We start from the raw sequence: 92,600 nt of genomic DNA on the forward strand, positions 1-92,600 counted from the left end.
TGCTAAGGCTGTGGCGGTGCTAGCCGATCCCGTCTTTGGCAGTGACGATGAGCGAGTCAATAAAGCAAAAAGGCAGACAGAGAAGCAGGGGAGTATCGGAGAAAACCTTGCACTCAGTGCTTTAGCAAGATCCGCTAGAGAATCGGATGTCACTTTTAAGCGTCTACCCTTTACCCGGCAAGAAGCGGAGGAGATTCTATCCCTGGTACCAGCCGCAGAACGCAGGCAAGCCTTCGATTTTGCTGCCAATCGCGCTTCTGCAACTAATCCAGAACTCAGCCAGTACCGAATCGTGCATTTTGCCACTCATGGCATCCTTAATAGCGTGCATCCAGAATTATCAGGGGTGGTGCTGTCTCTGCTAGATGAAAAAGGCGAATCGCAGAATGGTTTCTTGCGACTGCACGATGTTTTCAATCTCAACTTGCCAGCTGAACTGGTGGTACTGAGTGCTTGCGAAACGGGATTAGGTGAAGAAGTCAAAGGCGAAGGATTAGTAGGCTTGACACGCGGCTTTATGTATGCGGGTGCGCCGCGAGTGGTAGTGAGTTTGTGGAGTGTTAGCGATCGCGCAACATCCGAGTTAATGACCAAATTTTACAAAGGAATGCTGGAAAAAAATCTACAGCCAGCAGCGGCATTGAGAGCAGCACAGATAGAAATGTGGCAAAAAACGGAATGGAAAGCACCCTATTACTGGGCAGCTTTCGTGCTGCAAGGCGAGTGGAAATAACAACCGAACTGTATCGCTTCTAGCTCCCTCAGGAGTTACACAGTTGGCTTAAGAATGAAACGAGGAGCCGCCAAGTAGTGACGAACAGCATCTCGCACAATCCTGCGTTGCAATCAGGAAGTTAATGTAATCGGGTTGGTTGACTTTCGCTGGCTTCATTCCTAAGTAGTTCTACCTCACCTCCCCTTGTTTCTCAACTGCGTAACTACTGAATCTTTATGAAGCTGGAATAAAGCTCAACTCTCCACTGATTTCAGGATAACTTATAAGTTTTAATTATGAATTAAATGAATTTACGTATTTATACTTAGGCAAGCTTTAGAAAAATTGTCCATCTATGATTTATTTTTTTCATCAAGTCTCCCATTTTTACTAACTTTCATGGCTAGACAAGCCGTTGGTAGGTCACTCTAATAAAATTACATTTAATAAGTCTTTACATATATAAGCTGTTTATATATGGATACTTTTTATTTTTTCAGTAAAGTCTACGTGGAATTACTAGAAATTCACAGAGGAGAATAGTAGGCTTCCTTTTACGGCTGAGTTGTATTCAATACCTGGCTAGGGCACCTTTAATTGCAACTTAGTAGGCAAGGAATTCTAACTGCTGGGTCTGTCTACATTCTCGGCTTCAACTTAATTCTGCATGAGAGGAACACTTTATGAGTTTAATGAGAAAAGTTACAGGAATTGTCGGGGGAGCAGCGTTGCTCACAATGGGTATAAATTCAGCTCCCTCTGAAGCTGCTTTGTTGGACTTTTCTTTAAGAAGTTTTAGAAAAGAAATTTCTTTTACTTTAGATACCTCGGTGACAGATCAGGATTCTTCTCCAACCGCTGGTTTCTTCCCAAACGCGATATCAGACCTTAAAATAGACGGTTCGCCAGTTCCATATTCTGATACGGCAAATGTGAATACTAGAGCGACTACTTCTGCGGGGTTTGGCGGTGGAATTGGGCCAGGAGAGTTTTCTAGTTTGAGCTTCTTTTTCAGAGGTTTTGATTTAAATTTACCGGATCCAGTCCCCATTCCTACCTCTTATTTCTTTGTTTTCTGGTTTGATAATTTTTCTTTAGTTAATCAACTCTCTAGTGACCCCAACGACTATGCATTACGCATTGGTTACGGAAGAGAAGATACTATTGGCTCTCTCCGTACAGATATTCTTCCAGAACAGCTAACTGTGACGCTTCGTCAAGCGCCATCCCCCAATCCTGTTCCGGAACCCAGTGCGATGGCAGGTCTTTGTGTCTTAGCCCTGAGCTTCTTATTAAAGAAGACTGCTCAAAAAGCTTAAACAGGGCTTACGCAGCAGCAATTTAAACTGAGGAGATCAGCTTCACCAAACTCGACTACTGCCAATATCTACTGAGCAGTCCTGTCAACAACACGGTCACGAACTTGACCGATCATCTTGAGGGTATTAGCCATGATCGCATCAATCGCTATCTGCGTGGGGAGAAGTTGACGCCTCGAAAGTTGTGGGACGACACCGTGGAACCCCTTCTACAACCGTCCGAGAATGCCTAAGTGCTATTAAATGATACGGTTCTAGACAAGCGTTATTCAGACTCGATTGAACTGGTCAGGCGACAATACTGGTCAGGCGGCAATACAGTGGGAATGAGCATCGCGTGATTCGGGGCATTGGCTTGACGCCGCTGTCTGTACGTCAATGGTGAAACTGGACTGAAATGTCCCTTGCGTAAGCCCTGTCCTTTACAAACTCAAGGGGAGGCGAACCGTGAAACTAGACCCCATCCCTTCCTGACTTTCTACAGTAATATTACCCCCCATCATCTGGCAGAAGTGACGGCTAATTGCCAATCCCAGTCCAGTACCCCCATACTTTTTGGTAGTCGAGGCATCTCCTTGCATAAAGGCTTGAAACAATTGCTGTTGTTGTTCATCCGAGATCCCAATCCCGGTATCGGCGACCCGAAAAAGGATGAAGGACGTTTTTAAGGATGAAGGATGTAGGGTGGAGGAATCAGAGTTTCGGGTTTTTAGACTTGCTGCTGATAGTTGACTCTGGGCGATCGCGCTTTCATCTTTCTGCACCGTCAGCGTCACTTTACCTTGCTCGGTAAACTTGGCAGCATTGGAGAGCAAATTAAACAATACCTGCCTCACCTTAATCTGGTCAGCGTACATGGTGCCCAGATTCTCGTCACAATGAACGTCTAAGACATTTCCATTCTTCTCTACTAACGGTTTTACTGTTATGACAACGCTAATAATCAACATTTTGATATCAAACGTTTCCGGGTAGAGAGTCATTTTCCCGGCTTCAATTTTCGACAAGTCGAGGATGTCATTAATCAGTGCCAGAAGATGTTTGCCAGCAGAGTTAATTGATTGAAGATCGCTAATAAAATCTTCATCGCTTAAGCCGAGATCCTGGGCATCTTCTTCGAGAAGTTTGCTCAAGTTAATGATGGCATTCAAGGGTGTACGCAGCTCGTGGCTCATATTCGCCAGAAACTGACTTTTGGAGGTACTAGAAGCTTCAGCTAATTCTTTCGCTTGTTGCAATTCTTTGGTTCGCTCGGATACCCGTTCGATGAGATGATTCAGAGAAGTGGCTAATGACCCAATTTCATCGCCAGTGGTGACAGGGGCACGCAGATCAAAATTAGATTCCCGTGCTACCTGCTGAGCCACTTGAGTAACCGTGACGACTGGCTGTGCGATCGCGCGACTGGTACGCAGCGCCATCGTCCCTGCGATCGCAACCGAAACAAGCATACTCAAGATAATAATGATTTTCTCCAGTCCTTGAGCATTCTCCATCACTTCTCTCCCTTGCTGCTCCTGCTTTTGAGCCATGTCAAGGAGGGTACTCAATTGTGCATTGAAGCGCTCTAAAGTCATCGCTGACTCCCCACGGATCGCGATGAGTAGTTGCCGTCGCGCTGACTCAACCGCCTTTGGCTGCAATTGCAATTGGTCAATTGGTTGCAAGCTAGACTCAGTTTGCTGAACGTAGGAGTCCAAAGTAGTCGTGTAAGCCTGCAATAATTCCTGTATTGTGTCGGGGGTTGCTGCTAACCAGGCAGGGTTGCTCTTGATGAAGCGTTCAATTTCCAACCTCAACTTCTTAGCTTTGCTAACACAGTCGAAAAATTGCGCTTTTTCCAATTGCAGCTGTTGTGAATCCTCTAGTACAGCAGCTAAATGCGAACCATGTAATTGCACCTCGATGACCGCATCCTTAAAATTTCCGAGCAGTTGTGCTTGTACGTGGGCATCATTGAGTTGTTTGACGCCTTGCCCTTGGTAATAGTCTGCGATTACTAACCCAGCTAGCGAACCGAAAAAGCCAATCGCAATTGCTAGGAAATAGCCGTAGCCAATCTTTTGGTGGATGCGCCAAGAACTGGCTTTCGGTTTCCAAGGTAAGAGAGATTTTAGCGAGTGGCGGTCGGTCGAGAGCGACTGAGTCGCTAAAACTTTTTGGCTCTCTGTGGTGTCGTCAGCAGCGGTTGGCTCTTGAGGTTGCATCAGCACAAATTCCTTGCCTTGCTGCTAAAAATGACCAAATCAGCCCTATTAGATCGAGTCGAGTCTCGCTCGACCCTTAGCTCCACTTCTTTTATAACAGCACCACCGCTGAGCCAATGTGATTTGTATGGTGTTTTAAACAAGATCGAGGAAAGGGTTAAGTTTCCAAAAATGTAACCTAAAGCACTACTCGAAAGCTACAGTGCCAGATTAGGAACACGAGATTATTTGTTGTTCTAATTTGTGTTCCAAAATATGAATCGCTTTCTCCCGTGTAGTGCTAAGCCGAATTTCTGGAATCGTGTAAAAATTGTTTCTCTAGCGCTGGGTATCCTCAGCCTGAGTGCCTGCCAATCTGCCCCGACGCTAGAGAAACTACCCAGAAGCCTGACTGTCTCCGGAAAAGGAGATGTCAGCATTCCGACAACGATCGCGCAAGCGCGTTTGGGTGTGGAAGTTCAGGGGAAAACTTCTCAGGAAGTTCAGCAGCAAGTCGCCCAACGCTCTTCTGCGGTAGTGAAACTGCTGAAATCCCGTCAGGTGGAAGAACTAAAAACGACTGGGATTACTCTCGCTCCTAACTATAGTTTCAAAGACGGTAAGCAAACCCTCAATGGATATATCGGCACCAACATTGTAAGTTTTCGGACTGGTCATGAAAAAGCCGGGACGCTGTTAGATGATGCCATCAAAGCCGGTGCAACACGAATTGATGGCGTTAATCTTGTTGCTGCGGATGAAGCAATCGCGCAGGCTCAACAGGAAGCGATTAAAAAAGCCTCCGAAGACGCCCAAAAGCAAGCAGCAGCGGCGTTGGGGGCACTCGCTCTCAATCAGCGAGAAATTGTCAGCATTCAAATCAATGGAGTCAATCCACCACAGCCAGTCATCGCCTCCGAGCAGGCTTTATTATCCCCTCGAAATCAGGCTGCTGACACGCCGGTTGTGGGTGGCGAACAGAAGATTATTTCATCCGTTACCTTGCAAATTCGCTATTAAAGAGCGGCTTAACGTTTCAGGATGCGTCCAATCCAAATTACACCTAAAGTCCCTAACCCAAACCAGATAGCCACGATAATAAAGGCAACAATCCAATTCGTAGGTTTATCTTGAGCGATCGCGCTTGTTGCTCTTTCCCGACAATCCGCCATCACGGCTGGGGGAATCATCTTCAGTACCAGCCAAATTCCCAGCGGCACAAGAATCAGATCGTCTAGATAACCAATGACTGGGATAAAATCTGGAATGAGATCGATCGGACTAAAGGCATAGGCGACGATCAACCCAGCCAATATCCTTGCATACCAAGGAACTCTGGGATCTTTACAAGCCAAGTAAATTGCGTAGGTTTCTTTTTTCAACCGATGGAGATGTTGTTTCCATCCCTGCATTTGCGTTGACCTGAATGAACGTTAAACGCTAATGAAGCTGTAGCGATCGCTCACTGCAATACTTGAATAAGTTGCCACTCTCGGACTTTCCCGATCGCTCGGTAAGGCGAGGATAAATTGGCGAGTTGTTCTGACCTAATCCAAGCGTAGCTAGACGGTTGCAGCTCTGAAACTTGTTTAACCTGTTTCGCCAAATCGGGAGTGTAAAAGCATAGTAGCACTCCAGTTTTTCCCGTTCCTCTGATCCAATTCACTGGATGAGTTTGTAACACAGCAGCAATTTCCGGCTGCTGCATTAATGCCTTGATCTCAGGGTTGTAATCTCCAATTAAACCCGTGCTTCCCGCTACGGCTAAAGCAAACCAAGGTCCTACCAACCAAGCTGCTAACCAATAACGAGCCGTTAAAAACTTCTTGCCAAAGTAATAACGACCTATCCACACCACTGGTAACATTAGCCAACCCAACCCCAAACCAAGAGCGATCGCTCCATACTTTTGTATTTGTGCGTCCCCTTTCACGGCAGGAATCGGAAAACTACCGTACAACGCCACACCTGCTAACACTAATAAGCAAGCTAACCCCCCAAAGGCATAACTGAGATTTTGCGGAAGCCATTTTCGCGGCGATTTGTTCTCATAAATTATGGCAAGCCAATCCAAAGCAAGTCCTGCCAATAAAGCCACAAAAGGATAAAGAGCCAAAGCATAATGGGGCAAACGAGTCGAGAAAAAACTGAGTTCTACAAACAGAATCAGCGGAAGGAAAACTAATATTAGCTTCTGTCGAGGAAGTAGATTTCGCAAACAAATGCCTATACCTAATAGGCTGAAAAAAGGCCAGGGAAAAGCTTTGGCTGGAACATTCCAGAAATAGTAAGGCCAAGTATTTCCATCACTTTCATCTGAGCTAAGCCTGAAAATAAACTGGAACAATTCCTGAAAAGTATCTTTGTCATAGTACAGCCAGCCATTCAAAAGCCAGACGATTGTTGGGCTGAAGCCAACTGCAAAGCCTAAATAGAGCATGGGATTCGAGAGATGTCGGTGACGACGATGCTCCCAAATTAGGTAAGGTAACAGCGCGATCGCTGGCAAAAAAATCATATAGCTTCTGATTAAGAAGCCCAGGCCTAAACTTATACCAGCGACGAAGCTCCAAAAACCTTGATATTTTGGATGTCGTTCAGCTTTTAATAAAGACCAAATACCCAAAAGTGCCATGCAAACCATCGGCACATCTGGAACGGCTAATCGACTATATTGAAACCAAAAAAACTCAACACTTAGAATTGCCGCTGCTAACCATGCGGCTCGTTTACTTAACAAAATTGTCCCAATTTCATAGACCAATATCACGCTAATGATGCCAGCAATGATGCTCGGTATTCGCGCAGTTACCTCACTAATGCCGAACAGCGAGAATGAACTGGCAATCAACCAATAGGCACCGGGAGTTTTACCATAATTAGCGATAGAGGGCTTTAACCAGTTGCTAGACTCCACTATTAATTTAGCTCGCCAAGAGTAAAGTCCCTCATCATGCGCCATTAGGCTTTGCTGTTCGTGACTGAATAGCAATAAAGGGACTGACCAAAGTAACAAGGTCAAATAGGGTAATAATGCCTGTAGGCGAGAGATTTTAAGCATTTGACTTCTCATTAAGCAGTCATTTTATTTAGTTGAAAATTAGCCTAGAAGATTTTAATGTTTTTTTATCTAAACTTTTTTGTTGACCCTCACAAAAAAGCCGAGAGGAAACTGCTTTTTTCAAAGCAAGCATCTCTTCGGCTTTAAGCTTCGAGGTATTCAGGTACTTGAAGTACAAGGGTTAAGCAGTCGCTTCACACTCGGTCATTGCTTCCCGCAGGAGTGCTGCTTTGTCAGTTTGTTCCCAAGGCAAATCTAAATCCGTCCGTCCAAAGTGACCATAAGCAGCGACATCTTGGTAGAAACGACCGCCGCGATCGCTGGGTAGGTGACGTAATTTGAATTCTTGGAGAATCCCCGCTGGGCGCAATTCAAAGTTCTGTTTCACCAGTTCCAGTAAGCGCTCATCGTCTACTTTGCCGGTACCGAAGGTTTCTACCAAAATACTGACGGGTCGAGCAACACCAATTGCATAGCTCAACTGGACTTCGCATTTTTCTGCCAAGCCAGCCGCCACAATGTTTTTAGCCACATAGCGACAAGCGTAAGCCGCACTGCGGTCTACTTTTGTCGGGTCTTTTCCGGAGAAGGCACCGCCACCATGACGGGAGTAGCCGCCATAGGTATCAACAATAATTTTCCGTCCGGTCAGACCAGAGTCGCCTTGAGGTCCCCCGATGACGAATTTGCCAGTGGGGTTGACTAGAAAGCGGGTTTCTTCGTCCGGCTGAATCGCCATATCCGCAAAAACGGGTTGTACAACCGCCGCCCACAAATCTTCTTTAATCTTGGCTTGGACTGCGGATTGCTCGCTAATTTCACCAATGTTGGCGGTGTGCTGGGTGGAAATCAGGATGGTGTCAATCCCAACGGGTTTCCCACCTTCATAGGCAACCGTTACTTGAGTTTTGCCGTCTGGACGCAGGTAAGGCAATTGTCCAGTTTTCCGAACTGCTGCAAGGCGGCGAGAAATTCGGTGTGACAAACTGATCGGCAAGGGCATCAGTTCCGGTGTCTCGTTGCAGGCGAAGCCAAACATGATGCCTTGATCGCCAGCGCCAATGGCGTCTAATTGGTCGTCGCTGGCTTCTTCGCGGGTTTCCTGCGCGGTGGTAACACCTTGGGCAATATCTGGGGATTGTTCATCCAAGGCAACCAAGACTGAGCAGCTGTTGGCAGAGAAGCCATTATCGGCATCGGTGTAGCCGATCTCTGCAATTTTTTTCCGGGCTAAGTTAACGAAATTTACTTGAGCTTTGGTGGTAATTTCACCTGTGATTAGCACTAAGCCGGTGTTGACGACGACTTCTGCGGCGACGCGGCTGCTGGGGTCTTGTGTCAGTAGCGCATCTAGAATGGTGTCAGAAATCTGATCGCAGATTTTATCGGGATGACCTTCAGTAACAGATTCAGACGTAAATAGGTAGCGACGAGACAAGGGCAATTCCTCCTGGGATGATGGCTCTTGCTAGGGCAGTGATTTGAGTTAAGTTAAGCTATTTTAACCTGCGATCCTAAAAACATTGAGACGCGATCGCTATAATAGTCAATTTCTTTGATAAAGCTTTGATGAAGCGAATCGGCTGCCCTACGTATTTGGCGTTACACTGGGAAGACATCGGGGATCTGCTTGTAGCGGGAATTTTTCGATGATTTCCATCAGAATAGTCGCTCTTGGTGGACACGAAAGCGATCGCGCTCATGCCAATTACAAATAAATCGGTGACGCTGAGACGGTGCTAGTGATGACAGCAATTTTACCGACAGCCCAACCGCAGAAATCTTTTCCCCTAGTGCCGATGGTGAACCAGTAGCAGAAACCTATGACCATCTCTATGCCATTTTGACGACTTTGGAAGTCCTCAAACAATACTTGGCAGAGCGTCAGGCAACTGTTCTTGCTAACCAGTTTCTTGACTATTCCCAAGGCTTTCCTAAAAGGGAAACTACTTGGCTTTTACCGAGAAGATACTGGGGAAAAGTTGCTAATTGCCGATGAGCTAATGCAGGCGCTAAAGCGGGAAACTCAGAGGCGACAGCAGGCAGAAGAACAAGCCGAACAAGAACGCCAACGAGCCGAACAAGAACACCAACGAGCCGAACAAGAACACCAACGAGCCGAACAAGAGCGCCAGCAGCGGGAATTTGCTCAACAACAGCTTGCTGATCTGGAAAACCTGTTAGCTCGTTATCGCGATCGCTTTGGGAATTTGCCTGATAGCTAATGGCTAACGGGTGTCAGGGGTTCTCACCGATTAGCCATTAGCATCCAAAATTTGAATTTCGTCGAGTTGCGCGATCGCGACATCTGCACTCTCTAGATGTGCTGCCTCTGGTTTTCCCCAGCAGATACCAATACAACCAGCCGCACCCGCCTGACGTGCCATCTGAATATCTCCGGCAGAATCTCCCACCATCAGAGTATTGCTGGGTGAAACTCCCAGTCTCTGGCAAGCTTGCAAAAATAAGGCTGGATCGGGTTTAGTGGGACCTTCATCAACTCCCATCTCTAGCTGGATATAGGGCGAGAGCTGATGACGCTTGACAAATGCTTCTACTCGTGAGGTAGAAGCAGCTGATAAAATTCCTAATTTTAAGCCAGCTTGAAACAGAAGTTGCAGCACTTCCAAGGAACCGACAAATAAGGGGGAAGGGGCAGCATCTTTTAGAAATTGGTCGGCTTCATTAAAGGCGCGACGAGCGATCGCTCTTGATTCCAACCACCCCCGCCCGGTCTCAGCAATATAAGCAGCAGCAGCAATTTCATTCTCTCCATGACTGCCTACGGCTAATAACCCCGTCGGATCGAGAGTATCTCCATTAATGCCAAACGCCATCAATAAAGGATCTCCGGTTCCGGGAATTTGGGCGTCTATAATGCGCGATCGCTTTTGCCCCAACTTTCTCAAAAATGACTCCGAATCTTCTAGGGTGCCGTCCTTGTCAAAAATTACCGCCTGGATATTCGGGAACGTGACCTCTCGACAGCGAATTGTTACCAAAATTTCCCCCTCAACTCATTAAACTGCAATAAAAAAAGAGGGAAATTCCCTCTTTGGTCATCACTAATTTCAAACTTCAAATCTGAAATGTCTTTCCCCTAACAAAATTACTCTTGTTCTGTAGCGGGTGTCAGCTCTTTAGCTTCGATAGCTTCGATCTCAGACGGCTCTTCTTCCTCTTCTGTAGCGGGTGGCACCTCTTCAGCTTCGATAGCGGGGGGCACTTCTGCCTCTTCTGTAGCAGGTGGCACGTCTTCATCTTCGATAGCAGGTAGCGCTTCTTCGTCAGAAACGCCGATTTCTATAGAAGGTATCGTAGTGCCTTGCAGCTTGGCTCGCATCTGCTCCCGATACTTAGCCGCCATTTCTTCCGCCATGTCATAGACGCGATCGCGGTTCTTGATCATGTCGCCCGGTTCTGGCTCTAGCTGCTTGGTGGAGAGCGAAATCCGTCCCCGTTCAGCATCAAGGTCAATGATCATCACTTTCACTTCATCATTGACATTGAAGACGCTGTGAGGCGTGTCGATGTGGTCGTGGGAAATCTCGGAGATGTGCAGCAGTCCGCTGACGCCGCCAATATCAATAAATGCACCATAAGGCTTGATGCCTCGTACCGTTCCAATCACGACCTCGCCCACTTCCAGGCGATTCATCTTCCGCTCGACCAGCGCCCGTCGGTGCGACAGAACTAGACGGTTGCGGTCTTCGTCTACCTCTAAGAATTTTAGCGGTAGTTCTTCACCAACCAAATCTTCCTTGGGTTTGCGAGTGCTGATGTGAGAACCGGGAATAAACCCGCGCAATCCTTCAATTCGTACCAATGCACCACCGCGATTGGTAGCGAAGACAAGCGATCGCACTGTAGCGTCTTCTGTCTGCAACTGCCTGACTCGCTCCCATGCTCGCATGTACTCAATGCGGCGGATGGAAAGGGTTAGCTGTCCATCTTCATTCTCGTCGGTCAGAATGAAAAATTCTCGCGTCTCGTTGGACTGCAACACTTCTTCCGGAGCATCAACCCGATTGATTGACATCTCCTGAATCGGAATGTAAGCCGCTGTTTTAGCGCCAATGTCAATCAGAGCGCCCCTAGGCTCTAAACTGAACACGGTACCGGCGACAATATCACCGGGATTAAAGTGATAGTCGTACTTATCGAGTAGGGCCGCAAAATCTTCGTGAGAAAATCCAATATCTGCTGTAGCGGTTGTTTTCTGATTGACCATGCGTATCGTTTCCTGGTGTTATCTCCGTATTTAACTGTGCCTCCTGTCGATGTACGCCCACGTTTACCGCGTGCAGTTTACACCTACATAGCTCTCTCGCCAAACCTATTGTATGAGATTTTCTAGGAGCGAGAAGTTGTCCAGACAGGATATTATAACTTAATTTGCTCATCCTCCGTTTGGCTAAAATTGCTCCCTAGCAGTAGGTAAGCGGTATTTCAGCTAAAGACTACATCTGAGGCAACAACTACTATTTCTGCATCTGGTTGCGGTACTTTGCCGCCATTTCCTCAGCTTTTTCATAGACTTTCTGAGGATTTTTCAGCATATCACCTAGTTCGGGTTCTAGTGCTTTTGTGGAGAGTGAGACGCGATCTTTCTCAGCATCCATCGAAATTATCATTGCTTTTATTTCATCATCGACCTTAAAAATACTTTCAGGTTTGTCAAAGTCAGCGTGGGAAATTTCGGAAATGTGCAGCAGAGCGTTAATGACTGCAATATTGATAAATGCACCATACGGCTTGAGTGCAAGTACTCTCCCAGTAACAACTTGACCAACTTCTAAATGCTTTATCCCTGCTGGATACAGTGCTAGTCGATGGGAAACAAACAAGCGATCGCGGTCTTCATCTACCTCAACGATCTTGATAGGGATTTCTTCTCCCATTAACTCTTCTTTCGGCTTGCGGGTATCGAGACGAGAATGTAAAACACAGCCGCGCAACCCCTCAACTTTAACTGATACGCCAAAGCGATGAGTTTCAAAAATTATGGCGTAAACTGTGACGTTTTCGGCTTGCATTTGACGCACTCGTTCCCAAGCCAGCTTTTTCTCTAGCTGTCGGATGGAAAGACCAAGTATCAAATTCCCCGCTTCATCGTATTGATTTACAATCAAAAATTCGCGGGATTCGTTCAGTTGCAAGGCTTCTTCTGGAGAGTCAATCTCATTGATTGACATTTCCCGAATTGGGAGAAAAATAGCTGTTGGTGCGCCAATGTCAATTAAAGCGCCCTCCGGCTCCAGAGCGATCGCTTTACCAATTACAACGTCGCCAGGACGAAAGCTAGATAAATTTGAATTCAAAAATGTTCGGCTGTACCTACCGCATCTCTACCGCATACTGTAGCAGCTTTGTCAACCGCTAGTTACTAATAACCAATAAACAAAGAAGCCTGGATTGCTGTGTCACCAGGCTCTGATAAGGAAGGCTTATTATTTTCGAGAGGATCTGTTAGTTCCGTGTCTTCCTCTGTTCCACTGCCATGACTTCGCAGATGATTCAAGGTATCCACAAAATCTCGAATTCCTTGAAACTGCCGATAGACCGAGGCAAAACGGATATATGCAACTTCGCTGATAGATTGCAGACGCTGGAGGACTAATTCCCCAATTTCTTGACTGGTGACTTCTCTGATGATGCGCTGCTGTAATTCTGCTTCAATTTCATCAACCAATACTTCCAGAGTTCCTTGGGGGATGCCGGTTTTTTCACAGGCTCGAACAATCCCACGAATTAACTTGGAACGATCAAAGGAGTCTCGCTGACCTCCCCGTTTGATCACCGTAATTGGAACAAATTCAATGCGTTCGTAGGTAGTGAAGCGATGATTGCACTTCAAACACTCGCGGCGTCGCCGGATACTTTGTCCGGCTTCCGTGGAACGGGACTCAAGGACACGGCTATCGGTGTACTGGCATAAAGGACATTGCATTTTAAAAAGTCCTCGCTTGTTGGATAGACGAGCGTGAGGAAGGATTAGAATTATCTGCCACTTTACTAAAGAAATACCTAAAATTGGAAAAGCTGAGCCGGTTATTATCTTAACCCTTGTGGAAATACAAGGGTTAAGACAGTTGCGGCTCAGTAGCTTTTCCTAAATATTAAGTTGTAGTGCTGCGAGCTTTAGGTGCGAACTACTTCTTCTCAATCCGAGGAGGTTCGCGGAAAGCGATCGCAAAGAAGAGAGTACCCAATGCGAGGGTCAAAATCAAAATGTAAGCAGCGGCTTCCATATCAGAATTTCCTGATTGTTTGCTTTACTACCAGTCTACCTTGTCAAGAAAAACTAAAAAGGCAAAAGGTCAAAGAAAAATACTTAACTTTTGCCTTTCGCCTGATTACATTTCTAGACAGCTTCCTTCTTGCGGGTACTCTTGTCACCCACTTTCTGGAACAGACCCCACTCAACCTGCTCTTCCAGGTCAGCTTCAACCCCAGCAAACACATCCCGGAACAGAGTCCGAGAGCCATGCCAGAGGTGCCCGAAGAAGAACAACAGAGCAAATACAGCGTGTCCGAATGTGAACCAGCCACGGGGACTGGTGCGGAACACCCCGTCAGAATTCAGCGTTTCGCGGTCGAAGGCAAAAGGCTCACCCAGCTGAGCTTTACGAGCAAATTGCTTCACTTTAGCGGGGTCATCAAAAGTTTTCCCATCCAAAGCACCGCCGTATAAGCTTACGGTGACACCCGCTTGCTCAAAGCTATTTTTTGATTCTGCCCGACGGAACGGAATATCGGCGCGAATCACACCGTCTTTATCGGTCAAGATCACGGGGAAGGTTTCAAAGAAGTTGGGAAGACGACGTACCGACAATTCCCGACCTTCAGCATCTTTGAATATTGGATGCCCTAACCAAGCCTGAGCAATCCCATCTCCTTTATTCATTGGACCTGCGCGGAACAAACCACCCTTCGCAGGGCTGTTTCCGACATAGTCATAAAATGCGAGTTTTTCTGGAATTTGCGACCAAGCTTCGGAAGCGCTCGCCCCTTCAGCAATATTGGCTTGAATGCGCCGGTCAATTTCTTGCTTGAAGTAACCGCCATCCCACTGATAGCGGGTGGGACCAAACAGCTCAATCGGAGTTGTAGCACTGCCGTACCACATCGTACCTGCCACAACGAAGGCGGCAAAGAATACAGCGGCAATACTGCTGGAAAGCACAGTTTCGATGTTCCCCATCCGCAAAGCTTTGTAGAGCCGCTCTGGGGGTCGAACTGCTAGGTGAAACAAACCAGCGATAATTCCTACGACACCTGCTGCAATGTGGTGAGCGACGACACCGCCAGGATTGAACGGATTAAAGCCATCGGGTCCCCACTCTGGCGCGACAGGTTGGACGCTGCCAGTGATACCGTAGGGGTCGGAAACCCACATACCAGGGCCAAATAGCCCCGACAGGTGGAATGCACCGAATCCAAAGCACAAAAGACCCGACAAAAGCAGGTGAATGCCAAACATCTTTGGCAAGTCGAGCGCTGGTTGGCCGGTGCGGGGGTCTCTAAACAGTTCCAAATCCCAGTAAACCCAGTGCCAGACGGCAGCCAGGAACAGCAGACCGGAAAGGACGATATGAGCGGCAGCAACGCCTTCAAATGACCATACGCCAGGGTAGTTTCCTGAGCTGCCAGTAATGCTCCAACCACCCCAGGATTCGGTTACACCCAAGCGAGCCATGAATGGCAGTACAAACATCCCCTGACGCCACATGGGGTTCAGGACTGGGTCGCTGGGGTCAAAAATTGCGAGTTCGTACAGGGCCATCGAACCGGCCCAGCCTGCCACGAGGGCAGTATGCATCAGGTGTACAGATATCAATCGACCTGGATCGTTCAGGACGACTGTGTGTACTCGGTACCAGGGTAGTCCCATTGACTACGCTCCTCCTCAGATGAATAAGTGTCTACTTCGACGCTTCTTTTTTTATGTGCGATTTGCCGTTGTTTACCATAATCTAAGCCAGAGAAGCTCTCTTGCAAGACTGCGGGACTGTTTCACAAGGCAAAAGTGAAAATGAAAGATTATGTTACCTACTCTTAGCTTTAAAAGCCATGCCGATTGCAGGCTTTTTGCATGAGAGTTTCGCGTACTTGATGTTTTACCTCGGCAGATGTTACAGACACGATTTATCGTGTCGATAAGGTTTTTGGCCTCGTCACACCAGGTTCACGCCATTCCTAGGTCGGAAGACCGAGGGGAGTTACCATTTAAAGAAGTGTAACTATTGTTAGAATCCATTGCAAGCGGGTTGACAGTTGGGATTAAGGTAGCGATCGCATTCTTAACCTTTCATCCCGACTCCTGGGTGCTGCTGAGTTGGGGTAACGCTGCTGACTCGTTCATTCTCTGGATGACATCTTCAGCATCAATCAAGCGTTTTAGTACCACTTGACCAATATTCTGATTGCCTGAGTCAGTTGAGACATTGGCTGTGGGTTTGACTTCGACCATGAGAATTGCGTCTTCTACTCGATACAGCCACAGTTTTTCACCTTGCTCGAAGATGCAAAGGTTCATTTGCTGAATTTCGGGTTTGCGTCGCCAGGAGTTTTCGTTCCACAAGCCGCCGAATTCCCATACTCGACCGACAGTCCATCCATCAGAAAGGAAAAAATACTTCACGAACTTTCAACTTTCTTTATACAGGCGCTAGATTTGGAAGTTGTTCACCATTAACTACCACTTCTATCACCCAGATGTCCTGGTTATGACGAAATCTGCTCTCCTAGAGACTATAAATTAAACTTATAAGTATATTTCGTTACCCTTTCTCAGGAAACATGGCTAAAGATGCGATCGGGCTTATGTAAGCTTGAGGGGATGCAAAAGGATTCAAGGCGAAGCGAACAAAGCGTCCCTTGGCTAGGGCATCTTAGTTGATGAAGGCGATCGCACTTTATATGATTAAACAAAATATCAGAATATATAAAAAAGGTACTTTAGCTAGACAATGAGTTAATAGAATAAAAAAAGGTACAGTTTTTCCGTACCTTTAAAACTTCTTGGTGTTTGAGATTAGGCATCCAACCAACAAAAAAATTTTCTGTAGTATTAAAATTTCCCCTTGTATGTTTCTCTAGCTCTTTTTGCATCATCCTCTTTCTCTTTTCTTCTCAAATCAGATTCTATCTGAGCAAACTTTATCTGGGATTGCTCATTATCTAGAGCTTTTGAAAGGTGTTCAATTAGTTGGTGTTGCTGTTTTACCTCGGATTCCAGAATTTGAACGCGATGGAGTAGCTCGTTGACCTGCTGTTGCAGCGAAATAGAGTCCACACTTTCCATAAGTGACACCTTGCTTGATGATTATTACTATGTTAACGTTTTTATAGCTTGTAAACGCGGATTCTCTTTCTACAAACCCCTATCTCGCTATCTACAGATTCCCATTACAAGACCTTGAAGTTGAGGAATTTGGATTGCATCACGAGCAGATAAGTTGACTGTAAGATAACCATAAATATCTCCCGCCTCGTCCACCACAACGGGTGGATAAGATGCTCTAGGATTGCAAACACTTTCGTTAGAAACCTGAGAGCCATATCGCCCAACTTTATTAAAAATGCTGGTGGGTGAAACCTCACTTCCATAACGACCAATCTCGTTACTGATAGAGTCAGGATTTAACTCGTGACAGGTAAAGCAGCCAAGGAAAATATTATGATCCTGACCGCCATAAAGTAATAAATGATTACTTGCAAATGCTGGAGAAGACAGTAAAAAAGCCCATGAGGAACCCAGGGCAGCAGTCAAACTAAAAAATCCTAACCTATTCATTAGCGCACTTAATTTTATTGTTTCTGAGAACTTAATTGTGTGGGGTAGAGTAGAACCTCTAAGATACAATCTGCTCCTTTGATACTTAATTCAAGCATGAGCAAGCATTCACTACCCTCAGTATAATTACGGGCTTTTTTGATGTCATCGTCGTGGGTGCTGGACACTCCATGAAGGTGGCATCAAAAGCTACAAGTTCTCATAAACTTCATCATCATTACGCTTACCTATCCTAAACACGCGCACCTCACCCTCTTCAATAGTGTAGAGAATTCGGTACTCTCCCTGATCGACACGATAGCCGCCCGGATAACCTTCTAATTGCTTGCAGTCTTGAGGTCTAGGATTACCCTGAAGAGAAAAGACTTTTTTAGCAACCTGCTTGAACTGTTTAGCTTGTAAATCAAACAAATCTTTTTCAGCAGACTTGGCGAGTCTTAAGGCATATCTCTCACTCATCGAGCGTGCTGTTAAAGTCGAGATTTGTATTATGCAATTCGTTATAACCTACTATGACTTCTTCAAGGGTTACAAACTCTTTATTTTCAGCAATAGCACGGCGCAGCATCGAAGAATCTAAAGCATCTTCCAAAGCCTCAAAACGCTTTAAATCTGCATAGCTGATCATGGCAGCAACTGCTTGACCTTCCTGTTCAATCACAAACCTCTCTCCACGTTCGCCAACACGAGTAATGAGTTCTGAAAACGTTTCTTGAGCTTGGGCTGAGGTTAGTTCAGTCATCCTACACAACTCCTGCCAATCGTAAAATTTAGAGCAAACGCTAACATCAATGCTAACCGCTAAGATTATGTATGAGTCCCAAATGCTCAGATGCTTTCGATGACCATGCACACGCCCGTAGAATTTCAAGATGCTTTTGATGTTGTTGTAGTTGGAGCCGGACACGCCGGTTGCGAAGCTGCCCTGGCGACAGCACGATTGGGCTGTCGTACCCTGCTGCTAACCCTTAACCTGGACAAAATTGCTTGGCAACCGTGTAACCCAGCAGTAGGCGGTCCGGCGAAATCCCAGGTGACGCATGAAATCGATGCGTTGGGTGGGGAAATTGGGAAGATGGCGGATCGCACCTACCTACAAAAGCGGATTCTGAACTCGTCGCGAGGGCCTGCGGTATGGGCATTGCGGGCACAGACGGATAAGCGGGAATATGCAGCGGTGATGAAGGGGATTGTCGAGAACCAGGAAAACTTGACAATCCGCGAGAGCATGGTCACAGATTTGGTAATGGGCGCTAACGATGAAGTGATTGGCGTCGAAACTTACTTTGGCGTGGCGTTTGGGTGTAAAGCAGTCATCCTGACGACCGGGACTTTTTTGGGGGGTTGCATCTGGGTCGGGAACAAGTCGATGTCAGCGGGTCGTGCGGGGGAATTTGCCGCAGTTGGGTTGACAGAAACTTTGAATCGGCTAGGGTTTGAAACGGGACGGCTAAAGACGGGAACTCCAGCACGGGTTGATAAGCGATCGCTAGACTATACGAATTTGGAACCCCAGCCCGGTGATACGGAGGTGCGGTGGTTCAGCTTTGACCCCTCAGTTTGGGTAGAACGGGAACAGATGCCTTGCTATCTCACCCGGACGACACCGGAGACTCACCGGATTATTCGGGAAAATCTGCACTTGTCGCCAGTCTATGGCGGTTGGGTGGATGCGAAGGGGCCGCGTTATTGTCCGAGCATTGAAGATAAAATTGTGCGCTTTGCCGATAAGGAAAGCCACCAGATTTTTATTGAACCGGAAGGACGGGATATTCCAGAACTGTATATTCAAGGATTTTCGACGGGATTGCCAGAGAATTTACAGTTGCAGATGTTGCGGACTCTCCCCGGTTTAGAAAACTGTACGATGCTGCGTCCAGCTTATGCGGTGGAGTATGATTATCTACCTGCAACGCAGTGCTATCCGACACTGATGACAAAAAAGGTGGAGGGACTATTTTGTGCTGGGCAAATTAACGGCACGACCGGGTATGAAGAAGCCTCTGCTCAAGGCATTGTAGCGGGAATCAATGCAGCTCGTTTTGTCCGCAATCAAGAAATGATTGTGTTCCCGCGCGAACACAGTTATATCGGGACGCTGATGGACGATCTGTGTACCAAAGATTTGCGGGAACCTTACCGGATGCTAACTAGCCGCTCTGAGTATCGATTGTTACTGCGCTCAGATAATGCAGATCAGCGCTTGACGCCTCTGGGTCGGGAAGTCGGTTTAATTGATGACCGTCGCTGGGAGTTGTTCCAACACAAGCAAGCGAATATTGCGGCTGAGAAGGAACGGTTGTACTCAACGCGGATTAAGGAGCATGACGAGATCGGGAAGGCGATCGCGTCTGACACCCAACAAGCCATCAAAGGCTCGATTACTCTGGCTGATTTGCTACGACGCCCTGGTTTCCATTACGTTGACTTAGATCGTTACGGACTGAGCAACCCAAGTCTAGACTCCGTGGAGAAAGAAGGCGCAGAAATCGATCTCAAATACTCTGGGTATCTCCAGCGTCAGCAGCACCAAATTGACCAAGTGAGCCGTCATGCAAACCGCCAGCTACCGCCGGATCTAAATTATGCAGCGATCGAGACTCTCTCGAAGGAGTCTCGTGAAAAGTTAGCGCAAGTGCAACCGCTCACGATTGGTCAAGCAGCTCGAATTGGCGGCGTCAATCCGGCTGATATCAACGCTTTACTGGTATATCTAGAATTACGCTCTCGGCAAACCGCCTTGGTTAGCAGCCAGTCATCGTAGAGGCTTTTTTGGTACCGCCTCCTTGCCTGAGTGAGTGGTAAAAACATCAACAACTGACCGAGAGACGAGATTCGTCGCCTCTCTACCCGTTGACAATTGACAAGTGACAAAAAGCATGGTTTGCTAACTGGGTCAAGCCCAATTTAAAGACAAAATTGGCTTGGTCGCCACGGGAAAATATAAGCTAGAAGTAAGGCGTTCTTTGAACCAATCAGTCAGGGAGCATTGACAACTGATTGCCTTAGGGAATAATGTCCCACAATTAGGAATTTATTTACCGATATAAGCCCCATCAAATGTCTTAAGGCTTATCGTTGATTCAGTGTAGCCACGAGAGTGAGCAATCGATGACTCAGGATGTTAGCAATAACCAGAGGGACTCAGCACCCTTGGCAAATTCCACTTCTATCCAACCTTGGTCGGTTGACAAATATGCCGATCAATTGATGGACGACTTGTTTGCAGACATCGACCGGGTTTTGGAGGGCGGCAGCATCTCAACTCCAGAGCAGCCGCAGTCAGAGTATATCTCCTTACAACCTGTCCAAGTTTCGCAAGTCACATTGCCCCCTACCTGGGTTCCACCAGAGGAGCTGCTCCCGGAGCAACCAGACAATACACCCCGCAGTATTGTGCAAACGCCTCTGGCGCTGGATATCAGCGTGGAGGAGATTCAACCCGAAGACAACAAGGATCGTGGGGAAGGCAAATTATTTGAGAAACTCCTGCTGGGACTGGCTTTGACATCGGCGGCAGCTACATTGCTACTGTGGCTGGTGAGCCAGGGCAGGCTCAATTGGCTCTTTTCGCCCCCCGCAACGGTTACACCCGTCAGCCAAGAGGTTCAGTCTAAAGCAGATGAGCAGTTTGTGAACTATATGCAGCGATCGCTCGAAGTCATCGATCGCAAAGCTGACGCGAACAAACCCACGGGAAGTGCCGCCGCGCCCCAAGGGACTAATCTGCCGCCCGTGACAACTGTCCCCGGAAATGCGGCTGGGGCAGCAAGAGGATCGGGTGTTATGGAAAGAGTCTACATTCCCATCTATCCATCACCCCAAAGTCAGTCTGTAGTTCCACAATCTGCCCTAGGACTGCAAGGCGTTTCCCCCTTAGTCCGTCCTCCCTTGCTTCCATCACTACCAAGGCGTCCGGTACCGCCGGTGCGTCCCGCGCCCTCAGTGAGTTCGATGCTGCCAGTGCGTCCCGCACCCTCAGTGAATTTGATGCCGCCAGTGCGTCCCAAACCCCCAGTCAGTCGTCCGGCACCGTCGGTTCGTCCCTCATTGGGTTCCAAACCTCTGACACTGCCTCCGATGGCTGCCACAATGCCTCGGCTTCCCATCCCTGCCTTACCACCCCTGGCACCCCCAGCACCCCCCGCGCCCCCAGCCGCAGTACCCGCACCCAACCCAGCTCCGGCTCCTACGGCGACGCATACGCTTGTGGGAGTATTAGAATTGGGCGATCGCTCTGCTGCTCTATTTGACTTCGGCGGTGTTGCCAACCGCATCCGCGTGGGCGAAAACATTGGCTCTAGTGGATGGACTTTGGTTTCCATCTCGAATCAGGAAGCGGTTATCCGACGCAACGGAGAAGTCCGTTCTGTTTATGTTGGGCAGAAGTTTTAAATGAGTCATTAGAGATCACTCATAAGTCTATTACTAATGACTAATGACTAATGGCTGATGAGCGATCGCGCCTAATTGCTAACATAATGACAAACCTGTAGTGGGAGTTCTTGCAGTGGGTCTATTTGACGATTTCAGCCGGTTTTTAGAAACCCGATTAGAAGAATTCTTGCGGAATAATCCTCATTTGGAATTACAGGCGCTAGAGGAGCAGCTACGGGAACAAGAAGATGATGCCCTTAAGCTGATTGCAGACCTGCAACTGCAAGAGAAAAAATTACAAGATGAAATCCTCTCAACCGCCCAAGAAATTCAGCGTTGGCATGTCCGGATTGAAAAGGCAAAAGCTGCCAACAGGTTCGATTTAGCCCAGCCTGCCCAAGAGCGAGAAGCAGCTCTGCTACGTCAAGGTAATCAACTTTGGGGACAGATGCAAGGGATTAAACAGCGAAGCGAGCAAGCAAAACAGCTACAGCGTCAAATTCAAGTTCGCCGCCAGGAAGTCCATACCAAAGCTGTTCAAGCGCAAGCAGCGCGTACAAGTTCTCAAGCACAGCAGCGTGCGGAGACGGTTGGCTGGAATCAGAATTACCACCGCCCGATCAACAGTGGTCCCGATCCATTAGAGGCTAAATTTAAGCACTGGGAAGCGGACGACGAGCTTGAGCAGTTGAAGCGAAATATCGGGCGGTGAAGAGTTTTTGAGATGGGTAATGGGTAATGGGTAGAAGTGATATTAGCTCTGGTTAATTACCCGTAATAAAAGAACCCCACCCCGCGATCGCCTGCGGCTTCAGCGCTCCTCCCCGCTTGCGGGGTGGGGTTGGGGGTGGGGTTCCTAGAGATTTTTGCACTAGCGAGATTTCATATCTGCGATCGCGCCTCTGGTCACTCCAGCGATCGCTTGCTCCGTTGCCTTGGGTAAGTGATAATATTTCCCCCCTGATTGCTTTGCCAACTCCTTCGCGAAGCCAGTGGAAATAAACTTATTTTCCGTATCAATCACTAACAACTGAATCCCCAAAGCGCGAATTCTGGAAGCAATATCCAACAATTCAGCTTTAATATCGGGCTTTTCCCCTTCCTGTATCGGTTCGCCCAAAGAACGAGCTAAAGGAATATTGCCCCGTCCATCGGTAATCGCCACAATCACCACCTGACCAATATCTCCAGACATCTGAGCATTCATCCCGACGCGCACTGCCTGAGTCAAACCATGAGCCAGAGGGGAGCCGCCGCCACAAGGCAATAGCTCCAGACGCCGCCGCGCTAAGGCAATCGAACGAGTTGGAGGGAGTAGCACATCGGCTTGTTCTCCCCGGAAGGGAATTAACGCCACTTGGTCGCGGTTCTGATAGGCTTCCGTTAGCAGGCGCATCACCGCACCCTTGGCTGACTGCATCCGGTTCAGCGCCATCGAGCCAGAGGCATCGACGACGAAAACGACGAGCGCTCCGGCTTTACGGACTAAGCGCTTGGAGCGAACATCTCCCTGCTCGACGAATACCCGCCGATCTCCTCTTTGTCCTCCCTGACCCAGAGGGGATTGAGCGATCGCAGCGTCGTTTCGCTCCCGCCTTGCCTTTTGGTAGGGTGCAGCAGCTCTGAGCGTCGCGTCAACAGCAATTCGCCGCACCTTGCCTTTCGGCAACATTGGCTTGACGTAGCGCCCTCGATCTTCTGAAATGATGAGACTGCGACTGCCCGACTTGCCGTGACGTTGCGCCATCTGAGCAAAGTAAAGAACGGTGGGGTCGAGGATGACACCCTCTGGATCGAAGACAAATTCTTCCGGAATACTCGACTGATCCTCCTGGGGTTCTTCCGGTTCCTCTTCATCCTTCTCATCCGGCTCATCTTGCTCTTGCTGAGATTCATCTTGGGGCGGTGGCGGTGGGGGAGGCGGTGGAGGCGTTTCGTCTGGTGGCGTCTGCACGACTGTAGCGCGAGGCACGATCACCAATTCCACCGCACGACGCAAGTCTTCCGCCGTCACGTTAGTGCGTCCCTCTAAAGCAGCCGCAGCCTTGGCAACTCGCACCGCAAAGAGTTCGGCTCGATGTCCCTGAACTCCGCCTCGAATTGCTTCATCAACTAGATAAGCAATTTGCTCGCGGGTGATGCGAACATCCTTCAGCCATTCCCGCGCCAATACAATCTGAGTTTTGAGGTTGTCGATGTCTTCGGTGTACTGTTCTAGAAATTGTTCCGGAGATTTGGCGTAGGCGAGAGCTTGTTCTACTGCTTGCACTCGTTCATCTAAGCCGAGTACACCATCAGCGGAAAGCGCGATCGCAATTCTATCGAGCAAATGTTCTCGCAGTGGCCCTTCTTCCGGGTTGTAAGTGGCAATAAATAAAGGCTTACAAGGATGCTGAAAGCTAATCCCTTCCCGCTCAATCTGGTTGCGTCCTTCAGATAAAACGGTCAACAGTTGGTTAGCAATTTGCTCATCAAGTAGATTAATTTCGTCTACATAGAGGACGCCCCGGTGTGCTGTCGCCAGTAACCCAGGCTGAAATATCGTGTCCCCCTGTTTAACAGATTGCTCGACATCCACAGAACCCAGCAGCCGATCCTCGGTGATTCCCAAAGGAATTTGTACAAATGGAGCCGGAATCACCTGCGCGTCAATCGGAGCATCCGGCTGGGCATTCGCTTCTGCCAATAATTTGTCATCCCACTCGCTGGGAGAATCAGGATCGCAATTGCTAATCGATCCTTTGACGACTTCAATGGGGGGCAGGAGAGAGTGCAAGGCGCGTGCCATGACCGATTTAGCAGTCCCGCGACGACCCGCGATCGCTACCCCTCCCAGTCCGGGATCGATTGCTGCCAATAGCAGCGCCATTTTTATTGCTTCTTGCCCCACAACAGCAGCGAGGGGGAAGGCGGGGTTAGCTACAGATGCAGGCATAGGTTAAAAGCGATGCAAGTCCAACTTTTCAGCATAGCGCAAAGTTTGTCGCCTTCAACTAAGTCCCCTGCTTCAAATCCACCTAATTAATCTTGACATATAAGTTTTTCCAGTGTTAAATTCAACGCAGACAGTATAAACATCTTGCATTAAAAAGCGCGGAGTTTTGAATGCTGTCTCAGGTGCAGGATTTTTAGTCTCCCGCTGAGCGTCTAGTCAACCATTTGGTTGAATATTCACTCTGATGTTAGGTCAGTTCACCGACCTAACTTTCGGAAAGATGACAAAATATCTGGCTTAATGTTCAATCAAATGCTTGACTGAACGCTTGGCGGGAGCCTAAAAATCCTGCATCTGAGACTGGAACATCAAATCTTCGGTATCGCAGAACTTGATTCAATTATTTTATTTGAACAAGTTTCTGCTGACGCTAGATGCGCGATTTGTTGATGCTGTCAAATCAACGAATCATTTTGAGGTTTGATTATGCAAGCGACTCATCTAGCCACTAAGTCACAAACAGTCCAGTCAGAGTCTTTAGTATATGTTGGTTGGGATTTGCAAAACGTTAGCTTAAAACAACCCAATGAATTGCAAAAGTTTGCTAAAGAGCTACTGATTTTTTGCCGTTCAAAAGGAAATTTACATAGCCCACACGTTTACTATAATTCGCAACATAAAAACCAACTTGCTGCAAACCATATCTTAGAAAAGGTTGGTTATAAAGGTGTTAATGTTCCTATTGCCAAAAAAAATAGCGCAGATCATCAATTAATACTGGATTGCCTTAAGACGGTTGTGTCCAAACCTTCGGCGGACATATTTACCTTTGTATTAGGAGATAAGGACTATGTAGGCTTGATTTGCGTTTTGCGCTCCTTGGGCAAAAAGGTCATAATCTTTGCTAAACGAGGTAGTGAAAGTAAAAAGTTGAAAAGTATTGCTGATGAATTCTACTTTGTAGATGAACTACCTAACTTAGTTAGCAACAAGACTGTGATTCAGAAAGATGGCGTTTTGCCTTATATCAAATACGATGATGCTGTTCATTGCCTTCTTGAAGCCATCAAGGCTGCGAACAGCCAAGGTAAGTGTGCAGTATATCCTACTATTGACAAGCTGATGCGTCAAAGTCAGCGTTTTCCAAACTATAAAGGGGTTTCCACTATTCGTAAACCTGATGCAACGAAATTTCCAAACTTCAGCAAATTTGTTGCGGCTGTTGTAAAAGATGGAAAAATCAAATTGCAAAATAAGGAAATGTTGTTAGTATAGTTAAGTGGATTGCTGAAAGCTAGATAATCAAGCGATCGCTACTTATCAAAAAACTCGGTTTGAATAGAAACCGGGTTTATCCAAAAACCGCTATTGAGCGGTTTTTTCGTGTTCACCTAGTTAATAGCCATCAATGACTTGTACTGATATTTCCATGCAATTAATTTACCCAAAACCAGGAGAAATCAAAATGGAATTTCCAAATTTTCAGAATGAAAAACTCTTGCTTCATGCGCTTACACACCGTTCTTATGCCAATGAAAATCCCGGAGAGTGCGAAAACAACGAACGTCTAGAATTTTTGGGTGACGCTTTGCTAACTTTCTTAAGTGGCGAATATCTCTATCGTCGTCACCCACAAATGGGAGAAGACCAAATGACTCGTAGGCGTTCCGCGCTGGTAGATGAAAAGCAGCTAGCAAAGTTCGCTACCGAGATAAATTTAAACTTCAAAATGCGGTTAGGTCAAGGTGCCATTCGTGAGGGAGGCTACTATAATCCAAATTTACTCAGCAGTACCTTTGAAGCCGTCGTCGGCGCTTATTATCTAGATAACAATTTAGATGTTGAGAAAGTCCGCGATTTTGTAGAACCACTATTTGATTCCGTTCCGGAGGATATTGTAGTGTCTCTCTCCAAGGTGGACTCGAAAAATCGGTTTCAACAATGGGTGCAAGCAAATCCTGACCTTGGCTCAACACCACCGAAATATGTCACCAAACAAGCAGGCGGAACACCCCACGCCCCAGAGTTCATCGCCACAGTGCTTGTGGGCGATAAAGCCTACGGGGAAGGTAAAGGACGCAGCAAAAAAGATGCTGAGAAAGCTGCTGCTGAAGATGCACTGTCCAAACTGAAAAAACGAGGGCTGATGTAAGCTGGAATTCTGGAGAAACTCTAACTTTCGGGTCTTTTAACTTCTTGACAAGGCGCTGCAAACTCAAAGAAGAGTGGTAGTGCAGACTAGAAGTTAGTTATGAAGCCAAAAGATATAGTAGGACTGCTTAAAGACACATTTGCGGAGTGGCAAGAAGATAAGGCATCGCGGTTAGCGGCGGCGCTGGCGTATTACACCGTGTTTTCTTTGGCACCGCTAGTTATTATTGCGATCGCGATCGCGGCTTTGGTATTTGGACAAGAAGCCGCTGAGGGGGGAATTGTTACGCAACTTCGAGAATTGCTAGGCAAGCAGGGTGCTGAAGCTGTCCAAGAGATGATCCAAAATTCTCGCAAGGCAGAGGAAGGCACAATTGCCACTCTGATTAGCGTTGGTCTCCTCCTGTTCGGTGCCTCCGGCGTTTTTGGTCAGCTGCAAGATTCACTCAACACCATCTGGGAAGTCGCCCCCAAGCCTGGACGCGGCATCAAAGGCTTTATCAAAGACCGATTTTTGTCCTTTGCAATGGTACTGGGCATCGGCTTTTTGCTCTTAGTTTCGTTGATCTTGAGTGCCGGCTTGACATCAGTAGGCGACTATTTGGGCCACTTGATACCCGGTTTGCCCTTCCTGCAAGCCCTAAACTTTTTCATCTCCTTCGGCGTCGTGACGGTGCTGTTCGCGCTGATGTTTAGAATTTTGCCAGATGCGAAAATTGCCTGGGGTGACGTGTGGATCGGTGCCGCCATTACCTCTTTACTATTTACCATTGGTAAGTACTTACTGGGGTTGTATCTAGGCAATGGCAGTGTCGGCTCAACCTACGGCGCAGCTGGCTCATTTGTAGTGCTGCTGTTGTGGGTAAATTATTCCGCCCAGATTCTCTTTTTCGGTGCCGAATTTACTCAAGTCTACGCCAACAAGTACGGCTCTCGAATTGTCCCCTCTAAGAATGCCGTACCCCTTAGTGAAGAAGCGAGGGCAAAGCAGGGAATACCGCGCACTGACGACATCAAAGCCGCTGCCGCACAAGACCAAGGCGATCGCTCCTCTGGAACCTCTACCAGCACCATACAACGGGTAGATCCGCCAAAGTCCAGACACCCGATGGTAACAGTCCTCGCCTTAATGATTGGCGTTTACCAAGGCTTTGCATCTCTAGTGGGAGCCAAGGGGAAGAAGAACAAACAAAAATGATGTATTCTGAGGAACTTTGCAGAGATTTATTAGGTGAGTTTTCTTAGGGCGCAGAGGCTCTCAATATATGTTTTGGTTTGTTACAAGTTTCTCATAAGTATTGACTTTCTTAGGCAAGATAGCAGTAAAGGCAGAAACAACTTTAGCTTGTGCCTTGTCCACCCCTTACGGAAATGGTAACGGAAGATGCAAAAGGCTAGCCTTCCGTTCTTTGCAATATAGATTTTTTTATACTTGTGGCAGTCCTTTTAGCCCTTGCATTTACTGACGCTGACCTTTAGGGTAAAGTCTTAATGTACGAAAAGCGAGGTTTTTGCGCTCTAGAAGACAATTCGATTTACTGGTTCGCCGCCATGAACCACTTCTCCCTTGCCTAAAAAGCAAGAAGATAAGACAACAATAAGTCTTTTTAATAAAGGATTAAATTTATGAGTTCTCCGGAAGAAAATCACATCAATTATATAGAATTGGAATCCGCTCAAACAAATCCAATTCAGTCTAGAAATAATTCCTCGCTTCCCAGCGTAAATGGGACAGAAAGTGGAAATCTCGATAAAGTCAGAGATATTCTTTTTGGGAATCAGACGCGGGAATATGAAAAAAGGTTTGCTCGTTTGGAAGAACGTTTAGTGAAAGAATCCACTAACTTACGCGATGACACGAGAAAACGTTTAGATAATATTGAAAACTACCTCCGAAAAGAACTTGAATCTATAACTGACCGATTAAAAACTGAGCAATCAGAACGAGACGAATCAGTAAAAGGGCTTTCTCAGGAATTAAAAAACTTGATTGGTTCTTTGGAAAAGAAGCTCGCGCAACTGGATGAACAAACTACAACGAAAGAGCGAGAGTTACGTCAGCAGATTTTAGAGCAATCTAAAAATTTGGACGATGAGATTAGGCAAAAATATGAAGAACTTTTGGCTGCGCTTGAACGAGAAGCCCAAGAACTTCGTAAGGATAAAACAGACCGTTCAACTCTAGCATCTCTGTTTGCAGAACTAGCGATGAGACTGAACACTCAACCGGGAATTTCTGGAAATGAATAATTTTTCTACAGAAGGGATTTTTAAGGGGGGAATCCAAAATTATCCGTCCATTGACTACTAAATCGCTCTAGCTCCCTCATCTAATGTCGGCATAATAATTTAGTTGTGAATAGGGGGATTTGAGCAATGGCTGACTCTTCTACCCATGATTTATCTAGCAATACTCCAGAAAATAATCTTTCTACGAACGAGGATCTCTCAGAACTTCGGAGTTTGCTTCTTGGTTTTGAGCAAAGCGAACTTGATAAACTGCATGAGCGACTAAATAATCCCAATATTCATGCAGAGGATGTCAGCCAACTGCTTCCAGAGGCGATTATCCTACGGACAATGCGAGATAAGCAGCTAAGCGAAGCAATCGTGCCAACGGTTGAAGAAGCGATTCATTTATCGGTCAAAAAAGACCTGAATATCCTGTCAGAGGCGATTTTCCCCGTAATCGGCCCCGCCACGCGCAAAGCGATCGCTACAGCTCTGGAAACTACAGTCCAGTCCCTCAATCAAACTGTTGAACACAGCTTGTCTCCACAAGGCTTTAAGTGGAGATTGGAAGCTTTACAGACAGGAAAATCATTTGCCGAAGTTGTTCTTCTCCGCACTCTTCTCTATCGAGTTGAACAAGTTTTTTTGATTCATAAAAAAACTGGATTGTTACTTCAGCACGTAGTAGCGCCAAACGTAGCCGCTCAGGATGCAGACTTAGTTTCAGCGATGTTAACAGCGATCCGGGATTTTGTCCAAGACTCTTTTAGCGTACAAACCGGCGATTCCCTAGAAACGTTGCAGTTTGGCGAACTCACTATCTGGATTGAACCTGGTCCGCAGGCAATATTAGCAGGGATTATCCGGGGAAATGCACCCAAAGAATTTAAGTTAGTTTTCCAAGAAGTAATAGAAAAAATTCACCTCAAATACGACCAAAAATTTAATTCGTTTGAGGGAGATACTGCTCCCTTTGAAGGCAGCACGCTTTATCTTGAAGATTGCTTTCAGGCCCAGTATCAACCCAAAAAGACAAAACCTTCTCCTGTTCTATGGATTTTATTAAGCTCTATATTAATAGCTTTGGGTAGCTGGTTCTTTTTTGACTTCACAGAGAAACAGCGATGGACAGCGTATTTGGAAAAATTAAATGCCCAGCCAGGAATGACCGTAGTTACTTCCGAGAAACGTCGGGGAAAATATTTTATTTCCGGAATTCGAGATCCTTTGGCGGCAGATCCAATCAAGATCATGAAAGAATCAAATATTAATCCCAAAATAGTTATTAGCCGCTGGGAGCCTTACTTATCTTTTTATCCAAAATTTACTGAAATTAGAGCGAAAGACTTGCTTCAACCTCCGGCAACTGTATCTTTAATCGTTGATGCAAAGGGCACTCTTCGTGCTGAAGGTTCTGCTCCTTATCAATGGATTATTGAAACCAGAAAACTGGTGCGAGCAATTCCCGGAATTAATAAATTTGACGAAAAAAACCTTATTGAGATGGAACTTAAAGAACTTGAGCTTAGTGAAAACAAGATCGAAAAGCAGTTACTCTTTTTTACAGAGGGAAGTACACAACTCGAACCTGACCAGGAGATCATGATAGAGAACCTTATAAAAGAAGTTAAAAAACTTACAAATGCCGCGCCTTATTTAGGTAAAAATGTCCAAATTGAAATTTTAGGACACGCTAACAAAATAGGCTCAGAGCAGAGAAATATGATCCTAAGCCAAGGGCGTGCCGATGCCATCCTTTCTACTCTAGTTTCGCAAGGAATAAAGAAAACCAATCTTTCTGCGGTGGGTGTAGGCACAAAAGAAATTTTGGATAAAGAAACGACCCAACAGGATCGATCATTGAATCGCAGCGTCTCTTTCAAGGTAAAAATAACTGATACCTCCGGCAGAGAAATAACTCAGTAATGATCCAGAAAAAAATGTGTATGGTGGGTGCATTCGCCACCGGAAAAACGAGTTTAGTCTCACGTTTTGTTAAAAGTATTTACTCTGATACTTATCAAACAACTGTTGGAGTAAAAATTGATAAAAAATCACTCAATATTGGAGGGAAAGAATTAAATCTCATTCTTTGGGATCTTTATGGAGAAGACGAATTTCAAAAAGTTCGGATGTCCTACCTGCGGGGTTCGTCAGGCTATTTCCTGGTAGCTGATGGAACCCGCCGTACTACCTTAGATAAAGCTTTTACACTTCAAAAAAGAGTAGAAGATACGATTGGCACCCTTCCCTTCATTTTGGTACTCAACAAATGGGATTTGACGGAGGAATGGGATATTGATGATACGGCAATGGACGAAATAGTAGAAAGAGGTTGGCTAGTCGTTAAAAGCAGCGCAAAAACAGGTTTAGGTGTAGAAGAAGCTTTTCTAACGCTTGCGAAGAAAATGATAGAGGCATAGATGCTTGACCTCCCTTCGCCAATTCTGAATTATATTCACACTTTGGCTGTTGAAAATCGTTCTCCAGCCTATCTCCTGGTAGAAAAAGATGGTCGCTTGTCAGATTGGGGTGGGAAACTGGAAGCCTATGGAGTGAATGATTTGCAAAAAGGAGAATATATCGGGAAACAATTCTTTTTTCTAGAAGGTCTTTTTCCCCTGAACGGTTCTCCTATCTGTATCTCTTGCATGAAAACGGAATATGGACTTTCCGCAGATGTCCATCTTGTACCTGGAGAAGAGAGAGACTGGGTATTGCTATTAGATGCAACTTTGGAAGAAAGCCAGCACCGTCTGATGCAACAACAAGGAAACGAATTGAACCTTTTGCGAGAGGAACACTGGAAAATATTAAATCAATATTTTGGAAACGACATTACCCAATTGCCACAAGCAGTTCTAACCTTTCAAGACAGAGGAGAACGACGGGATGTTACTATTCTTTCCATCCATATTTGTGGACTCACTTCTTACAGTGAAAATAACCCTCCCGAAGTGGTTTTTAAAACATTAAATTTATGTATCCCTATTATGATACAGATACTTATTGATGAAGCTGGGATAGTCAATAAAATAACTGGAGATGTAATAACGGCTTTCTTCGGGGTTATTGCCTCAACGGGATGTCCTAAAAATCAGGCAATAAAAGCTGCACGAGACATAATTGAGGCCATTGCAGAGATAGGTGAAGCGAGGAAAGGCGAGCTTGGTTTAACTCTCGAAATCGCTATTGGTATCGCTTCGGGGCCCGTTACTTTCGGTATTTTGGGTAGCAAAGGTAGCAGAATGTTCACTGCTATTGGCTACTATGTTAATTTAGCAGCTTGCTTGGGAAGTCAGGCACGTCCCAGCGAGATTCTCATCGACGAAAATACATTTCAAGAGCTTGATGAGATGAAAAAATATTTTTTAGAAAATTTCCTTCTATTGAAAGGAATTGTTGAACCTATACGAACTTATTCTTGCCTGGTAAAATAATGAAAGAATCTATTACAAACGAGCTTTTTGCCGCCCTGAATATTGTAATTTTAGAACGCCTGGATAATGGATTTTTTACAATAGTTGGGACGATGCCGGATTGGTTTAATAATTTCCATGTAAATACTACGCAGGAACCGGATAGATTAAATTTGGGTCAGCAATTTCCTTTTCTAGACAATTTTCTCATTGATGCTGAAGATTTCTGGGCGACAAAGGGTACAGAACCTCTAAGATCGGGGCTTTGGACAGAGATAAATGTATTGGGAAACGAATGCCATCTAGAGGCATCAGCCGTTTGTCTGGAAGATAAGAAAATACTCTTGATTGAGTGTTTGGGATTTGCTTATGAAGAAAAACGGTCTCTGATCCAGAAAGCTAGACAAAATAATCTAACTTATCAACATCTTATTAAAGAAATACAAAAAAAAGAAATTTTACTTCACTGCTTTGTACACGACATAGCAGGACAACTAACGGGACTTAACTGCTGCTTTGCACTTCTTGCTTTAGACAATTTGACACCAAAAGGCAGAGAACGCCTAGAAATTGGGAGGAAGCAATGTACCAAGCAAGAGATGTTGATTCAGGAAATATTGAAGGCATTTTCTGCCGAGGTAAAATCACTAGAGGCTTTTTCACTCGATCCTGCTCACGCTCCAGATGCAATGATTTGTGCAATGGAAGTGGTAGATGCTTTATTACCAACTTTTACATTCCATAAAATGCAGTTGCAATTGGCTGCTGACATTAATAGATCGAAAGATTGGAAGGTAGTTGGGGAAAACTCGCGTTTGGAGAGAGTTCTTTTTAACTTAGTAGAAAATGCTCTTAGACATAGTCCATCTGGTTCTACTGTGACAGTTAATCTCCAAGAAGATGGAGAATTTATTTTGGTGAGTGTGGACGATGAGGGTTTTGGTGTACCGCTGGAGTTTTCAAAAAATTTGTTTCAAAAATTTTCTCAAGGTACAGAGAAAGCTGGCAAAGCTGGTTTAGGACTTTATTTTTGTCGGATTACGGTTGAACGCTGGGGTGGCAGTATTGGTTATTCAACCCGTAGTGAACGAGGTTCCCGATTTTGGTTTCGGCTTCCTAGACCCATTGTGCAATCATAGACTTGGATTTTAACTATCTACAAAATTTTTCGGGCGGAGAAGTTGGATGGTTCATTGCTATGAACCACGAACTATCAAAAGCCTACGTTGATTGACACGTACCTACGTAGTATTGGTTATGGTAAAAAGCGATCGCTCTTAGTTTTTTGCACTCAAAGTGATTTCAATCTGGCAGCAATATCGTAAAATCTGAGTGAGCTCGTGCGGGAGAAAGCGTAAAATGGACAGTCGAGTGTACGAATTTGACCAGACGCAGAACCAGCTGATTCGGGATCTTGCTCAGAAAATGCGCTTTGTTAGCTACTTTCTGATCGCTTTAGGGGTGCTTCTGGTTATAGATGGGATTGTCAGTATCGCAAAAGGTGAAATTGGCGGCATTATCACTGGCGTTGTTCAAATCTTCATTGGTTTATGGACAAGTAAAGCAGCCTCTTCTTTCCAGCTTATTGTCGATACTCAGGGAAGCGATATGGAAAATTTGATTGGTGCCCTTGGGGAACTTAGAAAACTTTATACACTCCAATACTGGTTGATATTGATAGCGGTCTTCTTTGTTGCTGTTGCACTAATTATGACAGTGATTTTTGGAACATTCCAAGTCACTCGATGACAGACGGTTGAGCGTTTCTTGGGATGGGAAATAAGTTCAGAAATAGGCAATATATCGCTTTTTACACCTATTTTTGAATTTTTAATTCTTAATTCCTCGCTCGCCATAGCGCAGTAGCCTTTCCAAAGTTGCCAAACGGTTATCCCAAACTTGAATTTGGTAGGGCTGCTCTATACCTTCCCGTTTCATCCATTGATTGAACTGAAATTTAAAAGCCTGGAGTGAAATTTTCGCCTTTGCCAGGTTATTTGCAGAAGGATTCGCAGCCAGCTGATTCAGCGTATTTGAGAGAGCCTCTGATTGTTTGCGCCACTCCGAGAGTGCTGGTTCTTTAATCCCAAACTGGTTAGTTTCTAAAAGAAAATCCCATTCTTTTTGAAGTGCCGCGTAACGAGTCGTAGCGGCTAGGAAAGGTTGGCGATAAGGCAGCGGTTCTGTGGATGATTTTATTTCCCTCCCCTGAGTGCGGCGGAAGATTCCTTGCAGATTTTCGTTGAGATTTTCGGCGGCAAATAGAGCGTAACCGCTGGCAGGAAAATTCCGCAGTGCTTGTATTTGATCGATTGCCACAACATCTGGCAGATTCAGTAAACGAATCGAGGGCAAAACGAGAGTTGAACCCAGTAGAGCCTGAGTAAGCAAAGGCTGTGCCAAACTCTGGAGTTTGTTAGTATCTAAAGCGTAAGTCATCGGCACCAGCAAATCTACATCTCCGCGCTGCGCCCAGACTTCCCAATGTTGTTGTAGTTTTTGCAAGCGCTCAGTTTCAGGAAAAGGAAACACTGCCGCTGACACAATCAGGTTCGGTTTTAAGGCGCGTAGGCTTCTCGATGCATCTGCTACAAAACTGTTGATGGCATTAGTGCGAAATTGCGTCCACTTTTGCCATAGATTGCGGTCTTTCGGCGAAATCTTTGCCGGATCGACCCCGTGTAACTGCTGAAATTGCTGACGGGCCGCTGTACCGTAGCCAAAAGCATAACCCGCACGGGGATTTTGAAAAGGATAGCGAATGTAATCGAACTGAATGCCATCCACTTGATAGTTTGTGGCAATTTCCCCCAACATCTGTATTAAGTAGCGCCGTACCTCCGGATTCGCCGGATCGAGAAACGTTTTTCCCGAACCCAAGTGGAATAAACGCCCCCGGTTATCGTAGCCTGCCCAGGTGGGATGCAGATCGAGCACCGGGCCGGGATACTCTTTCGGAAGCTTGACTAAGGTGTTATGACGCTGGTTGCCGACGGCGAAAATCCACACCCAGGCGTGCAACTCCATGCCGCGCTCATGAGCGAGTTTGACTGCGCTAGCTAGGGGGTCCCAGCCGCGTACCAAGGGATTCTGAATCTGAGCGACGCGACTGGGATAAATGGGATATCCCGCATTGACTGTTTCAAAAAAGACCGTGTTAAACCCTGACGCTGCTAGTCGGTCGAAAATTTTTGCTAATTTTTGCTCCGAACCAGCGCTGACAATGGTACCCCGATCTAACCACATCGCCCGAATTTCTGACTGTCCTTGGGGTCGGTCGGTGGGATAGTTGTCCCAGAGAGTTCGTCGCGCCTGGAGCCATTGCTGTCGGGCAGCGCTGTAGTCTTTTTGGTCAACTAGCTGAAGAAATTTTTGCAACCCTGTCCGGGCAGTTTTGAGTGCTGATTCCTGATTAGAGCGTGAAGAAGTTTGAGCGATGAGCTTGGTTTGGGTTGAGGAATTATTTCCGTTTGCCGTTCCCACCTTGTTCGTGGCGTTGGCAGTTAACATTGCACTCTCAAAGCGTCCGATGAGCGCTTCCAACTCCTGGCGCATGGTGGTTGCTTGTCCGCCTGTGATGAGCTGGGAGCTTGGCTTTACTTCGAGTCCAGGTGGAGCCACTAAACCATCGGCGTTGGCGTCTGCGGCTTGGGTTGCTGGGGCAGGAGGGAAAAGGATAGGGGTTCCCGATTGGGTGCGGGAAGTGGCAGGCGTCCGACTTGCCGCAGTCCCTGGAGAAACGGAATTCGTTGAATTTGGCTGCCCGTTTGGCGGGCGTGGTGTGGCAGCCGCAGTGGTTCCGGCTGGGGAGGAACACTGCTGGGCCGCATTGGTTGGTGCATTTTTGGCTGTTCTCACTCCCCCGTAGCGGTTCAGGGATGCCCGCAACCATGCGCTATCCAGGTTTGGGCTAGAGGCAGTATCGACGCCCCAACGCCAGCCCAGAAAGACTGAGCGGTCGGTGGTTACGACCGCCGGTGGATTCTCAACCGACTTCCAGACAGCAGCGGTTTGACTGGTCAATCCGGCGGGAATGATTACACCCCCCTGGGCGGTTCCAGCAAGTCCGTTCTGTTGCACCCAACCCTGATTTTTAGCGGGTGCGGGTGCCAAGGTGGAGGGGCTTTGTAAACCGAATCCCCAGTAAGCGCCAAAGAGCGATCGCAATTGCGATCGCACGTTCGCTTGGGAAAGAGTGCCTAAAGGCCCCGTGGCGATCGCTCGCCCGCCTTTACCCATCCATTCTTGGATTGCTTGTACCTGTACGGCACTGAGGGTTTCAACATTCGGTAAAAATAAAACCTGCGTCCCTGCTAAATCTGCCGCCTGCCGGACTTGTTGTAAATCCACCACACAGTAGGCAACACCACTTAGTCCCAGGCGGGTTGTAATCCCCTCCCATTGGTTAGCATTGTCCTGAGTTTTCACCACTCCCAGTACACCCGGTGCAGCACTGGCAGGAAAAGAACTAAAAAATAAACAGGAAAAATTTACAACTAAAAATACCCAATTCCAAGCCTGAGATTTTTCCTTTCCCTGGCATTCCCGCTTCAAACCAAAACCACTCCTCAACACAAGCTGCTCCTGAAATAGCTGTTAGCGATTAGCTTTTCATCCTTAGCCATCAGTTATCAGTCATTAGCCACAAACTAACGACTCATGACGAATCACCAATGACTTCTTTTAACAGCCAAGGGCTAATCGCTCATTCTAAGCAACGACCTCAGTTAGTCGCAACAAACTAATGACGAATGGCTAAGGACAAATCACAATGACCTTTTGACAGCGAACCGCTGGTTCTAAGCAACGACCTCGTTAACTGGAAAGCGGTCAATTAGATGAATTGCCCGATAGGCATTGCGCTGTAACGAATCTGAAATGTGAGGCACATGAGGAATTTGAGATAAGAAATCCACCGTCCGTCGCAATACTCGGACGACATCCCCTTCATCTAAGCTGGTGTTAGAGCAGAGTTGATCCCATTGAACCCCTAACGCCCACTGTTCCACCAAACCTGTTAAGTCATATTCCATCCAGACTGGTAGCGCTACGCGATACCGCCGCTGTAGTTGGAAGAGGTTGCGCCGCAAGCCCCGCAAACCTCCCAAAGCTTCGTCCATCTCAGCCGGTGCATCGTAGTGCGTCCAGCTATCCGGTCGCATCGTTTCGGTCACAAAGGAGGCACAAGCAGCGGCTAAGTGGTGGGGATCTAACTCGTCGAGTTTACCCGACATCAGGGCTAAAGCCATCCACAGCTCGTTGTCACCCCGAATCGCAGCAGCGGCTTCTCCTAGGGGTGTCGGCATCACGCCCTCTAGACCACCCATGCGTTGCAAAATTTCAATCAAGTCCATAAATTCTTCCCAGTGGCGTGCCAGGCTGTCTTGGAACAAGCTCTGAAGCTGGGAAATTTGGTCTAGTAATCCCTCTCGGCGCTGCTGGCGCTTGAGGAGGGCGGCGGGATTGCCCCATTGATGGGCAGGGTGATTTTGCAGTTGCGCTTCCACTGCGGCTACTTGCTGCTGTTGCGCGACCACTTCTGGGGCGGTATCTTCTTCGAGATCCGCGTCCGGACGACCGCAAGCGTCGTTCCGACAAGCCCAGCCAATTTGACGGGCAATGACCTCTGTGGATTCGGTGCCCTTCTTGCAATGACCGGGTTTTATCGGCATTTCCGGCGGGGGCTGTACGGATTTAACATTGGACACGCGGGGTAATTGGCTGCAAGCGACGACATCGGCAGCGGTGACTACATACCAGCGGTTATCTGCACCTAAGCAAATTAGGTAGGGCGATTGACCGGAACCGCGTGTCTTGGTGACTAAGACAGCGGGTACAGGAGAAGACACCGGAATGTGTTTCCCTTTTAAACTCAGCAGCGTACCGGGTTCTACAGAAGCGATCGCCATCGCAATTTCCCGCGATCGCTCGGCTTCGGCTTGGGTTTGTAAAATTTTCAGTAATCGGCGTTCTTCTCTAAGACGTTCCTGAAGCTTTTCATACTGTTGCAAGCTCTTATCGTCTACTGATGCCAGATCCGCTTCGATTTTTGCCAGTTCCTCGGATAAGTCAGCGATCGCTTTCCGAGTGGGTTCGAGATGCACGGTTGCCAAATACTGCCCGAAGCTGCGTTCTACTAATTCTCTCGCTTCTTCCAGACTATGAGTTTGCAGCAAGTTCAAAACCATGCCGTAGCTGGGGGTAAACTGGCTCACCAATGGGTCAGGCCCGTTGGTTGCCAAATAAGCCGCTTCCTTTGAGCCTTCAAAAGGCGTCTGCAAGGTCACTACATGACCCGTGGTGTCCATCCCCCGACGTCCGGCACGACCCGACATTTGCATAAATTCGCTGGGCGTCAGCAGTCGGTGTCCCCGGTCGGTGCGTTTGGAAAGGCTAGAAACTACGGTTGTTCGCGCAGGCATATTAATCCCCGCAGCCAGGGTTTCGGTGGCAAATACGACTTTTACCAAGCCCTCCTGGAACAATTCTTCGACCAGACCTTTCCATGCTGGTAAAATTCCGGCGTGGTGAGAGGAAATCCCGCGCAGCAACGGTTCAACCCCGCCGCTACGGGCTGCTTCTGGATTGTGGGCTAAAAATGCTTCAACTTTCTGTTTTAAAATTTTTGCTTCTTGTTCGTTTACCAGCGTCACTTCCCGCAATTCATCCACCGCCTTGTCACAACCCCGGCGGCTGAAGATAAAGTAAATCGCTGGCAGCATATCCCGTTTCCACAGATGGCTCAGGACATAAACTAAACTTGGGCTATCTTGCTTTTTGCCTTTTTCTTTAGTTTGCGGGCGCTTGGGCTTGAGTCGCGGATTTATTTTTTTTTGCGAGTCATCAAGGAGGGGAAACAGTCCTTTGGGATTGCAGAAATGAAACTGCAAGGGAACGGGACGAAAATCGGAGTAGATGAGCTTGGTGGGGCCATGAACCCGATTTAACCAGTCGGTGAGTTGATCGCTGTTGGCGACCGTTGCCGAAAGCGCCACCAACTGTATTTCGTGGGGACAATAAATAATGGATTCTTCCCAAACCGTGCCCCGCTGTCGGTCGTTCATATAGTGGCATTCATCCAACACCACGGCTTCTACACCCGTGAGGGAGGTGCCGACTTCGCCGATGCGGGTGCCATAGAGCATATTCCGGAAAATTTCCGTGGTCATCACTAAGACTGGAGCATCCCGGTTGATGGACGTATCGCCGGTCAATAACCCTACCCGGTCAGCCCCAAAGCGATCGCGGAAGTCCCGTAATTTCTGATTTGATAGCGCTTTCAGGGGTGTAGTGTAAAATACCCGCTTGCCGCGACTCAGGGCGCGGTAAATGGCGTATTCCCCAATCAGCGTTTTTCCCGACCCGGTAGGGGCACACACAACGACCGAGCAATCGGCATTTAACGCAGCGATCGCTTCCTGCTGAAACCGATCCAGTTCAAAGGGAAATAAGGTCTTGAGGTCTAGCTCTGGTATGGTAGTGGGCACGGTACGGTCAAATAGTTCCATTAAAAAATTGCAAACAGAATTCAGCTAAATCTCGCCATCAACTGTCTTCTTGTGCTTCCTTTAATTCTAAAGGACTTCCCAGGAATAAATTATCTTAACAATGGCTCTAGGGACGCGGTATTCAATGGCTCCCAACGATGGCACATCGCTATTTTTTTAGGGAATTCCTTTTAGTGCAAATTAGCACCCAATCGGCGGGATGCACCAGATTATCGACTTATCGATTTCGATCATGACGCTTGCCCTGAGAATCGTGACGCTATTTGCTTTTCTAGGTGCCATTTCCCGAAGCTAGTCTCTCAAGTCACTTGAAACCGCTTTACGAAACTTCAAGTTTATTCGTAGCGGCAGAATAATAGAGCAATTGTCACTATAATAAATAATATAGCTAAAATTCATGGAAAATCTCGATCGAAAAGCCTGAATTATCGCCAATACCTGTCTGTTTGTATTTAAATCTTTCTTCTGCTTTCTCTGGCAAATTTGACGCTTTTTAAATATTTTCTGAAAAGCCTCTCAATCGCGATCTAAGTTAGCCTTTTCCATCGTCGGCAATTCCCACATCTTCTGATGAAAAGGACTGGAGGTTAGAGGATGTAACGAGCGATACAGTGATTGGCAGCAGAGCTACGGCTATGCGAAATTGCGATCGCTCAAAAAGATGAAATCTAAAATCATCCTTTTGGCGGATAGATAAAAGCTGCGTTTAATCCTGACCCAGGCAACTGGAATGGGAAGAAATGGGTATCCACTTCTCAAAAAAGGCAGAAGTCGGATTCAAGATGATAGGCAAGAATTTTTATCGGTACTGATTCAGCAGTCAATTTGCCGTGTTGGGTTTCGTACCTCACCCCTCCACGCCCCCAACCGACAAAATGACACCGACAAAATCACATAGTTGAATTCGGTTCTCCTACTAACTGAATTGGTTTTCTAGTACCCAGTCCGAATGGGCGGGTTCCAAACCCCCCCAAACAGCCCTCAGTCCCTTATTTATCCTTCCTAAACGTCGGTGCCACAAGCCAACGGACACTACCCTGCCAGCATGACGGTGACGGATACCGCTCACCGAAAAATTTCCGATGGAAACCGGATCATCTATCAGCGATTGAAACAGGCGCTGAGTCTTGGTTTGCGTCGCCAAATTTTTGTGGCGGTATGCGACGACCTCACCCTGAGAAATCGTCTGGCTGCCCGATTACACGCAGAATTGGCGATTTCGGAAGACGGAAGAAGAAACAAGTCCAATCGCACTCATTCGTCTTTCCTGCCGAATCCTGGCTCCTTCCAAGGCTACCCCCGACTGGTTAGCCTGAACTTAAACTTGAGCCAGCCGCATCCCATCGCTCAGATCAATCGCTGGTTAGCCAAACACCCACCCCCTGACAACAACCCACCCGGATTTCAAATTTTGGGGGTGGAACTATTAACCAAGCAGCCAGCAACGGTACAGGGATTATTTCTGCGCTCTCTCAGGGGAATTGAGCGCAGTTTGCCGCGCTTAGAATCTAGCTTGTTGCTGTGGATGCCTCGCCCTTGGTTCCGGGCGATTCAGCAGTCGGCACCTGAGTTTTGGCGGTGTCACACCGGCTTATTTGAGTTTGAAGGGGAACCCACGCCTGTATCAGAAGAGACGTGGTATCCGTCTCTACAATTCTCAGCGCCCCGCGAACAAGCTGCTGAGCAAGAGACGGCTGTACCTCAAGAAAATCTGTGGCACATTCTGAACCGCGACTTCGCGAAATATAGCGAAACCCGTTCGGAAAATCCAGTTTCAGGCAATGATTCTGGTAAGGAAGAGGTAGAAGCGACGCCTCCGGGAGACGAATCTCAGCATCCGGCGACAAGTTCGCCAACTGATGCTTCTCCCCTACAGGAATCAGAAGAAAAGAGCGATGAATCAGCATCCATTCATCCTTCCCATTCTGAAGCCCCTCATCAGGCGATTGAGAATTTGCCTCAGGTGCAATCGTTGCAGGAAATTGCTCAATTACAGCAGCAATCCTGTCCGCCAGAGGCACTTGCTGAAGCTTATCTGAGGCTGGGGAATCATTACCGCGATCTGATTGAACTCGAACAATCAAATACCTCGCAAGAAAACCTGATCGTTGCCATCCAAGCTTACGAACAGGCATTGAGTTGGCTAGAGGCAGATTCGCCGCTGGTACCGGATACCCTTAATGACTTGGGCAATCTCTACTGGATGCTAGCTCGCTATCCAAGCAAAGTCGAGGAGATGCTTGTCTATCTGGAGCAAGGGATTCAAGCGTATCAAACCGCTTTAACCACCTTCAATCCCGATGAAGCGCCCCACACCTATGCCATGATTCAAAATAATTTGGGGGCGGCATACGGAGAAGTGGCTCGTTATCGAGATGCTGCTGAGAACTTGCAATACTCGATTGGCGCTTATCAAGAAGCTTTGCGCTATCGTCCTTCCCAGATGGAGCCGCTCAAATATGCGGCGACGCACAATAATTTGGGTACGGCTTACTGGCATTTAGCACAGCAGCAGCAGCCGGTGACAAACTTGCAACAAGCGATCGCATCTTATACAGAAGCGCTGTTGTATTACAATCCAGAGCAAGAGTCGCTTAGCTGGGCAATGCTGCAAAACAACATTGGCACCGCCTACTGGAATCTCGCCCAGTACGAACAACCCGCAACCTATTTAAAGCTTGCTATCGAAGCTTACTTGAATGGACTAAAATATCGGACGCCGGATGTCGTCCCGGCAGCTTGCGCGGCGACGCAGAATAATTTGGGTACGGCTTATTGGCATTTGGCAAGCCAGGTAGAAACGAAGGTGGAGGCGCGACAGGAATATTTGCACTCGTGTATTACAGCCTATGAAACTGCGATCGCGCTTGTCCACCGGCTGAGCCAAAACACGCCCCCAGTGCCGGTTACGTTTGATGCCTCTGCCACCTACAATAATTTGGGGCTGGCTCACTACCAGATGGCAACGGATAAGCAGTTCGCTTTGGCTCAGGGTTCGCTGTTAGAGCATCTAGAGGCAGCGTTACACAACCATTTGCAAGCATTGCGAGGCTTTAGCGCTCAACCCGATGCCTACGAATCCACTTTGTCTTATGTTGTGCAGACAATCCGGGCATTTTTCCGCGAACGTGGCTTACAAGGTCAAAATCTCGCCCTTTCCAAGGTTCCAGGTAAGCTGTTGCCAGAATTACTGCGACGGTTGTAATTCCCATGCACTGAATCAATCTGCTTCCGGAGAAATCGCAATCCATTCGAGCTGTGAGACGTTAGCCCTTCAGATCCTCGACTTCAAGAGAAGTCGGGGATTTCTTCTTTGGAAATCATTTAGCAGTGCTAGAGCTTGGAATCTAAAGCAAAATCGCGATCTTGCTAACGAAAAATTATTTTCATTTATTCCAAGATATTGAAGAAAATGAAGCTTTCCCAGACTCCTGCTACACTATTGTGGGGAATGAAGCTATGAAAAATTTTCTGGATGCTGAATTAGTTACTGACTTGTTAATAATGACTTTCAAAAGTTTTAATGAGTTATTAATTTCCTAAAGCTAATTGAAACCATTTTTATGAATGGTGGAAGCCAGTTTATTCTTCTTAGCGGGGGCACTGCCATGCCGTGTCCCTAGCGCTCCCTCCATCAATTTGCCGTCACCCAATATCCCTAAATCTATACCGTGCAGAACATACCTCAAGATGATTCACCGAATGTTCCTGTCCAAAGAAATTGGTATTTAGTGACATTAACTCAGGTGTCGAAGCGTGAATTATTTTGCAAGCAAATTTTACACGCGATAGAACAAGAGAAACTACAAGATGTGATCTTAAGAGTGGAAATGCCAAAAGAATCTGTATATCAGAATTTGGTATTGCTGGAAACAACGAGTTTCAAAGCTCTACGCGATCGCTTGCGACAGCTAGACTACGATCCCAAAATTTCGCCTAAACCTTTAACTTCCGAGCAAGTTAACCGGATGTTGGGCTTATAAAAAAGCAGTAGGGGCAGGAAAACAATCCTACCCCTACGTTTATGGATTAGCGGAGAAAATCGGTAACTTTAACGACCGGAAACGGCTAAAGCGCCAGCGATCGCGGAAACGATTCCAGACACAGTTGCCGTACCAAACAGCCACCAAGCGGCAGAGGCAGCAGCTTTGCGAGTTTCTTCTGCCTGCCGCTGCGCTTGATACTTCACTTCGTCTAAGCGGCGTTGCGCTTCCTGTTGGAGGCGATCCACCCGTTGCAGGACGCTGTTGCGTGCGCCTTCAATTTGATCGACGAGCCGGTTAGCATCTTCCTCGGAGATGTCCTCGCGGGAAGACATGATGGCAACCAGAGTATTGCGATCGAAATGGGAGAGGCGATCGCGCAAGGCATCAAACCCAGCTTGCGGATCGTCAAACAACTTGCGAACATCTTTCTTGATGCTGTCATAGTTGAGTTCTGGGCGATCCAGCGAGTTGAGGTAGTTGCGAATTTGAGCAAAAATCCCGTCAATCGTCTGTTGAATTCGCCGTTGAATGCTGCGAATTTGCTCCACGAATTGATCGCGTACCGAGAGGACTTGATCCACAATTCGGGCAGCTTCTTCCTCAGAGATATCCTGCCGTTGCGACAGCAGAGAGATCATCGTGTCGCGGTCGATGTGAGATAGGCGATCGGTCAGACTCTCAACTCCGGTGCGCGGATCGTGCAGCAACAACTGCAAATCGCGCTTAATTGCTTCTGGGTTGAGTTCGTCTTTGCCAGTATTCCGCAGGTAGTCTTGTAGCGTGCTTTGGAAATCTTGGATTTGTGCCTGCGTCCGGGTGGCAAGGCGACGAGGCGCTCTGACGATGTTTTTGATCGTACCCTGCACCTGATCGATGACCTGATTTACTTGCTCTTCGCTTAGGTCTTGCCGTTGACTCAGTAGCTTCACCAGGGTATCGCGGTCTACTTGAGATAGCCGTTGCCGCAGTGCCGTCGCACCTTCTCTGGGATCGGAGAGCAGCCTGGTCAAATCCCGCTGGATGCCTTCGGGATTCAGTTCGTCTTTACCAGTGTTCCGCAGGTAATCTGCTAGAGCCGTGCTGGTTTTGTCTACCTGCTCTTTGGCTTTATCTACGACCATTTGCGGTGCTTGGACAACGCTGCTCCAAGAATGTTGCACCTGATCGATGATTTGATTTACCTGGTCCTCGCTCAAGTCTTGTCGCTGACTCAGTAGCTGAACTAAGGTATCGCGGTCAAAGCGAGAAGCTCTCGACCGAAGAGCCCACATTCCTGCCTGCGGGTCGTTCAGGAGAGTTTTGATATCTCGCTGGATGCCTTCAGGATTCAGTTCGTCTTTGCCAGTATTTCGCAGATAGGACTCTAAATTGACCCACACTGCCTCGGTTTCCGATTGAATTCGGTCTCGGAGGGCTTGGGATTCGATCAGCACCCGATCGCGTGATTGTTCTAAATTCGTAGCGATCGCGTCAGCTTCTGTCTCGCCGATGTCTTCGCGTCCCCGCAGCAATTGCATCAAGGCATAGCGATCGTACAAAGCAAGACGACGCTCAAGGGTGTCATGGTCGGCATCTGCGTCTTCTAGCACCTTTTTGAAATTGTCGTTAACGCCTTCTGCGCTCAGTTCTGTCTTGGGTGCTGTTCGGATATAATCTTCAACTCGGCGGCGCAGGTCTTGCGTCCTTTCTTCTTCTTCAGCTGCCCGCACTGTCACCAAAACTTCTTGCCGGATGCCTTCCAATTGATCGGAAATGTCGTTGATTTTGTCTTGGGTAAAGACGCCCCGTTGTTGCAACAGGTTGGCAAAATATGACTTGTCTAGTTGCTCCAATTCCCGGCGAATTGTCCCCGGATCTCCTTGGGGGTCGTAGATGACTTCTTTGAATTCCCGGTTAAGTCCTGGTCGGGTAATCTGCCAGGAGTACGTGTTGAGCAGGTAGTTGTCTACATCTGCTCGAATGGTGCTGTAGGGGAGTTCTGGTTTAACTCCTGCTTGAGTCGCTAGTTTGTCGGTTTGCTCGGTTACTTTGTCTTTAGCTTTCGAGAGGGAACTTAAGATGGTTTGCACATCTAAATCTGAGAGATCCGTGCGTCCCATTGCTAATCCCATCAGGGTCGTTAAACCCTGTTGAACGCTTAGCTGAATTGGACCAGGAGCTGCGTCGTCGGCTGCTTTTTGATCGGCTTTTTTAGAGTCGCGCGTCTCTGCAATCAGCTGGTCGAGTTTGGCGTTGATATCATCTGACTTAACTTGACCCGGTTGTGCAGACTTGAGATAGTTGAGCAGTTCGCCCATCCGATCGGTTTGTTGTTCTCGCGATCCCACGGCTTGCCGCCATACGCCTTCGAGTTGGTCTACGATGCGGTTAAGGTCTCGTTTCGAGAGGTCTGTGCGATCGCTTACCAAATTTACAAATGTTTGGCGGTCGATGTTGCGAAGATTATCGGTGTTAGCGATCGCTTTTAGTTGCGGGTCATTGAGCAATCTTTCAAATTCACCCCGAATCTTTTGTATATCGAGTTCAGGGGGACGCAAGGAGCCTAAATAATCCTCCAGCGTCTCGCGGATGCTGGCAGGATCGATTCCCGATCCCAGTTCTCTCCGCACGGCTGCTGCTGCTGCCTCTGCGGTTGACACAACTTGATTATTCACAGCTTGTGCGCCGATTGCTGCGGTTGCTGTGCCGACAATTGCTTGGAAGCCGCTGGTTGCAGTATTGACAACTGAACCCACTAACGATCCCACTGTCGTCGAACTTACCCAGAATAGCAGGCAGAAGTAGGTTGCCCAAATTACCAGACCGATAATAGCACCCAAGCCGCCACTGCTAATCAGGCTCAGTTTCACTGCCAGGAAACACGCGATCGCTAACGCAATGGTGACTGTCACCAGCGTCCAAATTCCGACTGCTGTCCCTATTTTGCGAATTGTCCCTCCCAAACTTCCAGATTCATCCCGATCGGAATCTGAATCTGATTGATGCCCCAAGTAAGAGATCCCGGCGGCGACTGAGAGGTTGGTTAACAATAATTGCAACGCAAAAGCTAACACTATCCCAGAAATCAGCGCTACAAAAAATTGAGGCCCTGAAAAGACAAGTGCCGCTTCTTCTGGAGTATTCACCGTTGGATCGACTGGTGTAACTTGAGCGAGCCAAAATAGGGTTTTGTACATTCCCATGAGTATTCCCGTACTCTCAAACATGATATTTTCTTCCTCAAAGCAAATCCCGCGCAAATTATAAATTAAGGTATGTTGAGTGGTCAAAATCTGCAAAAAAGACCACACTCTGAAACACCCGTTTGTCAAAAAAACGAGTGATTATCTTTCTGGTTTCTTTGTACTCATCTACTTAAGTAGTTACTCTGTATGTATCGCCTAACTCCTCTCTGTACGCCAGAATCGTCGAATCGGTCACTACAAAGCATCCTCCTGAGGTCTGAAATGTATACCTGTGGCAGGATGGAGAGAGTAAGGGAGTAAGCCGCGAGCAATAAAACTACATTTGCAGACCTTTTCCTAAAACACGCTGCTGCTTCTTTCCCTAAGCACCATTATCTAGGCGATCTGCTCCGAAACCATGACGTACAGTTTAACTTAAGGAGTGGAGCAATAACCTTTAATGAAAGTTTATCTTCTATCCAAATTTTAGGAACTGAATCAGAAGCTAGAGATACTTAGCTCAGGGCTTAGACTGAACGAATAAAATAATATATCAGATGCTTTTATGCAAGCCCCTATCGGTGTAAAATCGTTAAATATCTGAGAAAACACCAGGAATTCATTGTTACAGGATTGTTTCTGATTCGTGAAGTAACCGCCCATTTTCTGAGATTTTTTTGAGAGAAGGTGCAAACGGAGCTTGCAAAAGTAACAGGTATTCTCCATATCTTTAGAACTATAATGCTTGATTCATTCTTATCATAAATATCAAATTTAAATGCAATATGGTCATTAAGTAGAATTCCCTTAAAAGGTATAACTTAATTTTTAAGCTAATTATCCAATATTGCCAGCACCTATATTATCAGTTATTTCGATTTGGTAATTTTAGTAGGTGTATTGAAATTTTCAATTGTATTTGTAAATAAAGATTTAACTCTTGTTAGTTTTGATGGTTATAAACGTCAAGATTAACTGATAACCTTGGAACTTAACGAACATTTTAATATCAAAGGAATAATTTTATATTACTTGAAGTAAAAGCTGGTGAGGGGTAATACGGTTTGGTTAGAAAAAGAACGTGAAAAAGTGATATGTCTCTATATCTATAGCGTTTCTCAGATGGCTTGAACATATTGTGGTTCTCATGTTCGGTAGCAGATTTTTGATTGCCATTCCCGTGCCGATGTATCTCGTACCAATTCTCTGTAAAGATGCGCTTAATAATAGAATAATAGAGCTTCAGTGGCAGGCGAGCGATCGGGTGAAGTGGAGTGAGGACTTTGTGGGAGGCATCTCGATGGCAAGCTGTTGACGAGCGCATCGGACTAGTTAGTGCTTGCCAGCCTGTTTTCAACGCTTGCCTTTGCTCGTTTGCGATCGCTCTTGACACGCAAGACACTATCTATTTATTAAGCGCATCTTTAAAAAGAATTGTTATCACCTCTTTTTTCCTCAGCCCTTTTTGCCTCACCTCTCAGTCCTCAGTCCTCACCTCTCAGCCCTCAGTCATCTCTCCTCCCTTCTCTTACCAAGGGTTGCCAATCAACGTGAAAGCTGCCCAGTAGAAAGGATGCTCAAGACTTCTATTTCCCAGTCCAGCCATTGAGGGTGGCAAGGGAAAGCTGCCATTGAGGGTGCGGAGTTGACCTCCCTCTAAGCGCACTTTGCCGTTGAGCATTGCCACCTGTGCCTGACGCACCGCCTCCGCCTTGATGGGCGCTTTTTTCAATTGTTCGTAGAACTCTGTCATCAACCCCAAAGTCCCTTCATCGCTGACGTACCAGAGACTCGCTAGGGCTGACTTGACGCCTGCCTGCACTGATAACCCGGCAAAGCCTAATTCTGCCTGTTCATCTCCCAAGGCTGTACGACAGGCACTTAGCACCAGCAATTCTACAGGAGGGTCATTCCAACCTAACTCCCGCAGTTGATCCAATCTCAGCTTGGTGTCCCACAGCTGAATATAGGAATTGCTCGGGTTCCCTGACTTAAATTCCCCATGCGTGCCTAGGTGAACAATTCCGAAAGGTTCTTGCTGACGCTGCGCCTTAAGATTTTTCAGAGTGAAGGCATCGTTGAGGAAAGATTTACCCGACCATAGGGAAGAGGCGATAATGGACAATTCCACGGGCACGGCGGGTAAGGGGTTTTGGTTAGTAAATTTGGCTGCTCCCATTGCCAGGACTTGGGTTTTTTTAATATCCCGGTAACGAGTATCGGTTAGGCTGAGACTCGGCATGAGTCCGACGCTGTATTTTTCCACTAGGAATTGTTGACCGTCATGGAGGGCAGCAACCGGAAGACTCCGCAACCCTGTATCCATGAGGAAAACCAAATTATCGATCTTGCTAGCTTCTAAATCAGCTTTTACGGGTGCTATCAACCACTTATAGAGTTGTTGGGAAGAATTGAGGTAACGGTTTGTTTTAAGCGGCTTAGTGATTTCTGAGCGAAATTCCTGGGCGACTTTGAGAACTTGACGGCGTGTTACCCCTGTGACTCTCCTGCGAATTGGTGGCTTTTTAGCTGTCACAATGACGAGTTCGAGTTGGTCGTTATCCTGCGGTAGGGGATTGTTTGACGATTGAGCTGGAAGTTGAGCTAGCTGATTTAGGGCTAATCCCTGAGAGTTGAATTGCCAAAGAATATCTAATTGTGGCGCGGGATAAGAGAGTTGACTTTTATCTGCTGCTGTTCCTGGTGTAACTGTTGCAGGCACAAAAGCAACATAAATGAGTGCCGGTTTCACTCCAGTTGCTTTCTCAATTTCGTTAAGAATTTCACGCGCCTCATCCAAGGTTTTTAAGGGAAGATCGGGAGCGAGTCCCAAATATTGCTGGAATTGCCTTGTAAACTCTTGGTCGATTTGAGCAACAACTGGATCGATTTCGACTGAGGCAAGATTTCTCGTTGCCGGTATTCGTGTCAGCGGCGTCTCCTGCGGTGGTGATAATTCGCTGGAAAGTGGCGTTGGGGAAGGTGTTGGCGTGGGGATTGGCGTAGGAATTGGCGTGGGAATTGGTGTGGGGATTGGCGTGGGGATTGGCGTGGGAATTGGTGTGGGGATTGGCTCAGCTACATTGATGGTGAGCTGTTGCGGGGCGGAGAAGGAAACGCGATCGCTCGCACTAATTGTAAAGGCATTGAGCAAACCAGTCGCACCCGTAGGCGGTGTGTAAACTAAAACATCGCTCAACGACAAAATGGTTCCCGGTACGATGACGGTACCATCTTGTTTGGTCAGCGTTCCCCCATTAATGGCATCAATGCGTATTGAGGTAAAATCGCTATTTGCATCGGTTATAGATGGATTTAAACTCGCAACAGTGAATGTAATCGACTGATTTTGTTGAGTATCCGTTAGCAGAGTATTTGCGGTCAAAGTCGGTGCTTGGTTAATAAAGGTTATCTGAATACCATCAACACTAGGATTGCCCACCTCAAAGGTATTGTTATTGGGAATCAGAGTATCGATAGATGGAATGGTTTGTGCAGGAGAAATCAGCTCCCCATTCCCACTACTTCCACCCGTATCAATCGCTCCCGCCGTACCGTTGTTAGTCGCATCGCCGACGATAAATTGAAAGTTATCTTGCCCCCCATCATGTTGGATGATAACAGAGCCTCCTTGGGTCACTCCACTGGTGAGGATGGTTGCTGAAGTGCCGCCAATTATATTCAGTCCCTTAACAACTCCTAGGGAAGATATTGTGACATTACCACCGCTGAGTGAGCCATCGATTCCATCTACTTGTTCTTTAGCTTGGGTATTTATCGTATTAAAGGTAATATTGTCATCTGTTGTTAAGCTAACTAACCCACCTAATGCATTAGTAACCAGATCGGGAAAATCTGGATCGGGAGGGGGGGGATTAACAGTAGCAGAGGAATTAATGTTGCCGGTGATTATATCGTCCTTAGCTGTGAAGTTGACCGCACCCCCTGTAGCAACGATGGGGTCAGTAGCAGAGGAATCAATATCGCCGGTTTGAATACTACCTTGGGCATCTAAGGTAACTGAGCCGCCTATCGCATCGAATAAAGTGGCACCACCACTTGTTTGGCTAACAACAGCAGAGGAATTAATGGCATCTGTTTTAAGATTGCCTCCAGATGTTATCTTGACGTCACCCCCTGTAGCTCCTGGATTATCTCCAAGGAAAAATATGTCAGCTTCTGCAAAAGAATTAATTGTGCCTGTAGTGATGTTACTGCCAGCTTCTAAAGTGACTGCGCCGCCTGTAGATTGAAAATAAGAGGTGGAGGAGGAATTGATATCGCCATTAACTGTAATTGTGCCGGTGTTAGTAGTTAAACTCACCAGACCACCATCATTATTATTATTAGAGGAAGTAATATCACCTGTAAGAATGTTTCCATTAGTGGCATCCAGGATGATACTTCCACTGTTCGCGTATAAGTTAGAGGTGTCTAGATTGCCGGTAGCGATCGCGCCGTTGCTACTGGTGAGTTGAATCTTCCCGAACGGACCAAAACCAGGAGGAGGATCGATCTTAATATTTCCAACAGTGATACTTGCTCCGGAAATTGTTATATCTCTTCCATTGGTTCGGATGGTGTTCGCCGTATTTTGCATCACAAAAGAACCAACCTTATCACCATCAGCGTCTGCCGTAAAAGTGATTGACGTAGCAGGCCCGCCGCCGAAGTTCAGAGTTCCGTCACTTGTAAGATCGTTGATAGTGATGTTGTTAGTCGCTTGCAAAATCACATTGCCAGAGGCGGAGGCATTTTCCAGTTCGGTTTCCGAAATGATGAAATTTGCAGGAGCATCACCCTCAAGAATTGTGCCATCGGCTAATTCAACGTCTTGCGCTCCCGGACCCGCACTTTGATCTGTTACCGTGATATTGAGTGGATCAAGTAGTAAGGTTCCCGCCTTACCTTGTGGCGCTAGCGTATCCACCTTACCTTTGAAAGTTAAGCTTTCCTTGCCTGAAACTTCCACAAATCCGCCGTCGCCGGAATTTTTGCCGCCACGAGCGCTGATATTGCCGTAAAATTCAGTTGCCTTGTCAGACCAAACGATCGCACGACCCCCATTACCGTTGTTCTTGCTATCGACATCGATCGAAGAATCTGGACTGATATATGTTCTAGAGGCATTTGGTACTGTGCCCTTCCCTTGATAATCGCCGCCAATTAGCACCGTTCCGCCGCCAAGACTGCCGGAAGCGTTGATGTTGGCACCCACCAGCCCTACTTTGTCACCCAGAACCTGCACTTTACCGCCAGTCTGACCGGATGCGTTAAGGTTGCCAGCTACAATCGCAGTACCTGTATCGGTGGGGATTGCAACGCCAGATCCCGTGAGTACCACTTGACCTTTACTATTAACAGTGAGTTTAGTCGCATTCCCAATTTTTCCGCCAGTCAGCAGCTGCGGTACGGATTGAGGATTAGGGATAGGGGATTGGGGATTAAAATTCTGAGTCGCGACCTCCAAACTGAGTAGGTTTCCAGGTTGACTAATCCGCACGGATTTTCCGCCGGAAACCGCTGCCACAGTAATATTTCCTTCTGGTGCCAAAAGTTGCCCAGTATTAACGATAGTGCCACCGAGTAAGGTGAGATTTTTCCCCTGTCCTACTGCTAAGTTTCCAGAGTTAACGATGGCACCGGGTTGGGGAGCCGTGAAAGCAAAAGTGCTGGGATTTCCTTCTAAAGCGGCATAATTATTGTTACCGATGGCATTAAACCAATTATTGCCAAAGCCGATACTGTTGGCGGTGGTGGCAGTGAAAGATGCAGGCACATTTAGACTAGCGTTGTTGCCAAATACAATTCCGGCTGGATTCATCAAAAATAAGTTTGAATTGCCGCCAGTGACTTGAATTAAGCCATTAATGACGGAGACATCTCCACCCACAACTCGACCGAGAATATTCTGAATGCTGGGGGTGGATAGGAAGTTGGCAATCTCACCTTGATGGAGATCAAATTGGTTAAAGCTGTGGAAGAGATTCTCACCTTGGCTTGATAGCTTACCGCCAGTGATGTCGAAGCGATCGCCATTGACGTTGACAAGGGTACCAGTGCCATCAGCAGCCGGAATGATGGGTTGTGCCAATGCTTTTTCTAAGCTGATGACTCCTGCTAGAGGCAAGGCTGCCATCACTAGGCTAACTTTTCTCACTAAGGGTTTCATAATTGCTCTCTCTTGCAGATATTAAGAAATATTGAACAACCAATCGCAGTTCTGCTTTGCCGAAGTCACTACGTTTTTGTTTACACGGGTTGTTCCTTTAACCAATCGCTAACTGTGATGTACTTTCTGGACAGTTATTATACTGCTGTTATAACTTATCTCAACCAGGATTGTCTTCAGGAACTAAAAACAACCAAGTCTAAGAAAAAAGTTTTTTTAGAAGAATTTGATGAGACTTATGGATGAATTTAATTTTATCGGAAAATACTGACACAAAAGCGTCTATCCCCACCTTAGTATTTTGAAAGGAATTTTCTGCAAAAATAAAATCATAATCGTCAAAAATGATCGTGCCGCCAACTTTAACAAGCGCCCAAGTTAAAACTGCATCTTCCAGAACATCGCTGGCTAGGTGGGAGCCATCAATGTAAACTAAATCATAAAAACCCAAGGGTAACAAACGCAATATTTGTTGAGATCTACCTACTATTTTTCGTACCTTTTCCGCTGCACCCGTACGATTTATATTAAAGTCAAATCGCTCTTCTATAGAGCTTAGATAGTCACAATCATATCTTTGATGTTCTAAGCTACCTGCAAAGGTATCTATACAGGTAATTTGGCTAGAACTATCTATTAAAATATTTTCTAAAAACCAGCAAGTAGATCGCCCCTCCCAACTGCCTATTTCTAAAATATTTAATCCAGGTATTTTAGATAAAGGTTTAAGATGCTCATTCAAAATATCAAGGTTGCGGCTAAACCAGTCTGTAGAAAATTGATAACCTTTCAATATTGTCTCAATTTGATAACGAGCTTTTGAAAATTCAGGCTTGATTGTTAAGAGTTTACGGTAATAGCTCATTGCCTCGGCAACTCTACCCTTTTGCTGGAAAATCATGCCTAAATCGTAGTAGGCTTCAGGAAAGTCAGGTTTAACTTCCAGCGCTTTCTGATAACAAGCGATCGCTTGTTCAATCTGTTCTTGCATCCACAATCTTGCTCCCATTTTAAAATAGGCTTCAGCTAAGAGGTTTTGCGATCCCTGGTAGTTACTTATATACCCTTGAACAGAGAAAATTTGAGCAGATGTCTGCAAATCGGCGATTGCTTCTGGATAGTTACCCAATTTAGAATGGGCATTCCCCCGGTTATTGTAGGCGGCGGCAAAGTTAGGATTAAGCTGCAATGCCAGAGTATAATCGTCAATTGCTCCTTGAGTATCTCCTAAATCGAAGCGTGCGACACCTCGATTAGTGTAAGCTTCAGGAAAATTAGGATTGATATTCAGCGCCTGAGTGTAATCCTCAATTGCTTTTTGCCCATCGCCAAGTCTGGAGCAAGTATTACCCCGATTGTAATAAGCAACAGCATCATGGGGATTGAGATGCAAGATTTTGCTATATTCCTCGAAAGCTTTTTGATAGTAGATTTGCCAAATTCTCTGTACTGTTAAATGCCTTTCCTGGTGGTGATGTCTGTAAGTTTGGGCTTCGTGCTGTCTCCAGATAATCACTTGTTCAGCAACAGAAATCCCGGTTTGACCAGAGAGGAATAAGCTTAAAAATAAAGTGCCAGTTGAGAGATATTCGGTTTGCACTAGGTTGAAGATGCGGGGCAAGTCTTGTACCCAGTCTCCAATCTTGAGGCTGAAGCAGGGAGGGCAGAATTTTAAATTAGCGATCGCTTCTCGAAATAATTCATTTCCCTGCTCTTGATAAATTGGGGAAGGCACATCCTTGAACTGCCCGATAACTGCTGTATAAGGTAATGCTAAGGATGCATTGAGAAAGCTTGGTAAACTCTCTAGCGCCTCATCATCCCCATCTAGAATAAATACTTGTTTTACATTTTCTCTTTTTGCATCAGCCAGAGCCTGTATCAGCGTAGAAGCTGGCCCTTTATGCTCTAGGCGTCTAATTTGGCATCTATTTTTAACAGCAGCCAAATTAGGAAAAATATTGCTTCCATCATCGTATACAACAATATCAAAATCTCCCTGAATCGAACGGATAGCCCGTTCTAGATAGGGATAGCTAGGATCGTAATATCGAATAATGATCCGTGTCATCGCCGTCAACTTAAGAATACAGAACAGTGTTCATCCCACACCAGTCGCTCAAAATTCCCCTAGTCTGAGTCATGATGCTTTCGTTGCCACACTCCAAGTAATTTTCGTGTATCTGTCATAAGGAGTAGGGAAGCCCTGCTCTTACTGGCATCGGAAGACTCTAGAGATTGTGAAATTTAATTGTCTCCAATGATACTTTGCAACTTTTGGCAGTAATCTCGGATCTTTAGCCCAGAGTCTTTGCAGCACCTAGTGATGTTGTAGGCGATCGCGCATCAAGAGGGCGATCTGCTCACATCTGCGACTCTAATTGTTGTAACTAATTGGAAAATTCAGAAAATTCTATCAATCGCGCCATTTTCCGGCTGATAACCTTAAGCAGTAGGCTCTCTGGGGTTCTCTCTGTCTTAGGTCTTCTTGCTTATTTGTTAATATTTTGTTACAAACAAGAGAGTAAGCACTCTTATGGACGCGAAACATTATGTTAGGCGGCCTTACTGGTTTCACAAACAATACTGGCACTGATTGGGGAGAACGCCTCCTCAATACAGTCGCTAGCAAGACTATTCGCCACATGTTTACCCAGAGTGAGTCTGTGGAAGTTGCTGTTCGCTGCTATCCCTCCAGCAAGCTTTTGCAGGGCAGTATTGACAGCTTCAAAATGAGCGGTAGTGGTCTTGTGATTCGCCGCGAGTTTCGCACCGAGGAGATGTCGTTTGAGACAGACGCCGTCTCGATTGACTTCAGTTGTGTAATGCAAGGTCAGATCCGCCTTAAGCAACCCACCCAGGCAGTTGTACAGGTGACGCTAACCCAGGCAGATATTAACCAATCCTTTCAGGCAGAACTGGTGCAGAAGCGCCTGCAAGATATTTCCACACCAGCTTTGACAGATTTATCTGGCGGTCAGTCCGTTTCCTTTACCGAAGTCCAAGTACAGCTGCTGCCCGAAAACCAAGTGCAAATTTTTGCAAAGGCAGATTTGGGCGAAAAAGGATTGGTGCCACTCAGCATGAAATCAACCTTAAGCGTGGAACGGCGGCGTCGCATTCGGTTTAAAGATCCCCAATTTCAACCAGAGGCGGTTCCAGAAGAATCACGGGAAATTTCTCAGACCTTGACATCGGCGTTTGCGGAAATTTTAGATAACATGGTCGATTTAGATCGCTTTAATCTCGACGGCGTAACCATGCGAATTAACCGCTTGGAAACCCAAGGAGATAAGCTAATTTTCAGTGGCTATGCCCAAATCGAGCGCGTTCCCAATAACCCTTGATTTTAGTCAATCGTCATCGGTTAGTAGGCAATCGCAGGGTCAGAACCGCGTTAAAAGGAACAGGGATAAGGAGCGGTGGTTGAACACCCCTTTTCTATCCTTAATTCGTAAAGGTCAGCGATCGCACAACTGTGTCTTAACCTCTCAGCCTTAGGATAACAGTAGTGTTATCTGGGAGATATCTTGTGACTGCTGGAACCTCACCCCCGCAGCTTCAGAGAGAGTTAGGGGTTTTGGGTGCCACGATGATGGGTTTGGGTTCGATCGTAGGCACGGGCGTGTTTGTCAGCATCGGCATTGCCGCCGGAATCGCAGGACCGGCGGTAATTTTGGCGATCGCGATTGGAGCCGTTGTGGCAACCTGCAACGGTCTCAATAGTGCCCAGTTAGCAGCGAATCACGCCGTCAGCGGTGGCAGCTACGAATATGGCTACAAGTATCTCAATCCGAGTCTAGGTTTTACCGCAGGCTGGATGTTTCTCTTGGCAAAGACTGCTTCAGCAGCAACGGCAGCTTTGGGTTTTGCTGGCTACTTGCTGAATGCGACGGGTTTGTATGGGCGGGGATTTCTGATTCCCACGGCGCTAGCTGCGGCGATTTTGATGACTTTAATTGTTTTGAGCGGGATTCGCCGCTCTAATCGCGCCAATATTGCCATCGTCTCGGTGTCGCTGCTCTCTTTAATTTTCTTTGTCCTTATCTGTCTACCCCGCGCCACAGAGGTTGGTACAGAAAATCTCACGCCATTTTTCAAAGGTTCTCCGGCGACGGTACTCCAAGCCAGTGCGCTGATGTTTGTGGCTTACACGGGTTATGGAAGGATTGCCACGTTGGGCGAGGAAGCACGGGAACCCCGGAAGACAATTCCAATCGCGATGATTGTTAGCCTGGGGGTGACAATGCTGCTTTACATGGCAGTGGTAACGGTTGGCATTGGGGCGGTCGGGACAGAAATTTTGGGCAAAGCAACCCAGGCACAGGCAGCACCCCTCGAGGTGGCAGTTCGCAGCGTTGCCGGTTCAAGAGGTGCGGCGATTTTATCAATTGGTGCGATCGCGGCGATGCTGGGGGTACTATTAAACTTGATTTTGGGTTTGTCCCGCGTGCTGCTGGCGATGGGAAGACGCCGGGATATGCCCAGAATTTTGGCACGGCTAAATCGGCAAGGAACGACACCCGATTTAGCGGTGGTCGTGGTAGGAATTGCGATCGCCCTTTTAGTTCTGCTTGGCAATGTCAAAACGACTTGGTCATTCAGTGCCTTTAACGTCTTGATTTACTACGCAATTACTAATCTGGCAGCATTAAAAATGCCAGATTCAGAACGGCTCTATCCCAAATGGATAGCCTGGGCAGGTCTAGGATCTTGCCTGTTCCTGGCTTTCTGGGTAGAGCCGCAAATCTGGCAAATGGGTCTGGGATTAATTGTCGCTGGTCTAATCTGGCACCAAGTCAGGCAAAGAGTTAGGGAGTTATGAGTTAATAACTCATAACTCCCTAACTCAAAACTTTTCCTAGCGACCAACACCGATGTATTGGAAACCAGCGCTTTCTATTTCCTTCCGGTTGAGGAAGTTACGACCATCAATCATCACCGCGTTGTTCATCAGCTTAGACATTTTGCTATAGTCTAGGGTCTGGAACTGCTGCCAGTCTGTCACCAACACAAGGGCGTCACAGCCATCAGCCAGCCGTTCGGGATCGGTTTCCACCATCACGCCGGTTAACCCATGACGCATCCCAGTTGAAGAAACAATTGGATCGTAGGCTTTCACTTTCGCCCCCAGCCGGTTGAGTTGCTCGATGAGATTGAGCGCTGGAGCATCGCGCATATCATCGGTATCGGGTTTGAAAGTCAGACCTAGCAATCCCACCGTTTTGCCTTTGAGGATTTTTAGCGCCTGTTGCAGTTTTTCGATCGCAATCACGCGCTGGCGCTGGTTGACACTCACAGCAGATTTGAGCAGTTGAGCTTCATAGCCGTAGTCGTCCGCGGTATGAATCAAAGCCGAGACATCTTTCGGGAAGCAGGAACCACCCCAGCCAATCCCAGCTTGCAAGAACTTGTTACCAATCCGGGAATCCAAACCGATGCCCTTAGCGACTTGGGTAACATCAGCACCCACGCGATCGCAAATATTGGCAACTTCGTTGATAAAGCTGATTTTGGTTGCGAGGAAGGCATTCGCGGCGTACTTAATCATCTCAGCAGAGTTGATGTCTGTCACCACGACGGGCACTTGTGGTAAGGATTTGTCTTCTGCCACCTGGCGCTCGACAATGGGAGCATAGAGTTCCTGCATCATGGCGATCGCTTTCGGATTGGTGCTACCCAGCACAATCCGATCCGGGTTAAAGGTGTCGTAAACCGCCGAACCTTCGCGCAAAAATTCTGGATTGCTAACAACATCAAACTGAGGAGTTGTTTCTAGTGTCAGCTCCTCGGTAACAACGCCACCAGCTCCCACTAAGGACTTTTGGCGCTCCAGCACGCCATCAAGTACAATCATCCGCACCCAGTCCCCAGAACCAATTGGCACTGTGGATTTATTTACAATGACTTTGTAACCACCGTCAAGATGAGCGCCAATTCCACGGGCAACGGCTTCAACATACCTGGTATCGCTTTCACCATTTGCCAAAGCGGGCGTCCCTACTGCGATGAACAAAATTTCTCCATGAGCCACTCCAGCACCCAAATCGGTAGTGAACTCAAGATGCCCTGACTGGGAAGCCGATTGCATAATTTCTGACAGTCCTGGCTCATAAATCGGGGACTGTCCCGCCTTCATCAACTTGACTTTTTCTTCGTTATTGTCAACGCAGATGACATGATGTCCAATATGAGCAAGACTGGCACCCGTGACCAAGCCAACATATCCAGTGCCAATTACGCAAACACGCATAGGAGTAAACCTCAAAAAAATTGGAATGACAGTTCTGGGGGTACGATTCTGTTGGGTAGTCTTTTGTTAAAAGTCATTGATAATTAACTTTTGACAAAGGACTCTAATTCACGAATCGCTGTGGATGCGATTCTCCGGCAGAGAAGCTAAGCGATCGCGAAAATCTTCTATAGTCAGTTGTAACCCTTCTTGCAAGGGTATTGTTGGCTCCCAATCCAGCCAAGTCTTTGCCCGCGTGATATCCGGACGCCGTCGGCGAGGATCGTCTTCTGGCAGTGGCTCAAGCTTAATCTTCGAGTCTGGGTTCACCATCTTTTGGACAGCCTCAGCCAGCTCTAAAATCGTATATTCATCGGGATTCCCTAAATTAATCGGTCCCGTATGCTCGCCATTCATCAGCCGCATCAGCCCTTCCACTAGGTCTGAAACGTAGCAGAAACTTCGGGTTTGCGAACCATCACCATAAACCGTTAGGGCGGTACCCCGCAGAGCTTGCACTACAAAGTTGCTAACCACTCGACCGTCATTTTCTAACATTCGAGGGCCGTAGGTGTTGAAGATTCGCGCGACTCGAATTTCTACATGATTCTGGCGATAATAGTCAAACGCCAGTGTTTCTGCAATTCGCTTGCCTTCGTCATAGCAGGAGCGAATTCCTATCGTATTGACATTACCGCGATATTCTTCAGTCTGGGGGTGGATTTCAGGATCGCCGTACACTTCTGACGTGGAAGCCAAGAGTAATCTCGCCTTCACCCGCTTTGCCAGTCCTAACATATTCAGCGTACCCAGGACATTCGTTTTCACGGTCTTTACTGGGTTGAACTGGTAGTGTACTGGAGATGCGGGGCAAGCTAGGTGATAAATTTGCTCTACTTCCAAGCGTATCGGTTCGGTGATGTCGTGACGGATGAGTTCAAAATATGGATTATCCAGCCACTTCAGGATGTTGCGTTTGTGTCCGGTATAGAAGTTATCGAGGCAAATGACTTCATGCCCTTGCGTCATTAGCCGGTCGATCAGATGGGAACCGATAAAACCAGCACCACCTGTGACTAAAATTCTCATCTGGCAATTGAGTCTTTTAAGAGTTGGAATCCATCTTAGACTAACCTTGCCATGCGACGGTGTCCAGATGTACCTGCATTTTCAATAAATCTTTGAACATATCGATGAAGATATCGTAAAGATTAGCGATCGCTCCTCGGCATTCATTTCTTCGCCTCAAGTTCGTTCCTTTCCCACTCTCAGCCTGGAATAGCACCCTATGTAAGACACGAAGCTACGAAAATACGCTGGATTCCTAAGCTTAGCTTAAAAATCCAGCGTAAGTCTCAATTCAGTAGTCTCAATCCAAGCGCTACTCTTGATCCAGGCGCAACACCGCCATGAAAGCTGATTGCGGTACATCAACCGTCCCAATCGACTTCATGCGCTTCTTCCCTTTAGCCTGCTTCTGCAACAACTTTTTCTTTCGAGAAATATCACCGCCGTAGCACTTGGCAAGCACATCTTTTCTCAAAGCGGGGATATGTTCGCTGGCGACAATCTTACTGCCAATCGCGGCTTGAATCGGAATTTTGAACTGATGCCTGGGAATCAGTTCCTTCAACTTTTCTGTCAAACCACGTCCTACGTTGTAAGCCTTATCCCGATGCACAATCATCGCTAAGGCATCAACGGGGTCGTTGTTGATTAAAATATCTAGCTTAACCAGGGGATTTTCCTGATAGCCAATCAAATGATATTCCATACTGGCATAGCCGCGAGTTCTGGACTTCATTTGGTCAAAAAAGTCCGTCACCACTTCCGCCAGGGGTAACTCATAAGTCAGCGTGGTTCGCCCCTGCGTTAAATACTTCATATCTTTGAAGACACCACGCCGGTTTTGACATAACTCCATCAAAGTCCCCACATAGACTTCTGGGGTAATCATGTCTACCTTGACATAAGGCTCCTCAATTTTTTCCCGCTCGTTCGGCGGCGGTAGGTGGCTGGGATTATCAATGTAGACTTCCTCTCCCTTATTGGTAATCACCCGATAGACCACCGAAGGAGCGGTGATAATCAAATCTAAATCGTATTCCCGCTCTAGACGCTCTTGGACGATCTCCATGTGCAGCAAGCCCAAGAAGCCGCAGCGGAAGCCAAACCCCATTGCGCTGGACGTTTCCGGTTCGTAGTTCAACGCCGCATCATTTAATTTAAGTTTTTCCAGGGCTTCCCGTAAGTCTGGGTATTGGTCAGCATCGGTGGGGAACAAGCCGCAAAAGACCATCGGCTTCGCTTCGGTGTAACCGGGCAATGCCTCGCTAGCAGGGGCATTCGCTAGGGTAATGGTGTCTCCTACGCGAGCATCTTCCACCGCTTTAATTGCCGCTCCTAGGTAGCCCACTTCTCCGGCGTGCAGTTCGTTCACCGGCTTCTGAGTCGGGGAAAGGATACCCAATTCGTCAATTTCATATTCTTTGCCGGTCGCCATCAGACGAACGCGATCGCCTTTTTTGACCGTACCATCCATCACCCGGAAGTATACAATTACACCCCGATAGCTGTCATAGTAACTATCAAAAATTAAAGCTCTCAGCGGTTGGGACACCGTATCTATCGGCGGCGGGACTAAGTGAACGATCGACTCCAGGATCTCGTCAATCCCAAGCCCTTCTTTTGCAGAAGCGAGAATTGCACCGCTACAATCCAGTCCGATAATTTCTTCAATTTCTCCCTTTACCCGATCTGGCTCAGCTCCAGGGAGATCGATTTTATTTAATACTGGAATAATTTCCAGATTATTCTCAAGGGCAAGATAAACATTGGCAAGCGTTTGCGCTTCCACCCCTTGAGAGGCATCCACTACCAAGAGTGCGCCTTCGCAAGCAGCCAGAGAACGCGACACCTCGTAGGAAAAATCAACGTGACCAGGTGTATCAATTAGATTTAGAACGTACTGTTGGCCATCCTTGGCGGTATAGTTCATTCGGGCAGCTTGCAGCTTAATCGTAATGCCGCGCTCCCGTTCTAAATCCATATTGTCCAGGAACTGTTCCTTCATCTGCCGATCTTGCACCGTGCCCGTAAACTGCAAGAGGCGATCCGCCAGAGTGGATTTTCCGTGGTCAATGTGGGCAATGATCGAGAAATTACGAATGCGAGAAACAGGTACGTCAGTCATAGCCAAACAAAAAGGCACGAACGGCAATTGAAAAGTTCAGCGGACTTCAAATATTGTAATGTTTCCGATGCCCCGGCAGTTAGGACAGCCGCAGATATGTCCCTTCTGTCAACGTGAAACAATTCTTTAACTTTGAGTAGGACAGTTACCGCCTTCGATGACTATACAGTAGAAAATCTGCGCGGTTTACCTAAATCAGAGACAGCGATAAAAATAGATGCAGGACTGAGGACTGAGGGTTGAGTAGGGAGGACAGAGGACTGAGAGTTGAGGAAGGAGGACTGAGTAACTGTCAAACAGTCAGTCAAGCGAAGCGATAACCATTTAATTTGGCATGGGAGGGTGATGAGAACACAGCAAAAGGTATTGTGAATCTAAAGACTTAAAAAGAAATCTTGTGTATTCAAGTAGATTAGGGCACATTGGAATTAAATCCATGCAAAAACTGCTCTGATGAAAAACCTTTAAAAAAAGGGTAATTTTCTGATGAGAGAACGACTTCTCTACCGAAAAGTGGCAATGCTTCAGGAGCAGCCGTCCTCACCAGAAAATAGAGCGCTATTGCCAACTAGCAGTTAGCGCCCAGAGAATGTCAGAATGCATACTAGGGATCGGAATTGCAAAATTTTGTTGCCCATTAGGATAGGAGCTGCATTCTACTGACTGCGTTGCTTGCATCAGCAGTTAGCATGGAAAGACGGCGCATCCTCTTCCGCGTTGGTTTTGCTTGGAAATGTCATCACTGCACTGATATGAACGATCGGGCCAGATATTCTCAGGGTTCAGCCGAAAAGGTGGAAATTTCTATCCACCTTGATTCTGAACTGTTAGCACAAATTAAGCACCTGACCAACGATCCGAGTAAGGTCATTGAGACGGCAATTCGGCAGTGGCTTAGAGGTGAACGAGATCGAGATGATGAACTGACTCGGAACCTAGAGAGGAATCCGCCCGTGCCTCCAAGAGGGGAATGGAACGATTAATGCAAAATAAAGAACACTCTAGATGTAGACTTTAGCCGCAGGGCAAGTCTTTTGAGGTTGTATCTATCACAGAAAACGGCTGGTAATCATTAGCTTCTTCTCCTTTTGCAGTTTACAGGTATACTCTGATGGCGGCTCCTGTTAATGTCTCACTGCCAACTTTCGAGTCAACTGTGTCAAGTCCAGATCAGTACCAAAAACTGCTGAGTCAGATTGCTAGGAATATCCGTCGCACGCTCGATCTAGATACCATTTGGCAGCAAACGGTTAGAGGGCTAGGAGAAGCGCTTAACGTTAGTCGCTGCATCATCTGCAACTACGAAAGTTCTAAGCCCAAAGTGCAGGTGGTGGCGGAGTATTGCCAGGAGACGTTTCGGTCGATGCTGGGACAACAGTTACAGCTTGCCGAGCAACCCTATCTAAGGCAAGCACTGGAGACACAAGGCGAGCCAGTTGTGGTAGAACAGGCTGGGGTGAATGCGTTTGGGCAACAATCGGTATTAGTCGTTTCTACCTGCTATCAAAACCAGCCAAATGGCGTCATCGCTTTGCAACAGTGCGATCGCACTCGGCGATGGAACGATGCCGAAGTTGAGTTAGTTAGAGAACTGGCAGATCAGGTGGGAACCGCGATCGCTCACGCCACCCTGTATAAAGAATTAGAAGAAGCCCGCGAACAAGCAGAAGAAGCTTCTCGCCTTAAATCAGAGTTTCTGGCAAATACTTCCCACGAACTTCGGACACCGCTAAACGGCATGATTGGCTCCCTGAAGCTGATCCTAGATGGGACGGTAGACGAGCCAGAAGAGCAACTGGATTTTATCCAAGATGCTTACCGTTCAGCTTTACATCTCCTCAACCTGATCAATGACATTCTCGATGTCGCCAAAATTGAAGCAGGCAAAATGGAGCTGGAACTGGGACAGGTGAAGCTGGAAGAACTATTCGGGGATGTCGAGGAATTTACCCAGAATCAGGCGCAGCAGAAAAACCTGAGCTTATGCATTCAAATGCCATCTACCTACGATGAAATTATCCTGTATGGCAACTACCAGCGGCTGCTCCAGGTGATGTTAAACCTGATAGGGAATGCAATCAAATTTACCCATGAAGGCGGCGTCACGGTCAGTGCCGAGGTCAGTAAAAAGAAACTTAAGTTTGGAGGACAGGAATGTCCAGGCGTCGTGAAAGTCCAAGTCGCCGATACGGGGATTGGTGTCTCCCTTGACAAGCAAGACAAACTATTTCAATCATTTAGCCAGGTGGATGGCTCTCGCACTAGACAGTACGGTGGTACCGGATTGGGATTGGCAATATCTCAAAGGCTGGTAGAAGCAATGGGTGGGGTCGTAAACTTCTACAGTATGGGCGAAGGTCTGGGTTCAACAGTTACGTTCACCGTGCCTCTGTATCAAGAGCCGGTAATGATTTCAACACAACAGACAGGTTCGATGGATTGTTAATGTAGGTGCCACTTTCGGGGATTGATGAAATTGGGTTGAGTTGGCTCTACCAGTTGAAAGCACAAACAAGCTGCTTGCTGGTAGTTTCAGGCTCTACGATGAAATTTCGAGAAAGCAAGCACGCCAACATCGCCTGCGAGGTCAACAGGATTCTATGACTGAGCCAATTTCCGAACCGTACCAAAACTTTGAACCAAATTGCTAACAGGAGCGATCGCACACTCAATCTAAAAGCGATTTTCAGCAAACGGTTGAAAGTTTGGGAAAAGCACTGGACATAAGCCGGTGCCTTAGTTTTAATTGTTCGGTAAAGTGAATGGCTCTCACACAACTCCCGGTGCGGGTACGAGACTGGGACTAACAATCTCTCAAAAACTGCTTGAAGCAATGGCTGGCAATATTCATGTTCATCGTTACGGCGAAGGACTCGGCTCAACAGTCATGGTCACTGTACCCCTGTATCAAGCTTCGGTGATGATGACTACGCCACAGACGGGTTCAATAGGGCTATTAATCTAGGTGGGTACAGCGACGCTATCGGATTTTTCTGCTAACCCCAGTTTTCAGATAATTGTGTCGCCAAAGCGTGTCACTACTCTGCAAACATTTTTACACTAGGAAAGAAGTTGATTAAAGTAAGAGTCTATGACTGAGCAAGCAAATGCTCGTGACTTGTTTCGGGCTGCCTACGAAAACCGCTACACCTGGGATACTAATTTCCCAGGATATAGTGCTGATGTAGAACTCAAGCAAGGTGATGAAGTCTACAAAGGCAAAATTCGCATCAACAGCGACATGACTGTTGAAGTTACCGGCATCGAAGACGAAACGGTGCAAGAGAGCATCTATACTCAGCTCAGGGATATTGTCACCCACCGCAAGCGGGGGTCTTTTGACAAAGCTCACGGCAAGAACGAATTTAACCTGGGGGAAACGGACGCCAGCGGCGCTACGGAAATTCTGGTTAAAGGCGATGCGATGGGATCTAACTACAAAATCCGAGGCACTGAAATTTGCCAGGTGAGTCGGGTAATGGGTCGAATGGCATTTGTCATCGATACTGCTGAAAGTTTAGACACCGGAGAAGGCTACGCCGCCAGTCGCTACGATGTTGTCTTCCGGAATCCTCAGACAGGTGAATTGCTCAGAGAAATGCAATTTGAGGATACCTTCGAGAAAGTCGGCGATTACTACGTGATGACCAAGCAGGTAATTCACGCGAATGAGCAAGGTCAAAAAACGACCACCGAGTTCAACTACGCGAACGTCAAGTTACTGGAACCAGCAGCGGTATAGGCAGTCGGCGTTACAATACGCTCTCAGCGGTTCCCAGTGTTCTCCATTTTCGCGATGAGTTTTTATCTCTGCGTGAACTAGGATCAACATAGCTGCAATAGAAAGAAAGATTCGATAAGGTAAACTAACCATGTCACAAACACTGGCACTGACTTCAGAAAACGTCGAACAAGTTTTGGATGAACTGCGCCCTTACTTAATGTCCGATGGTGGTAACGTTGAGCTGGTAGACATCGACGGTCCAGTCGTGAAGCTACGCCTCCAAGGAGCCTGCGGATCTTGCCCTAGTTCAGCAATGACGCTGAGAATGGGAATTGAGCGCCGCTTGCGTGAATTTATTCCCGAAATTGCCGAAGTTGAGCAAGTCCTTTAAAGGCAAAAGGTAAAAGGCAAAAGATTTTTTCTGATTTCTTTTGCCTTTTTAGTTTAATTGAACCAGTCTTTTCAAAGCCAAAGGCAAAAGAAATAGAACAGATATTTCTTTTGCCTTTTTAGTTTCTACTATTTACTTTCCCTATGCCCCATCCTCTCTATATCTCTTTCATCTGGCATCAACATCAACCTCTGTACAAAAGCCGCGCAGTCAATCAGTATCGTTTGCCGTGGGTGCGGCTGCATGGGACGAAAGATTACCTAGATTTAGTGCTGCTGCTGGCTCGTTATCCGAAGCTGCATCAAACGGTTAATCTCGTGCCATCTTTGATTTTGCAGTTAGAGGATTATGTTGCTGGCACGGCGATGGACCCATACTTAGCAGCAGCTTTGACGCCGGAACAGCAACTGAGTGATGAACAAAAAAGATTTATTATTGAGCATTTTTTTGATGCCAATCACCATACCTTAATTGACCCTCATCCTCGCTACGGAGAACTTTACGGGCAACGTCAAGAAAAGGGGGAAGAATGGTGTTGGACAAATTGGAATCCGCAAGATTACAGCGATTTGCTCGCTTGGCATAATCTGGCGTGGATCGATCCTTTGTTTTGGGACGATCCAGAGATTGAGGGCTGGTTGAAGCAGGGAAGAAACTTTACTTTAAGCGATCGCCAGCGAATTTTCTCTAAACAACGAGAAATCTTGAGTCGCATCATTCCGCAGCACCGGCAGATGCAGGAAGCAGGGCAACTGGAAGTATCGACAACGCCCTACACGCACCCGATTTTGCCCTTACTGAACGATACCAACTCTGGTCGGGTGGCGGTGCCCAACATGACCTTGCCGAAGCAGCGCTTCCAGTGGGCTGAAGATATTCCCAGACATCTCCAAAAAGCTTGGGATATGTATAAAGATCGGTTTGGGCAAGAACCGCGTGGTTTGTGGCCTTCAGAACAATCGGTTAGCCCCGAAATTTTGCCTTATATCGCCAAACAGGGATATAAGTGGATCTGCTCCGATGAAGCCGTCTTAGGTTGGTCTAAGAAGCAATTTTTCCATCGAGACGGTGCGGGGAATGTCTACGAACCCGAATTACTATATCAACCTTATCGGCTGCAAACCGAGTTCGGCGACTTAGCGATCGTGTTTCGGGATCACCGATTATCAGATTTAATTGGCTTTACTTATGGAGCGATGGAACCGCGCCGCGCCGCCGCCGACTTAGTCGGGCATTTGGAAGCGATCGCTCGCACCCTGAAACACCGCCAGAAAGGAGGCGGTACAGCCCTAGAACAACCGTGGCTGGTCAACATTGCCCTTGATGGCGAAAACTGTTGGGAACACTACCATCTGGATGGTAAGCCCTTTTTAGAAGCTCTTTATCAAACGCTGAGCGACCACTCAGAGCTGAAATTGGTCACGGTTTCGGAATTTCTAGACCAGTTCCCTCCCAAGGCAACCATCCCCGCCGAGCAGCTGCACAGCGGCTCTTGGGTCGATGGCAGCTTTACAACTTGGATTGGCGATCCCGCCAAAAATCGCGCCTGGGATCTCTTAGAGGATGCGCGGAAAGTCTTGGCTAGCCATCCAGAAGCAACCGAGGAAAACAATCCAGAAGTTTGGGAAGCTTTGTACGCCGCAGAAGGTTCCGATTGGTTCTGGTGGTTTGGCGAAGGTCATTCCTCAAACCAAGATGCCATGTTCGACCAGCTGTTCCGGGAACACCTGTGTGCGATTTACCAAGCTTTAAATGAGCCGATCCCGTCGAACTTGCGCCAACCCGTAGAAGCTCACGAAGCGCGGGGAGACCATCGACCCCAAGGCTTTATTCATCCCACCATCGATGGACTGGGTGACGAACAGGATTGGGATCGCGCTGGTCGGATTGATGTGGGCGGATCGCGGGGTACGATGCACAAGAGCAGTGCCATTCAGCGTCTTTGGTACGGCGTGGATCACCTTAACTTCTATCTACGGCTGGACTTCCAGACCGGCATTCAACCGGGTAAAGGCTGTCCGCCAGAGTTGCATTTGCTGTGGTTCTATCCCAACCAAACAATGCACAATAGCCCCATTCCGCTGGAAAATTTACCTGACGAAGCGCCACTGAACTATCTGTTCCACCACCATTTAGGGATTAACTTACTGACTCACACGATTGAGTTTGAGGAGGCTGGGGAACATTTCAAGTGGCATCCTCGGTTTAGCCGCGCTCAAGTGGGTTTAAATAAGTGTTTGGAAGTGGCAGTTCCTTGGGCAGATTTGCAAATCGGTCCAGATTTTCCGCTGCGGATGGTAGCTATCTTAGCGGATGGCGAACGGTTTAGTAGCTATGTGCCTGAAAATGCCTTGATTCCGATTGATGTTCCTTAAGAATTCAATCGCAAAAATCAGGGATTTTTGTAAAATCCCTGATTTTTCTAACTTTGATACCGCATAACTGTCCAAACATTTCCACTAATTAGGGTATCTAGTTGGAAAATGTGAAAACTTGATTTGAGAGGCTGTGAGATTTCTTGCCAAGGAACAATCGTAAAGCCAAGTTGCGAATAAAATCGTACTAATTTAGGCTTACAGACTAAATAGAGGGGATGGGTCGCTTCTTGAACAAGACGCTTCACTAGATGGGAACCCAGGTGCTGGCTGCGCCAAACAGGTTTCACAAATAAGTAATACAGCATAGAGTGCGTACTATAGCCGTTTATTTCACCGCAAGCTACTAACCTTCCATTACATTCAATGACCCAGAACCGCGACCAATTGACAAAAGCATAGGTGAAAATTGAGAAGAAAAATAGAATAAAGGAAGCGGCCAAACAAAGAGTAACAATAAAAAGAAGTGCAAGGATAAGAAATAAAATAATTCCGAGCAAGAAATTAGAAGCAAGAATTTTGATAATTTGTATGATTGCTAGCATGAAAAAAGTCAAGGCAATCAAAATTAGGAAATTGAAAGATAAAACTCTCAGATCAAATTTTAAAGCCTCAGATTTTGTAAATTCTAATAATAATTGCTGAATTAACCATTTTTCTTCCGCACGGGCTGGTCGGAGAACACACCCTGGTGGCAATGAAGGAGGTAGGTCAGCCATTAGTCCATTTTGTTGCAGCAGTGAACATCAAAGTCTGCGGCGATGAGGGCAATATTAGCAGTATGGGAGCCGTTGTCGTGTTTAAATAAACTGGAAATTTAGGAGCGATCGCTAACTATCCCTACTCATGTATCAGGGTTGGGTGTTACCGTCACCCGACGATCGACTTCATCAATCGTTATCGATGCCAAGCCAAACTGCTCAATCACCCACGCATTGGTCGTTAGGTGGGTGCTAATCTCCGCCACTCGGTATTGACTCGTCGAGTCAGCTAAAGCCGCTGGCAATAGCAACTGATCCCCCAGGTGTACATCGACGGGTGCGCCAGTGTTATGAAAATCCAGCAACTCCTGACAAGCCATATCGGCAACTTTATCGGCTGGCAGTCCCAGACGTCCCAAAGCACCAAAGAAAGCCTTGCTATTCTCGTACTCAGCGGTGAGGAAAATCCCCGCCCCCGGTGCGATACCCCTTTCCCGTAAGGGTTGGACAGTGGCTTTGAGATCTGCTTGATGCAACACATTCTCGGCGCGGCTAGCCATCCGTTGGGGAATGTGGGAAGGAAGTTGTGTCACCACAGCAATCCCCCGCACCTGCTGAAATTCTCCAGGTTCCAGAAGGCTAATCCCTCGCAATGGTTGGATTTCCCTGTTCTTACCCCTAACGCCCCTACCGCTAACGCGAAGTTCCACTTCTCCTTGACCTTGGGGATACCACCCCCAACTGCGTATCCTCACCTCAGCTTCCACTCCCATCTGACGTAACAGAGGCAAGTAGACTTGCTCAATGTAGGTATAAGCGGGACTATAGGCGACATGGGTGCCGCCGCGCAGCGTCACCTGCGATTCTCCCTGCGCGATCGCTAAGGGCAGCAAAATTGTCTGCAAAACCAAAGTAACCGCACCCGCCGAACCGCCTTCTTGTGCTTCGGTAACATCAAAGGTGTATTTTCCCAGTTGGATTGAATCACCCGGAATAAACTCTAAAGCCGTTGAACCCAACGTATCCCCCTGCACTTTCGCTCCGCAGATGGCAGCAGCGGCACGCACAGCCGTTAAGTGTTGGGCAGCGAGTCCGGGCTTTTTGCGTCCCGCCCGAACCCGCCCGATTCGGATCGGATGGCCTGCGATCGCCGCCAGGCTGAGGGAAGTCCGTAAAACCTGTCCGCCGCCTTCTCCGTAGGAACCGTCGATGTAAATCATGAGTAAAAGGATGCTTCAAACGTATTATGAAGGAAGTGACCAGATTTTAACGGCGCGGCATGGGAACAGTTTGGGAATTAGATTTTTATTCGCGTCCAATTTTGGACGAACAACAGAAAAAGATTTGGGAATTATTGGTGTGCGAAAGTCCGTTGGATATCCGCACGAAACCTGAGTCCCTGTTTCGTTACGCCGAGTTTTGCCCCAATAGCACGGTAAATTCGATCTGGCTGCGAACGACGTTGGAAGAAGCGATCGCTAGGGCAGCTGAACCTCCTCAAAAAATCCGCTTCTTCCGCCGCCCGATGACCAAAATGATTGTGAAAGCCTGCGATGAGTTGGGCATTTCCGCTCAGCTGAGCCGCCGAACTTTTACATTGTATCGGTGGCTGCAAGAGCGGATGCAGGACGTTTATCCCCAGCAATCGGGCTACCAAGGAGTTGCCCCGAATCCCTCTGTCCAATACCAACCCCAGCCGCCCCAACCTTTACCGGATGCGCTGGTTGGGCAAAAGTGGGCATTTGTAACCTTGTCAGCGGAAGCCTTTGAGGAAATGCACGAGTGGGACATTGGCTTTCGAGAAGCTTTCCCACTCATTGGATTAGGAGATTTCGCGCCTTTGCCACAGGAGACGCAGATTCCAGGAGTGGTGATTTTCTCTCCCAGAGCAGTGCCAATGGCTGGCTGGATGTCGGGAATTGAACCGGCGTTCCTGAAATTTAATCGGAACACACCGCCTAGATTGCTTTTAGAGACGGGTGAGAGTAATAGCTGGATTTTGGCAAGTATCAAAGATTCAAAAACTTTGACGGAAGCCGAAAACTTTGAGGACGCCAAGCGAAAAGCTGGGATGTTGCATTTTTTAGCGATTCAGTCCGATCCGCAATCAGAATCCTTTGCGGGTTTTTGGCTAATGCAAGAATTGCCTCTGAGTTAAATTGATTCCAAAGTAAATCTTTCGGTTTCGCAATCAGACTGGGAGAATAGAAGACAAAGACATAAAAAAAGGCTCTCAGACAAGCATAAAAGTCGGAGTAAAAGCGCGGATGTTGAGACTGAGCGACAGAATTTCGCACTTTCTACTTTGACTTTATGAGGGCGTCTTGGCGGTTCCATCAATAAATTCCACGGTCAGAATATGGGTTTTAACGATTTACCACAAGAGACGCTAGCAGAGCAGTTATTGGAGTTAGCCACTCGTTCTGGAGCCGAGGCAGCGGAGGTTTATCAAGCGCGATCGCTTTCTCGCCCAGTTTTTTTTGAAGCCAACCGGCTCAAACAACTGGAAAGTGCCCAATCAGAAGGGACGGCGTTGCGGCTGTGGCGAGAAGGGCGTCCGGGTTTAGCCGTTGCTTATGGTCCTGTGGAACCGCAAGCACTGGTAGATCGAGCGATCGCTTTGTCGGCACTCAACGGAGTGGAAACCGTGGAATTGACTGAGGGACGGGCATCTAAGTATCCCGACTTGGGCGAGTTTATGCCCGTCGAGGAGCTGATATTAATGGGCAAAGAAGCGATCGCCCTCGTCCGAGATGCCTACCCAGAAGTCCTCTGCACCGCTCAATGGGAATGCGAAGCAGAAACGACGCGCCTTGTCAACACCAAAGGATTGGATTGTCGCTATACCGATACGACCCTCAGCTGTTATCTGGCAGCCGAATGGGTGCGGGGGGATGATTTCTTGAGCGTTGGCGATGGACAAACCCAGCGGGATAGCCTCGATCCGGTCGCCTTGGCAAACCAAATTTTGCAGCGGTTAGCGTGGGCGAAAGAAAACATTTCACCCCCCATCGGTCGCGTGCCCGTGTTATTTACCGCCAAAGCAGCGGATATGCTTTGGGGAACCCTCTCAGCTGCACTGAATGGGAAACGAACCCTTGAGGGGGCTTCGCCGTGGAGCGATCGCTTGGGCGAACCCGTGACTTCAAAAGCCCTCACCATTACCCAAAACCCAGAATCTGGGCCGTTTAGCTGTCCTTTTGATGATGAAGGCACGGTCACGCGGAATCTGGAATTTATCAAAGACGGCATTTTGCAGCTGTTTTATACCGACCGCACGACCGGACGCCAGCTGGGTAGCGGGACTACTGGAAACGGGTTTCGTCCCGGTTTAGGTAGTTACCCGACACCGGGGCTATTTAATTTGCTGATTCATCCGGGAACTGGGGATCTGCTGAGCTTAATGCAGCAGATGGGTGATGGGCTGGTAGTAGATCAGATGCTGGGAGGCGGTTCTGGGATTTCGGGGGACTTCTCGATTAACGTTGACCTGGGCTACCGGATCAAGAACGGTCAGGTGGTCGGCAGGGTAAAAGATACGATGGTGGCAGGTAACGTATACGCAGCCCTCAAGCAGCTAGTGGCATTGGGAGGCGACGCCGAGTGGAATGGTTCGGTCTATACCCCATCTCTGATTGTGGAAGGGCTGTCTGTCACCGGCAAAATGCTGAGTTAATCCGAATCGAAGACTGGCTAATTGCCCGTTAGCCGTTAGCCATTAGCCATTAGCCATGAAATGAGTTGAGGGCAAAATGTTGAATGACTTATGAATTATTTGAGAGTGTTAAGTTCTCAAGTTTTGTCTTTACACTCAAGACTCAAATTTCCCAAATCCAAGGTCAAAGCTTTCTTACAACCCAGACGGCGTTTAGCGATCGCTGAAGCTTGTCTAATTGGGTTAGTATCGGGACTCGCCGCAGTTCTGTTCAAAGTCGGCGTCGGGACCTTGGGTGCATGGCGAGTTCATGCTTCCCACTTTCTCCCTGCATGGTTCGCATTACCCGCCATTGGTTTATCCTTTGGACTCCTCTCCGGCTTCCTAGTCGAACGTCTGGCACCAGAAGCAGCGGGGAGCGGCATTCCTTTTGTTAAAGCTGCCCTTTCTCAATTCCCCATCGCCCTGAATTTACGAGTTGCCCTCGTGAAGTTAGCCAGCAGCATTATTGCTCTGGGTTCCGGACTCACCTTGGGGCGTCAAGGGCCAACCGTGCATATCGGTGCAGCCGTTGCTGCTCAATTCAGCCACTGGGTTCCTACTTCGCCCGACCATCGCCGCCAGATGATTGCCGCTGGTGCGGGTGCTGGGTTAGCGGCTGGTTTCAATGCACCGATTGCCGGTGTGCTGTTTATTGTCGAAGAACTCCTCCAAGATTTATCCGACCTCACCTTGGGCACAGCCATTCTCGCATCCTTTATCGGTGCGGTTGTGTCGCGGCTGCTGGGCGGTCGTAGCCTTGACCTCAACCTCGATATTAGCCAATCTCAGACTAGCTTTTTTGCCCAAGAGATTCCTTTTTACCTGTTGTTAGGAGCCTTGGCTGGGGTGCTGGGGGCAATGTTTGGGAAAGGAATTTTTACTTCCCTCGCCTTCTATCGCCGCCTCAAACTTTCTCTACCGCTGCGAATTGGGCTGGCTGGATTAATTTCTGGTATCGTAACCGCCCTTCTCCCCTCAACATTTCGAGACAACACCGGGCTGCGAGAGTCCCTGCTGGCAGGTGGAGTGAGCTGGGAAATGGCAGCGATCGCTTTTGTGGCTCAGTATATACTCACGCTCGTCGCCTGTGGTTCTGGTGCCCCTGGCGGGTTATTCGCGCCTTCCCTGATTCTGGGGTCTGGGCTTGGCTATCTGGTCGGGTTCGTGCAGGAGGTAACCTTGGCAGTGGGTTCACCGACTACTTACGCCCTCGCTGGCATGGGGGCATTTTTTAGTGCCGTCTCCAAAGCGCCCATCACCGCTATTGTCATCGTTTTTGAAATGACAATGGACTTCAATCTTGTTCTGCCGCTGATGATTGGGTCTGTTGTTGCTTACCTGGTGTCAGAAAAGATAGTTAGGGGGTCACTCTACGATCGCCTGCTGAAGTGGAATGGGATTGAACTAGAGAAAAAGCCAACTACCGATGGACTCTTATCGATGCTGAAGGCGGCAGACGTGATGCAGCGCCGAGTCGAAACCTTAACCAGCAATATGACCCTTGATGAAGCCGTGCAAGCCTTCTCTCGCTCCCATCATCGCGGCTTTCCGGTTGTGTATAAGGAGAAACTGGTTGGGATTATTACCCAAACTGACCTTGCTGGAATTGCCCAACGGGGATTACCAGGGAACGCCCCTTTGAGCAAAATCATGACCCCGAAGCCGATGGCGGTAAACCCTACCGACTCCTTGGGTGATGTTCTCTATTTACTCAATCGCTATCAACTCAGTCGGTTGCCAGTGACGGAAGGGCGCAAGCTGATTGGGATTATTACCCGTGCTGATATTATTCGGGCGCAAGCAGATAAGCTGAACGGTCAATCGGTGAATATTGGCCCGCGTCCGGAGCCTTCTTACTGTGTTTATCAAACTCGTTCTCCGGCAGTGGGAAGCGGACGAATGCTCGTTACCATCGCCAACCCGCAAACTGCACCTGCATTGTTGCAGATGGCAGCGGCAATTGCCCGCGATCGCAACTACGAAATCGAATGTCTTCAGGTTATCTCGGTTCCCCGCAACAGTGCCCCTGCTCAAACGCCCGTCAGCACTACCAAAAGTCGTCGGCTGCTCCGTCATGCCGAAAAACTGGGGCAAGATTGGCAAATTCCCGTCCACACTCAGATCCGCGTGTCTCATGATGTTGCTCCAGCGATTCTGGAAACCATTAACGAGCGTCACATTAATTTGCTGCTGATGGGCTGGAAAGGCACCAGCATCACGCCCGGTCGAGTTTTTGGCGATGTGGTAGACACGATCATCCGGCAGGCTCCCTGCGAGGTGGTGCTGGTGAAAATGGGCGAAGAGACTCCAGGTGTAGAAGAGCCGAGAAGCAGAGGCATCAGGGCGCATATCGCTGCCAATTCTCCCCGGCCGCCCCGCATCCTGGCACCCCGGCATCGCATCGGCACCCACTCACCCACCGTGTCCCTCTGCTTCAATCGCTGGCTGGTTCCGATTGCTGGTGGTCCCAACGCCCAGCAAGCTTTGCAACTCCTACCCGCTTTGATGTGTCTGAGTAAGACACCCGCCATTGAGCTAGCCCAAGTTTTCCATCCTTCCACCCTCTTGCCGGACACCGCCATGTTAGAAAAATCAGCCTTGTTCCTCAGCCGCCAACTGAGTGCAAGCGTGACGGCGATTCCCCTTCGTTCCAGTTCTGTCTCGGATGCCGTGATCGATCTAGCGCAAGCTGACGCCTGCGATGTGGTGATATTGGGTGCTAGTCGGGAAGGGCTATTGCAGCAGGTGATGAAGGGAAATATCCCCGAAGCGATCGCGCGTGGCGTGAAAAGCACCGTGATTTTGGTAAGAAGCGCCCAGTAAAAAATTAAACAGAAGAATTATTCATTTCTGGTTAATTTCTGATTTTGACTTGCCCCTCACGGATTTGCACCACAGGTCGATTCGCCATCCGCAATAAGCGTTCGTCGTGCGTTGTCACCATCACAGTCGCACCGAAGGCGTTGAGTTTCTGGAGAATTCTCAGCACCGATGCCGAGTTATCCGCATCGAGATTTCCAGTGGGTTCATCTGCCAGTAACAGCGGCGGCGTTCCGACAATGGCGCGAGCAAGACTGACGCGCTGTTGCTCTCCACCAGAGAGTTCTTCAGGAAAACAATCCGCTTTATGCTGCAACCCGACTAATTTCAGCGTTGGAGGAAGGCGGCGCTCAATTTCCTTGCGCGTGAAGCCTTGCGCCCACAGTACAAAAGCAATATTTTCCGTTACTGTCCGGCGGGGGATGAGTTTGTAGTCTTGAAAAACAACGCCGATGCGCCGCCGCAGCAAAGACAGGCGATGACCCCGCAACTGCGCCACGTTGCAGTTATCGACCATGACCTCGCCATCCGTGGGGCGTTCTTCCCCATACAACAGCTTTAAGAGTGTTGATTTACCAGAACCAGAAGGCCCGGTAACAAACAAGAAATCCCCTCGCTTAACTTCCAAATTCACATCCAATAACCCACGGCTGCCATTGGAATAAATTTTTGTCACTTCCCGCAATTTCACCATGACTGCTGAGGAGGCTGAGTAATTGGCGTCCCGTGCGTCACTCCGGCGATCTTTGCCAATGCTGGGATGAGCAGAAGCTGTGGTCATATAAAAGTTATCAGTGCGTAATGCTAAGGGCTAATAGCTAATCGCTCATCGTTCATGGCAACTTCAATGAACAATTAACAATTCAAAACTCATAACTTTTTACCACAGCTCGCAAGGCAAATTGCGGTAAAGCCATCATTCTTCGCCAGCGCCAGGGTTCTTGATACAAGCGATAAAGCCATTCCAGATGATTATCCCGCAACCAAGCGGGTGCCCTGGATTTAATTCCAGCCCAAATATCAAAGCTACCGCCGACACCAATCCAAATCGATTCGGGACACAGGTGTCGGTTTTGGGCAATCCATAATTCCTGACGGGGAACGCCTAAACCCACGAATATCAGACGGGGTTGGAGAGTTTGCAGGGTTGTCTTAAATTCTGGTTCTGCTTCGGGTAAGAGGTAGCCGTGTTGACTCCCAGCGATCGCAATTCCCGGCACTCGTTCCTCCCAAACCGCAGCTGCTGCTTGCGCGACTCCCGGTGCCCCACCATAGAAAAAAATCGGGCAAAGCTTCCCCATTTGCCCAGCTTCCTGTAAAAGTGACTCTGCCAACTCAATTCCCGGACAGCGTCTCAGGCGTCTACCCTTTAGCCGCAAATAAAGGACAACCCCAGCTCCATCCGGAATCACCAGTTCAGCCTGCTGGATGATCCCCGCAAGGCTGGGGTTGTCTTCTGCCTGAATCGCCATTTCCGCATTTAGCGTAACGACATGACCGCCTACCTTCTCATGTAGGCGCGAGATTAGCCACTTAGAATAGTCTTCTAACAGATGAACGGGCACTCCCAGGACGGGAAAATGTTCGGGTTTCTCCAATAGCATCGAATTTTGGTAAGGCTTTACACCAGCCATAGCAGCTCTGTCGTTTCAAGACTATGAACGCTAACTTATTCGCTGTATTGTAGAGTATTCCCGAACTTTGGTACAGAATCGGGAAACAGAATTTTTTTATATTTGCAGATCGTATTTTCTCTTCAGATAGCTCTCTTAAGAGAGCCATCTGCGTATAACTCCAGCGGCACCAGTTCAGTTTTTCCGTTTACATTAACCTTTGAGTAGACGATTCTCACAAAGGGAGCTTTATTTTGGTTGTAGCGATAAGACATATTAAACCTCCACGCGAACCTAGATTTTTAAAATTTTTAAGTTGATTTTATTTCAATGTCTTCTCTTTAGACTTACTTCTCTTCTACACTAAGTCGCTTGAAAGTTCTAGAAGAGAATAGTAAGCTTGCTAATAACCACTTTGTAAAAGATCGGACTGTGCAGAACTAGATTTGTATCGTCTAAAGCCATCTATATTAAGGGTAAATCTACAGAAATTTTCTGTCATTAACCCTTGGGCTTAAGTCTGTAGATACACAGAAACCGCATTACTTTAAGTGAATACTTCTTGAGATAGAGATCGGTGAAAAGGGAAGTAATCTCTGTTCTCCCATGCTCATGTCAATAACTTCTGCCCAGTCGTCGCGTACCAAGCGTTGAGAAAGCCGCCGAATCATCGTAGCATCGGCGACGCCATCAATCTCTAGCACATCCAAATGCTCAGGATATAACCAACTCCAAAAAACGATTCCCAGGCTTTACTTTAACGATGCTAGCCAGTAAAAGAACCAGATTCCGATAAGGTTGGCAGCGAGATCGGACAAGGTGGAGGAACGAAGCCGTGAGAGAGCTTGCAGACTCTCATCAAATAAGGCAAAGAGACTAATCAGAATCGGTGCTAGTGGCAGGCTTATGGAACGAGACCAAATATTAATCATCCGGTTTCCTAAAGCTTTCTGACCTAAGTAACTGGCAAAACCTAATAAAATGAAATGCCCAATTGTGTCATAAAAAGGAATGGCGGAAATTTTGACAGGGACAATTCCCCAATAAGCCAAAACAAAAATTGTCAATAAAATCAGGAAATAAAGAATAAAAGCCAGAATCCAGCGCCAGTTTGATTTCATTCCCATTGCTCTCTGAGGCGCGTGTCACCTCTCAGCGTAAGTTTAGAAAATCTGTTTGCTTTCAATTAAAATAATTTCAATAAATTTAACTGGTTATATTTAATAACAAATTACACAACTATACTGCGATTTGTTTATGAAATTAAAGGGAATTCTTCTTAAAATACGTCCATTAAAACAGATTTTTTAGGGTGGTAGGCGGTCAAGCAGAGACACGATTAATCGTGTCTCTACAACCCATCCATTTTGGCTGACAAATTTGGTTGACAAGCTAGTGCATTAAACAGCGTTAAGCGTGGCGGTTGACTTCTTGTTGGAGCCACGGATCGACCGGCTGTCCATCTTTGCGGCGCAACTCAATATCAATAGCGATCGCTTCTTTGGCTCCCGGCGGCGCGGGTTGCTGATGGAAGAGAATATCATATTCGGCTGGATCGTGATTGCGCTCTCGCAGCCAATCCTGCACCTTCACTGGGGCGAAGATAGATTGCCCGTCTTGGAACATCCGGGTAATCTGCATCTGTAGCGTGTAAGGATTTAAGCGACCCATAAAGTTTTGCCTTTCTAAACAGCGATATCTATAAACTTCTAGATCACACTAGCAGTTTTTCTGTTTTTCTGCCGATGAGTAGATAAGTCATCATTTCTCCCTTTCCTTTCACCTGGATTGCACCCCGCTCTTCCCATTGATATTTGTCCTGTAAAAGCTGGTAAGTGGCGGCGGTAACTTGAATAGAACCAGTTACTCCGTGGGATTCCATGCGACTTGCAGTATTAACCGTATCTCCCCATAAATCATAGATAAACTTTTTCAAACCAATGACTCCAGCAACAACCGGGCCAGTGTTAATGCCAATTCGGATGTTGAACTCTTCGCCATTCACTGCATTGAATCGGTCAATTGCCTTTTGCATATCTAACGCCATTTCGGCAATAGCTTCTGCATGATCCGGGCGAAGGATGGGTAAACCGCCAACCACCATATAGGCGTCCCCAATTGTCTTGATTTTTTCCAACCCATGTTGTTCAGCGAGTTGGTCAAAAGCTGAGAATATTTGATTGAGCAAGTTAACCAGTTCTACAGGGGATGTATGAGCAGCCAGTTGAGTAAAACCAACGATATCTGCAAATAGAACTGTGACTTCGGCAAAGTTATCAGCAATGATAGTATGTTGTTCTTTTTGTAAACGCTCAGCGATCGCTTGGGGCAAAATGTTGTGTAGCAGCCTCTCCGCCTTCTTCTGCTCCGCTTTTAGTTCTTTTAAAGATGACTCTAAAGTTTCTAACATCCAGTTAATTGTCCGAGCCAGGAGCGACAATTCATCTCTGCCAGCAATTAAGACGCGCATTGACAGATCGCCTTTAGTACCAATGCTCCGAACCTCCGTACTGAGATAAGCTAGCCGAGACAGAAGCAATTTTTCTAACAGAAATAAAGTTGCCCCCGTAAACGCGATCCCCACGACCAAAGTAGATATACCCAGCGACACTACCAGATAAGTCAGAAGAAGTTGGCTTTGTTGATAAAATTCTTTGGGCATATCAACTCGCACCAGCATTACGGGTTTGCCGTCAATGTCCCGCAGTAGGGTATATCCCACCATCCCGCTATTGCTGAGCGATCGCACCAAAATCGAAGAAGAACTATCGGACATTTTTGACAAAGCCGGACGCACCGATTTGAAGTCGTCAGGTAGTTGCGGATCGTTTGCCAAGTACGCAGTGATAGGTAAATGGGTCAACTCGCTCAAAGCCTTGACTTTTTCAGTATTCAGGTAACGCCCCAAGATCAGCGTTCCCCGGCTAGGCCCTTCACCCTGGCTATTGAGAATTGGCCCTACGGTGATCGCCATTGGCCCTTGGGGCAACAGAACGATGCCAACATAGTGGTCAAGTCGTTCAGAGTTCTTTAGCAGGCTTGTGTTAGCCGCTAAATATGCCTGGATTTCCTTCGGAGTGGGGATTGCTTTGCGCTGCTTCAGGTTGAAGCTTTGACTAAAAACCAGCTGACCAGAGGAATTGATAAATAGGATTAAGTCGGATCTGAGCGATCGCAAGGAAATATCATTCAGATTGCGATCGATATAGCGGCGGTTGCCATCCTTGATGAAGTTATAGGTGTCATCCCACATCGCCCATTGGTCGTTTAGAACGCTGAACTCACTCAGGTAGTTAGAGAAGGCATCCTGAACTCGTTGAACGTTCCGGTAAGCCTCCCGTTCGTACAATTTGGCGAAGCCTCTCAGCAGGATGGTTGACGAGGTGACATACAAAACCCCTATCAAACTTACGACGGTAACGCCAATCGTCAGCAGTGTTTTCTCTCGTAGTTTCATGCCCCTGAATGAGCGGTCAGCGATGCAGGTACTGACACGCTACACCTAAAGTACCCAAAATCTGAGCAAGTATTTAAGTATTAAAGATTAAGAGTGCGTTTAAGACTCGCCCAAGGCTGATTGCAACTGGGTGCGTGCTGTTTAGAGGGCTTTGTTTAGCTTGCTGCGATCGCGATTTCCATCTAGTAATAGATTGGGTCGTCCGCTGTCGAAGGCTACATATATACTAAAGTTGAGATTTAAAAATCTCCTGCAAGCACGAATAGATTTTGGAGTCCAACCGATATTTCTCAATCATCTAACTCTGCCAAGAATTCTAATACTAAACCAAATCTTACAATTCCCTGCTTGTATTCATCCCGTACTTCTGCAATTTGTTCTACTAATTGATGGCAACTTTAAATTAGGCGTTTATGAAGAATATTTAGAAGCATTTCCTGGTCTTCTAAAGATAAAGCTTCAACTGCTGCAATTGCTTGTTGAAATGCAGATGGCTGTGTTGCTTCAGTCATAAATTAAAAACTGTTCGTAATAATTTCAAAAATAAAATCATAGGAAGCGATCGCATCCCTTTCAATTAAAGACGCGATCGCTTCCTTCTATTCGCCTAAACCAGACTTTAACTGAGTTCTAGCGCTTTCTAAGGCTTCTTTCAGCTTGCTGGGATCGCGTCCGCCTGCTTGCGCCAGGTTGGGGCGTCCGCCGCCGCCGCCACCGCAAATTTTAGCGATCGCGCCAATGAATTTCCCAGCCTGCAATCCTTTCTTATTGACTTCCGGGCTGAAATGTGCTACTAAACTTACTTTATCTGCTTCGGGAATTGATGCCAAGAATACAGCACCATTACCTAATTTTTGCAGTAATCTTTCAGCCGCATTTTTGAGGGATTCGGCGTCAACATCACCCAATTCGGCAACTAAAATTTTGAACTCGCCGACTGTTTCAGCAGTGCTGAGTAATTGGTCGGATTTCGCAAAAGCGAGTTCTGCCTTTAATGCTTCTAGCTGCTTTTGGGATGCTTTTAATTCGTTCTGGATGTTAGTAATTCTGTCGGGAAGTTCTTCGGGTTTGACTTTAAAGCGATCGCTCAAATCCTTAACCACTTTCTCCCTTACATTCAAGTATTCCAGAACCGCTGGCCCTGCCACTGCTTCAATCCGGCGCACTCCAGAGGCAACACCCGCCTCGGAGACTATCTTAAATAGCCCAATTTCAGCAGTATTGTGAACGTGAGTTCCGCCGCACAATTCCATCGAAACGCCAGGGACATCCAGTACCCGCACTTCATCGCCGTATTTTTCGCCAAACATCGCGATCGCGCCTTTCGCTTTGGCTTCCGCGATTGGCAGGATTTCGGTTTCGGCGGGATGTGCTTCCGCGATCCAAGTATTGATTTGCTCTTCGATTTGTTGTACTTGTTCGGATGTCACGGGACGAGGACAGTTGAAGTCAAATCGCAGCCGATCGAAGGCGACCAAAGAACCCGCCTGAGTAATCGATTCATCGACAAATTTCCTCAATGCCGCTTGCAGCAGGTGCGTTGCGGTATGATGCGCTTGCACGCGACGGCGACAAGACAAGTCAATTTGGGCAGTTACAGCATCTTCTACCCGCAGCGTACCGCGTTCGATGCGACCGAAATGGACGAAGAAATCGGATTCTTTCTTAACGTCTTCAACTCGTACCAAAACGGAATCGCCGGAGATATAACCGCGATCGCCAATTTGTCCGCCCGATTCTGCGTAGAATGGCGTCTTATTCAGGACAATCTGCACTTGTGTTCCCGCTTCCGCCGCTTCGACAGATTTGCCTTCTACAAGAATCACTTCTACTTGCGATTGGCTGGAAGGTTGGGTATAACCCAGAAACTCGGTGCTGTGAATGTGTTCGGCTAGCTTATCTAGGGAACCTTGTAGGGTGAGATCGATGGTTTCGTGGGCGGATTGCGATCGCGTTTGCTGTTCCTCCATCGCCGCATTGAAGCCTGACTCGTCTACGGTGAGTCCTTCTTCCTCTGCAACTTCCTGAGTGAGTTCTACAGGGAAGCCGTAGGTGTCATAGAGAGTAAAGGCGTCTCGTCCGCCAATTTGAGTTTTGCCTTCCTGTTTCACCCGCTGGATAATTTCATCCAACAGTTTCTCACCTCGTTCCAGTGTCTTGAGGAAGCGAGATTCTTCCCGTTGCAGTTCCGCTTTGATTTGTGCTTCTCGCACCCGGACGATCGGATAAGCGGATTCGGAAAGCGCGATCGCAGTTTCCGCTACTTGCGGCGTAAATTCCTCTTGAATGCCAATCAGTCGTCCGTGACGCACCACGCGCCGAATCAAGCGCCGCAGCACATACCCCCGCCCAATATTCGATGCGCGAATTTCATCGGCAATCATGTGGACGACGGAACGGACGTGATCCCCAATGACCTTCAGGGAAACTTTCGTCTTTTCGTCGCTGCTGGCGTAATCAATTCCGGCGATTTCAGATGCAGTTTTGACGATCGGGAAAATCAGGTCAGTTTCGTAATTGTTGGGAACCTGCTGGAGGATTTGCGCCATCCGTTCTAGTCCCATCCCCGTGTCGATGTTCTTATTTTGCAGCGGCGTTAGGTTGCCTTCTGCATCCCGGTTGTATTGCATGAACACCAGGTTGTAGAACTCGATGAACCGGGTGTCATCTTCTAAATCAATCTTGTCATCACCGCGTTCTGGGTAGAAATCATAGTAAATTTCCGAACAAGGGCCACAAGGACCTGTGGGACCAGATACCCAGAAGTTATCCGCTTCTCCCATGCGTTGGATTCTGGCTTCGGGAACGCCAATTTTATCCCGCCAAATCGTATAAGCTTCCTCATCTTCCCTGAAGACACTAACGACAAGGCGTCCTGGGGGTAAACCAAAAACTTGTGTTGACAGTTCCCAACCCCAAGCGATCGCTTGTTCTTTGAAATAATCCCCAAAGCTGAAATTACCCAACATCTCAAAAAACGTGTGATGTCGGGCAGTCCGTCCGACATTCTCAATATCGTTGGTGCGGATACATTTTTGAGAAGTCGTGGCACGCTTGAACTCAGGCGATCGCTGTCCTAAAAATATCGGCTTAAAAGGCAGCATCCCGGCGATCGTTAGCAGTACGGTGGGATCTTCTGGCACTAAGGAAGCACTCGGCAAAACTTGATGTCCTCGCTGGGCATAGAAGTCGAGGAATTTTTGCCGAATTTCGCTACCGCTAAGGAACTGGGAGGAAGAAGACATGGGAATTTACAAGGGCTTGGTATCGGTCAACTTTATCTATTTTTACATTTGTTTATGCCTTGTTGTAGCCCTTCTCGTTCAGGCATTGCAAGGCAGGGGAATTGTTTCTCTTTACTAACGCTTATTTGCTGTATTTAAAGACTTGTCAAGTTTGGTAAAATCGGGGATTTTGTCTGGAAATGGGGTGCTAATTTAATAGTGGACACCAGGAAGTTTAGAAAAACAAGGAGGCAAATGAAAAACGGAATGGGAAACATAGACGCGGTGTCCCCGGTCTGTTACCCAAGAGCAGCAAGAACCAACCAAGCATAGACTGTAGTGGTAAAAAGCACTGAAGGGGCAAAAAGCCAAGCTGGTGCAAAGCCAAACTAAGGTCTGGGAAGACTGGACTATGCTGGAATACTAAAGATCAAGGTGAAGCTGCCAAACTTATCCACCCTAGTTGTTGAAGTTCATTTTTTGAGAAAACCAATCCTTTCGATCTAACGGGCTTAGTCGCACTCGACTAAGCCCAAAAATGTTTTTAGGGGACTTTTTATCGAGGATGCGAACTGACAAGTCAGCGCTAGGCTAAGGCGATCGCGCCCGAATGCGAAATCTGCATTATCGCTCAGCAGGCTGATTTATCCAGCACTGTGACAACGGTAAAATAAAGGCTTCTCGAATCGCATCCTTGCAAACTTAATTGACTTGAATTGAATTTATGGCACTCCAACTAAAAGTTCCCACTATCGCCTGTAATGGCTGTGCAGAAACAATTACCGACACGATCCATACGATGGAACCCGACGCCAAGGTGGACGTGGATGTAAAAGCCAAGACGGTGACAGTGGAAGCTCAAGCTTCTGAAGAAACAATCAAACAAGCGATCGTGGCGGCAGGTCACACGATTGAAGGTTATCAATAACCATACTCTGCATTATTAGGGTTAATTTTGAGCCAGTTGGGTAATCACCTAACTGGCTTTTGTCTGGTTACTGACTTCGTAGTGAATCAACAGACGAGAGATGAATCGGCTGCAAAAAGGCGCGATCGCGTAGCGTCTCCAAAGGAGAATCGCTCTGTTCTTGACAAATGGGGATGCGATCGCGCGCTTTACGCTTCCATTATCAAGAGTGGTAACAAATACCAATTATCTGCCAGCATAAAGAAGAATCTGCTCGCAGGTTGTTCAAGCATTTGGGTAGTGTGGCAGTTTTATGAAGATTTTGTAAAATTCTCTACCGCCAACGGAATACCCATCTCTAATACTTGTAGCAAACTGAGAATGTAACAGAGTGTGTCGGTGCCAACGATCGGGTTAGAGTTTGGTAGTGCTACCCGGTTCAATGGCATAGCAGCCAGAAGCCTCGTATAGCGGCATCCGCTAGAGCGATCGCTTCTTCGCCCCACAATCTACACGCTCATCCAGTCTAGGGTCATCTATCCATTCGTCTCCTTCGTTGCTCCATAAAAACTCTAGTGGTAGAAATTCTCACGTTTCGTCAACAGGGAAAGAGCCTTGATTCTTCCGGAATACCTACGCTAATGGATGCTTTTGTTCTAGTTGTTGGAACTGATGCATTTCTGGCAACATTTTTGACGCGAATCGCTGCTTTAGTAGGTGGCGCAGTTGAAGCTGCCTCCCAGCTAGATGAAGTCATGCCGCTGCTGGAAAAGAAACTGCCCCATATTTTAATTTTGCAGGCAAGTCTGGAGGGCAGTTTGGAATTCTGTTATCAGCTCAAACAACACAACCAATTAGCGGGGATTTACTGCATCTTGATAGAAGACCGACCGGAACTTGCCCGCGAACAAACACTGTCCGATCGACACCGGAAGTGGGCACTCATAGCAGAAGCTTTAGAAAAAGGAGCAGATGCTTACTTGCAAATTCCCCCAGTCAGAAGAAGGAGTGCTGCCCTTGTACAAGAGGAGATCGGGTTGCAAGACCGCTTACTGGCAGCGCAAATTCAGATGGGATTACGCAAGGTGCAAAACTATCGCCAATTGATGCGAACCAATGATTTATTGTCAACAATGGCGCTATCTGACCCGCTGACGGAACTGAATAATCGTCGCGCCTTGGAATGGGAATTGCCCCGACAGATTCAAAATGCTCGGACTCGCTCAATTCCGCTGAGTTTAGTAATGTTGGATGTGGACTTTTTCAAGTCTATTAATGACACCTACGGACATCTGATCGGCGATCGCGTCCTGCAACTACTCTCCGCGCGTCTGCAACACAACCTGCGATTTCAAGACACTCTCTTCCGCTACGGAGGTGAGGAATTTGTTGTAATTCTCAGCCACACAGATGTTCAAGAGGCTCCAGTGGTAGCCCACCGTCTGTGTCGCCTGATCTGCGAACAACCCTTCAGAATTAATCCCACCCTGTCACTCACAATTACGATCAGTTTGGGGACAGGCACCCTGAATGCGACGGACGATATTAAAGGAGTAAACTTGCTACAACGTGCTGACCAAAACCTTCTGCAAGCCAAAGCTGATGGTCGCAATCGAGTTGTTAGTGAATAATTGCAAATTGCGGAAGAGGTAGAAATTCTCCCCTCAATTTTTACCTCTTAAAAACAACGAGAAGTGTATTGGAAATTACTACTTGTTTGAGCTAAAAAGAGTATAGTTAAATAATAGAAATCTGCCTAAAATTTTTATTGCAGCTTAGTTCTTCCTTATCAAAGTTAATATATCAAAAATAGTAGGTGAAGTCTAGGATACAGAGGCAAAAACTTCCCATTAATTCTATAAATTGGTAATTGATTAATGACTACTAATTAGGAACGACTAACTTCTAAAAGTATGTTGCTGAAGCACCTGATAACACTCCTCAACTGAAGCACGTTGTTCCATCTTCGCCACCAGGGCTTCGTAGGCGGGATAGTTCTCCTCAATCAGGGTACGTGCTTGCAGCGCACTGGCACGCTCTTTCTGCTGAGCGCCGCTTTCTTGCCGTCCTAACTGTGTCAGCGCCTCTCTAATTTTTTGCCGGTCTTCTGCGCCTCCCTCGGCGCTACCGTATGCCAAAATCTCGGCGGCGATGCCTGCCATCCAGACGGTGCAGAATCGATCCAGGATGACTTGCATCTCCCAAGGGGTTGTCATTTCTTGCTGCAATTTTTGGGTATCAAATATCACCCCACCTTGCCCAGGATTTCCTTGTCTAACGGTTTCCCAGGCGCTAAGCGTGTAGCCGGTGATGGGAATTTCAAGTAAGTAGGCGACGAGAAAATGACCGGCTTCATGCCGCAATACGCGATCGCGGTATTTGGAGTCAGCACCTGCAAACAACTCCAAAAGGATTGCGATCCCTTTGCCTTGGAAGCTGAGGGTGTCTAGGGTTGCCAGCCCCAGAATGCTAATCGTTGCGAGCGCGGGAATTGTCGGTGATATGTTCAACATTGGCCCTAACAAGCTAGAAAGCGTCATTGCAAAGACGCCAATGGCAATTAGATTTAGGGCAGTTTGTTGCATGATATTGAGGTCTAAGGTAGATGAATTAAAAATTAAAACTGGTGTTTTAAATTTTGCATTTTTAATTTTTAATTACTGGCTAGGGTGAAGTATTGGGGTTGGGATTGATCGGCGACACGACAGAGCGATCGCCCGATGGCTGCGCCCCACTTCCGAATTGTTTGGCTTTATAAAATGTTTCCAGACTATCGCGATCGCCCACATAGCGCCAGTGCCACGGTTCATAACTAACGCCTTGGGGATTGTTGCGGGGAAACGATATCTCAAAGCTATAGTAAGGGGCGTTCTTCTGAAGCCACTTAAAAGCCGCAGTCTTCTCAAAGTTAGGACTGAGATTCGTTGCGGGGACTCTTCCATCACCCACGTCTATCGCGTACCCAGTATGATGTTCGCTGTGACCGGGAGGCGCACTCACTTTTGCCCGTTCGGCGGCTGACTGTCCGCGCTGCGCCTTAGTGTCAAAATATAAATGCTGCTGCTCGCTAATCGAGCGAAATCCTGAAATTGGCACGATGATAATCCCGGAAGCTCGCGCCGCTGCTACCATCGCGTTATATTGTCTGGCGGCAGCTTTACGCATTTTCAAGCGACCATCCGCTGTAATCGCCTCAAGTTCGGACTGGGGTGCCTCTTGATAGGGAAAGTGTCCAAACAGGGTATTGGCTGCTGGTGTAGCGGAAGGCGTTTGAATGCCTGGAATCTGATTTTGGACAGGCGTTGATGCATCCGATTCGGATACAGGACGGGGGACTAAGATACCGATAATCAGCGCGATCGCTCCCAATCCCAACAAACCCGCTAACAGGAGAATCGGCTGCCACTTTCGGTGGTGTCGGCTGAGGTGCGGCGTATCCCGCAACGCCTCCGGAATATCGTCTATCGGCAGTGCCGACTTGGGTGGTTTTTCAGGCATACCCGCGTTTTCCAAAAGAGCCACTCCTGTTGTTTTTGTGGTTAGTTATCAATTCTTAGATATCCAACAACGGCACTGAGACTCAACACCTAACTTTACAAGTATTTTAGACTGAGCGAATATCAACAGCCGCCGTGTATTCCCAGATGCCTCGTCATCAACCCTGATGCTTAACATGAATAGAGGCTGACATATCGTACAGGTGTCAGTCTAAACCTTCTGCTGACAACCCATGAGACGATGCCTAATATAGGAATTCAACTGCTGGAACTCTATTTCCGGCTAGGTGGTGGCATTTTGCTGGGATGGGTTTTGGGTCGCCAACTGCCCAAAGTAGTTCCCACCTATTTAGGGAAGTTTCTCTTTTGGATTGGAGTCCCGCTTGGCATTGTGGCGTTTCTGCGTCACGCTGACTTATCTGGGCCAATTTGGATTGCACCCGTCGCCGCTTGGGTGGCAATTTTGGTGGGAGCCGGATTAGCCTGGTTTTGGATGGGAAGACAAGCCTCGCAATTCCCTAAAAAAGCTTGGAGTAAATCCACTCAAGGAAGTTTTCTATTAGCCTCAATGGTCGGGAACACCGGCTACTTGGGTTATCCCGTCACCCTCGCTCTCGTCGGGCAGCAGTACTTTGGGTGGGCGCTATTTTATGACCTGATGGGCACCACGCTGGGAGCCTACGGCTTGGGCGTTGTCTTGGCGGCTCGTTTTGGGGTTGGGGCAGCGAAGGGCGTCTTCCCGTCCCTACAGGCAGTGCTGATCAATCCAGCGCTGTGGAGTTTTGGCTTTGGACTGGGTTTTCGCAACTTCCCACTGCCCGAACCCGCTGAACAATTGCTGCAAATTATTGCTTGGAGTGGAGTGGCGCTGGCTTTGGTGCTAATCGGTATGCGCCTCAGCCAGCTTTCTTCCTGGGGTAGCCTCCCTTCGGCATCTGTGAGCTTGGGGATTAAAATGCTGCTCGTTCCGCTGGTGCTGGGTGGGGGGATTGGGCTGCTGGGTGTAAGTGGCCCTCCCCATCTGGTCATTGTTTTACAAATGGCAATGCCTCCAGCGTTTGCCACCCTCATTTTGGCGGAAACCTACAATCTCGACCGAAATTTAACCGTGACGGCGCTGGTTGTCGGGACGATAGGACTCTTGTTGACTCTGCCGGTTTGGTTGGTGTTATTTGGTGGCTGAGACAGCAGCATAGCGTTGGGCCAACTCTGACGGATCGACCTGTTCGTATTTTTCAAAGGGTTGGTGAATCCAGGGGTTTTCTGGGAGATAGTCCACATAGTAGTCAGGCGCGATAATAGAGCAAGCTTTGTACCAGATGACAGCAGTACAAATCTGCTCGACATCAGCAGCATAATGATGTTTCAGCCAAGGGATGGCTTCCCGGAGGGTGATGCCAGAATCCACTAAGTCATCCACCAGGAGAATGCGGCTACCCAGATGCGGGGAAGTCATCGTGAGGTCGCGGGCGAAGGCAAGCGAACCTCGAAAGCGATCGCCTGTGCCGCCGTAAGAAGTGGCAGCTAAAATTGCCAACGGTTTGTGATAAATTCGCGATAAAATATCACCCACCCGTAGACCGCCCCTGGCAAGGCAGACAATCTGGTTAAACTCCCAGCCGGATTGATATATGATTGCCGCCAACTGTTCGATTTTTTGGTGGTACTCTGACCATGACACGTAAAGCTCTGGCATAACAGGCACAATTGAACAGGTTTAGAGAACAGTACAAATGCTATAGAACAAATGCTATAAAATTCCCGCTCTTGGGAGACAGATGCGATACTTTTTTGAAATTTTCAATCCCCCTGCCATCAGCCAACTGCCATGAGTGATTCCTCTTCTGAGCATTCCCCCGCGACACCCGACAGCGAAAAGCTAAAGTTAAGTACGAAACTGGCTTATGGTGCCGGTGATGTAGGTGCTGCGATCACCGCAAATATTGGGGTGTTTTATACCGCCTATTTTCTGACCGATGTCGCCGGAATCGCCGCTGGACTAGCGACTTGGATTCTCCTGATTGGCAAGGTTTGGGATGCGGTGAACGATCCGGTTGTCGGGGTGCTTAGCGACAGAACAAACTCGCCACGCTGGGGGCGTCGGCTTCCCTGGATGTTATATGGGGCGATTCCGTTTGGAATCACGTTCTTTTTGCAGTGGCTAGTTCCTCGATTTAGCGCCAATGACTCTGCAAATCAATGGGGATTGTTCTGGTATTACATTGTCATTTCGATTTTGTTTAATTCGTTTTACACCGCTGTTAATTTACCCTACACTGCCCTAACTCCAGAACTGACTCAGGACTACAACGAACGCACGAATCTCAACAGCTATCGGTTTGCTTTCTCCATTGGGGGAAGTATCGTATCTGTGATTGTGTTCGGAATCATCGCCGCTTTGATTCCTAATGACCGCATCCAGCAATATTTGGTGATGGGCGTCGTTTGTGCAATCTTGTCGGTCTTACCGATTTATTGGTGTATTTGGGGGACACGCGATCGCATTTTGGCAAGGGCGGCACAAAATCCCACCTTTGAGCAACCTGTTTCCCTCCCAATTTTGCAACAAGTGCGGATTGTTTTGAGCAATCGCCCCTTTTTATATGTTGTTGGAATTTATCTATGTTCCTGGTTAGCTGTCCAGGTCACAGCAGCTATCATTCCTTATTTTGTTCTCAGTTGGATGCGCTTAAGCGATGCAGTCGTTGCCCAAGTCATTCTAGCGGTGCAGGGAACAGCATTGTTGATGCTCTTTATCTGGAGTAAGCTTAGCCAGCGATACGGTAAAAAAGCCGTCTATTTTATGGGAATGAGCGTGTGGATTATTGCCCAGGCGGGATTGTTTTTCTTACAGCCCGGTCAAATTGCTTTCATGTACGTGTTAGGAGTGATGGCAGGTTTTGGCGTTTCTACAGCTTATTTGATCCCGTGGTCGATGCTGCCAGATGTGATTGAATTAGATGAACTAAAAACCGGACAGCGGCGGGAAGGGATTTTTTACAGCTTCATGGTGTTCCTACAAAAAGTCAGTTTAGCTGTTGCCGTGGCTTTAGTCTTGAAAAGCCTGGAGTGGAATCAATACATTCGGTCTACCCCAGAGAACTTAGCCCCGATTCAACCGGATTCTGCACTTTTAGCGATTCGCATCGCCATCGGACCTCTACCAACAATTGCCTTAATTTGTGGATTAATCCTGGCATACTTTTATCCTCTGACTCGTGAGGTTCATGCCGATATCTTACTGAAACTGAAAGAACGGAAATTAAAGGCTCAATAGCTCTTATCAATGAACTTTTCGGTTTGAATGGGTGGGTTAGAAATTCACCCATTCAAAAAAGTTTTTTTTTGAATATTATGGACTTTATTGATTTTTTTTGGTAAGCTGAAGTTGATAAGGAAGAACTGACTAGTAATATTTTTTTGAGATATATTTTCATTATTTAAGAATACCTTTTCAACGCATAGCTAGTAGTTGTTTGCAATACATTCTTCAAAAATTTTTTTTTAAAGTTTTGAATCATTGCATAGAATACCAGCATCATTCATTTAGCTAATCGCTAATTTAAGCATAAGAATCGCTACAACACGTCCAAAATCAAGCCAATCAATAGACCTCCTGCATGAATAGGAGAGCGTGTGACAGTGGGCAATTGTTGCTAGGAAAAGCACGCTAGATTTTGATGAGAACGAATTCTAGAATCAGCGATGCAATACCGAGAGTTGGAGCATCTATCAAATCCTGAGT

68 protein-coding genes and 3 pseudogenes (1 of these 71 only partly in view) are annotated in these 92,600 nt (G+C 47.3%); 35 read left to right on the forward strand and 36 right to left on the reverse strand.

Going from position 1 to position 92,600, the window contains the following annotated elements:
* The 3 genes and pseudogenes from NDI44_RS17765 to NDI44_RS17775 all read left to right on the forward strand — a co-directional run.
* Positions 1–733: the final stretch of a CHAT domain-containing protein gene (locus NDI44_RS17765; protein ID WP_190411283.1), read on the forward strand. The gene continues 3,128 nt to the left of window position 1, outside the view; the window shows 733 of its 3,861 coding nt (coding positions 3,129–3,861); the start codon falls outside the window, past its left edge; its stop codon occupies positions 731–733.
* A gap of 665 nt (positions 734–1,398) precedes the next feature.
* Positions 1,399–2,034, forward strand: coding sequence for a PEP-CTERM sorting domain-containing protein (locus tag NDI44_RS17770; protein WP_190411284.1), 636 nt, complete (start codon positions 1,399–1,401; stop codon positions 2,032–2,034).
* Positions 2,035–2,069: 35 nt separating this feature from the next.
* Positions 2,070–2,429: pseudogene (locus NDI44_RS17775) on the forward strand (transposase); the annotation flags it as partial.
* Between the two features lie 27 nt (positions 2,430–2,456).
* On the opposite strand, the gene NDI44_RS17780 reads toward NDI44_RS17775, so the two are convergent.
* Positions 2,457–4,241 (reverse strand): ATP-binding protein, encoded by a 1,785-nt coding sequence (locus tag NDI44_RS17780; RefSeq protein ID WP_190411285.1) that lies wholly within the window; start codon positions 4,239–4,241, stop codon positions 2,457–2,459.
* Positions 4,242–4,496: 255 nt separating this feature from the next.
* Between NDI44_RS17780 and NDI44_RS17785 the strand changes: the two genes are divergently transcribed.
* Positions 4,497–5,240: an SIMPL domain-containing protein gene (locus NDI44_RS17785; RefSeq protein WP_190411286.1), complete on the forward strand. Its 744-nt coding sequence runs from the start codon at positions 4,497–4,499 to the stop codon at positions 5,238–5,240.
* Positions 5,241–5,248: 8 nt separating this feature from the next.
* Here NDI44_RS17785 and NDI44_RS17790 read toward each other — a convergent pair whose 3' ends face one another.
* The 3 genes from NDI44_RS17790 to metK form a co-directional block, all read right to left on the reverse strand.
* Positions 5,249–5,632 (reverse strand): YkvA family protein, encoded by a 384-nt coding sequence (locus NDI44_RS17790; RefSeq protein WP_190411287.1) that lies wholly within the window; start codon positions 5,630–5,632, stop codon positions 5,249–5,251.
* A 50-nt stretch (positions 5,633–5,682) separates the two neighbouring features.
* On the reverse strand, positions 5,683–7,281 hold the full coding sequence (locus NDI44_RS17795) for a glycosyltransferase family 39 protein (protein ID WP_199304759.1): 1,599 nt from the start codon (positions 7,279–7,281) through the stop codon (positions 5,683–5,685).
* Between the two features lie 181 nt (positions 7,282–7,462).
* A complete protein-coding gene (gene metK / locus NDI44_RS17800; RefSeq protein ID WP_190411289.1) occupies positions 7,463–8,719 on the reverse strand; it encodes a methionine adenosyltransferase in 1,257 nt (418 codons plus the stop codon).
* A gap of 307 nt (positions 8,720–9,026) precedes the next feature.
* Here metK and NDI44_RS17805 point away from each other — a divergent pair.
* Positions 9,027–9,506, forward strand: a pseudogene (locus NDI44_RS17805) (hypothetical protein).
* Positions 9,507–9,536: 30 nt separating this feature from the next.
* Here NDI44_RS17805 and NDI44_RS17810 read toward each other — a convergent pair.
* From NDI44_RS17810 to NDI44_RS17860, 11 genes are all read right to left on the reverse strand, one after another.
* Positions 9,537–10,283 (reverse strand): HAD family hydrolase, encoded by a 747-nt coding sequence (locus tag NDI44_RS17810; RefSeq protein WP_190411290.1) that lies wholly within the window; start codon positions 10,281–10,283, stop codon positions 9,537–9,539.
* 107 nt (positions 10,284–10,390) lie between these two features.
* Positions 10,391–11,512: a 30S ribosomal protein S1 gene (locus tag NDI44_RS17815; protein ID WP_190411291.1), complete on the reverse strand. Its 1,122-nt coding sequence runs from the start codon at positions 11,510–11,512 to the stop codon at positions 10,391–10,393.
* Between the two features lie 250 nt (positions 11,513–11,762).
* A complete protein-coding gene (locus NDI44_RS17820; protein ID WP_190411292.1) occupies positions 11,763–12,602 on the reverse strand; it encodes a S1 RNA-binding domain-containing protein in 840 nt (279 codons plus the stop codon).
* A 65-nt stretch (positions 12,603–12,667) separates the two neighbouring features.
* Positions 12,668–13,231, reverse strand: coding sequence for a transcriptional regulator NrdR (nrdR, locus tag NDI44_RS17825; RefSeq protein WP_190411293.1), 564 nt, complete (start codon positions 13,229–13,231; stop codon positions 12,668–12,670).
* A gap of 202 nt (positions 13,232–13,433) precedes the next feature.
* Complete coding sequence (locus tag NDI44_RS17830) at positions 13,434–13,532, reverse strand: photosystem II reaction center protein T (protein ID WP_190411294.1); 99 nt, start codon at positions 13,530–13,532, stop codon at positions 13,434–13,436.
* Positions 13,533–13,645: 113 nt separating this feature from the next.
* Entirely contained in the window at positions 13,646–15,175 is a 1,530-nt protein-coding gene (gene psbB / locus NDI44_RS17835) for a photosystem II chlorophyll-binding protein CP47 (RefSeq protein WP_190411295.1), read from the reverse strand.
* Between the two features lie 417 nt (positions 15,176–15,592).
* Positions 15,593–15,925, reverse strand: coding sequence for a hypothetical protein (locus tag NDI44_RS17840; RefSeq protein ID WP_190411296.1), 333 nt, complete (start codon positions 15,923–15,925; stop codon positions 15,593–15,595).
* Positions 15,926–16,354: 429 nt separating this feature from the next.
* Complete coding sequence (locus NDI44_RS17845) at positions 16,355–16,588, reverse strand: hypothetical protein (protein ID WP_190411297.1); 234 nt, start codon at positions 16,586–16,588, stop codon at positions 16,355–16,357.
* An 87-nt stretch (positions 16,589–16,675) separates the two neighbouring features.
* Positions 16,676–17,080, reverse strand: a complete 405-nt coding sequence (locus NDI44_RS17850; RefSeq protein WP_348235302.1) for a hypothetical protein — start codon at positions 17,078–17,080, stop codon at positions 16,676–16,678.
* A gap of 189 nt (positions 17,081–17,269) precedes the next feature.
* On the reverse strand, positions 17,270–17,539 hold the full coding sequence (locus NDI44_RS17855) for a type II toxin-antitoxin system RelE/ParE family toxin (RefSeq protein ID WP_190411299.1): 270 nt from the start codon (positions 17,537–17,539) through the stop codon (positions 17,270–17,272).
* Positions 17,532–17,822 carry a type II toxin-antitoxin system Phd/YefM family antitoxin gene (locus NDI44_RS17860; protein WP_190411300.1) on the reverse strand — a complete coding sequence of 97 codons (291 nt, stop codon included), beginning with the start codon at positions 17,820–17,822 and terminating at the stop codon, positions 17,532–17,534. The genes NDI44_RS17855 and NDI44_RS17860 overlap by 8 nt, the downstream gene beginning before the upstream one ends.
* Before the next feature lie 99 nt (positions 17,823–17,921).
* Between NDI44_RS17860 and mnmG the strand changes: the two genes are divergently transcribed.
* The 3 genes from mnmG (at position 17,922) to NDI44_RS17875 (ending at position 22,169) form a co-directional block, all read left to right on the forward strand.
* On the forward strand, positions 17,922–19,844 hold the full coding sequence (gene mnmG, locus NDI44_RS17865) for a tRNA uridine-5-carboxymethylaminomethyl(34) synthesis enzyme MnmG (RefSeq protein ID WP_190411301.1): 1,923 nt from the start codon (positions 17,922–17,924) through the stop codon (positions 19,842–19,844).
* 347 nt (positions 19,845–20,191) lie between these two features.
* Positions 20,192–21,475 (forward strand): hypothetical protein, encoded by a 1,284-nt coding sequence (locus NDI44_RS17870; protein ID WP_190411302.1) that lies wholly within the window; start codon positions 20,192–20,194, stop codon positions 21,473–21,475.
* A gap of 115 nt (positions 21,476–21,590) precedes the next feature.
* Positions 21,591–22,169, forward strand: a complete 579-nt coding sequence (locus tag NDI44_RS17875; protein WP_190411353.1) for a TIGR04376 family protein — start codon at positions 21,591–21,593, stop codon at positions 22,167–22,169.
* A 159-nt stretch (positions 22,170–22,328) separates the two neighbouring features.
* Here the strand turns inward: NDI44_RS17875 and bchD are convergent, their stop codons facing one another.
* Positions 22,329–24,392: a magnesium chelatase ATPase subunit D gene (bchD, locus tag NDI44_RS17880; RefSeq protein ID WP_190411303.1), complete on the reverse strand. Its 2,064-nt coding sequence runs from the start codon at positions 24,390–24,392 to the stop codon at positions 22,329–22,331.
* 486 nt (positions 24,393–24,878) lie between these two features.
* Here bchD and NDI44_RS17885 point away from each other — a divergent pair, with 486 nt between their 5' ends.
* The 9 genes from NDI44_RS17885 (at position 24,879) to NDI44_RS17925 (ending at position 33,943) form a co-directional block, all read left to right on the forward strand.
* Positions 24,879–25,667 carry an NYN domain-containing protein gene (locus tag NDI44_RS17885; protein WP_190411304.1) on the forward strand — a complete coding sequence of 263 codons (789 nt, stop codon included), beginning with the start codon at positions 24,879–24,881 and terminating at the stop codon, positions 25,665–25,667.
* Between the two features lie 190 nt (positions 25,668–25,857).
* The gene (rnc, locus tag NDI44_RS17890; protein WP_190411305.1) at positions 25,858–26,544 is read left to right on the forward strand and encodes a ribonuclease III; all 687 of its coding nucleotides are present in this window, start codon (positions 25,858–25,860) and stop codon (positions 26,542–26,544) included.
* 99 nt (positions 26,545–26,643) lie between these two features.
* A complete protein-coding gene (locus NDI44_RS17895; RefSeq protein WP_190411306.1) occupies positions 26,644–27,741 on the forward strand; it encodes a YihY/virulence factor BrkB family protein in 1,098 nt (365 codons plus the stop codon).
* Between the two features lie 614 nt (positions 27,742–28,355).
* Complete coding sequence (locus NDI44_RS17900; RefSeq protein WP_348235303.1) at positions 28,356–28,793, forward strand: OmpH family outer membrane protein; 438 nt, start codon at positions 28,356–28,358, stop codon at positions 28,791–28,793.
* A 213-nt stretch (positions 28,794–29,006) separates the two neighbouring features.
* The gene (locus NDI44_RS17905) at positions 29,007–30,701 is read left to right on the forward strand and encodes an OmpA family protein (RefSeq protein ID WP_199304761.1); all 1,695 of its coding nucleotides are present in this window, start codon (positions 29,007–29,009) and stop codon (positions 30,699–30,701) included.
* The gene (locus NDI44_RS17910; RefSeq protein WP_190411309.1) at positions 30,701–31,198 is read left to right on the forward strand and encodes a Rab family GTPase; all 498 of its coding nucleotides are present in this window, start codon (positions 30,701–30,703) and stop codon (positions 31,196–31,198) included. Before NDI44_RS17905 ends, NDI44_RS17910 begins: the two co-directional genes overlap by 1 nt.
* A complete protein-coding gene (locus NDI44_RS17915) occupies positions 31,199–32,215 on the forward strand; it encodes an adenylate/guanylate cyclase domain-containing protein (protein WP_190411310.1) in 1,017 nt (338 codons plus the stop codon).
* Entirely contained in the window at positions 32,215–33,333 is a 1,119-nt protein-coding gene (locus tag NDI44_RS17920) for a HAMP domain-containing sensor histidine kinase (protein ID WP_190411311.1), read from the forward strand. The genes NDI44_RS17915 and NDI44_RS17920 overlap by 1 nt, the downstream gene beginning before the upstream one ends.
* A gap of 220 nt (positions 33,334–33,553) precedes the next feature.
* The gene (locus NDI44_RS17925; RefSeq protein ID WP_190411312.1) at positions 33,554–33,943 is read left to right on the forward strand and encodes a hypothetical protein; all 390 of its coding nucleotides are present in this window, start codon (positions 33,554–33,556) and stop codon (positions 33,941–33,943) included.
* 81 nt (positions 33,944–34,024) lie between these two features.
* On the opposite strand, the gene NDI44_RS17930 is transcribed toward NDI44_RS17925, so the two are convergent.
* Both NDI44_RS17930 and NDI44_RS17935 read right to left on the reverse strand, forming a co-directional pair.
* On the reverse strand, positions 34,025–36,766 hold the full coding sequence (locus NDI44_RS17930; RefSeq protein WP_199304762.1) for a family 10 glycosylhydrolase: 2,742 nt from the start codon (positions 36,764–36,766) through the stop codon (positions 34,025–34,027).
* A 227-nt stretch (positions 36,767–36,993) separates the two neighbouring features.
* Complete coding sequence (locus NDI44_RS17935; RefSeq protein WP_190411313.1) at positions 36,994–39,702, reverse strand: RNA helicase; 2,709 nt, start codon at positions 39,700–39,702, stop codon at positions 36,994–36,996.
* Positions 39,703–40,747: 1,045 nt separating this feature from the next.
* Here NDI44_RS17935 and NDI44_RS17940 point away from each other — a divergent pair.
* Positions 40,748–42,907, forward strand: coding sequence for a tetratricopeptide repeat protein (locus tag NDI44_RS17940; protein WP_190411355.1), 2,160 nt, complete (start codon positions 40,748–40,750; stop codon positions 42,905–42,907).
* Between the two features lie 466 nt (positions 42,908–43,373).
* Positions 43,374–43,685, forward strand: coding sequence for a chromosome segregation ATPase (locus NDI44_RS17945; protein WP_190411315.1), 312 nt, complete (start codon positions 43,374–43,376; stop codon positions 43,683–43,685).
* A 68-nt stretch (positions 43,686–43,753) separates the two neighbouring features.
* On the opposite strand, the gene NDI44_RS17950 is transcribed toward NDI44_RS17945, so the two are convergent.
* Complete coding sequence (locus NDI44_RS17950) at positions 43,754–46,894, reverse strand: MFS transporter (RefSeq protein WP_190411316.1); 3,141 nt, start codon at positions 46,892–46,894, stop codon at positions 43,754–43,756.
* Between the two features lie 1,232 nt (positions 46,895–48,126).
* Between NDI44_RS17950 and NDI44_RS17955 the strand changes: the two genes are divergently transcribed.
* Complete coding sequence (locus NDI44_RS17955; protein WP_190411317.1) at positions 48,127–48,420, forward strand: hypothetical protein; 294 nt, start codon at positions 48,127–48,129, stop codon at positions 48,418–48,420.
* Here NDI44_RS17955 and NDI44_RS17960 read toward each other — a convergent pair.
* Both NDI44_RS17960 and NDI44_RS17965 read right to left on the reverse strand, forming a co-directional pair.
* Complete coding sequence (locus tag NDI44_RS17960) at positions 48,381–53,024, reverse strand: CHAT domain-containing protein (RefSeq protein ID WP_190411318.1); 4,644 nt, start codon at positions 53,022–53,024, stop codon at positions 48,381–48,383. The genes NDI44_RS17955 and NDI44_RS17960 overlap by 40 nt on opposite strands.
* Positions 53,025–53,223: 199 nt before the next feature.
* On the reverse strand, positions 53,224–55,095 hold the full coding sequence (locus NDI44_RS17965; protein WP_190411319.1) for a tetratricopeptide repeat protein: 1,872 nt from the start codon (positions 55,093–55,095) through the stop codon (positions 53,224–53,226).
* A 481-nt stretch (positions 55,096–55,576) separates the two neighbouring features.
* Between NDI44_RS17965 and NDI44_RS17970 the strand changes: the two genes are divergently transcribed.
* Together NDI44_RS17970 and NDI44_RS17975 are read left to right on the forward strand one after the other, a co-directional pair.
* Positions 55,577–56,371, forward strand: coding sequence for a DUF2993 domain-containing protein (locus NDI44_RS17970; RefSeq protein WP_190411320.1), 795 nt, complete (start codon positions 55,577–55,579; stop codon positions 56,369–56,371).
* Between the two features lie 185 nt (positions 56,372–56,556).
* Positions 56,557–57,849, forward strand: coding sequence for an amino acid permease (locus NDI44_RS17975; protein ID WP_190411321.1), 1,293 nt, complete (start codon positions 56,557–56,559; stop codon positions 57,847–57,849).
* Positions 57,850–57,885: 36 nt separating this feature from the next.
* Here NDI44_RS17975 and NDI44_RS17980 read toward each other — a convergent pair whose 3' ends face one another.
* From NDI44_RS17980 to lepA, 3 genes are all read right to left on the reverse strand, one after another.
* Entirely contained in the window at positions 57,886–59,277 is a 1,392-nt protein-coding gene (locus NDI44_RS17980; protein WP_190411322.1) for a UDP-glucose/GDP-mannose dehydrogenase family protein, read from the reverse strand.
* A 108-nt stretch (positions 59,278–59,385) separates the two neighbouring features.
* Positions 59,386–60,345, reverse strand: a complete 960-nt coding sequence (locus NDI44_RS17985) for a UDP-glucuronic acid decarboxylase family protein (RefSeq protein WP_190411323.1) — start codon at positions 60,343–60,345, stop codon at positions 59,386–59,388.
* Between the two features lie 292 nt (positions 60,346–60,637).
* On the reverse strand, positions 60,638–62,449 hold the full coding sequence (lepA, locus tag NDI44_RS17990; RefSeq protein WP_190411324.1) for a translation elongation factor 4: 1,812 nt from the start codon (positions 62,447–62,449) through the stop codon (positions 60,638–60,640).
* A 752-nt stretch (positions 62,450–63,201) separates the two neighbouring features.
* Here lepA and NDI44_RS17995 point away from each other — a divergent pair.
* The 6 genes and pseudogenes from NDI44_RS17995 (at position 63,202) to NDI44_RS18020 (ending at position 68,939) form a co-directional block, all read left to right on the forward strand.
* Positions 63,202–63,432: a type II toxin-antitoxin system CcdA family antitoxin gene (locus tag NDI44_RS17995; protein ID WP_190411356.1), complete on the forward strand. Its 231-nt coding sequence runs from the start codon at positions 63,202–63,204 to the stop codon at positions 63,430–63,432.
* A gap of 188 nt (positions 63,433–63,620) precedes the next feature.
* A pseudogene (locus tag NDI44_RS18000) lies at positions 63,621–64,895 on the forward strand (ATP-binding protein); the annotation flags it as partial.
* Between the two features lie 312 nt (positions 64,896–65,207).
* The gene (locus NDI44_RS18005) at positions 65,208–65,414 is read left to right on the forward strand and encodes a hypothetical protein (protein WP_339380931.1); all 207 of its coding nucleotides are present in this window, start codon (positions 65,208–65,210) and stop codon (positions 65,412–65,414) included.
* A 126-nt stretch (positions 65,415–65,540) separates the two neighbouring features.
* Complete coding sequence (locus tag NDI44_RS18010; protein WP_190411327.1) at positions 65,541–66,191, forward strand: DUF3386 domain-containing protein; 651 nt, start codon at positions 65,541–65,543, stop codon at positions 66,189–66,191.
* Between the two features lie 130 nt (positions 66,192–66,321).
* A complete protein-coding gene (locus NDI44_RS18015) occupies positions 66,322–66,564 on the forward strand; it encodes a NifU family protein (RefSeq protein ID WP_190411328.1) in 243 nt (80 codons plus the stop codon).
* Positions 66,565–66,707: 143 nt separating this feature from the next.
* Positions 66,708–68,939 (forward strand): glycoside hydrolase, encoded by a 2,232-nt coding sequence (locus NDI44_RS18020; protein ID WP_190411329.1) that lies wholly within the window; start codon positions 66,708–66,710, stop codon positions 68,937–68,939.
* Positions 68,940–68,986: 47 nt separating this feature from the next.
* Here the strand turns inward: NDI44_RS18020 and NDI44_RS18025 are convergent, their stop codons facing one another.
* A complete protein-coding gene (locus NDI44_RS18025) occupies positions 68,987–69,658 on the reverse strand; it encodes a GNAT family N-acetyltransferase (RefSeq protein ID WP_190411330.1) in 672 nt (223 codons plus the stop codon).
* Positions 69,659–69,783: 125 nt separating this feature from the next.
* On the reverse strand, positions 69,784–70,860 hold the full coding sequence (rtcA, locus tag NDI44_RS18030) for an RNA 3'-terminal phosphate cyclase (RefSeq protein ID WP_190411331.1): 1,077 nt from the start codon (positions 70,858–70,860) through the stop codon (positions 69,784–69,786).
* A gap of 59 nt (positions 70,861–70,919) precedes the next feature.
* Between rtcA and NDI44_RS18035 the strand changes: the two genes are divergently transcribed.
* The 3 genes from NDI44_RS18035 (at position 70,920) to NDI44_RS18045 (ending at position 76,160) form a co-directional block, all read left to right on the forward strand.
* Positions 70,920–71,798, forward strand: coding sequence for a Tab2/Atab2 family RNA-binding protein (locus NDI44_RS18035; RefSeq protein WP_190411332.1), 879 nt, complete (start codon positions 70,920–70,922; stop codon positions 71,796–71,798).
* Between the two features lie 201 nt (positions 71,799–71,999).
* Positions 72,000–73,316, forward strand: coding sequence for a TldD/PmbA family protein (locus NDI44_RS18040; RefSeq protein WP_190411333.1), 1,317 nt, complete (start codon positions 72,000–72,002; stop codon positions 73,314–73,316).
* A 90-nt stretch (positions 73,317–73,406) separates the two neighbouring features.
* Entirely contained in the window at positions 73,407–76,160 is a 2,754-nt protein-coding gene (locus NDI44_RS18045) for a chloride channel protein (protein WP_190411334.1), read from the forward strand.
* Positions 76,161–76,191: 31 nt separating this feature from the next.
* Here the strand turns inward: NDI44_RS18045 and ftsE are convergent, their stop codons facing one another.
* The 7 genes from ftsE to alaS form a co-directional block, all read right to left on the reverse strand.
* Entirely contained in the window at positions 76,192–76,851 is a 660-nt protein-coding gene (gene ftsE / locus NDI44_RS18050; protein WP_190411357.1) for a cell division ATP-binding protein FtsE, read from the reverse strand.
* Positions 76,852–77,020: 169 nt separating this feature from the next.
* A complete protein-coding gene (locus NDI44_RS18055; protein ID WP_190411358.1) occupies positions 77,021–77,761 on the reverse strand; it encodes a WecB/TagA/CpsF family glycosyltransferase in 741 nt (246 codons plus the stop codon).
* 551 nt (positions 77,762–78,312) lie between these two features.
* A complete protein-coding gene (locus tag NDI44_RS18060) occupies positions 78,313–78,474 on the reverse strand; it encodes a hypothetical protein (protein ID WP_190411335.1) in 162 nt (53 codons plus the stop codon).
* A gap of 48 nt (positions 78,475–78,522) precedes the next feature.
* A complete protein-coding gene (locus NDI44_RS18065; RefSeq protein ID WP_190411336.1) occupies positions 78,523–78,891 on the reverse strand; it encodes a VanZ family protein in 369 nt (122 codons plus the stop codon).
* Between the two features lie 289 nt (positions 78,892–79,180).
* Positions 79,181–79,441: a hypothetical protein gene (locus tag NDI44_RS18070; RefSeq protein ID WP_190411337.1), complete on the reverse strand. Its 261-nt coding sequence runs from the start codon at positions 79,439–79,441 to the stop codon at positions 79,181–79,183.
* A 43-nt stretch (positions 79,442–79,484) separates the two neighbouring features.
* Positions 79,485–81,227: an adenylate/guanylate cyclase domain-containing protein gene (locus NDI44_RS18075; protein ID WP_190411338.1), complete on the reverse strand. Its 1,743-nt coding sequence runs from the start codon at positions 81,225–81,227 to the stop codon at positions 79,485–79,487.
* Positions 81,228–81,826: 599 nt separating this feature from the next.
* Positions 81,827–84,472 carry an alanine--tRNA ligase gene (gene alaS / locus NDI44_RS18080; RefSeq protein ID WP_190411339.1) on the reverse strand — a complete coding sequence of 882 codons (2,646 nt, stop codon included), beginning with the start codon at positions 84,470–84,472 and terminating at the stop codon, positions 81,827–81,829.
* 703 nt (positions 84,473–85,175) lie between these two features.
* Between alaS and NDI44_RS18085 the strand changes: the two genes are divergently transcribed.
* A complete protein-coding gene (locus NDI44_RS18085; RefSeq protein WP_190411340.1) occupies positions 85,176–85,379 on the forward strand; it encodes a heavy-metal-associated domain-containing protein in 204 nt (67 codons plus the stop codon).
* 620 nt (positions 85,380–85,999) lie between these two features.
* Positions 86,000–86,989: a diguanylate cyclase gene (locus NDI44_RS18090; RefSeq protein ID WP_190411359.1), complete on the forward strand. Its 990-nt coding sequence runs from the start codon at positions 86,000–86,002 to the stop codon at positions 86,987–86,989.
* Positions 86,990–87,256: 267 nt separating this feature from the next.
* Here the strand turns inward: NDI44_RS18090 and NDI44_RS18095 are convergent, their stop codons facing one another.
* Together NDI44_RS18095 and NDI44_RS18100 are read right to left on the reverse strand one after the other, a co-directional pair.
* Positions 87,257–87,943 (reverse strand): ATP-dependent Zn protease, encoded by a 687-nt coding sequence (locus NDI44_RS18095; RefSeq protein ID WP_190411341.1) that lies wholly within the window; start codon positions 87,941–87,943, stop codon positions 87,257–87,259.
* Between the two features lie 79 nt (positions 87,944–88,022).
* Positions 88,023–88,856, reverse strand: coding sequence for a M15 family metallopeptidase (locus NDI44_RS18100; RefSeq protein ID WP_190411342.1), 834 nt, complete (start codon positions 88,854–88,856; stop codon positions 88,023–88,025).
* Positions 88,857–89,096: 240 nt separating this feature from the next.
* On the opposite strand from NDI44_RS18100, the gene NDI44_RS18105 reads away from it, so the two are divergent.
* Positions 89,097–90,038: an AEC family transporter gene (locus NDI44_RS18105; RefSeq protein WP_190411343.1), complete on the forward strand. Its 942-nt coding sequence runs from the start codon at positions 89,097–89,099 to the stop codon at positions 90,036–90,038.
* Here NDI44_RS18105 and NDI44_RS18110 read toward each other — a convergent pair.
* Complete coding sequence (locus NDI44_RS18110) at positions 90,024–90,551, reverse strand: phosphoribosyltransferase (protein ID WP_190411344.1); 528 nt, start codon at positions 90,549–90,551, stop codon at positions 90,024–90,026. The genes NDI44_RS18105 and NDI44_RS18110 overlap by 15 nt on opposite strands.
* A gap of 132 nt (positions 90,552–90,683) precedes the next feature.
* Between NDI44_RS18110 and NDI44_RS18115 the strand changes: the two genes are divergently transcribed.
* Complete coding sequence (locus NDI44_RS18115; protein WP_190411345.1) at positions 90,684–92,132, forward strand: MFS transporter; 1,449 nt, start codon at positions 90,684–90,686, stop codon at positions 92,130–92,132.
* Positions 92,133–92,600 lie beyond the last annotated feature (468 nt).

The organism is Trichocoleus sp. DQ-A3 (assembly GCF_039961975.1).
In the GTDB taxonomy this organism is placed as follows: Bacteria; Cyanobacteriota; Cyanobacteriia; order Cyanobacteriales; family FACHB-T130; genus FACHB-T130.

Excerpts from the sequence above, each read along its gene's own strand:
- NDI44_RS17770 (WP_190411284.1), top strand. The coding sequence starts at position 1,399 with ATGAGTTTAATGAGAAAAGTTACAGGAATTGTCGGGGGAGCAGCGTTG.
- NDI44_RS17780 (WP_190411285.1), bottom strand. The coding sequence starts at position 4,241 with ATGCAACCTCAAGAGCCAACCGCTGCTGACGACACCACAGAGAGCCAA.
- NDI44_RS17785 (WP_190411286.1), top strand. The coding sequence starts at position 4,497 with ATGAATCGCTTTCTCCCGTGTAGTGCTAAGCCGAATTTCTGGAATCGT.
- NDI44_RS17790 (WP_190411287.1), bottom strand. The coding sequence starts at position 5,632 with ATGCAGGGATGGAAACAACATCTCCATCGGTTGAAAAAAGAAACCTAC.
- NDI44_RS17795 (WP_199304759.1), bottom strand. The coding sequence starts at position 7,281 with ATGCTTAAAATCTCTCGCCTACAGGCATTATTACCCTATTTGACCTTG.
- NDI44_RS17815 (WP_190411291.1), bottom strand. The coding sequence starts at position 11,512 with ATGGTCAATCAGAAAACAACCGCTACAGCAGATATTGGATTTTCTCAC.
- nrdR (WP_190411293.1), bottom strand. The coding sequence starts at position 13,231 with ATGCAATGTCCTTTATGCCAGTACACCGATAGCCGTGTCCTTGAGTCC.
- NDI44_RS17830 (WP_190411294.1), bottom strand. The coding sequence starts at position 13,532 with ATGGAAGCCGCTGCTTACATTTTGATTTTGACCCTCGCATTGGGTACT.
- psbB (WP_190411295.1), bottom strand. The coding sequence starts at position 15,175 with ATGGGACTACCCTGGTACCGAGTACACACAGTCGTCCTGAACGATCCA.
- NDI44_RS17845 (WP_190411297.1), bottom strand. The coding sequence starts at position 16,588 with ATGGAAAGTGTGGACTCTATTTCGCTGCAACAGCAGGTCAACGAGCTA.
- NDI44_RS17850 (WP_348235302.1), bottom strand. The coding sequence starts at position 17,080 with ATGAATAGGTTAGGATTTTTTAGTTTGACTGCTGCCCTGGGTTCCTCA.
- NDI44_RS17855 (WP_190411299.1), bottom strand. The coding sequence starts at position 17,539 with ATGAGTGAGAGATATGCCTTAAGACTCGCCAAGTCTGCTGAAAAAGAT.
- NDI44_RS17860 (WP_190411300.1), bottom strand. The coding sequence starts at position 17,822 with ATGACTGAACTAACCTCAGCCCAAGCTCAAGAAACGTTTTCAGAACTC.
- mnmG (WP_190411301.1), top strand. The coding sequence starts at position 17,922 with ATGACCATGCACACGCCCGTAGAATTTCAAGATGCTTTTGATGTTGTT.
- NDI44_RS17870 (WP_190411302.1), top strand. The coding sequence starts at position 20,192 with ATGACTCAGGATGTTAGCAATAACCAGAGGGACTCAGCACCCTTGGCA.
- bchD (WP_190411303.1), bottom strand. The coding sequence starts at position 24,392 with ATGCCTGCATCTGTAGCTAACCCCGCCTTCCCCCTCGCTGCTGTTGTG.
- NDI44_RS17885 (WP_190411304.1), top strand. The coding sequence starts at position 24,879 with ATGCAAGCGACTCATCTAGCCACTAAGTCACAAACAGTCCAGTCAGAG.
- rnc (WP_190411305.1), top strand. The coding sequence starts at position 25,858 with ATGGAATTTCCAAATTTTCAGAATGAAAAACTCTTGCTTCATGCGCTT.
- NDI44_RS17895 (WP_190411306.1), top strand. The coding sequence starts at position 26,644 with ATGAAGCCAAAAGATATAGTAGGACTGCTTAAAGACACATTTGCGGAG.
- NDI44_RS17910 (WP_190411309.1), top strand. The coding sequence starts at position 30,701 with ATGATCCAGAAAAAAATGTGTATGGTGGGTGCATTCGCCACCGGAAAA.
- NDI44_RS17915 (WP_190411310.1), top strand. The coding sequence starts at position 31,199 with ATGCTTGACCTCCCTTCGCCAATTCTGAATTATATTCACACTTTGGCT.
- NDI44_RS17920 (WP_190411311.1), top strand. The coding sequence starts at position 32,215 with ATGAAAGAATCTATTACAAACGAGCTTTTTGCCGCCCTGAATATTGTA.
- NDI44_RS17925 (WP_190411312.1), top strand. The coding sequence starts at position 33,554 with ATGGACAGTCGAGTGTACGAATTTGACCAGACGCAGAACCAGCTGATT.
- NDI44_RS17935 (WP_190411313.1), bottom strand. The coding sequence starts at position 39,702 with ATGGAACTATTTGACCGTACCGTGCCCACTACCATACCAGAGCTAGAC.
- NDI44_RS17940 (WP_190411355.1), top strand. The coding sequence starts at position 40,748 with ATGACGGTGACGGATACCGCTCACCGAAAAATTTCCGATGGAAACCGG.
- NDI44_RS17950 (WP_190411316.1), bottom strand. The coding sequence starts at position 46,894 with ATGTTTGAGAGTACGGGAATACTCATGGGAATGTACAAAACCCTATTT.
- NDI44_RS17960 (WP_190411318.1), bottom strand. The coding sequence starts at position 53,024 with ATGAAACCCTTAGTGAGAAAAGTTAGCCTAGTGATGGCAGCCTTGCCT.
- NDI44_RS17965 (WP_190411319.1), bottom strand. The coding sequence starts at position 55,095 with ATGACACGGATCATTATTCGATATTACGATCCTAGCTATCCCTATCTA.
- NDI44_RS17970 (WP_190411320.1), top strand. The coding sequence starts at position 55,577 with ATGTTAGGCGGCCTTACTGGTTTCACAAACAATACTGGCACTGATTGG.
- NDI44_RS17980 (WP_190411322.1), bottom strand. The coding sequence starts at position 59,277 with ATGCGTGTTTGCGTAATTGGCACTGGATATGTTGGCTTGGTCACGGGT.
- NDI44_RS17985 (WP_190411323.1), bottom strand. The coding sequence starts at position 60,345 with ATGAGAATTTTAGTCACAGGTGGTGCTGGTTTTATCGGTTCCCATCTG.
- lepA (WP_190411324.1), bottom strand. The coding sequence starts at position 62,449 with ATGACTGACGTACCTGTTTCTCGCATTCGTAATTTCTCGATCATTGCC.
- NDI44_RS17995 (WP_190411356.1), top strand. The coding sequence starts at position 63,202 with ATGAACGATCGGGCCAGATATTCTCAGGGTTCAGCCGAAAAGGTGGAA.
- NDI44_RS18010 (WP_190411327.1), top strand. The coding sequence starts at position 65,541 with ATGACTGAGCAAGCAAATGCTCGTGACTTGTTTCGGGCTGCCTACGAA.
- NDI44_RS18015 (WP_190411328.1), top strand. The coding sequence starts at position 66,322 with ATGTCACAAACACTGGCACTGACTTCAGAAAACGTCGAACAAGTTTTG.
- NDI44_RS18020 (WP_190411329.1), top strand. The coding sequence starts at position 66,708 with ATGCCCCATCCTCTCTATATCTCTTTCATCTGGCATCAACATCAACCT.
- NDI44_RS18025 (WP_190411330.1), bottom strand. The coding sequence starts at position 69,658 with ATGGCTGACCTACCTCCTTCATTGCCACCAGGGTGTGTTCTCCGACCA.
- rtcA (WP_190411331.1), bottom strand. The coding sequence starts at position 70,860 with ATGATTTACATCGACGGTTCCTACGGAGAAGGCGGCGGACAGGTTTTA.
- NDI44_RS18035 (WP_190411332.1), top strand. The coding sequence starts at position 70,920 with ATGGGAACAGTTTGGGAATTAGATTTTTATTCGCGTCCAATTTTGGAC.
- NDI44_RS18040 (WP_190411333.1), top strand. The coding sequence starts at position 72,000 with ATGGGTTTTAACGATTTACCACAAGAGACGCTAGCAGAGCAGTTATTG.
- NDI44_RS18045 (WP_190411334.1), top strand. The coding sequence starts at position 73,407 with ATGAATTATTTGAGAGTGTTAAGTTCTCAAGTTTTGTCTTTACACTCA.
- ftsE (WP_190411357.1), bottom strand. The coding sequence starts at position 76,851 with ATGGTGAAATTGCGGGAAGTGACAAAAATTTATTCCAATGGCAGCCGT.
- NDI44_RS18055 (WP_190411358.1), bottom strand. The coding sequence starts at position 77,761 with ATGCTATTGGAGAAACCCGAACATTTTCCCGTCCTGGGAGTGCCCGTT.
- NDI44_RS18065 (WP_190411336.1), bottom strand. The coding sequence starts at position 78,891 with ATGAAATCAAACTGGCGCTGGATTCTGGCTTTTATTCTTTATTTCCTG.
- NDI44_RS18070 (WP_190411337.1), bottom strand. The coding sequence starts at position 79,441 with ATGGGTCGCTTAAATCCTTACACGCTACAGATGCAGATTACCCGGATG.
- NDI44_RS18075 (WP_190411338.1), bottom strand. The coding sequence starts at position 81,227 with ATGAAACTACGAGAGAAAACACTGCTGACGATTGGCGTTACCGTCGTA.
- alaS (WP_190411339.1), bottom strand. The coding sequence starts at position 84,472 with ATGTCTTCTTCCTCCCAGTTCCTTAGCGGTAGCGAAATTCGGCAAAAA.
- NDI44_RS18085 (WP_190411340.1), top strand. The coding sequence starts at position 85,176 with ATGGCACTCCAACTAAAAGTTCCCACTATCGCCTGTAATGGCTGTGCA.
- NDI44_RS18090 (WP_190411359.1), top strand. The coding sequence starts at position 86,000 with ATGGATGCTTTTGTTCTAGTTGTTGGAACTGATGCATTTCTGGCAACA.
- NDI44_RS18095 (WP_190411341.1), bottom strand. The coding sequence starts at position 87,943 with ATGCAACAAACTGCCCTAAATCTAATTGCCATTGGCGTCTTTGCAATG.
- NDI44_RS18100 (WP_190411342.1), bottom strand. The coding sequence starts at position 88,856 with ATGCCTGAAAAACCACCCAAGTCGGCACTGCCGATAGACGATATTCCG.
- NDI44_RS18105 (WP_190411343.1), top strand. The coding sequence starts at position 89,097 with ATGCCTAATATAGGAATTCAACTGCTGGAACTCTATTTCCGGCTAGGT.
- NDI44_RS18110 (WP_190411344.1), bottom strand. The coding sequence starts at position 90,551 with ATGCCAGAGCTTTACGTGTCATGGTCAGAGTACCACCAAAAAATCGAA.
- NDI44_RS18115 (WP_190411345.1), top strand. The coding sequence starts at position 90,684 with ATGAGTGATTCCTCTTCTGAGCATTCCCCCGCGACACCCGACAGCGAA.